The organism is Allocatelliglobosispora scoriae (assembly GCF_014204945.1).
Lineage (GTDB): Bacteria > Actinomycetota > Actinomycetes > Mycobacteriales > Micromonosporaceae > Allocatelliglobosispora > Allocatelliglobosispora scoriae.
The window spans coordinates 3,918,218-4,033,560 of the sequence record NZ_JACHMN010000002.1; the positions used below are offsets into that span (position 1 = coordinate 3,918,218).

General features: G+C 69.8%; 105 protein-coding genes, 1 tRNA gene and 2 pseudogenes (2 of these 108 running past the window's edge). 66 read left to right on the top strand and 42 right to left on the bottom strand.

Annotated features, from left to right (window positions below):
- From tmk to F4553_RS23445, 5 genes are all read left to right on the top strand, one after another.
- A protein-coding gene (tmk, locus tag F4553_RS23425) for a dTMP kinase (protein ID WP_312875395.1) crosses the window boundary here: on the top strand, positions 1-21 show its end. The gene continues 2,028 nt to the left of window position 1, outside the view; 21 of the gene's 2,049 nt are visible here — the last part of the coding sequence; the start codon falls outside the window, past its left edge; it ends in the stop codon at positions 19-21.
- Complete coding sequence (locus tag F4553_RS23430; protein ID WP_376776287.1) at positions 18-1,217, top strand: DNA polymerase III subunit delta'; 1,200 nt, start codon at positions 18-20, stop codon at positions 1,215-1,217. Before tmk ends, F4553_RS23430 begins: the two co-directional genes overlap by 4 nt.
- A 78-nt stretch (positions 1,218-1,295) precedes the next feature.
- Positions 1,296-1,625 (top strand): YbaB/EbfC family nucleoid-associated protein, encoded by a 330-nt coding sequence (locus tag F4553_RS23435; protein ID WP_184839306.1) that lies wholly within the window; start codon positions 1,296-1,298, stop codon positions 1,623-1,625.
- A complete protein-coding gene (locus F4553_RS23440; protein WP_184839308.1) occupies positions 1,622-1,939 on the top strand; it encodes a hypothetical protein in 318 nt (105 codons plus the stop codon). Before F4553_RS23435 ends, F4553_RS23440 begins: the two co-directional genes overlap by 4 nt.
- Positions 1,939-2,595: a hypothetical protein gene (locus tag F4553_RS23445; RefSeq protein WP_184839310.1), complete on the top strand. Its 657-nt coding sequence runs from the start codon at positions 1,939-1,941 to the stop codon at positions 2,593-2,595. The genes F4553_RS23440 and F4553_RS23445 overlap by 1 nt, the downstream gene beginning before the upstream one ends.
- A 96-nt stretch (positions 2,596-2,691) precedes the next feature.
- Here F4553_RS23445 and F4553_RS23450 read toward each other — a convergent pair whose 3' ends face one another.
- Complete coding sequence (locus tag F4553_RS23450; RefSeq protein WP_184839312.1) at positions 2,692-4,191, bottom strand: LPXTG cell wall anchor domain-containing protein; 1,500 nt, start codon at positions 4,189-4,191, stop codon at positions 2,692-2,694.
- 147 nt (positions 4,192-4,338) lie between these two features.
- Here F4553_RS23450 and F4553_RS23455 point away from each other — a divergent pair, with 147 nt between their 5' ends.
- From F4553_RS23455 to F4553_RS23475, 5 genes are all read left to right on the top strand, one after another.
- Positions 4,339-5,172 (top strand): PSP1 domain-containing protein, encoded by an 834-nt coding sequence (locus F4553_RS23455; protein WP_184839314.1) that lies wholly within the window; start codon positions 4,339-4,341, stop codon positions 5,170-5,172.
- A 19-nt stretch (positions 5,173-5,191) separates the two neighbouring features.
- Complete coding sequence (locus F4553_RS23460) at positions 5,192-7,000, top strand: metallophosphoesterase (RefSeq protein ID WP_312875322.1); 1,809 nt, start codon at positions 5,192-5,194, stop codon at positions 6,998-7,000.
- Positions 7,001-7,009: 9 nt separating this feature from the next.
- Positions 7,010-7,876, top strand: a complete 867-nt coding sequence (locus tag F4553_RS23465) for a hypothetical protein (RefSeq protein WP_184839315.1) — start codon at positions 7,010-7,012, stop codon at positions 7,874-7,876.
- Positions 7,877-8,454: 578 nt separating this feature from the next.
- Positions 8,455-9,108: a futalosine hydrolase gene (locus F4553_RS23470; protein ID WP_184839317.1), complete on the top strand. Its 654-nt coding sequence runs from the start codon at positions 8,455-8,457 to the stop codon at positions 9,106-9,108.
- A complete protein-coding gene (locus tag F4553_RS23475) occupies positions 9,105-9,884 on the top strand; it encodes a 1,4-dihydroxy-6-naphtoate synthase (protein WP_184839319.1) in 780 nt (259 codons plus the stop codon). Before F4553_RS23470 ends, F4553_RS23475 begins: the two co-directional genes overlap by 4 nt.
- Before the next feature lie 7 nt (positions 9,885-9,891).
- Here F4553_RS23475 and F4553_RS23480 read toward each other — a convergent pair whose 3' ends face one another.
- Positions 9,892-10,290 (bottom strand): cold-shock protein, encoded by a 399-nt coding sequence (locus tag F4553_RS23480; protein ID WP_184839321.1) that lies wholly within the window; start codon positions 10,288-10,290, stop codon positions 9,892-9,894.
- A 159-nt stretch (positions 10,291-10,449) separates the two neighbouring features.
- Between F4553_RS23480 and F4553_RS23485 the strand changes: the two genes are divergently transcribed.
- Entirely contained in the window at positions 10,450-12,792 is a 2,343-nt protein-coding gene (locus F4553_RS23485; RefSeq protein WP_184839323.1) for a helicase-associated domain-containing protein, read from the top strand.
- A gap of 15 nt (positions 12,793-12,807) precedes the next feature.
- Here F4553_RS23485 and F4553_RS23490 read toward each other — a convergent pair whose 3' ends face one another.
- On the bottom strand, positions 12,808-13,629 hold the full coding sequence (locus F4553_RS23490; protein ID WP_184839325.1) for a L,D-transpeptidase family protein: 822 nt from the start codon (positions 13,627-13,629) through the stop codon (positions 12,808-12,810).
- Positions 13,630-13,879: 250 nt separating this feature from the next.
- On the opposite strand from F4553_RS23490, the gene F4553_RS23495 reads away from it, so the two are divergent.
- Both F4553_RS23495 and F4553_RS23500 read left to right on the top strand, forming a co-directional pair.
- Positions 13,880-14,125, top strand: coding sequence for a hypothetical protein (locus F4553_RS23495; protein ID WP_184839327.1), 246 nt, complete (start codon positions 13,880-13,882; stop codon positions 14,123-14,125).
- Positions 14,126-14,406: 281 nt separating this feature from the next.
- Complete coding sequence (locus F4553_RS23500; RefSeq protein WP_184839329.1) at positions 14,407-16,047, top strand: DNA repair helicase XPB; 1,641 nt, start codon at positions 14,407-14,409, stop codon at positions 16,045-16,047.
- A 73-nt stretch (positions 16,048-16,120) separates the two neighbouring features.
- Here F4553_RS23500 and ligD read toward each other — a convergent pair whose 3' ends face one another.
- Complete coding sequence (gene ligD / locus F4553_RS23505; protein WP_184839331.1) at positions 16,121-16,936, bottom strand: non-homologous end-joining DNA ligase; 816 nt, start codon at positions 16,934-16,936, stop codon at positions 16,121-16,123.
- Between the two features lie 28 nt (positions 16,937-16,964).
- Here ligD and ku point away from each other — a divergent pair.
- A pseudogene (gene ku / locus F4553_RS23510) lies at positions 16,965-17,871 on the top strand (non-homologous end joining protein Ku).
- Positions 17,872-17,899: 28 nt separating this feature from the next.
- Positions 17,900-18,391 (top strand): NUDIX domain-containing protein, encoded by a 492-nt coding sequence (locus tag F4553_RS23515; RefSeq protein ID WP_184839333.1) that lies wholly within the window; start codon positions 17,900-17,902, stop codon positions 18,389-18,391.
- Positions 18,392-18,400: 9 nt separating this feature from the next.
- Here the strand turns inward: F4553_RS23515 and F4553_RS23520 are convergent, their stop codons facing one another.
- Entirely contained in the window at positions 18,401-20,023 is a 1,623-nt protein-coding gene (locus tag F4553_RS23520; protein WP_184839335.1) for an MDR family MFS transporter, read from the bottom strand.
- A 91-nt stretch (positions 20,024-20,114) separates the two neighbouring features.
- Between F4553_RS23520 and F4553_RS23525 the strand changes: the two genes are divergently transcribed.
- The gene (locus F4553_RS23525) at positions 20,115-21,404 is read left to right on the top strand and encodes an MFS transporter (RefSeq protein WP_312875323.1); all 1,290 of its coding nucleotides are present in this window, start codon (positions 20,115-20,117) and stop codon (positions 21,402-21,404) included.
- A gap of 46 nt (positions 21,405-21,450) precedes the next feature.
- Here the strand turns inward: F4553_RS23525 and F4553_RS23530 are convergent.
- A tRNA-Thr gene (locus tag F4553_RS23530) sits at positions 21,451-21,526 on the bottom strand.
- 218 nt (positions 21,527-21,744) lie between these two features.
- Here F4553_RS23530 and F4553_RS23535 point away from each other — a divergent pair.
- A complete protein-coding gene (locus F4553_RS23535; RefSeq protein ID WP_184839337.1) occupies positions 21,745-22,002 on the top strand; it encodes a DUF2530 domain-containing protein in 258 nt (85 codons plus the stop codon).
- Here F4553_RS23535 and F4553_RS23540 read toward each other — a convergent pair.
- The gene (locus F4553_RS23540; RefSeq protein ID WP_184839339.1) at positions 21,972-22,742 is read right to left on the bottom strand and encodes a DUF3027 domain-containing protein; all 771 of its coding nucleotides are present in this window, start codon (positions 22,740-22,742) and stop codon (positions 21,972-21,974) included. The two genes, F4553_RS23535 and F4553_RS23540, sit on opposite strands and share 31 nt — an antisense overlap.
- 66 nt (positions 22,743-22,808) lie before the next feature.
- Here F4553_RS23540 and F4553_RS23545 point away from each other — a divergent pair, with 66 nt between their 5' ends.
- The 6 genes from F4553_RS23545 (at position 22,809) to thpR (ending at position 28,170) form a co-directional block, all read left to right on the top strand.
- Complete coding sequence (locus F4553_RS23545) at positions 22,809-24,239, top strand: NCS2 family permease (protein WP_184839341.1); 1,431 nt, start codon at positions 22,809-22,811, stop codon at positions 24,237-24,239.
- 65 nt (positions 24,240-24,304) lie between these two features.
- Complete coding sequence (locus F4553_RS23550) at positions 24,305-24,754, top strand: MarR family transcriptional regulator (protein ID WP_376776245.1); 450 nt, start codon at positions 24,305-24,307, stop codon at positions 24,752-24,754.
- A 56-nt stretch (positions 24,755-24,810) separates the two neighbouring features.
- Positions 24,811-26,103: an MFS transporter gene (locus F4553_RS23555; protein ID WP_184839343.1), complete on the top strand. Its 1,293-nt coding sequence runs from the start codon at positions 24,811-24,813 to the stop codon at positions 26,101-26,103.
- A 29-nt stretch (positions 26,104-26,132) separates the two neighbouring features.
- On the top strand, positions 26,133-26,894 hold the full coding sequence (locus F4553_RS23560) for a maleylpyruvate isomerase family mycothiol-dependent enzyme (RefSeq protein WP_184839344.1): 762 nt from the start codon (positions 26,133-26,135) through the stop codon (positions 26,892-26,894).
- Positions 26,895-26,962: 68 nt separating this feature from the next.
- On the top strand, positions 26,963-27,589 hold the full coding sequence (locus tag F4553_RS23565) for a hypothetical protein (RefSeq protein ID WP_184839346.1): 627 nt from the start codon (positions 26,963-26,965) through the stop codon (positions 27,587-27,589).
- Positions 27,586-28,170 (top strand): RNA 2',3'-cyclic phosphodiesterase, encoded by a 585-nt coding sequence (thpR, locus tag F4553_RS23570; protein WP_184839348.1) that lies wholly within the window; start codon positions 27,586-27,588, stop codon positions 28,168-28,170. Before F4553_RS23565 ends, thpR begins: the two co-directional genes overlap by 4 nt.
- A gap of 109 nt (positions 28,171-28,279) precedes the next feature.
- On the opposite strand, the gene sepH is transcribed toward thpR, so the two are convergent.
- Both sepH and F4553_RS23580 read right to left on the bottom strand, forming a co-directional pair.
- Positions 28,280-29,278, bottom strand: coding sequence for a septation protein SepH (gene sepH, locus F4553_RS23575; protein ID WP_184839350.1), 999 nt, complete (start codon positions 29,276-29,278; stop codon positions 28,280-28,282).
- 153 nt (positions 29,279-29,431) lie between these two features.
- Positions 29,432-29,776, bottom strand: a complete 345-nt coding sequence (locus tag F4553_RS23580) for a hypothetical protein (protein ID WP_184839352.1) — start codon at positions 29,774-29,776, stop codon at positions 29,432-29,434.
- A gap of 32 nt (positions 29,777-29,808) precedes the next feature.
- On the opposite strand from F4553_RS23580, the gene F4553_RS23585 reads away from it, so the two are divergent.
- The 7 genes from F4553_RS23585 to F4553_RS23615 all read left to right on the top strand — a co-directional run bounded on the left by F4553_RS23585 (position 29,809) and on the right by F4553_RS23615 (position 36,518).
- A complete protein-coding gene (locus F4553_RS23585; RefSeq protein WP_184839354.1) occupies positions 29,809-30,603 on the top strand; it encodes an inositol monophosphatase family protein in 795 nt (264 codons plus the stop codon).
- Between the two features lie 244 nt (positions 30,604-30,847).
- Complete coding sequence (locus F4553_RS23590) at positions 30,848-31,753, top strand: coiled-coil domain-containing protein (protein ID WP_246466494.1); 906 nt, start codon at positions 30,848-30,850, stop codon at positions 31,751-31,753.
- A gap of 96 nt (positions 31,754-31,849) precedes the next feature.
- A complete protein-coding gene (locus F4553_RS23595; protein ID WP_184839356.1) occupies positions 31,850-33,031 on the top strand; it encodes a substrate-binding domain-containing protein in 1,182 nt (393 codons plus the stop codon).
- 133 nt (positions 33,032-33,164) lie between these two features.
- Positions 33,165-33,908, top strand: coding sequence for an ABC transporter ATP-binding protein (locus F4553_RS23600; protein ID WP_184839357.1), 744 nt, complete (start codon positions 33,165-33,167; stop codon positions 33,906-33,908).
- A gap of 50 nt (positions 33,909-33,958) precedes the next feature.
- A complete protein-coding gene (locus F4553_RS23605) occupies positions 33,959-34,654 on the top strand; it encodes an ABC transporter ATP-binding protein (RefSeq protein WP_184839359.1) in 696 nt (231 codons plus the stop codon).
- Positions 34,651-35,511: a branched-chain amino acid ABC transporter permease gene (locus F4553_RS23610; protein ID WP_184839361.1), complete on the top strand. Its 861-nt coding sequence runs from the start codon at positions 34,651-34,653 to the stop codon at positions 35,509-35,511. The genes F4553_RS23605 and F4553_RS23610 overlap by 4 nt, the downstream gene beginning before the upstream one ends.
- Complete coding sequence (locus tag F4553_RS23615; RefSeq protein WP_184839363.1) at positions 35,511-36,518, top strand: branched-chain amino acid ABC transporter permease; 1,008 nt, start codon at positions 35,511-35,513, stop codon at positions 36,516-36,518. Before F4553_RS23610 ends, F4553_RS23615 begins: the two co-directional genes overlap by 1 nt.
- On the opposite strand, the gene F4553_RS23620 is transcribed toward F4553_RS23615, so the two are convergent.
- From F4553_RS23620 to F4553_RS23640, 5 genes are all read right to left on the bottom strand, one after another.
- Entirely contained in the window at positions 36,458-37,429 is a 972-nt protein-coding gene (locus F4553_RS23620; RefSeq protein ID WP_184839365.1) for a C40 family peptidase, read from the bottom strand. The genes F4553_RS23615 and F4553_RS23620 overlap by 61 nt on opposite strands.
- Positions 37,430-37,487: 58 nt before the next feature.
- A complete protein-coding gene (locus F4553_RS23625; RefSeq protein WP_184839367.1) occupies positions 37,488-39,662 on the bottom strand; it encodes a heavy metal translocating P-type ATPase in 2,175 nt (724 codons plus the stop codon).
- A gap of 92 nt (positions 39,663-39,754) precedes the next feature.
- A complete protein-coding gene (locus F4553_RS23630; protein ID WP_246466496.1) occupies positions 39,755-40,726 on the bottom strand; it encodes a DUF8832 domain-containing protein in 972 nt (323 codons plus the stop codon).
- Positions 40,719-40,949: a heavy-metal-associated domain-containing protein gene (locus tag F4553_RS23635; protein WP_246466497.1), complete on the bottom strand. Its 231-nt coding sequence runs from the start codon at positions 40,947-40,949 to the stop codon at positions 40,719-40,721. The genes F4553_RS23630 and F4553_RS23635 overlap by 8 nt, the downstream gene beginning before the upstream one ends.
- A gap of 23 nt (positions 40,950-40,972) precedes the next feature.
- Complete coding sequence (locus F4553_RS23640) at positions 40,973-41,287, bottom strand: metal-sensitive transcriptional regulator (RefSeq protein WP_184839369.1); 315 nt, start codon at positions 41,285-41,287, stop codon at positions 40,973-40,975.
- 92 nt (positions 41,288-41,379) lie between these two features.
- Between F4553_RS23640 and F4553_RS23645 the strand changes: the two genes are divergently transcribed.
- Both F4553_RS23645 and F4553_RS23650 read left to right on the top strand, forming a co-directional pair.
- Positions 41,380-42,336: a pirin family protein gene (locus F4553_RS23645; protein ID WP_184839371.1), complete on the top strand. Its 957-nt coding sequence runs from the start codon at positions 41,380-41,382 to the stop codon at positions 42,334-42,336.
- A gap of 216 nt (positions 42,337-42,552) precedes the next feature.
- Complete coding sequence (locus F4553_RS23650) at positions 42,553-44,670, top strand: hypothetical protein (RefSeq protein ID WP_184839372.1); 2,118 nt, start codon at positions 42,553-42,555, stop codon at positions 44,668-44,670.
- A 59-nt stretch (positions 44,671-44,729) separates the two neighbouring features.
- Here the strand turns inward: F4553_RS23650 and F4553_RS23655 are convergent, their stop codons facing one another.
- Positions 44,730-45,740 carry a hypothetical protein gene (locus tag F4553_RS23655; RefSeq protein ID WP_184839374.1) on the bottom strand — a complete coding sequence of 337 codons (1,011 nt, stop codon included), beginning with the start codon at positions 45,738-45,740 and terminating at the stop codon, positions 44,730-44,732.
- 79 nt (positions 45,741-45,819) lie between these two features.
- The gene (locus tag F4553_RS23660; protein WP_184839376.1) at positions 45,820-47,466 is read right to left on the bottom strand and encodes a DEAD/DEAH box helicase; all 1,647 of its coding nucleotides are present in this window, start codon (positions 47,464-47,466) and stop codon (positions 45,820-45,822) included.
- Positions 47,467-47,697: 231 nt separating this feature from the next.
- On the opposite strand from F4553_RS23660, the gene F4553_RS23665 reads away from it, so the two are divergent.
- Positions 47,698-48,345, top strand: coding sequence for a ferritin-like fold-containing protein (locus F4553_RS23665; RefSeq protein ID WP_312875324.1), 648 nt, complete (start codon positions 47,698-47,700; stop codon positions 48,343-48,345).
- Here F4553_RS23665 and F4553_RS23670 read toward each other — a convergent pair.
- Together F4553_RS23670 and F4553_RS23675 are read right to left on the bottom strand one after the other, a co-directional pair.
- Entirely contained in the window at positions 48,342-48,569 is a 228-nt protein-coding gene (locus F4553_RS23670) for a DUF3107 domain-containing protein (RefSeq protein ID WP_184839378.1), read from the bottom strand. The two genes, F4553_RS23665 and F4553_RS23670, sit on opposite strands and share 4 nt — an antisense overlap.
- Positions 48,570-48,625: 56 nt before the next feature.
- Positions 48,626-49,297, bottom strand: a complete 672-nt coding sequence (locus F4553_RS23675) for a TetR/AcrR family transcriptional regulator (protein WP_184839380.1) — start codon at positions 49,295-49,297, stop codon at positions 48,626-48,628.
- A 204-nt stretch (positions 49,298-49,501) separates the two neighbouring features.
- Between F4553_RS23675 and F4553_RS41920 the strand changes: the two genes are divergently transcribed.
- The 4 genes from F4553_RS41920 (at position 49,502) to moeZ (ending at position 55,108) form a co-directional block, all read left to right on the top strand.
- Positions 49,502-51,682, top strand: a complete 2,181-nt coding sequence (locus F4553_RS41920) for a hypothetical protein (protein WP_184839382.1) — start codon at positions 49,502-49,504, stop codon at positions 51,680-51,682.
- Positions 51,679-52,617 (top strand): alpha/beta fold hydrolase, encoded by a 939-nt coding sequence (locus tag F4553_RS23685; protein ID WP_312875325.1) that lies wholly within the window; start codon positions 51,679-51,681, stop codon positions 52,615-52,617. Before F4553_RS41920 ends, F4553_RS23685 begins: the two co-directional genes overlap by 4 nt.
- Positions 52,618-52,676: 59 nt before the next feature.
- The gene (locus F4553_RS23690) at positions 52,677-53,834 is read left to right on the top strand and encodes a DUF3152 domain-containing protein (protein WP_246466499.1); all 1,158 of its coding nucleotides are present in this window, start codon (positions 52,677-52,679) and stop codon (positions 53,832-53,834) included.
- A 92-nt stretch (positions 53,835-53,926) separates the two neighbouring features.
- Positions 53,927-55,108: an adenylyltransferase/sulfurtransferase MoeZ gene (moeZ, locus tag F4553_RS23695; protein WP_184839384.1), complete on the top strand. Its 1,182-nt coding sequence runs from the start codon at positions 53,927-53,929 to the stop codon at positions 55,106-55,108.
- A gap of 99 nt (positions 55,109-55,207) precedes the next feature.
- Here the strand turns inward: moeZ and F4553_RS23700 are convergent, their stop codons facing one another.
- Positions 55,208-57,121 (bottom strand): fibronectin type III domain-containing protein, encoded by a 1,914-nt coding sequence (locus F4553_RS23700; protein ID WP_184839386.1) that lies wholly within the window; start codon positions 57,119-57,121, stop codon positions 55,208-55,210.
- A gap of 166 nt (positions 57,122-57,287) precedes the next feature.
- Between F4553_RS23700 and F4553_RS23705 the strand changes: the two genes are divergently transcribed.
- Positions 57,288-58,115 (top strand): prenyltransferase/squalene oxidase repeat-containing protein, encoded by an 828-nt coding sequence (locus tag F4553_RS23705; protein ID WP_184839388.1) that lies wholly within the window; start codon positions 57,288-57,290, stop codon positions 58,113-58,115.
- Here the strand turns inward: F4553_RS23705 and F4553_RS23710 are convergent.
- Positions 58,108-58,422: an MGMT family protein gene (locus F4553_RS23710; protein WP_184839390.1), complete on the bottom strand. Its 315-nt coding sequence runs from the start codon at positions 58,420-58,422 to the stop codon at positions 58,108-58,110. The genes F4553_RS23705 and F4553_RS23710 overlap by 8 nt on opposite strands.
- Positions 58,423-58,433: 11 nt before the next feature.
- Between F4553_RS23710 and proB the strand changes: the two genes are divergently transcribed.
- From proB to F4553_RS23725, 3 genes are all read left to right on the top strand, one after another.
- Entirely contained in the window at positions 58,434-59,588 is a 1,155-nt protein-coding gene (proB, locus tag F4553_RS23715; protein ID WP_221469992.1) for a glutamate 5-kinase, read from the top strand.
- 149 nt (positions 59,589-59,737) lie between these two features.
- Positions 59,738-60,982 (top strand): glutamate-5-semialdehyde dehydrogenase, encoded by a 1,245-nt coding sequence (locus tag F4553_RS23720; protein ID WP_184839395.1) that lies wholly within the window; start codon positions 59,738-59,740, stop codon positions 60,980-60,982.
- 72 nt (positions 60,983-61,054) lie between these two features.
- Positions 61,055-62,998: a carboxypeptidase-like regulatory domain-containing protein gene (locus F4553_RS23725; RefSeq protein WP_184839397.1), complete on the top strand. Its 1,944-nt coding sequence runs from the start codon at positions 61,055-61,057 to the stop codon at positions 62,996-62,998.
- A gap of 92 nt (positions 62,999-63,090) precedes the next feature.
- Here the strand turns inward: F4553_RS23725 and F4553_RS23730 are convergent, their stop codons facing one another.
- Positions 63,091-64,506, bottom strand: a complete 1,416-nt coding sequence (locus F4553_RS23730) for a gamma-glutamyltransferase (RefSeq protein WP_246466502.1) — start codon at positions 64,504-64,506, stop codon at positions 63,091-63,093.
- 116 nt (positions 64,507-64,622) lie between these two features.
- Here F4553_RS23730 and F4553_RS23735 point away from each other — a divergent pair, with 116 nt between their 5' ends.
- Together F4553_RS23735 and F4553_RS23740 are read left to right on the top strand one after the other, a co-directional pair.
- Positions 64,623-65,984: an MFS transporter gene (locus tag F4553_RS23735; RefSeq protein WP_184839399.1), complete on the top strand. Its 1,362-nt coding sequence runs from the start codon at positions 64,623-64,625 to the stop codon at positions 65,982-65,984.
- A gap of 13 nt (positions 65,985-65,997) precedes the next feature.
- Positions 65,998-66,810: an alkaline phosphatase family protein gene (locus tag F4553_RS23740; RefSeq protein WP_184839401.1), complete on the top strand. Its 813-nt coding sequence runs from the start codon at positions 65,998-66,000 to the stop codon at positions 66,808-66,810.
- A gap of 164 nt (positions 66,811-66,974) precedes the next feature.
- Here F4553_RS23740 and nuoH read toward each other — a convergent pair whose 3' ends face one another.
- From nuoH to F4553_RS23755, 3 genes are all read right to left on the bottom strand, one after another.
- Positions 66,975-67,937: an NADH-quinone oxidoreductase subunit NuoH gene (nuoH, locus tag F4553_RS23745; RefSeq protein ID WP_184839403.1), complete on the bottom strand. Its 963-nt coding sequence runs from the start codon at positions 67,935-67,937 to the stop codon at positions 66,975-66,977.
- Positions 67,938-67,962: 25 nt separating this feature from the next.
- Positions 67,963-68,544 carry a Uma2 family endonuclease gene (locus F4553_RS23750; protein ID WP_184839405.1) on the bottom strand — a complete coding sequence of 194 codons (582 nt, stop codon included), beginning with the start codon at positions 68,542-68,544 and terminating at the stop codon, positions 67,963-67,965.
- A 115-nt stretch (positions 68,545-68,659) separates the two neighbouring features.
- On the bottom strand, positions 68,660-69,223 hold the full coding sequence (locus F4553_RS23755; RefSeq protein WP_184839406.1) for an NADH-quinone oxidoreductase subunit C: 564 nt from the start codon (positions 69,221-69,223) through the stop codon (positions 68,660-68,662).
- A gap of 130 nt (positions 69,224-69,353) precedes the next feature.
- Here F4553_RS23755 and F4553_RS23760 point away from each other — a divergent pair, with 130 nt between their 5' ends.
- Both F4553_RS23760 and F4553_RS23765 read left to right on the top strand, forming a co-directional pair.
- Entirely contained in the window at positions 69,354-70,151 is a 798-nt protein-coding gene (locus F4553_RS23760; RefSeq protein ID WP_184839408.1) for a hypothetical protein, read from the top strand.
- 37 nt (positions 70,152-70,188) lie between these two features.
- A complete protein-coding gene (locus F4553_RS23765) occupies positions 70,189-70,719 on the top strand; it encodes a hypothetical protein (protein ID WP_184839410.1) in 531 nt (176 codons plus the stop codon).
- 207 nt (positions 70,720-70,926) lie between these two features.
- Here the strand turns inward: F4553_RS23765 and F4553_RS23770 are convergent.
- Positions 70,927-71,472: pseudogene (locus F4553_RS23770) on the bottom strand (NADH-quinone oxidoreductase subunit B); the annotation flags it as partial.
- Between the two features lie 88 nt (positions 71,473-71,560).
- On the opposite strand from F4553_RS23770, the gene F4553_RS23775 reads away from it, so the two are divergent.
- From F4553_RS23775 to F4553_RS23800, 6 genes are read left to right on the top strand one after another with little or no spacing between them, the layout of a single operon-like run.
- Positions 71,561-72,079 (top strand): NuoI/complex I 23 kDa subunit family protein, encoded by a 519-nt coding sequence (locus F4553_RS23775; RefSeq protein WP_184839412.1) that lies wholly within the window; start codon positions 71,561-71,563, stop codon positions 72,077-72,079.
- On the top strand, positions 72,076-72,582 hold the full coding sequence (locus tag F4553_RS23780) for an NADH-quinone oxidoreductase subunit J family protein (protein ID WP_184839414.1): 507 nt from the start codon (positions 72,076-72,078) through the stop codon (positions 72,580-72,582). Before F4553_RS23775 ends, F4553_RS23780 begins: the two co-directional genes overlap by 4 nt.
- On the top strand, positions 72,582-72,950 hold the full coding sequence (gene nuoK, locus F4553_RS23785) for an NADH-quinone oxidoreductase subunit NuoK (protein ID WP_184839416.1): 369 nt from the start codon (positions 72,582-72,584) through the stop codon (positions 72,948-72,950). Before F4553_RS23780 ends, nuoK begins: the two co-directional genes overlap by 1 nt.
- Positions 72,940-74,733 (top strand): NADH-quinone oxidoreductase subunit 5 family protein, encoded by a 1,794-nt coding sequence (locus tag F4553_RS23790; RefSeq protein WP_184839418.1) that lies wholly within the window; start codon positions 72,940-72,942, stop codon positions 74,731-74,733. The genes nuoK and F4553_RS23790 overlap by 11 nt, the downstream gene beginning before the upstream one ends.
- Positions 74,730-76,190 (top strand): complex I subunit 4 family protein, encoded by a 1,461-nt coding sequence (locus F4553_RS23795; protein ID WP_184839420.1) that lies wholly within the window; start codon positions 74,730-74,732, stop codon positions 76,188-76,190. Before F4553_RS23790 ends, F4553_RS23795 begins: the two co-directional genes overlap by 4 nt.
- Positions 76,187-77,725, top strand: coding sequence for an NADH-quinone oxidoreductase subunit N (locus F4553_RS23800; protein WP_184839422.1), 1,539 nt, complete (start codon positions 76,187-76,189; stop codon positions 77,723-77,725). Before F4553_RS23795 ends, F4553_RS23800 begins: the two co-directional genes overlap by 4 nt.
- Before the next feature lie 137 nt (positions 77,726-77,862).
- Here the strand turns inward: F4553_RS23800 and F4553_RS23805 are convergent, their stop codons facing one another.
- The 9 genes from F4553_RS23805 to F4553_RS23845 form a co-directional block, all read right to left on the bottom strand.
- Positions 77,863-79,368, bottom strand: a complete 1,506-nt coding sequence (locus F4553_RS23805) for a glycosyltransferase family protein (protein ID WP_184839424.1) — start codon at positions 79,366-79,368, stop codon at positions 77,863-77,865.
- A gap of 155 nt (positions 79,369-79,523) precedes the next feature.
- The gene (locus F4553_RS23810) at positions 79,524-80,183 is read right to left on the bottom strand and encodes a hypothetical protein (protein ID WP_184839426.1); all 660 of its coding nucleotides are present in this window, start codon (positions 80,181-80,183) and stop codon (positions 79,524-79,526) included.
- Between the two features lie 26 nt (positions 80,184-80,209).
- Positions 80,210-80,677, bottom strand: coding sequence for a hypothetical protein (locus F4553_RS23815; RefSeq protein ID WP_184839428.1), 468 nt, complete (start codon positions 80,675-80,677; stop codon positions 80,210-80,212).
- A gap of 62 nt (positions 80,678-80,739) precedes the next feature.
- Positions 80,740-81,747, bottom strand: a complete 1,008-nt coding sequence (locus tag F4553_RS23820; RefSeq protein ID WP_184841143.1) for a LacI family DNA-binding transcriptional regulator — start codon at positions 81,745-81,747, stop codon at positions 80,740-80,742.
- A gap of 8 nt (positions 81,748-81,755) precedes the next feature.
- Positions 81,756-83,123, bottom strand: a complete 1,368-nt coding sequence (locus F4553_RS23825) for a GH1 family beta-glucosidase (RefSeq protein WP_184839430.1) — start codon at positions 83,121-83,123, stop codon at positions 81,756-81,758.
- A complete protein-coding gene (locus F4553_RS23830; RefSeq protein WP_184839432.1) occupies positions 83,120-83,938 on the bottom strand; it encodes a carbohydrate ABC transporter permease in 819 nt (272 codons plus the stop codon). The genes F4553_RS23825 and F4553_RS23830 overlap by 4 nt, the downstream gene beginning before the upstream one ends.
- Positions 83,935-84,846: a carbohydrate ABC transporter permease gene (locus F4553_RS23835; protein ID WP_184839434.1), complete on the bottom strand. Its 912-nt coding sequence runs from the start codon at positions 84,844-84,846 to the stop codon at positions 83,935-83,937. The genes F4553_RS23830 and F4553_RS23835 overlap by 4 nt, the downstream gene beginning before the upstream one ends.
- Positions 84,847-84,946: 100 nt before the next feature.
- Entirely contained in the window at positions 84,947-86,224 is a 1,278-nt protein-coding gene (locus F4553_RS23840) for an extracellular solute-binding protein (protein ID WP_184839436.1), read from the bottom strand.
- A 204-nt stretch (positions 86,225-86,428) separates the two neighbouring features.
- Positions 86,429-87,208 (bottom strand): maleylpyruvate isomerase family mycothiol-dependent enzyme, encoded by a 780-nt coding sequence (locus tag F4553_RS23845; RefSeq protein ID WP_184839438.1) that lies wholly within the window; start codon positions 87,206-87,208, stop codon positions 86,429-86,431.
- 196 nt (positions 87,209-87,404) lie between these two features.
- On the opposite strand from F4553_RS23845, the gene F4553_RS23850 reads away from it, so the two are divergent.
- Entirely contained in the window at positions 87,405-89,255 is a 1,851-nt protein-coding gene (locus F4553_RS23850) for a DUF6923 family protein (protein ID WP_184839440.1), read from the top strand.
- A complete protein-coding gene (locus F4553_RS23855) occupies positions 89,252-90,904 on the top strand; it encodes a GEVED domain-containing protein (protein ID WP_184839442.1) in 1,653 nt (550 codons plus the stop codon). The genes F4553_RS23850 and F4553_RS23855 overlap by 4 nt, the downstream gene beginning before the upstream one ends.
- Here F4553_RS23855 and F4553_RS23860 read toward each other — a convergent pair.
- A complete protein-coding gene (locus tag F4553_RS23860) occupies positions 90,792-91,601 on the bottom strand; it encodes a class I SAM-dependent methyltransferase (protein ID WP_184839444.1) in 810 nt (269 codons plus the stop codon). The two genes, F4553_RS23855 and F4553_RS23860, sit on opposite strands and share 113 nt — an antisense overlap.
- Entirely contained in the window at positions 91,598-92,356 is a 759-nt protein-coding gene (locus tag F4553_RS23865) for an SDR family oxidoreductase (RefSeq protein ID WP_184839446.1), read from the bottom strand. Before F4553_RS23865 ends, F4553_RS23860 begins: the two co-directional genes overlap by 4 nt.
- 97 nt (positions 92,357-92,453) lie before the next feature.
- Between F4553_RS23865 and mshA the strand changes: the two genes are divergently transcribed.
- A complete protein-coding gene (mshA, locus tag F4553_RS23870; RefSeq protein ID WP_184839448.1) occupies positions 92,454-93,791 on the top strand; it encodes a D-inositol-3-phosphate glycosyltransferase in 1,338 nt (445 codons plus the stop codon).
- The gene (locus F4553_RS23875; protein WP_184839450.1) at positions 93,788-94,270 is read left to right on the top strand and encodes a type III secretion system chaperone family protein; all 483 of its coding nucleotides are present in this window, start codon (positions 93,788-93,790) and stop codon (positions 94,268-94,270) included. The genes mshA and F4553_RS23875 overlap by 4 nt, the downstream gene beginning before the upstream one ends.
- 1 nt (position 94,271) lies before the next feature.
- Here the strand turns inward: F4553_RS23875 and F4553_RS23880 are convergent, their stop codons facing one another.
- Complete coding sequence (locus tag F4553_RS23880; RefSeq protein ID WP_184839452.1) at positions 94,272-95,750, bottom strand: protein kinase family protein; 1,479 nt, start codon at positions 95,748-95,750, stop codon at positions 94,272-94,274.
- A gap of 121 nt (positions 95,751-95,871) precedes the next feature.
- On the opposite strand from F4553_RS23880, the gene F4553_RS23885 reads away from it, so the two are divergent.
- Positions 95,872-96,759 (top strand): type IV toxin-antitoxin system AbiEi family antitoxin, encoded by an 888-nt coding sequence (locus tag F4553_RS23885; RefSeq protein WP_184839454.1) that lies wholly within the window; start codon positions 95,872-95,874, stop codon positions 96,757-96,759.
- Positions 96,760-96,829: 70 nt separating this feature from the next.
- Here the strand turns inward: F4553_RS23885 and F4553_RS23890 are convergent, their stop codons facing one another.
- From F4553_RS23890 to F4553_RS23900, 3 genes are all read right to left on the bottom strand, one after another.
- Positions 96,830-98,416, bottom strand: coding sequence for a serine/threonine-protein kinase (locus F4553_RS23890; protein WP_184839456.1), 1,587 nt, complete (start codon positions 98,414-98,416; stop codon positions 96,830-96,832).
- The gene (locus F4553_RS23895) at positions 98,413-100,128 is read right to left on the bottom strand and encodes an FHA domain-containing protein (protein WP_184839458.1); all 1,716 of its coding nucleotides are present in this window, start codon (positions 100,126-100,128) and stop codon (positions 98,413-98,415) included. Before F4553_RS23895 ends, F4553_RS23890 begins: the two co-directional genes overlap by 4 nt.
- 226 nt (positions 100,129-100,354) lie before the next feature.
- Positions 100,355-101,746, bottom strand: a complete 1,392-nt coding sequence (locus tag F4553_RS23900; protein ID WP_184839460.1) for a hypothetical protein — start codon at positions 101,744-101,746, stop codon at positions 100,355-100,357.
- A gap of 202 nt (positions 101,747-101,948) precedes the next feature.
- Between F4553_RS23900 and F4553_RS23905 the strand changes: the two genes are divergently transcribed.
- Positions 101,949-104,732 (top strand): helix-turn-helix transcriptional regulator, encoded by a 2,784-nt coding sequence (locus tag F4553_RS23905; RefSeq protein ID WP_184839462.1) that lies wholly within the window; start codon positions 101,949-101,951, stop codon positions 104,730-104,732.
- A gap of 383 nt (positions 104,733-105,115) precedes the next feature.
- On the opposite strand, the gene gpmI is transcribed toward F4553_RS23905, so the two are convergent.
- Complete coding sequence (gpmI, locus tag F4553_RS23910) at positions 105,116-106,786, bottom strand: 2,3-bisphosphoglycerate-independent phosphoglycerate mutase (protein WP_184839464.1); 1,671 nt, start codon at positions 106,784-106,786, stop codon at positions 105,116-105,118.
- A 182-nt stretch (positions 106,787-106,968) separates the two neighbouring features.
- Between gpmI and F4553_RS23915 the strand changes: the two genes are divergently transcribed.
- The 3 genes from F4553_RS23915 (at position 106,969) to F4553_RS23925 (ending at position 110,750) form a co-directional block, all read left to right on the top strand.
- Positions 106,969-108,222, top strand: coding sequence for an MDR family MFS transporter (locus F4553_RS23915; RefSeq protein WP_184839466.1), 1,254 nt, complete (start codon positions 106,969-106,971; stop codon positions 108,220-108,222).
- The gene (locus tag F4553_RS23920; protein ID WP_184839468.1) at positions 108,203-109,429 is read left to right on the top strand and encodes an MDR family MFS transporter; all 1,227 of its coding nucleotides are present in this window, start codon (positions 108,203-108,205) and stop codon (positions 109,427-109,429) included. Before F4553_RS23915 ends, F4553_RS23920 begins: the two co-directional genes overlap by 20 nt.
- Before the next feature lie 61 nt (positions 109,430-109,490).
- Positions 109,491-110,750 (top strand): MFS transporter, encoded by a 1,260-nt coding sequence (locus tag F4553_RS23925; protein WP_312875326.1) that lies wholly within the window; start codon positions 109,491-109,493, stop codon positions 110,748-110,750.
- A 72-nt stretch (positions 110,751-110,822) separates the two neighbouring features.
- On the opposite strand, the gene phoU is transcribed toward F4553_RS23925, so the two are convergent.
- Complete coding sequence (gene phoU, locus F4553_RS23930; protein WP_184839470.1) at positions 110,823-111,461, bottom strand: phosphate signaling complex protein PhoU; 639 nt, start codon at positions 111,459-111,461, stop codon at positions 110,823-110,825.
- Between the two features lie 234 nt (positions 111,462-111,695).
- On the opposite strand from phoU, the gene F4553_RS23935 reads away from it, so the two are divergent.
- The 6 genes from F4553_RS23935 to F4553_RS23960 form a co-directional block, all read left to right on the top strand.
- Positions 111,696-112,826, top strand: a complete 1,131-nt coding sequence (locus F4553_RS23935; RefSeq protein WP_376776288.1) for a sensor histidine kinase — start codon at positions 111,696-111,698, stop codon at positions 112,824-112,826.
- A 22-nt stretch (positions 112,827-112,848) separates the two neighbouring features.
- Positions 112,849-113,532: a response regulator transcription factor gene (locus tag F4553_RS23940; protein WP_184839474.1), complete on the top strand. Its 684-nt coding sequence runs from the start codon at positions 112,849-112,851 to the stop codon at positions 113,530-113,532.
- 153 nt (positions 113,533-113,685) lie between these two features.
- The gene (locus F4553_RS23945; protein WP_184839476.1) at positions 113,686-113,886 is read left to right on the top strand and encodes an Arc family DNA-binding protein; all 201 of its coding nucleotides are present in this window, start codon (positions 113,686-113,688) and stop codon (positions 113,884-113,886) included.
- Positions 113,883-114,260, top strand: a complete 378-nt coding sequence (locus F4553_RS23950) for a type II toxin-antitoxin system death-on-curing family toxin (protein WP_184839478.1) — start codon at positions 113,883-113,885, stop codon at positions 114,258-114,260. Before F4553_RS23945 ends, F4553_RS23950 begins: the two co-directional genes overlap by 4 nt.
- Positions 114,257-114,748, top strand: coding sequence for an endonuclease V (locus tag F4553_RS23955; RefSeq protein WP_184839480.1), 492 nt, complete (start codon positions 114,257-114,259; stop codon positions 114,746-114,748). The genes F4553_RS23950 and F4553_RS23955 overlap by 4 nt, the downstream gene beginning before the upstream one ends.
- A gap of 416 nt (positions 114,749-115,164) precedes the next feature.
- Positions 115,165-115,343, top strand: partial view of a glycosyltransferase family 2 protein gene (locus tag F4553_RS23960; RefSeq protein ID WP_221469994.1) — the 5' end (the start) only. It continues 1,384 nt past the right edge of the window; the window shows 179 of its 1,563 coding nt (coding positions 1-179); its start codon is at positions 115,165-115,167; its stop codon lies off the right edge, out of view.

Below are 115,343 nucleotides of genomic sequence, written 5' to 3' on the forward strand. Positions count from 1 at the left end.
AGCGAGCTGGAGCGGCGCTGATGTCCGTCTTCGACCAGGTCATCGGGCAGCCTGCGGCTGTCGCCACGCTGCGCAACGCGGCACACGCCGCCAACCTGCTCGTCTCCGGCTCCCCGCTGGGCGACCGCCGCAGCGCCATGACCCACGCCTGGCTCTTCACCGGGCCACCCGGGTCGGGCCGCTCGGTCGCCGCCAGGGCACTCGCCGCCGCGCTGCAGTGCGTCGAGGACGGGGTCGGCTGCGGTGAGTGCTCGGGCTGCCACACGACGATGGCCGGGACCCACCCCGACGTGCGAGCCGTCGTCCCCGACGGGCTCAGCATCCCGGTCTCGCTCATGCGCGAGCTGGTGCTGCGCTCGGCGGGCTCCCCGGCCAACGGCCGCTGGCAGGTGCTGCTCGTCGAGGACGCCGACCGGCTTACCGAGGCGGCCGGAAACGCCCTGCTCAAAGCCGTCGAGGAGCCGCCCGAGCGGACCGTCTTCCTGCTCTGCGCACCCTCGACCCACCCCGATGACGTCTCGATCACGATCCGCTCGCGCTGCCGGGTCGTCCAGCTCCGGCAACCCGCCGCCGCCGACGTCGCCGAGCTGCTCGTCACCCGCGACGGCATCAGGCGTGACGACGCAGTCTGGGCCGCAGCCGCAGCTCAGGGCCATGTCGGCCGGGCCCGTCGGCTCGCGCGTGACCCGCAGGCCCGCGCGCGGCGGGAGGCGGTCCTGTCCTTCCCCCGCAAGCTCACCGGCGTCGGGGCCTGCTTCGACGCAGCAGCCGCGCTGATCGCGGCGACCGAGGAGGAGACAGCCGACTCCGTGGCGGCGGTCGATGCGGGAGAGCGCTCCGCGCTGGAGACCGCGCTCGGTGCCGGTGGCACGGGCAAGGGCTCGGCGGGCGCGTCCCGGGGCATGGCCGGGCAGCTCAAGGAACTCGAACGTCGACAGAAGTCGCGGGCGACGAGGGCTCAGCGGGACGCCCTGGACCGGGCCCTGATCGACCTGGCCGGGTTCTACCGGGATGTGCTCAACATCCAGTTCGGCGGTTCGGTGGCGCCGATCCATGTGGACACAGCGGAGATGGCGAGCCAGGCGGCCGCCCGGTGGAGCCGGGAGAGTGCTCTGCGCAGGCTGGAGGCGGTGCTCGCCTGCCGTACGGCGATCGAGATCAACGTCAAGCCGCGGATCGCGGTGGAGGCGATGATGCTCGCGCTGTGGAAGGGTTGAGCCCGATAGGGCGCGTATGAGCCAGGGTTATCCACAGGCCCTGTTGACGGTGGCTGCGCCCCGGTAGCGTCTGCGACCGTGAGGGAAATCGACGAAGCCTGGATCGAGGAGGCGGTGACCGCCTACCGCCGGATCGAGGAGCGCCAGGCGGATTACCGCCGTGCCCTCGCCGAGATAGAGGTCAGTGTGCGCTCACCCGATGGGTTGGTCGAGGTGACGGTCGGCGGCGAGGGCGGAGCGGTGCTCGGCGTCGAGATCATCGGGAGCCTGCGCGACCGCACCGCCGGTGACGTCAACCGGGCGATCCAGTCGACGCTCGTCGCGGCTCGCGACGCGGCCGACTGGGCCCGGCGCAAGCTCCACCAGGAGATCTTCGGAGAATATCCGGCGCTGGGAGGTCAGCGATGACAGAGCTCAACCGCCTCGGCGCGGAGCTCGCCACCGCGTCCGGACAGCTCTCCGACGCGCGGCACACGGCGAGCCTGCTCGGTGACGATCCGATCGGCAGCCTCGCCGGAGCTCCGGGGCGGCTCGGCGAGATCGGCCGGCGGCTCTCCGGCCAGCTCCGGCAGGCGTGGTCGGACCGCATCGACGAGCTGGGCGAGGCCCACGCCGACATGGACCGGCTCGCGGAGGCCGTCGACCGGGCCGTGGCGCGCTATGCGCAGGCGGAGGACCACACCCGTCACGGCGTCGGCCGCCTGCATGCCGAGGAGATGTGATGGACGCCCTCGATCGGGTCAACCTCGCCGCCGCGGACCTGCTGCGCCGGGTGGACGAAGCCCTGAGCGGCGGAGCACCGGCCGGCCACCGGGTCTGGCCGCTGCTGCGCTGGATCCGCGTCCTGCCGGGTCCGGCCGTCGAGGCGATCGTCGGGCTGCGCCCACCGGATGCCGAGGACGCCCGGGAGGTGGAGACGCTCGCCGTTCGGGTCGCCGAGGCGGCCGAGCCGCTCGCCACCCAGGTCGCCTGGGAGGGGTCGGCCGGTGCGGCGTTCGAGACGCAGCGGCGGGCATACCGGGAGCATCTGGTCGACTCCGTGGACTCCGTCACGGTCCGGCTGGAGGATTTCGCCTCCTATCTGGAGGAGCTCGGCGCCTGGATCGCGGAGAGTCGGGTCGCGCTGGCGCTGCGGCTGGCGACCGTGCTGCGCTCGCAGGAGTCCGTGACGCTGCTGACCAGCCTCGACGCTGCCGAGAGGGGGCTCGCGGCGGCCGAGATCGGTGCCGAGGTGCTCGCCGAGATCGAGGAGATCCTCCGCGCGGGCGAGGAGGTCGAGGCCGATTGGCAGCCCCGCCTCGCCCGGCTGCGGCGAGGAGCCTGGCGGCCGGACCTCTCCGGTCCGGCAGCTCCGACCACGCTGCGATTGGATCTCTGATCGGGGTGTGATCCGGCCCGATCGTGGGTAAAGCGAAAAGTCGTGGCCCGGCCAGGGGTGCGCCTGGCCGGGCCACGAACCTGAGGGGGAAACGCGCTAGCTGACAGCGTTTCGCCTACGCGATAGCAGGAGCAGGAGCCGGCCGAGGAAGGCCAGCACCACCCCGGCCCCGATGAGGAACGGCAGCCCTGACGAGCCGGTCAGCGGCAGGCTGCAACCCGGTCCGCCGCAGCCCGCTGGCGACGTTCTCGGCGAGGGGACCGGCGCCGACGGGCTGGCGCTCGAGTCCGGCGGGCAGACGCAGTTGGAGTGGGAGGGGCTCGGGCCGGGGCTCGTCGTCGCGGTCCGCGGTGCGACCGCCGACACCTCCAGCAGGCCGATGCCGAGGTCGAGTACGGTCGACTCGCCACCCCGCCGGTCGCCGAGCACGACGAGTTGCAGCCGCAGCGAGGCCGCCTGAGCGCTGACACCCGTGTCGGTGACCCGCTTGTCGAGCCCGCCGATCGACAGGCGCAGCACCGCGAGCGAGCCCGCACCGGGCTGGCGTGTGCCGTTGCCGGCCGAGCTCACTCCGCCGAGCAGGCCCGGCAGCAGCGGCACGTTCTCGATCTCGGGCAGCCCGGGCAGGGACACCGACGAGCTGCCGCCGCCCGTGATCCCGGCGAGCGAACCGATCGGCAGGGCCGCGAGCAGGGAGTTCAGCGGGTCGCCACCGACGAGGGGCAGCCCTTCCTGGCGGGCGCGGTCGGCGGCACCGAGGCGCGCCAGCATCGACGGCGGCAGGGCCACCTCGATCTGCTTCTCGGGAGAGTCCAGCCGGTGCGTCCGCACCCCGTCGCCGGAGATCTCCAGGATCGGAGCCTTGTAGTCCACCGTGGAGGTACGCGCGTTGCCGGTCGCGATCACCGCCAGCGTCGGCGGCTTGAGCACCTTCACGCCGAGCGAGTTGGAGAGCAGCTGCAGGTCGGCGAGTTCGATCTCGGCCGCGGCTGCGGCGGCGAACTTGCCGTTCACCAGTTGCAGGCCGGTCACCGCCTGGCTGGTGAGGTTCTGCGGTGCGCGTACCAGACTGGTGTTGCGGGACCCGGGCAGAACCGTGAGGTCGGCGACGGTCGCGCGGCTGACGCCGGCCGGCCCGGCATAGCTGCAGCCCATGCCCTCGGCCCAGGTGGCGTGCGCGGAGAGCGAGCCGAGGCCGACCCGGGCGACACCGAGCTGGATGGCGCCGGCGGAGGCGACGGACGCGGCCTTGTGCGTCGGCGGAGCCTGCTGCGCGACGGACTTGTCCAGCGGGCCGGTCGGGAGGCTCAGGCCGAGGAGGTCGGCGTCGGCGTAGCGGGAGGCTGCGGCCGACTGCGTGCGGGCCTTGGCGTTCATCCCGGCGCTGGTCGAGGCGACCCGGACGTCGGCGACCGGGCCGACGGGCAGGCCCAGCGGTCGCAGGTCGAGCAGCCCCACGCGGACCAGGTCGGCGCTGGCCCGGGCGGAGAACGCGCCGGGTGAGCAGGCCGCGGCGCTGGCGGGAGTGGCAGGTGCGGCCAGGATCGGCACGGTGAGCAGCACTGCTGCGGCGGGTAGCCGGCGTTGCCAAGACATGCGGAGTCCTCTTCGTCGGGGGCTGTCGATGAGGCCCAACGAAGGCAATGGATTGGGGTGACGCAGTCCACCCAAACGTACAACGACAAATCGTCCGAATAGGTACGGGATCCGCCGCTGCGGTCACAACTCCATTACAGTGTGCGGATGGGAATGCTCTGTGCGGTCACTTTCAACCGATCCGGGCGCCTCTTCTACCTCGATCCTGGAGAATTCCGGCCCACGGTCGGCCAGATGGTGCTGATCGGCACCGACGAGGGACCAGAGGTCGCCCAGTGCGTGTGGGCCGCGACGTGGAGCGAGGAAGACACCGACAACTTCCCCAAACTCATCGGTTACGCCGACGACCAGGACCTCTATCGCGATGCCGAGCTGCGCAAGCGCAAGGCCGAGGCGCAGGTCGCCGCCCGCAAGCTGATCCGCGAGCACGAGCTGCCGATGAAGGTCGTCGGCGTCGACCACCTCGACGGCGACAGTCCACAGACGACGATCTACTTCACCGCGCCGCACCGGGTCGACTTCCGATCGCTCGTGCGCGACCTCGGCGCGACGCTGAAGTGCCGGGTCGAGCTGCGCCAGCTCTCCGCCCGCGACTCCGCCCGGCTGCAGGGCGGCATCGGTTCCTGCGGGCGCGACCTGTGCTGCGCCACCTTCCTCGTCGACTTCGAACCGGTCACCATCCGGATGGCGAAGGACCAGGACCTGCCGCTCAACCCGCTGCGCATCTCCGGCGCCTGCGGCCGACTGATGTGCTGCCTGAAATATGAGCACCCGCTCTACCAGAAGTTCGCCGAGACCGCCCCGGCGCTGGGCGAGAGAGTCGAGACCGACGAGGGCCCCGGCCGCGTCGTCGGCCACTCCGTGCCGAGGGACGCCGTGGTGGTCCGGATGGACTCCGACGGCAAGCGCAGCGTCTGTCCAAAGGCGTCCGTCTGTGGGTCTCGGAAAGTGTTCGAACAGCGGTACAACGACGAGACGTAAGCGGCTAGGCTCCGCTGCTGTGAGCGATGCCGATGCGACCGAGCCGATTCCGACCGTCGGGATTCCCGCCGTGGTGCTTCCCACCGAGGCTGTCCCGACGGTGATCATTGTTCCGGCGCAGCTGATCCCGGAAGAGATCAGCGACGAGCCGACCATCGTGCTGCCGAGTCACCGGCCGTCCTCGATGGACCCCAAGGACCTCGGCTTCACGCCGCAGTCCCCGGTGCCGTGGCTCGGCCCGGTGCTGCTCGCCGCGACCGGCGCCCGCGTCGCCCTCGCCAGCCAGTTCGGGGCCTACCTGGACAAGCGTGAGCTGCAGGGCGCCTTCGCCACCCGGATCTTCGAGGAGCACGCGCTCGACGAGGAGCTGTGGGTCGACTACGTCGCCGACCTCGGCGACGGCTTCAACGCCACCTACTCCATCGCGTGGCTGCTCGCGCAGAAGAAGCTCACGGTCGACGGGCACGAGCTGCCGCGCGCCGAGGTGCTGCTGATGGGCGGCGACCAGGTCTACCCGACGGCGAGCAGCGAGGCCTACGAGAACCGCATGGTCGGTCCCTACCTCGCCGCGATGCCGACGCCCGCTCCCGGCGAGACCCCGCCGACGCTCTTCGCGCTCCCCGGAAACCACGACTGGTACGACGGACTCACCGCCTTCCTGCGCCTGTTCGCCCGTCGTGAGGGCGGCCACCTCGGTGCCTGGCAGACGAAGCAGACTCGCAGCTACTTCGCGATGAAGCTGCCCAACAAGTGGTGGATCCTCGCGGTCGACGTGCAGGCCGAGGCCTATCTCGACGATCCGCAGATGGACTATTTCCGCAGCGTGGCTGCGTTGATGGGGCCCGATGACAAGGTCATCATCACCTATCCGCAGCCGTCCTGGGCGCAGACCCGGGAGCACCCGCGCGGCTATGACACGCTCGCCTACTTCCGGCGCAAACTGATCGACCCGACGGGTGCGAAGGTCGCGGTCATGATCTCCGGCGACACCCACCACTACGCGCGGTACGCCGAGAAGGGCAGCGACGCGGAGCACCTCATCACCGCCGGCGGCGGCGGCGCCTACCTCGCGGCGACCCACGGGCTGCCGACCACGGTGACCGTTCCTCCCCGGCAGCCCTTCGCCCGTGACACCCGCCAGCGCGATTACACGCTGCGCAAGACCTACCCGAGCCGGGCTCGCTCGCACGCGCTCGGCGGCGGGATCTTCGCCCGGCTGCCGCTGCGCAATCCGGGCTTCACCACCCTGCTCGGCATAGCGCAGACGCTCTTCCTGCTCTCCCTGAACGGCCGGGCCAACCGCCTGCTCAGCATGCCGGCCTTCCTCATGATCGCGGTCATGATGATCGGCTCGCTCTTCTTCGCGATCGGCCTGTCCCACGGCATGATGCGGCGGGTCCCCGTCATCCTCGGCTTCTTCCACGGCCTCGGCCACATCGCGCTCGGCTACGCGGGGTGGTATCTCTGGCGGGAACTGCCCTTCGACGGCTACGACTGGCCGCTGCCCGGGGTGCTCGCCTTCGTGATCTACGGTCCGATCTGGGGCGTCGTGGCGTCCGAACTCGTCGCGTTGTATCTCTTCATCGCCGGCAACTTCCGGGTCAACCTCAACGAGCTCTTCGCCGGTCAGGGCATCGAGGACTACAAGGGGTTCCTGCGGCTGCACTTCGGTCGCGACGGCTCGCTCACGATCTACCCGATCGGCCTGGACCGGGTCGGGCGCAAGTGGATGCCGCAGCCCAACCGTGCCGCGCACACCCCGTGGCTCGACCCGAAGAAGCCGCTGACACCCAGATTGATCGAGGAACCGATCAAGATTCCGGCCTAGGATCAATCCGTGCTTCAGGAGATCGGCCGGATCATCACCGCCATCGCCGCGCTGCTCGTGGCGATGGCGGGCCGTGTCTGGCGGGGTATGCAGTGGCTCGTCCGGCACGCGTTGGCGGCCCGCGTGGTCACCGCCAACGGCGTGCCCCGGCTCGGGCGGCTGCTCGACCTCGCCGCCCTCTCGGTCGCGGCGGACCTGCTCTTCCTCGCCGAGCTGTGGCGGCGCGGCTCGCCGGTCGGCTCGGGCTGGGCTTCCCTCTTCGGCGCCCTCGCCGCCGTCGCGATCTGCGGCGCGCTCTACTTCACGCAGCGCAGCCTGATCCGGCTCACCTGGGCCGCGCTCACGATCCTGCGGGTGATCGCTCTCGCCGTGCTGGCTCTCGCGCCGCCGGTCTTCCTCGTCGGCGGCGGCTCGGGCTCGTCGAAGTTCTTCGGTGCCCTCGCCGTGGCGGTCCTGGTCGCGATGCTGCTCGTCGACCGCTTCTCATGGGTGCTGACCATGCGCTCGCTGCTGGCGCCGACGACGCGCGGGCGGTTCGTGGCGGGCACGCTGAGCTACGTCGCCTACACGATGCCGTGGGCGATCGGGCTCGCGCTGATCGCGCTGATGATCGGCGGGCTGTGGCCGCTGACGATCGCCGAGGTCCTGCTGGTCGCCGTGGCGATCATCGTGCTGACGCTGCCGGGCCCGACCGTCGACGATGAGCCCCGGCCGCCCGTCGTGAAGCAGCCGACGCGCAAGTCGCTGCCGACGCAGCCGGTCGCGCCGCAGCAGCCGATCGCGCCGACGGAGATCCTGCCGCCGGTGGGCGCGCACCCGGGCGACGCGGAGGCCGAGGGCTACTCGGTCTATCGCCCGTCGACTTTGGACGACTGAGCAGCGGCCCTTTGCCGGTCTGCTATGGCGCTTGATCGTGCTCTTTCCCAGAAATAGCGGCTTCGGGAGGGGCCGGAGAGGGCAATTTCCCGGAACGAGCGCGATCGAGGCCGTGCGGAACCTGATCGCGGCACCCGGGACGCAGCGTGGCATGCCGCAGGGCGCACTCAGTGCAGGACTGGCCGCATCGGCGGCGCGGCGCGGCGGGTACCGCATACGCTGCGTGACTTGCCTGACGTTTGTGTGATGGGATCTGGGGTTGGCTTAAGGTGTCGCGAGGCTTTGCTCTGCTTACACGGACGCACCACGGCGACTGATGCGTAGGTGTAAGCAGAGCGATGGTGGTGGTGCGCAGATGTAAGCAGAGCGATGGTGCGGTGCGCAGGTGTAAGCAGAGCGATGGTGTGGTGCGCGGGTGTAAGCAGAGCGATGGTGGTGCGCGGGTGTAAGCAGAGCAAAGCGTCGCGCACGACCACTGGCAAGCCCGCCCCGGGCAGTCGCGCACGACGACCGGCAAGCCCGCAACGGGCAGGGCACACGACCACTGGCGAGCCCGCCACGGGCAGGAGAGGGAGCACATGACGACGCTGGTGGTGACGGCTGTCGAGGCCGAGGCCGACGCATTCCGGGCCGGGTTGTCCGGGATCGATCCGGAGCTGCTGACCGTGGCGGCAGTCGGTGTCGGTCCGGCGGCGGCAGCGGCCGGGACCGCGAGACTGCTGGCGCTCGCCGAGGGGCGCGGGTCGGCGTACACCCGGGTGGTTTCGGTGGGGATCGGGGGTGGGTTCGCCGACCGGACCGAGCTCGGCGGCCTCGTCGTCGCGGCCCGCAGCATCATCGCGGACCTGGGCGCCGATGCACCGGACGGGTTCATCCCCATCGACGAGCTGGGCTTCGGTTCGGCGATCACGACGGCCGACGCGGCGCTGCTGGCCGAGCTGGTCGCAGCGCTGCCGGGCGCCGAGATCGGTGACATCCTCACCGTCTCCACGGTCACCGGGACCGCGGCGGGGACCGCGGAGGTACGCCGCCGCTGGCCCGACGCCGTCGCTGAGGCGATGGAGGGTGGCGGTGTCGCGGCTGCCGCCGCGGGCGCGGGCATCGCGTTCGGCGAGCTGCGGGCGATCTCCAACGCGATCGGACCCCGCGATCGGGGTTCCTGGCGCATCGGGGCGGCACTGTCGGCCCTCACGAGCGCCGCTGCCGGCTGGGGGCATACGGTGGGGCGGTGAGCCTCTCGATCGCCTTCTCACCCTGCCCGAACGACACGTTCGTCTTCCACGCGCTCGTGCACGGGCTGGTGCCGGGAGCGCCGAGCTTCGACGTCACCTTCGCCGACGTGGACGTGACCAACACCAGTGCGCTCGACGGGCGGTTCGACCTGGTCAAGGTCTCCTACGCGGCGCTGCCGTGGCTGCTGGACACCTATGAGCTGCTGCCCTGCGGCGGCGCGCTCGGGCGGGGCTGCGGTCCGCTGCTGCTCACCAACGGCCAGGGGTTCCACGACGGGGTGGTCGCCGTGCCGGGGGAGCGGACGACGGCTTACCTGCTGATGCGGCTCTGGGCCCAGCAATCCGGTCAGGTGCCTCGGGAGGTCGTCGTGGTGCCGTTCCACGAGATCATGCCGGGGGTCGCGGCGGGTCGATTCGATGCCGGGCTCGTCATCCACGAGGCCCGCTTCACCTACCAGCGTTACGGCCTGACCCAGCTCGTCGACCTGGGCGAGTGGTGGGAGACCGACACCGGGCTGCCGATCCCGCTCGGTGCGATCCTCGCCAAGCGCGGAGCCGTCGACCCGGTCGAGGCAGCCGAGTGGATCCGGCAATCCGTGCGGACGGCCTGGGCCGATCCGTCGCTGAGCCGGGACTACGTCCTGTCGCACGCGCAGGAGATGGAGCCGGAGGTCGTCGACGCGCACATCGCGCTCTATGTCAACGAGTTCACCGAGAACCTCGGCCCCGACGGAGAGCGAGCGGTGGCAGCCCTGTTGAAGGCCACCACCGCTTGAGAAGGGACTAACTCTCCAGTTCGCGGGCGACCACGTGGAGCGCCTCGCCGATCTTCTGGCCCATCTTGCGGTCGGGGTGCCGGCCGCGCTTCAGGTCCGGGAGGATCTTCGACTCCAAGACCTTGATCATGTCTTCGATGAGCGTGTTGAGCTCGTCCGGCGAGCGGCGCTGCGCGTCCGCCCGTGCCTGCGTCAGCGACGGCGGCGCGTCGAGGACCTGCACAGACATCGCCTGCGCGCCCTTGCGTCCTTCGACGACACCGAACTCGATCTTCTGGCCCTGTTTGACCTCGGTGACGCCGGCGGGTAGCGCGGTCTTGGGCAGAAACACGTCGCCGCCCTCGTCGCTCGTGACGAAGCCGTAGCCCTTCTGGGCGTCATACCACTTGACCCGACCGGTAGGCACCGCTGATCCCTGCCTTCTTGGAACTGTGCGTCAACTCGACTCCAGCCGCGTCGCGCGGCCCGTCGATAAGGCTAACGATCGTGGCCCAATCAACCAACGGGGATATGCCACTGACGGTCGTGCCCCACCGCACCCGGCGCGGGCGCTAGCGTAGAGGGGATGGGCACCTCATTCGCCGAACGGCTCCGCGCGCTGACAGATGAGGCGCTGGGCGGACTCCTGCGGGCCCGACCCGACCTGGTCACCCCGATCCCCGCCGACATGGGGGTGCTCGCCGCGCGGGCGCAGACCCGCCTCTCGGTGGCACGCGTCCTCGACGGGCTCGACCTCTTCACGCTCGAGATCCTCGACGCGGCCCGGCTGACCCGGTCCGACGACGGCTACACCTCCGCCGACGCGATCATCGCGCTCGCCGCGGTGCCGACCGGCGGGCCGGAGCCGACCCGCGTCCGCAGCGCCGTGCAGGAGCTGATCACGCTCTTCCTGCTCTATGGACCCGATGACGAGCTCCGGGTCGCCGGTGCCGTCGACGAGGTCCGCGGGCACTACATCGCCGGGCTGGGCCGCCCGGCGGACGCCCTCGACGAGCAGACGGCTGCGCTCATGGCCGACCCCGCTCGCGTCCGCCGCGCTCTGCTCGCGGCACCGCCGGAGGCTCGGGCGGTGCTGGACCGGCTCGCCGAGGGCCCGCCCGTCGGCACCTTCACCGAACCGTCCGAGACCCTGCTGGGCCTCATCGGACAGCACCTCCTCGTGCGCGTCGACCACCAGACCGTGGAGCTCCCGCGCGAGCTGGGGCTGCTGCTGCGCCGCGACGCCGGGCCGCTCGGACCGCTCCATCCGGCGGCCCCGGAGCTGCCGCCGCCGTCGCGTGCGCAGGCGGCCATCGACCGCGCCGCCGCAGGCCAGGTCATGTCTGTGGTACGCCAAGCAGAAGCCCTGATCGAGGCGCTCGCCGCCGATCCGCCGCCCGTGCTGCGTGCCGGTGGCATGGGCGTGCTGCCGTTGCGCCGCCTCGCCAAGTCGGCCGACCTGCCCGAGCCGCTGGCGGCGCTGCTGATCGAGATCGTCTACGCGGCGGGCCTCGTCGCGGAGCTGGAGACCTCGATCGAGACGATCTATCTGCCGAGCGCCGCATATGACGGATGGCGCACCGAGACCGTCGCGCAACGGTGGGCGGTGCTCGCCACGGCGTGGCTGGCGATGCCGAGGCAGGCGGCCCTGATCGGTCAGCGCGACGAGCGGGACCGGGCGATCACGGCACTCGCTCCGGAGGCGGAGCGAGCCGGCGCACCCGTGCTGCGCAAGGCGACGCTGCGGGCACTGCCGCCCGGCGTCACGCCCACCCCGGAGCAGCTCGTCGAGGTGCTCGCCTGGCATACGCCGCTGCGGGTCCGAGGTCGTGAGCAGCTCTATCTCGGGGTGCTGTCGGAGGCTGCGGAGCTGGGCTTCACGGGTTACGGCGGCCTCGCCTCTTACGCATTGCCGCTGGTCGTGCCCGACGAGCCGGACGATCCGCTGGGTCGAGGGCCGAGCGGTGACCGCCCGCGCGATCAGAACCCGGCCGCCGTGGCGCTCGCCGCACTGCTGCCGCCGCCGGTGACCGAGTTCCTGATCCAGGGGGACCTGACGGTCGTCGTGCCGGGGCCGCCGGAGGCCGGTCTCGCGGCGGAGCTCGATCTCGTCGCCGACCACGAATCCGGTGGCGGTGCCGTGGTCTACCGGGTGACCCAGGCCAGCCTGCGGCGGGCGCTCGACGCCGGTTACGCCGGTGCCGACCTGCACTCGCTCTTCGCCCGCCGGTCCCGGACGCCGGTGCCGCAGGGGCTCACCTACCTGATCGACGATGCTGCGCGTACCCACGGCGGTTTGCGGACCGGCTCGGCCGGGGCCTATCTGCGCAGCGATGACGAGGCGCTGATCGCGACCGTGCTCGCGGACCGGCGGCTGAGCGCGCTGGGGCTGCGGCGGCTGGCGCCGACGGTGCTGATCACGGTGAGCCAGGCGGGGCGGCTGCTGACGGCGCTGCGCGAGGCGGGCTATGCACCGTCCCCGGAGGACTCGACCGGTGCGGTCGTGCTGACCAGGCCCAAGCTGCGCCGGTCGGTGGCGCGGCCGCCGGTGAGTCCGGCGATCGACCTGACCGCCGGGCTGACCCGGCCGCGACTGCTGGGGATCGTGGAGCAGATCCGGCGCGGCGACGCCGCGAGTCGGGCGGCCCGCCGAGCGCCCCTGGCGGTCCGTGCGGCGACAGGGGGTCCCGTCGATGGGCTGACCGCCGTTCAGGCGCACACGGAGGCGCTGGCGGTGCTGCAGCAGGCGGTGCGGGACAAGGCGAAGGTCTGGGTCGGCTACGTCGACGCGCACGGCTCGACGGCGTCGCGGTTGGTGCGCCCGGTCTCGATCGGCGCGGGCTACCTACGCGCCGAGGACGACCGCACCCAGACCCTGCACACATTCGCGCTGAGTCGAGTCACCGCGGCCGTCCTCGATACGCAATAACAGGCGTTCTACCGATCAGGTGCCGATGCGCCGACCGTAGAGGCGCACCTTGGAGCCGTAGCCGAGCAGCGAGTATGCCTTGACCGCGTCGTTGTGGAGCAGGTTGACGCAGCCGTGCGAGCCGATGCCCGTGTTGTGGATGTAGGTGGTGGTCTCGTGCAGGCCCATGCCGTCGTTGAAGTGCTGCCAGTAGGGCAGCCAGACCTTGTAGGGACGCGACCAGTGCTTCGTGCTGCGGTCGTTGATCCCGTAGGTGCCCGCCGTGGTGGCGAACCCCTTCATGCCGGTCCGGGTGACGGTCGGTCCGAGGACCACCTTGCCGCCCGACATGATGTAGAAGGTCTGGTGAGTCAGGTCGACGCAGGCCATGGTGGCGTTACCGGCCTTGCAGGTGGCCGGGTCGGTGGCGGCGATGCGCTTCGCGACGGCGGCCGTGGTCTCGCCTGCCTTGCCGTTGGCGGGGGAGATCCCCATCCGCTTCTGGAAGGCCTTGATGGTGGCGCAGTCCCCGGCGCTCAGCTTTCCGTCGGCGACGATCGCGCCGTAGGTGCCGATCTTGGCGAGGGCCGTCTCGACGTCCCTCAGCTTCGAGCCGAGCGGGCACGGCGAGGATGCCGCACCGCCGCCTCCGGTGCCGGCCGCCGCCTTGGTGGGCGTCGGCTTGGCGGACGGGGACGGCTGGATCGCCGCCGTACTCGTCGCGGGGGCGCTGCTGGTCTGTGCCACCGGTTCTTGGGGTGCGGCCACGTTGTCCGTGGGTCCGCAGCCGGTCAGTAGGAACAGGGCACCAAGCGCCAGCGCGCCGGCCCTGCGGATCGTTCGATGCTCAGCTCGCATCTGGCCCTCCCCGACCAACGGTGTCGATTCTTCCCGGTACACGTGGAAGATCGGCGTCCGGTTGCACCGAGACATTAACCGCTGGTAGCACATTCTCGATAGCCCCGCCCGGCTCTTCCGGGATGGACAGACGCGCCGCTCAGGCGGGGTCCGCGCGCTCGTCCGGGCAGTGTCGGCGAAAACTCCTCATACGGGCGTTTCGCGTGCCAGTCTGGTGGTCGGGACTGCGCTCGAACGCGGGAGGGCGGCAATGACAACGGAGCCGGAACTGGGCCAGCCGGAGGAGACGGCGAAGTCGCCGGGCATCTCACGCGCGGCCCGGGCCGTCACGGTGGCGGTTGCCCTGGGGCTCGTCGCCTGGTTCTTCTTCGCCTGGCTGGTGCTCGACCGGCACCTGCTCGACGCCGCCGGAGAATCGGTCGGCACGGCGCTGCTGCTGCTCATCGTGGTCTCGGTGGTCGGAGCGGTCTGGCGCAACAACGCTCGCGATCGATAGCCTCAATCGATGGCGGCGCCGGCGGAGAACCGCCGGCGCCATCCCCGTTTTGCATTGCAGGCATCGTTCGCCCCCGTTGGACGCCCCCGAACGTGCATGCAACCGAGGGACGCATAGGCGGTATGCAGAGGTTGCGGTCGGACCCCCGAATGGTCCGTTCGGTGAGCCCGGTGTGACCGTTTGGACAGGTTCCGGCGAGGTTGTCTCCTTCGGCGAAACGCGGTCTCCCTCGGGACGTGTCACCATGGAGGGTCATCGTCAGCCAACCCGGAGGTCATGAAGTGTCGGGCGGACCCCTGATCGTTCAGTCGGACAAGACCCTGCTGCTGGAGGTGGACCACGCCGACGCCACCGCCTGCCGGATGGCGATCGCGCCCTTCGCCGAGCTGGAGCGCTCGCCGGAGCACATGCACACCTACCGGCTGACGCCGCTGGGGCTGTGGAACGCGCGCGCGGCGGGCCACGACGCCGAGGCGGTCGTCGATGCCCTGCTGCGCTTCTCGCGCTACCCGGTGCCGCACGCGCTGCTCGTCGATGTCGCCGAGACGATGGACCGCTACGGCAGGCTCCAGCTCGTCGCCGATCCGGTGCACGGTCTCGTGCTGCGCGGGCTGGACCGGATGGTGCTGATCGAGGTCGCCAAGTCGAAGAAGCTCGCCGGGATGCTCGGCGCGCAGATCGACGCCGACACGATCCAGGTGCACCCGTCCGAGCGGGGCCGGCTCAAGCAGGCGCTGCTGAAGCTCGGCTGGCCCGCCGAGGACCTCGCGGGCTATGTCGACGGCGAGGCGCACCAGATCGACCTCGCGGAGGACGGCTGGACGCTGCGCGGTTATCAGCGCGAAGCGGTCCAGCACTTCGCGGCCGGCGGCTCCGGTGTCGTCGTGCTCCCCTGCGGTGCGGGCAAGACGCTGGTGGGCGCTGCCGCGATGGCCGATGTCAAGGCCACGACGCTGATCCTCGTGACCAACACGGTCGCCGGTCGGCAGTGGAAGCGCGAGCTGATCGCGCGGACCAACCTGACCGAGGAGGAGATCGGGGAGTATTCGGGCGAACGCAAGGAGATCCGCCCGGTCACGATCGCGACCTACCAGGTGCTCACGATGCGTCGTGGTGGCACCTTCCCGCACCTCAACGTCTTCGAGGCCCGGGACTGGGGCCTGATCATCTATGACGAGGTGCACCTGCTCCCGGCACCGATCTTCCGCTTCACCGCCGACCTCCAGGCCCGGCGGCGGCTCGGCCTCACCGCCACGCTCGTCCGCGAGGACGGCAAGGAGGGCGACGTCTTCAGCCTGATCGGGCCGAAGCGCTACGACGCGCCGTGGAAGGACATCGAGGCGCAGGGCTGGATCGCGCCGGCCGAGTGCGTCGAGGTACGCGTCACGCTCACCGACGAGGAGCGGATGGCCTACGCCCTGACGGAGGCCGAGGAGCGCTACCGCCTCGCCGCGACCGCCCGGACCAAGCTCCCCGTGGTGAAGGCGATCGTGGACAAGCACCCCGACGAGCAGGTGCTCGTGATCGGCGCCTACCTGGACCAGCTGCACGAGCTGGGGGAGTTCCTCGACGCCCCGATCATCCAGGGCGCGACGACCAACAAGGAGCGCGAGCGGCTCTTCGACGCGTTCCGGTCCGGTGAGATCCGCACCCTGATCCTGTCGAAGGTCGGCAACTTCTCCATCGACCTCCCCGAGGCGGCCGTCGCGATCCAGGTCAGCGGCACCTTCGGCAGCCGCCAGGAGGAGGCCCAGCGCCTGGGCAGGGTCCTGCGCCCCAAGGGCGACCACCGCCAGGCCCACTTCTACACGGTGGTGTCGAGGGACACGATAGACACCGAGTACGCGGCTCACCGCCAGCGCTTCCTGGCCGAACAGGGCTACGCCTACACCATCGTCGACGCCGACTCCCTCACGCCGTAACCCCGAAAATTCGCGTTGATCAAGGGAAGACTCGCCGCATATCGGACCCCCGACATGGCGAGTCTTCCCTTGATCAACGCGAATAAAGGTCGCCGGTCGTGGTGACGCGGTGCAGGGTTTCGGCGGGGGTGAAGGTTTCCGGGGTGAATCCCCCCTTGGCCACCTCTGGCCAGGACAGGGGGGTGGAGACCGTGGGGATAGGGCCCGCCCGCAGGGAGTATGCGGTGACGGTGGTCTTGGACGGGTTGTTCTGGCTCCAGTCGATGAAGACCTTCCCGGTGCGGCCGGCGACGACCATGCGGTCGGTGATCTGCCCCGGTGCCGCCTTGGCGAACTCTGCCGCTATCGCCTTGACATAGGACTGCGCCTCGTCGGCGTTGCCGGTCCAGGCGGCGCTGACCTGCATGCCCTTGCGGCCCGAGGTCTTGGCGAAGGCTTCCCGGCCGTCGAGCGCCAGGCGGTCCTTGATCGCCAGGGCGACCGTGCGGCACTCGTCCAGGCCTGCCGGGGGACCGGGGTCCAGGTCGAAGACGACCATGTCGGGACGGTCGGGGCTGCCGACCCGCCACTGCGGGGTGTGCAGCTCCAGGGCGGCGAGGTTGGCGAGCCAGACCAGCGTCGCGAGCTCCTCGCAGACGATGAGGCCGTCGGGGGTACGCGGGATCCACGACGGGGTGCCGGCCGGGGCGTTCTTCTCGAAGAAGCCGGCGGTGTGCGTACCCGATGGGAATCTGATCCTGGTCAGCGGCCTGTCGGCGAGGTGCGGCAGCAGGACCGGCGCGATGCGCGTGTAGTAGTCGATGACCTCACCCTTGGTGAAACCATCCTCGTAGAGCGGTTTGTCAAGATTTGAGAGATCAAGCTGCCTCCCGTCGATCTCGACCCGCATGCCCACAGAATATGCGAATCTGGTTCGTATGAGGGCGATCTGGAAGGGCGCGGTGTCATTCGGGCTGGTCGCGATCGCGGTCAAGCTCTACTCCGCGACCGAGGAGAAGGACATCCGCTTCCATCAGGTGCACCCGGAGGACGGCGGGCGCATCTCCTACCAGCGCGTCTGCAAGATCTGCGGCAAGCAGCTCACCTTCGACCAGATCGCCAAGGGGCTCGATGTCGGCGGTGGCGAGCTGGTGATCCTGACCGACGAGGACCTCGCCGATCTGCCGCTCGCCAGCTCGCACTCGATCGAGGTGCTGGAGTTCGTGCCCGCCGAGCAGATCGACCCGATCCTCTACAGCAAGAGCTACTACCTCGAACCCGACGGCGCCGCGGGCGTCAAGCCCTATCTCCTGCTGCGCGACTCGCTCGCCCAGGCCGGGAAGATCGGGGTGGTCAAGGTCGCGCTGCGACAGCGCGAGCAGCTCGCAGCCATGCGGGTACGCGACAACGTGCTCGTCCTCAACACGATGCTCTGGCCCGACGAGGTGCGTGATCCCGCCTTCGGCTTCCTGGAGAAGGATGTCGACCTGCGCAAGCAGGAGCTGCAGATGGCCGCGTCGCTGATCGAGTCGATGGCGGGCGAGTTCCACCCGGACGAGTTCACCGATTCCTATCGCGAGGCGTTGCAGCAGGTCATCGACGCCAAGGTGGCGGGCAAGGAGGTCGTTGCCGCTGCCGAGCCGGAGACCGAGCCGGGCGAGGTGATCGACCTGATGGCGGCGCTGAAGGCCTCCGTCGAGCGGGGCCCGCGCGGCGCGCAAGGACGAGCCGGCCGCGGAGCCCGCCGCACCCGCCAAGCCCGCCGCCAAGAAGGCCGCCGTGAAGAAGGCGGCACCGGCCAAGTCGACTGCGGCGAAGAAGGCCGCGGCCAAGAAGGCTGCGTGATGTCGCATCGAAGCGGTAGTTTGGCGGCGTGACAGCCGAGGAAGAGTGGTGGGCGTCCTACCACGGCAAGCTACGTGCCGCATTTCCCGATGAGACGCTCCTGTTCGTCGGAGCTCGCGGTCTCGTCCGCGATGATCAGGGCCGGTTCTTGCTGATCAAACGCGTGGACAACGGCAGCTGGTCGTTCCCCGCCGGTGGCATGGAGCTGGGCGAGTCGCTCGACGAGTGCGTGGTCCGGGAGGTGTGGGAGGAGACCGGCATCAAGGCCGGGCTGGCGACGCCGTTCGCGTTCTACAGCGGCTCGCAGTTCACCTACACCAACGTGTTCGGACACACCTACCAGCACATCTCGATGTCCTACCTGCTGACCGACGTCAGCGGCGAGCTCAAGCCCGATCCGGAGGAGGCGGCCGACGCCGGCTTCTTCCACCCGTCGGAGATGCCGCTGAGCGACTTCCACCAGCTGGTCCTGCAGGATCTCGCCAACTTCGAGCGGACCGGGATCCTCCAGGTCCACTGACGCACGGCGTCACATCATGGTCTGGGTGTGTGCCGCGGCTTCGGCTGCCTGCGAGTCCGCGTCGCTGTCGACGTCGTCGTCGGGCTCGTTGACCGAGACCGGCGGCGGGCCGCTGCGCAGCTTCAGGTCGGGGATGCCCAGCGCGATCAGGACGCCGACCGCCGCGACCAGCGACGAGATGAGGAAGACCGGGTGCAGCGATCCGGTCAGCGCGGTCTCGACGGCGTTGCGCAGCGGGCCGGGGAGCAGCTTGATCTGCGCCGGTGACGCGATGGTGATCACCTGGTCCTTGAACCTGGCGGCGATGTCGGCGGGCAGTTGCTGCAGCGCGGCGGGCATCGCGTCGGCGAGCTTCGTGGCGAGGTTGTTGTTGAGCACCGTGCCGAGGATCGCGACGCCGAAGGAACCACCGAGCGACCGGAAGAAGGTCGAGGTGGAGGTGCCCGCGCCGAGGTCCTTGGGGTCGATGGCGTTCTGCAGACCGAGGATGAGGGTCTGCATCGACATGCCGAGGCCGATGCCGACGACGACCATGTAGATGAACGAGACCCACAGCGGCGACGTGACCTTCAGGTGGCTGAAGAGGAAGAGGCCGACCGCCATCGTCGCGATGCCGACGACCGGGAACCACTTGTAGCGGCCGATCTTCGCCGTCGCCGCGCCCACGATGATCGAGGTGAAGATGATGCCGGCCATCATCGGCAGCATCAGCAGTCCGGACGCGGTGGGTGTCGCGCCCTTGACGATCTGCAGGTAGAGCGGGATGTAGATGATCGAGCCGAACATCGCGAAGCCGACGACGAAGCTCGCCGCGTTGCTGAGCGAGAAGGTCCGGTTCTTGAACAGGCGCAGCGGCAGGATCGGCTCGACTGCCTTCGTCTCGATGTAGATGAACAGCGCGCTCAGGATGGCACCGGCCACGAAGAGCGTGATGATCGTGGGGGAGCCCCAGGCGTACTCGGATCCGCCCCAGGAGAGCGCGAGCAGCAGGCAGCTCACACCGGCGACCATCGCTGCGGCACCCAGCCAGTCGATCTTGTGCTGGCGGTGCGGGACGTTGACGTGGCGCAGCACCTGGTTGCAGAGGATGAGCGCGATGATGCCGAGCGGCAGGTTGATGTAGAAGATCCAGCGCCAGTTGTGCTCGGCGAAGTATCCACCGACGAGCGGCCCGGCCACCGACGAGACGCCGAAGACGGCGCCGAAGAATCCCTGGTAGCGGCCGCGCTCGCGGGGCGGCACCACGTCGGAGACGATGGTGAAGGCGAGCGTCATCAGACCGCCGGCGCCGAGACCCTGCACGCCGCGGAAGATGATGAGCTGCGTCATGTTCTGCGAGAGGCCTGCCAGCAGTGAGCCGAGCAGGAACATGCCGATCGCGAAGAGCAGGACCGGGCGCCGCCCGTAGAGGTCGGAGATCTTGCCGTAGAGCGGGGTCGACGCGGTCGAGGCGAGCAGGTAGGCCGTGACCACCCATGAGTAGTGGCTCAGGCCGCCGAGCTCGCCGACGATCGTGGGCAGGGCGGTGCCGACGATCGTCTGGTCGAGAGCCGCGAGCAGCATCGCGAGCATGAGGCCGGCGAGCAGCCAGTAGAGCTGACGTTTCGAGAGCTGCACACCTGGACGCGTCATATGACCATCCTGATGTTGGTTTCTCCTACTCGGAGGGAAAACCGGTGAAACTCATTGGACAGGCTGGGCCGTGACGTGCACCATCGCGCCTGTGAGCAGACGATTCGCCATGGACCTGAGCCCCCTGAAGCGCTACCGGGACTTCCGATTGCTCTTCATCGCGCTCTCGGTCTCGAGCTTCGGGTCGTTCATTACATATATCACCATTCCGTTTCAGGTCGCGAAGATCACCGACAACCCGCTCATGGTCGGGCTCATCGGGGTCTGCGAACTCGTTCCGCTGCTCTTCATGGCCTTCGTCGGCGGTGCCCTCGCCGACTATGTCGACCGGCGCATCCTCGTCGTCGGCGGCGAGATCGCACAGATGGCGATGACCGGCTTCCTGCTCCTCAACGCCATCCTCGGCAAGCCGCAGCTCTGGCTCCTCTTCGTCGTCGCGGCGCTCTCGGCGGCGATCGACGGGCTGCAGCGGCCCGCACTCGAAGGGCTCACCCCGCGCCTCGTCCCGATGGAGGACATTCCCGCGGCGAGCGCGCTCAACTCGTTCCGGATGCAGATCGCCTCGCTCGGCGCCCCGGCGGCGGCCGGGCTGCTCATCGCGGTCTTCGGCGCCGGACCCGGTCTCGGCTGGGTCTACGGCATCGACCTCGCGACCTTCGCCGTCGGCCTCGCCTGCCTGGCCCTGATGAAGGCGGTCCCACCCCCGGAGGCAGCCGACAGGCCGTCGTTGCGCAGTGTCATGACCGGTCTCCGGTACGCCAAGAACCGCCCCGAGCTGATGGGGACCTATCTCGTCGACATCAACGCGATGTTCTTCGGCATGCCGCAGGCCCTCTACCCCTTCTTCGCCCAGAAGCTCGGCGGACCTGCCGTGCTGGGCCTGCTCTACGCCGCACCGAGCGCCGGGTCGATGCTCGCCACGCTCACCTCGGGCTGGACCAAGCGGATCCACCGGCACGGCCTCGCGGTGATCATCGCGGCGGGCCTGTGGGGCGTCGGGATCATCGTCTTCGGGCTCTCCCACTCGCTCTGGCTCGCCATCGTGGGACTGCTGCTCGCCGGGGCCGCCGACATGATCTCCGGTATCTTCCGCTCGACGATCTGGAACCAGACCATCCCCGACCACCTGCGCGGACGGCTCGCCGGGATCGAGATGATCTCCTACACGACGGGACCGCTGCTCGGCGGCGTACGCAGTGGCGGCATGGCGAGGTTCGTCGGCATCGGCGGGTCCGTCGTCTGGGGCGGCGTGCTCTGCATCATCGGCACCGTGGCGTTGGCGGCGGCACTGCCCAAGTTCCTCGCGTACGACGGCCGCGACGGCATCCTGCGCAAACAGGAGGAGGAAGCCGCCAGGGCCGAACTCGTCGCCACCCAGTAGGCCCGGCATGACGAAAGGCCCCAGCGTGAGCTGGGGCCTTTCGTTGTGGAGCCGCCTAACGGAATCGAACCGTTGACCTTCTCATTACGAGTGAGACGCTCTACCGACTGAGCTAAGGCGGCAACGGTAAGCGAGTCTACGCGACGCCTGACCGATCTTCCTAACGGGTTCCCCGCCACGCCGCCCGACCCCTCGAAGATCGCACCTTCTTGGGGGAAAACGGTGTGATCAAGCAGCTTGATCACACCGTTTTCCCCCAAGAAGGTGCGATCAAGGCGCCAGCCAACGGGTGATCAACAAGTGGCGGCGGCACTAGCCAACCGGCAGGTAGTCTGTGGGCGTGTCTGGGGAGCAAATGCCTGAGGTGAAGCCGCTCGATCCGCCCATGGTGCCGTTCGTGCTGGGCGGCATGGCGATCTGGGTGCTGGCCGGGCTCGTCTGCTGGCTCGCCGACGCCCCCACGAGCTGGATCTGGATCTGCGTGGCGGGCTTCGTCGTCGCTCTGCCGGGCCTCGGCCTGATGGTCGTGCACGACCGCAACCGCCGCATCCGGCGGTCGCGGGACGCTCAGACCGACTCGACCGCGTTGTCGTCGTAGATCGTCGGGAGCTCCTCGACGGGCGGCACGACGTCCATGAAGATCTCGGAGTGCGCGCCGCAGCCGTGGTCGAGCGAGACGACCCGGCCGTCGTCGGGGGCGTAGACGTTGCCGCAGACGCCGAAGGCCTGGCGCATGGAACCGGCCATCATCAGCATGAACCCGCACGAGACGCAGCGCGCGGTGCGCGGCGCGGCCTCGGCGATGGGCGCGTTGGGGCCGTGATCGCCCTCATACCACCGGGCGGCGGTGTCCTCGCGGCCCTCCTTGCTCATCACCCGGGGGCGGCCGAGGCCGAGCTCCCAGGTCTCGTCGTCGACACCGGGGTCGTCGGAGAGCAGGTAGCCCTGCGTCAGCCGCTCGTCGTCGGGCGCGGTGGGGAGCAGGTCGCCGATGCCGAGGTCGCCGGGGCGCAGGCGCTCCTCCCACGGCAGCCAACCCGGCGCGAGCAGCGCGTCGGAGCCGGGGAGCAGGACCGTCTCGCAGACGGTGACCTGCTTGGAGCGGGGCGCACGGGTCACCGTGACGGCCCACAGCCAGCCCCGATAGCCGGCGAGACCGCAGGTGAAGTGGTGGGTGACGAGGCGCTCGCCTTCGGCGATCACCTCGAGGTGGTCGCCGACCTGATCGTCGTCCGCAGCGGTGATCGCAGCGCGCGCGACATCCACCGCATCTGCACATGCCTGGTCGAGACGAGCGGAACGGGCGGCAGTCCTGGTCACATGGACATTCTTCCCCATGGGTAGCCACGCCGCACAGCGGGGATCTGCTTTCGTTGCATAAGGATCTGTGTCAACATGCGGCGCATGGCGATGACACTCGACGGTTACTTCGAGATCAGTGCTCGCGGCTCAACGTTGTCCCGCGAAGTTCGTGGTGGCTTGGCCACCTTCTTCACGATGGCTTACATCGTGGTGCTCAATCCGCTCATCCTCGGCGGCGGCAAGGACAAGTTCGGCGCGACGCTCGATCCGGTCGCGGTTGCTGCCGCGACCGCGCTGGTCGCGGGCCTGATGACCATCCTGATGGGTACGCTGGCCCGCTTCCCCCTGGCGCTCGCCGCGGGCCTCGGGGTCAATGCGATGGTCGCCTACGAGATCGCGCCGAAGATGACGTGGGCCGATGCGATGGGCCTCGTCGTCATCGAGGGCCTCATCATCGGCGTGCTCGTCCTGACCGGGCTGCGGGAGAAGATCTTCCACAGCGTCCCGGCACAGTTGAAGATCGCGATCGGGGTCGGCATCGGCCTCTTCCTGACCGTGATCGGTTTCGTGGACGCCGGGTTCGTCCGCAGCACCATGCAGTCGAGCGGTCCGCCGATCGGGCTGGGCGTCGGCGGCCGGATCATCACCTGGCCGGGCCTCGTCTTCGTGCTGGGCCTGCTCTTCACGATCGTGCTGGTGGTCCGGAAGGTCAAGGCGGCGATCCTCATCGGCATCGCGGTCTCCACGGTGCTGGCGATCATCGTCGAGGCCTTCGCCAAGGTGGGGTCGTCGCTGGGCGGATCGAAGCCTGCGGGGTGGAGCCTCAACGTGCCGTCGTGGCCCGACAAGGTCTTCGACCTGCCCGATCTCTCCCTGCTCGGCAAGTTCAGCCTGCTGGGCTCGTGGCAGGAGGCCGGCTTCATCGTCGCGGTGATGTTCGTCTTCACGCTGCTGCTGACGGACTTCTTCGACACGATGGGCACCATGGTCGCGGTCGGGCAGCAGGCGGGTCCCGAGGGCGGTCTCATCGGCCCGGACGGGATGCCGCCGCGGACGCGGGAGATCCTGCTCGTCGACTCGGTGGCGGCGGCGGCCGGCGGGGCGGCGAGTGTGTCGAGCAACACCTCTTACATCGAGAGCGCGTCGGGGGTCGCCGAGGGTGCCCGGACCGGTGTCGCCAACCTGGTGACGGGCGCGCTGTTCCTGCTGGCGATGTTCGTGGCGCCGCTGGTGCTCGTCGTGCCCTTCGAGGCGGCCTCGGTGGCGCTGGTCGTCGTCGGGTTCCTGATGATGAGCAGCATCAAGCTCATCGACTGGGCGGACTACGAGATCGCGATCCCGGCCTTCCTGGCGATCGTGATCATGCCGTTCACGTACTCCATCTCCAACGGCATCGGCGCGGGCGTCATCGCGTACACCCTGATTAAGCTGGTGCGTGGCAAGGCGCGCGAGGTGCCGACGCTGCTCTGGGTTGTCTCAGCTCTGTTCGTCGTCTATTTCGCCCGCGGCGCGATCGAAGCAGTGATCAACTAAGCGTAAGGGGCCTGTGGCCCGTATTGCCCTTTCATTAGCCAGGCTTATTAGCTAACCTAAGTATCGTGACGGAGTTGCCGGTGATGGCTGAGGAAACGACCGCGACAGAGCTCGCAGTCTCGCTTCGGGATGCCATCCTCCGGCTCAACCGGCGGGTCCGACAGGCCCGCCCGGTCGGCGATCTCACGGTTACCCAGCTCAGCGCACTCGCCAGCCTGGAGCTCGCCGGGGCAATGACGCCTCGCGAGCTCGCTGACGTCGAGCGCGTCCAGCCACCCACGATGACCAAGATCGTGGCGAAGCTGGAGGAGCGCGGCCTGGTCCAGCGCACCCCGCACCCGACCGACGGGCGGCAGGTCATCCTGTCCGCGACCGATGTCGGGCGCGAGATCCACGATCAGTTCGAACGGTTACGCGATGAATGGCTGGCCGCTCGCCTCGCCGAGCTGACCCCGGAGGAACGCGGCGTTCTCACGAGCGCCGCGTCGATCCTGGGACGGATCGCGCGAGGCTGAGCACCTCCGTCCGCTGAGAAGACGAGACGCAGCGGAGGCAAGAAGCGGTGAAGGCCATGTTCAGGTCACTACAGGTGCGCAACTACCGCCTCTTCGCCACCAACCAGCTCATCAAGCTCATCGGTACGTGGATGATGGTGATCGCGCAGGACTGGCTGGTCCTGCACCTCACCAATGACAGCGCCACGGCTCTCGGCATCGTGATGGCCCTGCAGTTCGTGCCCGCCGCCCTGCTCACCCTGCCGGGTGGCCGCCTCGCCGACCGCTACGACAAGCGCAAGATCCTGCTCTTCGCCAACGGCCTCTGGTCGGGGCTGGCGATCATCTTCGCGATCCTCGTCGCCTCCGGTGGCGCCGTGCTCTGGCACGTCTACCTCTTCGCCCTGCTCATGGGCATCGCCCAGGCGATCGAGACCCCGGTCCGCCAGGCCTTCGTCAGCGAACTGGTCGGCACCCCGCTGCTGCCCAACGCGCTGTCGCTCTCGGCCGCGGCCTTCAACACCGCCCGGATCGTCGGCCCCGCCATCGCCGGTGTCGGCATCGCGCTGCTCGGCATGGGTCCGATCTTCGTGATCAGCGCCGTCGTCTCGGCCTGCACCCTGATCGGCCTGGTGCGGCTGCGCCCGGACGAGCTCTACCGGGCCGATCTGCGTACCGGTGACGACCGCGTCGACGCCCGCATCCTCGACGGCATCACCTATGTCTGGCGCCGTCCGGACCTGCGGCTGCCACTGATCCTGATGGGCGTCATCGGCTTCGCCGGCTTCAACTTCCAGCTCACCCTCGCCGCGCTCGCCAGGACCGTCTTCAACACCGGTGCCGCCGCCTTCGGCCTCTTCACCACGGCCCTGGCGATCGGGGCACTCGGCGGAGCGCTCGCCGGCACCCTGCGTAAGGGCCGCCCGTCGGTCTACCTGCTGCTCGGCGCGGCGATCGCCTTCAGCGCCTTCGAGATCATCGTCGGCATCGCCACCTCCTACTGGGTGGTGGTCGGGCTGCTCGTGATCACCGGCTTCTTCATGGTGCTCTTCGCCCAGGCCTCCAACCAGCGCGTACAGCTCGGCACCGACGCGGCCTTCCGCGGCCGGGTCATGTCGCTCTACGTCCTGGTCTTCCTCGGCACCGCGCCGATCTCCGCGCCGGTCATCGGCTGGGTCGCCGAGCACGTCGGTGCGTCGGCCAGCATCTGGCTGGGCGGTGCGGTCTCGCTCGCCGCCGCGCTGGTCGCGCTCGCCTGGCAGTTGCGCCACGCCGGCGACAAGCTCCATCTCCAGGTACGCCCGACGCCCCGCCTCTACGTCACCCCGGCGCCCGTCCCCGAGCGGGTCCTCGTCGCGGCTGCCTCGTAATGTCGGACCCGGCTGGTTGGGTGACGGGTATGGAGACGCAATCACTGCTGGCGTGCCTCGACGCCGACTTCCGCCGCCTGCGCGAACTCGCCGACGGCGACCTCACCGCCAAGGTGCCGACCTGTCCGGAGTGGACGCAGGGCGACCTCGTCGACCACGTGGCCCACGTCTATCTGCACAAGGCCGAGTCGATGCGGCTGGGTGCCCGGCCGCGGTCGTGGCCGCCGGAGCCGTCAGGTGAGCCGGAGGCGGTCTTCCTCGCCCGGACCTACGCCGAGATGCTCGCCCAGTTCGAGCAGCGCTCACCGGCCGACCACGCGGTCACCTGGTTCACTCCCGACCAGACCGTCGGCTTCTGGATCCGCCGGATGGCGCAGGAGACCGTGATCCACCGCATCGACGCCGAGCTGGCGGCGGGCGTCGAGTCCCAGCCCGTGCCGGCCGACCTCGCCGTGGACGGCATCGACGAGGTGCTGCACAGCTTCCTGGCGTTCAGCTCGACGGAGTGGGCGGAAGATTACGCCGACTCCCAGGCCGATCTGGACGGCAGCGTCGTGGGCCTCGACACGGGGACCGCCGCGTGGCTCGTCACGCTCGGTCCCGGCGCGATCGTGGTGACCGAGGCGGCGAGCGGTGACGGGCTCGCACCGGCGGCGGCCGTCGTGCGCGCGGACCCCGAGGCGATGCTCCGGTGGCTCTGGCGGCGGGCCGACGACTGGGTTGTCGACATCGATGGCGATCGTGACGTGGTGGGCCGCTTGCGCCGGTTGCTCCGCGTTGCGACGCAGTAAGGACAGTCTATGAGAGACAGTCGCAAATTCGTAGCGATCACTTCACTTCCTGATTAAGCTCTGTTGACGTGGAGGTGATCCGGGCCCTGGAGCTGGCACTCGCGCTGATCGCGCTGGTCACGCTCCCCTGCGCCATCGCTGCGGTGATCTGCGCCGACGAAGCCATCGAGGCGTTCCGCGCCTCCGTGCGGCGACGTCGCGAGCGGTGGAGCGAGCAGCGGGTGCTGGGTCGGCTGGAGCGTTCGTTCGGGCAGCCCCGGCAGAGCTTCCCGCCGGTGAGCCAGCTCCTCGCGATGGTCTCGGCGAGCAGTTCGTCGGCCGACGACACCTCGCCCGGCGGCTGGCATGCGATCCCGGCCGCCCTGCGTTCCAGCGCGTCCGGCCTGCTGCGGGTGCTCCCGGGTGCGCGCAGCGCGCCCGTCGCGGAGCCCGAGCCGGAGCCCGAGGTCGTGGCGCTCCCCTTCGAGCAGGTGGCGGAGGAGATCCGCCGACTGCGCGCCGAGCGGCTCGCCATCGGCGCCCGCGACGACGAGCGGCGGAGCCCCGTCGACCATGCCTATGACCTTCGGCTCCGCGAGGCCTGCCGTGCCCTCGGCATCACCGAGCACCTCGCCGAGCTGGACGACATTGACCACGAGATCGAAATTGTCCGAATCGAGGGTGAATTGATCGACGCCGGAATGCGCATCCGATGAGGCTCTTCGTCGCGGTCTATCCGCCCCAGGAGCTCGCCGCCGATCTGTCGTCGCTCGTCGAGACGCTGGCCCTCGGCCGGCGTGCCGCCGAGGGCGCCCATGTGAAGCTCAGCCCGGTCGAGCACTGGCATGTGACCGTCGCCTTCCTCGGCGAGGTCGACGACGACCGGCTGCCCGATGTCACCGAGGCTCTGGAGAAGGCCCTCGCCTCCTGGCGGGTCGAGCGGGCGGCGCTGCCGACGCTCCGGCTCTCCGGCGGCGGACGGTTCAACCAGGGCGCGTCCACGGTCCTGTGGGCCGGGCTGCACGGTGACGTCGCCTCGCTGACCTCGCTCGCGTCGGCGGTGAGCACCCAGCTCAAGCGGGCCGGGCTGCCGACCGACCCGAAGCCGTTCCGCCCGCACCTCACCCTCGGTCGACCCGGTGATCAGCTCACCTCCGCCGAGGTCGAGTCCGACCTGGCGAAGCTCGGCGCGCACGCCGGTCCATCCTGGACGGTCGACGAGCTCGTCCTGGTCCGCAGCCACCTGGACCCCGAGCCGCGCTACGAGCAGCTCACCGTCCTCCCCCTCGCCGCCTGACCCACGTTTCAGGACCAACTCTTGAAGAGTTGCGTCTTTTAGGTGACACCAAAACGCCGCAACTCTTGAAGAGTTGCGGCGATCTTGGTTGGCGAGCTGGAGCGGGTGCTCAGCTGCTCTCGCGGGCGGCGGGTGCGCCGCCGAAGAGAACGTCGTCCCAGCTCGGCAGGCGCTTGCGCGGCTTGTCGCCGGTCTCGGTCGTCGTGGTGCGGCGCGGGCGCAGCACCGCGAGCGACGGCACGGCCGGGATCTCCTTGGGCGCGTCGGGCTCGTCGTCGAAGGCCGAACCCTGACCACCGATCATCGCCGCCGCACCACCGCTGAGCGCGCGGCGCGGTGCATCGGTGGTGGCGTCGAGCCCGCGGCCCGGGCCGTTGCCCAGCGGCCGGTCGAGCGCGGCGACCAGCGCGTCGCGGCCCGAACGGATCGGGTCGCGGCTGGGTCGGCGGCTCGCGTCGGCAGGTGCGGGCAGCCCGTGCCCGCCACGGGCCGGCTCGCCCCGCGCGGGGGCGGGCTCGGGTGCCTGGGCGCGATCGGCGCAGAGATACTGCGCCATGTCGTCGTGGGGCGTCACCGACTGGCGGGCCTTGTCGAGCTCCCAGATCGCCTGGGCGGTCGCCTTGCCGCTCGGCCACGTCGCGACGATGCGCCACGTGCCGTCCTCACGGCGGAACGCGTCCCAGGAGATCTTCTCGGTGTCGATGCCGTGCTGGGCGAGGCGCGCGTCGACGACCTCGGCGAGCGAGGCGCCACGGTCGGAGGTGCGCAGCCGGGTCCGGCGCGCGTGCTGAGCGAGCATCGCCCGCTCCTGCAGCACCGGTCCGGCATAGCGCAGCACGCGATCGACCGGCACACCCGCGATGCGGGCGACGTCGTCGGCGCTCTCGCCACCGCGGATCCGCGACTGGATGTCACGCGGTGAGAGCACGACGCTGGGATCGATCTGGCCGGCGGCGACCGTCAGCGTCGCCGTATTGGTCATCCGGTCGGAGCCGAGCGCGCCGGAGATCCGTTCGTCGATGGGCAGGGCGAGGAGACGACCGACCTCGTCAGCAAGCACGAGAGCCTGGCCGTCTTCGGAGAGGGCGACGAACCGCACAGGCCGCATCGCTTTCCTCCCGTCCGCTTCGTGTCGGAGCGACGCCGACTTCGATCATGCGTCAGCACTCACCCGATACCGTACGCTCTGATGCCACATCGGCACACCCGCCACGCCGCCGACTTCTCACGTTCTTCACCCGGTCGTGGCCGGGGCCCGTGATCAGTTACGGGTGGCCTTTACGATCACCTGGGTATCGGTGATCTCGTCAACGGAGACGGTCAGCCCGGCGATGCTGGTGCTCGCTCCCTTGTCGAGGGTGATCTCCTGGTCGCCGACCTTCAGTGTGATCGAGTTCTCCGTGGCGCTCTGCAGTGAGATCGTGAGGCCGAGGATGTTGATCGTCGTCGGGTCGGCCTTGCGCTCGAAGGTGACCGTGCACGAGGTCGTGCCGTCGCAGGTGGCGGTCGCACCCTCACCGGAGCAGCCCGCGAGGACGACGGAACCGGCGAGGCCGAGCGCGAGCATGAGCGCGGAGAATGTCCGGGCGAGACGGTGACCGATCATGGTCGTGATCATATGGCGTTAGGGGACAAACTGTGCTTGATCGGGTTGAATCCATCGTACGCGAGGTAGCGGCGACCGTTGTGGTGCCGAAGTTCCGGGCACTCGAGGCGGGGGAGATCGAGGAGAAGGCACCGGGGGAGCTGGTGACCGTCGCGGATCGGGAATCCGAGCGGGTGCTCGCCCTGCGCCTCACCGACCTGCTTCCCGGTTCGCTCGTCGTCGGCGAGGAGTCGGTCTCCGCGGATCCGGCGGTACTGGACCTGCTGCAGGGGCCGGAGCCGATCTGGGTGATCGACCCCATCGACGGCACCGCCAACTTCGCGGCCGGTCGGGAACCCTTCGCACTGATGGTCGCCCTCGTCCAGGCGGGACAGCCGCGGCTCGCCGTCATCTTCGAGCCGATCGCCGGGCTCATGTCGATGGCGGAGTCGGGTTCCGGTGCCTTCATCAACGGGGAGCGGGTCACGATGGCGACTGTGCCCGTACCCACCTCGGAACTTCGCGGCTCGGTGTTGAGCCGCTTCCTGCCGCCCGAGCTTCGTGCCCGCGTGCAGGAGGGTGCGGCGAGCCTGGGGGAGCTGCTGCCCGGCCACCACTGCGCGGCGCGGGAGTATCCCGATGTGGTGCGTGACGTGCAGCAATTCGCCATGTTCTGGCGGGTGCTGCCGTGGGATCACGTGCCGGGGACCCTCGTCGTCCGCGAAGCCGGCGGCGTCGTCCGGCGCTTTAGTGGCGATGATTACAACATGACCGAGAGTGGTCAAGGATTGCTGATCGCCCGGGACGAGGAGGTCTACGACCAGGTGCGACAGGCGCTTCTCGCCTGAGGTTTTCACTCTCCGTAGCGATATCGATGGAGTTCTGGGACTGCCGATCGACGCTTTCGCTCGGGTACGCTGTGCGGCGGCCTAGGGAAGGACCCCATCCGTGACGCCGTCGGCACCCCTCCGACGATGGCTGACGCTCGCCATCGCAGTGCTTGCTGCGCTCTCCTTGGCCGTGGTGACCCCGACCGCGGCCGGCGCCGAACCTGACACGACGGCGCCGGCCGAGGATCACCCGTTAACGCTGATGCAGAACCTGGAGGCTGCTTCCACCGGCTTCCTGGAGGCCGAGGCGGCGCTCGACGCGTCCCGGCGCAAGCAACTCGACCTCGCGGTGAAGCTGCGCATGGTGGAGGCGGAGCTGGGACCGCTGCGCAAGGAGGTCGGCGACATCGCCGGCATCGCCTATCAGACCGGTCGGCTCGGCACCGTGGGTGCGCTGCTCGCGAGCAACTCACCCGACGCCTTCCTCGGCCGCGCCATGATGTTGGAGACGATGACCCAGCGCCAGAACATCGCGCTGAGCCGGCTCGTCCGCGCGCAGGCCGAGATGGCCGAGGCGAAGAGCCAGATCGATATCGAGGTCAAGAAGCAGGCGTCCCAGGCGGCCGAGATGGAGAAGCGGCGCAAGGCGACCGAGCTCGCCCTCTCCACCGCCGGTGGCCGCAAGGCGACCGGCTGGGTGGACCCCAACTCCCCGGTGGCGAAGGCCGCGAAGCGCAACTCCGACGGGAGCTGGCCCCGGGAGAGCGCCACCGTCAACGACCCGACGACCTCCGGCCGTATCACTCCGCGCACCATGAACGCGCTGACCGAGACCCTGGCGGCGAAGGACCCGATCACGGGTAAGAAGCTCTTCAACCGGTTCGTCTCGTGCTATCGCCCCGGCGGTCCCTACGAGCACCCCAAGGGCCGCGCCTGCGACTGGTCCACGGTCTTCAACGGCTTCGAGAACGCCAACGCGACCGGTGACGAGCGGATCTACGGGGACAGGCTGGCGTCGTTCTACATCAAGAACGCGAGCAGGCTCGGCGTGCTCTACGTGATCTGGTATAGACGGATCTGGACCCCTGCGGTGGGCTGGCACAACTACAGCGGCAAGGGCGGCCCGGCCGGCGAGCACACCAACCACGTCCACCTCTCGATGCTGTAACACACCTGACATCAAAGTTATGGTGTCCGGCCACATAGTGACCTGGCTCACGGGCTCCTAGCGTCATCGCGCAACAGCTATGACACAGGAGATGCGATGAGCGCAGGGATGACGAGGCGGTCGCTGACCGGCGCCGCCCTCATGATGGTCGCGGTGGCGGCGGTGGGTTGTTCAAGCCCGACGGGTGAACAGTCGGGTGACGAGAAGGCTCCGGTCAAGGTCGGTCTGGTCTACTCCCAGTCTGGGCCGCTCGCGAGCTACGGCAAGCAGTACATGGAGGGGTTCACCGCAGGTCTCGCCTACGCGACCGGCGGCACCGGCAAGGTCAACGGGCGGACCGTCGAGGTCACCCAGGCCGACGACGCGGGTGACCCGGCGAAGGCGGTCTCGGCGGCAAAGGACCTGATCGGCAAGGGCGTCAAGATCCTCGCCGGGTCGACGGCGTCGGGTGTCGGCCTGCAGGTGGCCCCGCTCGCGGCGCAGAACAAGGTCCTCTTCATCTCGGGCGCCGCGGCGACGGACGGCCTCACCGGGGTCAACCGCTACACGTTCCGCTCCGGTCGCCAGTCCTACCAGGACGTGCTGACCGCGAAGTCGTTCATCGGCGACCCCACCGGTAAGAAGGTGCTGGTCTTCGCCCAGGACGGCGCGTTCGGCAAGGCCAACGAGGCGGCGGTCAAGGCGGTCATCGGCGGTGCGGGCGCCACGGTCACGAGCGTTCTCGTCCCGGCGACGGCGACGGAGTTCACGCCCTTCGCCAGCCAGGTGATGACGGCGAAGCCGGACCTGGTCTTCGTGGCCTGGGCCGGTACGACGGCGACCACGATGTGGCAGGCACTGGACCAGCAGGGTGTGCTCGGCTCGACCACGGTCGTCACCGGGCTCGACCAGAAGGCCTCCTACCAGGTCTTCGGTGCGGCCGGCGGCAAGATCTCCTTCCTCTGCCACTACTTCGACGGCGCGGCGACCAACGCGGTCGCGACGGCGGCGAAGGCCGCGATCCCCGGCGGGTCGCTGGACCTCTTCCACCCGGACGGCTTCACCGCCGCGCAGCTCATCGTCCGTGCCATCACCGAGGGCGGTGACGACGTGGAGAAGATGATCACAGCGCTGGAGGGCTACTCCTTCGACGGCGTGAAGGGCAAACTGACGGTCCGCGCCGCCGACCACGCCCTGCTGCAGCCGATGTTCCAGGTGAAGCTGACCGAAGGCGTCCCGTCCCTGGTGAAGGCGCTGACCGCGGATGAGGCGGCCCCACCCGCGGTGGCGATGAAGTAGTAAGGACCGGCAATTCCCGTTGATCAAGGGAAGACTCGCCATCTCGGGTGTCCGATATGCGGCGAGTCTTCCCTTGATCAACGCGAATAAAGGGGCGAGCGGGGCGGGCGGGGCGGAGAGGAGGGCTGGGCGCGTGTTGGAAGTGGTTGAGCTGTCTTGGCGGGTGGGGGACATAGCCATCGTCGACGGCGTTTCGCTGCGGCTTGATCGCGGGGAGTTCCTCGGGGTGATCGGGCCGAACGGGGCTGGGAAGACCTCGCTGTTCAACCTGATCACCGGATCCCGGCGCGCCTCAGCCGGGCGGGTGCTGCTGGACGGGACCGACATCAGCGGGCTCGCCACGCATCGGCGGGCGCAGCTCGGGCTGGGACGCACGTTTCAGGCGTCGTCGGTCTTCGGGGCGCTGAGCGTACGCGAGAACGTGCGCCTCGGCGTACAGGCGAAGCTCGGCGGGTCCTTCCGGCTGTGGCGCCGGGCCGGTTCGTTCCGCGAGGTGACGGAGCGCGCCGATCAGCACCTCGCCACCGTCGGGTTGAGCGGCCGGGGTGACGCGCTGGCGGGGACGCTGGCGCACGGCGAGAAGCGGAAGCTGGAGATCGCGCTGCTGCTCGCCGGTGAGCCGACCGTGATGCTGCTCGACGAGCCGATGGCCGGGGTGGCGTCGGAGGACGTACCGGACCTGGTCGAAGTGATCCGAGGGCTGACCCGCCACACCGGTGCCGCCGTCCTCATGGTGGAGCACCACATGGATGTCATCCTCGGCCTCGCCGACCGCCTCGCCGTGATGCACCACGGTTCACTGCTCGCCTGCGACACGCCGGAAGCCGTCATGGCGAACCCGACCGTGCAAGAGGCCTACCTGGGGGAGGCGCTGTGACGAACGGAGGCGCCGTGACGAACGGAGGCGCTGTGACGAACGGAGGCGCTGTGACGATCCTCGACGTCAGCGGGCTCGACGTCAGCCTCAGCGGGCTGCGGATCCTGCAGGGGGTCTCGTTCGCTGTCGCGCCGACGGGTGTGACGGTGCTGCTGGGCCGCAACGGCGTCGGCAAGACCACCACGCTGCGCGCGATCGTCGGGCTGGTCCCCGGCACGGGCGCGGTCACCCTCGCCGGTGAGCGGATCCTCGGGCGGCGTACGCACGAGATCATCCGCAAGGGCATCGGCTACGTTCCCGAGGACCGGTGCGTCTTCGGCGGGCTGACCGTGGCGGAGAACCTGCGCCTCGCCGAACGCGGCCCGGCCGACTACGACCTCGTCTTCGACCTCTTCCCGGAGCTGAAGAAGCGCTCCGCGCAGCGGGCCGGCACCCTCAGCGGCGGGCAGCAGCAGATGCTCGCGCTGGGCCGGGTGCTGCTCGTGACGAACCGCCTGCTCCTCATCGACGAGCCGACCAAGGGCCTCGCGCCGAAGGTCGTCACCGAGGTGGCCGACGCGCTGGGCCGGGTGGCCGAGCGGGTGCCGGTGCTGCTCGTCGAGCAGAACCTCGCCGTGGTGCGCCGGCTCGCCGCCGATGCCGTGGTGCTCGCCGCCGGGAAGGTCGCCTGGCAGGGCGGCGCCCGCGAGCTGCTCGCCGATGCCGAGCTGACCAAGTCCCTCCTCGGCGTGGGGAGCCACGGATGAGCACCATAGTTCTGCTGACCATCACCGGGCTCGGGCTCGCCGGTCTCTATTTCCTCATCGCGTCCGGGCTCTCGCTCGTCTTCGGCCTCGCCGACGTGCTCAACTTCGCGCACGGCTGGTTCCTGTCGGTGGGTGCCTACGCGACCTACTGGGCGGTGCCGCACTTCGGGTTCGCCGGTGGGGCGCTCTTCGGTGTCGCAGCCGCTGCGGCGGTCGCCGCACTCGTCGAGCTGGTCATGATTCGGCCGCTCTATACGCGTACCATCGCGCAGGTTCTGGTGACCGTGGGCCTGTCGCTGGCGGGAGTGGCGCTGCTGCAGTCGATCTGGGGACCGGACCCGCTGGCGTTCCCGCGACCGGCCTGGAGCCAGTCGGTCTGGCACGTGCTCGGCGCGAAGGTGCCGGTGACCTCGCTGATGCTGATCGCCGGTGCCGTGGTCGTGCTCGCCGGGCTGCTCGCCTTCCTGCGCTGGACCCGTTACGGCCTGATCATCCGGGCCGGCGTGGAGAACCGGGAGATGGTGACGGCGCTCGGCATCGATGTCCGCAAGGCGTTCACCCTGGTCTTCGCGATCGGCGGTGCGGCGGCGGGGCTCGCGGGTGCGCTCTCGGGCGTCTACCTCGGCTCGGTCTCGCCCGGCGGCGGTACGTCGTTGCTGATCTTCGCCTTCATCGTGGTGGTGATCGGCGGGATGGGTTCGATCACGGGTTCGGCCGTGGCGGCGGTCGTCGTCGGCGTGCTCCAGCAGTTCATGAACTACTACGGCCCGGCCGGCAGCGGCGAGATCTGCGTGATCGCGCTGCTCGCCCTGGTGCTGCTGGTCCGCCCCTCGGGCCTGACGGGAAGGAACGCCTGATGGCGAAGGAACGCGTGATCGCGACGCTGCTCAAGCGATACTGGCCGGTCGGCGTGGTGATCGTGCTGGCGCTGCTGCCCTTCAACGGGCTGACCATCCCCGGTGTCTTCGACGGCCCGCTCAACTCCACCGGCGTGCTGCAGATCCTCGCCACCTGCCTCGTCTTCGGCGGCCTCGCCAGCAGCTATGACCTGCTCTTCGGCCGGACAGGGCTGCTCTCCTTCGGCCACGCCCTCTATGTCGCGGGCGGTGCCTACGGCACGGCGATCCTGACCGAGGCGGGGCTGCCGCTGTGGCAGGCGGCGATCGCGGCGGTCCTGCTCGCCACCACCGTCGCGGCGGCGCTCGGCGCGGTGGCGCTGCGGGTGCACGGGATCGCCTTCTCCATGGTGACTCTCGCCTTTGCGCAGGTGGGAGCCGTGCTGGTGGCGCGAGACCCCGGTGGGGTGACCGGCGGCGAGGAGGGGTTGCCGCTCGTCGGCCTGCCCGACTTCTTCCTCGGCGTACAGAACACCTACAAGCTCTACTGGGTGGCCCTGGCCTACCTGGTCTTCGTGACGGCCGTGGTCGGCCGGGTCGTCGCCTCGCCGACCGGGCGCGTCCTCGCCGGAATCCGCGACGACGAGCGCCGGGTGGGAGTCCTGGGGCTCGATCCCTACCGCTTCAAGCTCGGCGCCTTCGTCCTGTCGGGCTTCCTGGCGGCGGTCGGCGGCGCGGTCTACGTGCTGCTCGTCGGGGGTGCGTCACCGCACATCGCCTCGTCGGAGCTGACGCTCGGCCTGCTCGTGATGGTGGTGCTCGGCGGTCCGGCGACCCGGGTCGGTCCGGTCATCGGCGGCGTGCTCTACACCTACCTCGATCACCGGTTGACCGATGTCTCGACGGGATTGCCCGGACCGCTGCGCCAACCCCTCTTCGTGCTCGGGGTCGTCTTCATCCTCGCGGTCTACTTCTTCCCCGGCGGGCTGGCGGGGGTCGGCACCCGGCCGAAACCGGCGACGGGCTGATAGTCGACGAGGTCCACGCGGACGTTCTCGCCCTCGCTCGGCGCGTGGATCATGCGGTTGCCACCGATGTAGATCGCCACATGGTGCAGGTCGCGGTAGTAGAAGACGAGATCACCCGCGCGGAGCTGGCTGCGTTTGATCTTCTTGACCTTCTCGAACTGGCGGCCCGAATGATGCGGGAGGGTCACCCCCACCAGCTTGAACGCCGCCGTGACCAGTCCCGAGCAGTCGAAGCTGTTGGGACCCTCGGCGGCGAATCGGTAGCTCTTGCCGAGCTGCGCCAGCGCGAAGTCCAGCACCTTCGCCTGCGCGCCGGTGACCTCGGGCTTGATCCAGCCGATCCGCAGGTCGCCCTTGCGGGTGACGGTGGCCGATCCGGTCGCGACGGAGAGGTTGCGCCAGCGTTGCAGCTGCGCGATGTCGCCCTCGATGCGGGCCCGATCGGCCGCGAGCTGTTTCTGCTGCTCCCGGCCGGTCTCGATGAGGGTGCCGAGGGTTTGCTGCGCCGACTCGTACTGGTGGCGGAGGTAGACGAGCGAGGCGATCTCGGAGTGCTGGTCCCGGGCGAGCGAGTCGAGGACCAGCAGGTTGTTGATCACCGTGTGCGCCGAGTCGGCCCGCAGCAGCGCGTTGACCGGAGCGGTCCCGCTCGCCATGTATGCGGCCGAGGCGATCACGCCGATCCGCTCCTGGTGTGCACCGATCTTGGCCTGGAGCGGCGCGAACTGCCGCTTGAGCACCCCGATCTGCGCCACCGTGGTGCGCAGGTCGTCGCGCAGCAGGTTATATCGCTCGACCACGACCTCCAGCTGGTGCGATGAGGTCGTGATGCGCTGGCGGAGCTCCGCCGGGGTCTTCGGATCACCCGGCTCGGCGCTCGCCGGGGCTTGCACCGCGACGAGCCCGATCACGAGAAGTGCGAGAACCTTATATCCCGATTGGGCTGCTTTCTGGGCTATCGACACGCAGTTACAACGACCTTGCACCCCGACCGGCCACGGGTAGCCCGGCGAACCGGAACAACCGCAGGCTGTTGAGGACGACGAAGATGCTGGACAACGCCATGGCCAGGCCCGCGAGCACCGGTGTGACCAGCCCCATCGCCGCCAGCGGCAGCATCGCCACGTTGTAGGCGAAGGCCCAGAACAGGTTCTGCTTGATCGTCCGCAGGGTGGCCCGGGAGAGCCGGATCGCGTCGGCCGCCGAGGTCAGATCGCCGCGGACCAGGGTCAGGTCGGCCGCCTCGATCGCCACGTCGGTGCCGGTCCCCATCGCCAGGCCCAGGTCTGCGGTGGCGAGGGCGGGTGCGTCGTTGACCCCGTCACCGACCATCGCCACGACGTGCCCGTCGGCCTGGAGCCGGCTCACCACCGAGGCCTTGTCGGCGGGCATGACCTCCGCGATCACGTCGGTCGCATCGATGCCGACCTCGGCCGCGACGGCGCGGGCGGTCGCCTCCGCGTCGCCGGTCAGCAGGATCGGGCGCAGGCCCAGTTCCCGCAGCGCGGCGATCGCCGCCGCCGAGCTCGGCTTCACCGAGTCGGCGACCGCCAACCGCCCGGCGAAGGCACCGTCGATCGCGACGGCCATACCCCCCAAACCATCATCGGGTACGCCCACCCCGCGCTCCCGCAGCAGCGAAGCCCGGCCGACGAGGACCCGCGCCCCGCCGACGAGCCCTTCGGCACCCAGCCCCGGCAGGGCGCGGAACTCCGTGACCGGAAGCAGCCGGGGTGCGGCGGCGACGACGGCCCGCGCGATCGGATGCTCGCTGTGCTGCTCGACGCTCGCCGCCATGACCAGCAGGTGCTCGTCGGGAGTGCCGATCAGGGTCATCCGCCCGCTCGTCACGGTGCCGGTCTTGTCGAGGAGCACCGTGTCGACCCGGCGGGTGGATTCGAGCACCTGCGGCCCCTTGATCAGCACGCCGAGCTGCGCCCCCCGACCCGTACCGACGAGGAGCGCGACCGGTGTCGCGAGCCCGAGCGCGCACGGGCAGGCGACGATGAGCACCGCGACGGCGGCGGTGAAGGCGGCGGTGAGGTTGCCCGTGCCGCCCCACCAGAAGCCGAAGGTGGCGACGGCGAGCGTGATCACGGTCGGTACGAAGACCGCGCTGACCCGGTCGGCGAGCCGCTGCACCGGTGCCTTGCCGGACTGCGCCTCGGTGACGAGCTTCGCCATCCGCGCCAGCTGCGTCTGCGCGCCGACCCTCGTGGCCCGCACGAGCAGCCGGCCGCCGGAGTTGATGGTCGCTCCGGCCACCTGATCGCCGACGGTCACCTCGATCGGCACGCTCTCGCCGGTGAGGAGCGCGGCGTCGATGGCGCTGCTGCCCTCGACGACCTCGCCGTCGGTGGCGACCTTCTCGCCGGGAAGCACCTGGAAGACAGTGCCGACCTGCAACGACTCGATCGGCACCCGTCGGCCGTCGGCGAGCACCGCCTCCTTCGCACCGAGCTCCAGCAACGCCCGCAGAGCCGATCCGGCCCGGCGCTTGGCCCGGTGCTCGAACCAGCGCCCCGCGAGCAGGAAGGTGGTCAGCGTCGTGGCGACCTCGAGGTAGAGATGGGTTTCGGTGACCGACCCGGCGAGCCAGGTCATCGACATCCGCATCCCGGCCGTCCCGGCGTCGCCGAGGAAGAGGGCGTAGAGGCTCCAGCCGAAGGCGGCGATGACGCCGAGGCTGATCAGCGTGTCCATCGTCGCCACGCCGTGCCGGGCGTTGACCAGGGCGGCCCGGTGGAAGGGCCACGCGCCCCAGACGACCACCGGGGCGGCGAGCGTCAACGCCAGCCACTGCCAGTTGGTGAACTGCCAGGCCGGAACCATGCTCAGCACCAGGACCGGCAGGCTCAGTGCTGCGCTGATCAGCAGCCGGACGGCGAGCGGATCACGGCTCTCGGCCGGCTCGTCGGCCTTCTCGGCGGCCGGCGGCTCGGCTGTGTAGCCCGTCGCCTCGACCGTCGCGACGAGGTCGTCGACGCTCACCTCGGCGGGGTGCTCGACGTAGGCGGTCTCGGTGGCGAAGTTGACCGTCGCCGAGACCCCCGGCATCCGGTTGAGCTTCTTCTCGACCCGACCGGCGCAGGTCGCGCAGGTCATGCCGCCGATCTTCAATTCGATCAATTGCGCTGTCTGCATCTTGTGCTCCCACACGAGTGTGTGGGCGGCGGGGCCCCCGGCCTGGTCACCACGCTGATGAAATCGTGCGGTGACGCGGCCGGGGGTCTGGCTCAGCCCTTGGCTGTCAGGGTGAACGAGGCGGTGTGCACGGCCCCGTCGACCTGGAAATCGAAGAACATGCGGTAGACGCCGGTGCTCGGCGAAACCGCCCAGAACTTGACCGCCCCGCCGGAGAGGTCCGGCTCGGGGTGGGTGTGGATATACGCCACGTCGAGCTGCCGGAGCACCACGAGGTGGCCGTAGCTGCCGAGGTACCGGTCGAGGTTGGTGACCGGGTTGCCGTTCTTGAAGACCCGGAACAGCAGCGGCGACGTCGCACCGAGGGACGGGGTGCCCTCGTAGGTGACGGTGTAGCCGTCGACATCCGAGGTACGGGCGTCGGCGGGGGGTGCGACCGGCTTGTAGTCGCCCGCAACGGTCAGGTCGGTGCCGAGGGTCGCCGCCGTCTGCACGCCACCGGCGCCGATCGCGGTGAAGTCGGCGACGGCACGCCACATCCCCGGCTTCGCCAGGTCGACCTGGACCGTCCAGGTGCCGTCGGCGGCCTTGGTCGGGTGCAGGTGCTGGTATCCGGTGAGGTCCCGGCGGACCACGACGAGGTGGAGCAGCTTGTCGTGGACCGTGGCGAACTCGGTCGCCACCTTCCGGTCCGGTCCGGTGATCGTGAAGGTGAGGGTCTGCTTGCCCACGGCGTACACGGAAGATCGCGGGACCAGCGTGTAGCCGGCGGCCGAGATCGCGAGGCCGCCCACCTCGCTGCCGGGTCCGGAGGTGTTGGGGTGGGTGTGCGGGCTCGCCTCGTTGAAGGTCGGCAGCGGGGTCATGTTCATCCCGGCCATGCCGTTGCTGGCGGCGGGGGTGGTCGGCGCGATCACCTTGCCGAGCGCGAACCCGGCGATGAGCGCGACGATCAGGCCGCCGACGAAGAGCCCGATCCGGATGCCCGGGGTGTCCGGCCGACCCGACGGTTTCGCCGGAGTGGCCGGACGACCGGTGACCGCGGCGAGCCGCTGATCAGCCATCGACGCCGACCAGCTCGTAACCCGCCTCTTCGATGGCGGTGCGCACCTCGTCGATGGGGAGCGGTGCGTTGCTGACGACGGCGGCCGTGCCGGCCGGGACGTCGATCTCGACCTGGTGCACCCCCATCAGCCCGGTGAGCTCGCCGGTCACCGCCTGTGCGCAGTGCCCACAGGTCATTCCCTTGATCTGGTATGTCGTCTGCACGGACATCGCATTCTCCATGTGCTGAAAAGGTACGTTTGTGACTAGCGGACCAGGCGCGCGATGGCGTCGGACGCCTCTTTAACCTTCGCCGTCGGGTCGCCGTCACGTGCGGCCTGGACCACGCAGTGGCCGAGGTGGCCCTCGAGCAGGCCGACGGCGACCGCCTGGAGCGCCTTCGTCGCCGCCGAGATCTGGGTCAGCACATCGATGCAGTAGGTGTCCTGCTCGACCATCCGCTGGATGCCGCGGACCTGGCCCTCGACCCGCCGGAGGCGGCTGAGCAGCGCTTCCTTGTCCTCGGCCGACGAGTAGCTGTTGTCGTGACCGGCGTGGGAGTCCACACTCTGGGTGACCATGCCTGAAAGGTACCCCCCGGGGGTATCCATCGGCAAACCGCGTGATCCACGGAACACTGGCAGATTGTTGTTCATTCAACTAAACTGGCGGCATGCCAGCGATCAGTGTGGAGAATGTGCTCGCTCTGCCGCGCGTGCCCGAGCCGGACGCCGCGGTGGCCAACGAGCGACGGGTGGTCTCCGTGACCACGGCGCCCTCGGGCTTCGAGGGCGAGGGGTTCCCGGTGCGCCGCGCCTTCGCCGGCGTCGACACGCGCCACCTCGACCCCTTCATTCATATGGACCAGATGGGCGAGATCGAATATGCGCCGGGTGAGCCCAAGGGCACCCCGTGGCACCCGCACCGCGGCTTCGAGACCGTCACCTACATGCTCGACGGCGTCCTGCGCCACCAGGACTCCAACGGCGGCGGCGGGCTGATCACCAGCGGCGACACGCAGTGGATGACGGCGGGCCGCGGCCTGCTGCACATCGAGGCGCCGCCGGAGGAGGTCGTGATGGCCGGTGGGCTCTTCCACGGCTTCCAGCTCTGGGTCAACCTGCCCGCGTCGCAGAAGATGATCGACCCCCGCTACCAGGACATCCGGGGCGGCGAGGTGAAGCTGCTCAGCTCCGCCGACGGCGGTGCGTTGCTGCGGCTGATCGCGGGTTCGGTCGCGGGCCACGACGGCCCGGGTTCGACCCACACGCCGATCACGCTGATCCACGCCACGGTCGCTCCCGGCGCGCAGCTCCGGCTGCCGTGGCGGGCCGACTTCAACGCGCTCGTCTACACCCTCGCGGGTGCGGGCTCGGTCGGCACGGCGAAGCAGCCGGTCAAGCTCGGGCAGCTCGCGGTCTTCGGCCCCGGCGACGTGATCACCCTCGCCGCCGACCAGCAGCAGGAGAGCCGGCACCAGCAGCTCGACGTGCTCATCCTCGGCGGCAAGCCGATCCGTGAGCCGGTCGCGCAGTACGGCCCGTTCGTCATGAACACCCGCGACGAGCTGGTGACGGCGTTCGAGGACTTCCAGGCCGGACGGCTCGGCGTGGTCCCCGCCCTGCACTAGCCGAATCCTGCATCACCCAAGATCGCCGCAACTCTTGAAGAGTTGCGGCGATCTTGGGTTGCGAGGCGTCCTGCGCGCAGGTGGTGGCCTGTGAGTCGTGTCACGGCACTGGTAACTGACCTAAAAGTAGGTTGTACCTGGTCAAAGACATGATCTATCTTCCCTGGGGCGAGCTGACTCGCTCATCCTCTCACCACCACTCACGGGGTCCTACATATGCGAATTCTTCGCGCTCTCCTGGTCGGTGCGACGGCGTCCGCCGTCACGTTGATCGTGCCGCCCCTCGCGGCCGACGCGGCACCGACCGCGCCCTATACCGTTTTCACCAACTCCGCTGCCGGCGTCTCCTCGCCGCTGCGCGGCACCGACGTCTACGAGCCCGGCTCGGCGACCTTCACCTGGCAGCCCGGTGCCAACGACGCGCTCGGCATGACCGTGGTCCGGTCCGGCTACACCGTCGATCTGGACATCGCTCCGCCCACCGGTCAGTCGTGGACGGCCGGCACGAACTACGTGACGAACTACAGCGGCAACTCGACCACAGCATCGCTGCAGCTCACCGCAGGCGGCAGCGCGTGCTCGACGGCGACGACCTCGGGCTCCCTCAGCGTCAAGGAGGTCGAGCGCGCCGAGGGCCTGATCACCGCCTTCGCCGCCACCTACTCGTCGAACTGCCCCAACTTCGCACCGATCAACGGTGAGATCCGCTGGAACTCGAGCGTCGGCTTCGTCGCCACCAAGGCCGACACCGAGAAGCTCGACTTCGGCAGCGACTACGTCGGCGGCACCGGCCTGCGCAAGACCGTCACCCTCACCGCCAAGGGCAGCGAGCCGTCGGTCGTCCTCGCCACGGCGATCGAGGGTGCCAACCCGAACGCCTTCGCCATCGTCGCCGACACGTGTGACGGCCAGACCCTCGCCGCCGGTGCCACCTGCCTCGTCACCGTCGAGGCCCGCGCCACGGCCGCCGCCGCGCAGCAGGCAATCCTCAACGTCGGCATCAACGGCGTGGTCGACCAGGCCGCGTTCCCGCTGACGGTCACCGGCAAGATCGGTGCCAAGGGCACGTACTACAAGATGTCCCCGGCTCGGATCATGGACACCCGGAGCGGCCTCGGTACGACCAAGGCGGCCATCGGCGCCGGTGGCGTCCGGCACCTGCAGGTCACGGGGCGGGGTGGCGTACCCGGCACCGGTGTCGGCGCCGTCGTCCTCAACGTGACCGTCGTGTCGCCGAGCGCGGCCGGCTACCTCACCGTCTTCCCGACCGGTGTGGCCCGCCCGACCGCTTCCTCGGTCAACTTCGCCAAGGGCTGGACCGGCGCCAACTCGGTCACGGTCGCCGTCGGCACGGGCGGCCAGGTCGACATCTACAACGCCGTGGGCTCCGCGGGTGTCATCGTCGACGTCGCCGGCTACTACGCCGGAACCGAGTCGCACATCAACAGCTACGGCCTGGGCGGGCAGTACCAGCCGATCAAGCCGCGGCGCATCCTCGACACCCGCAAGTGGGGCGAGAAGCTGCCGACCGAGTATTTCACCAGCGTCGCGATGAACTTCGGTGACTCCGACAACTACCACATCAAGGCGTTCGTCGTGAACATCACGGCGTTCTCCCCGGACGGCAACGGCTTCCTGACGGCGTGGGACGGCAACGAAGAGATCCCGGCCACCTCGACGCTCAACTTCACCAAGGGCAAGACGGTGCCGAACATGGCGATCGTGCCGGTCGGACCCTGCTGGCTCTGCGAGGGCGAGTGGATGAACCGCCCGTCGATCAGCGTCTACACCTCGAAGACCACGCACATCCTCATCGATGTCGTCGGTGTCATGGACGACTCCAGCTTCACCGACGGCCTGCGGTTCACGCCGTCGACGCCGACCCGGATCGCCGACTCGCGTACCGGCCTGGGCCTGCCCAACGGCCTCTCGGCCGGTGAGACCGATGTGGTCACGGCGCCGAACTCGGTCATCACCAAGCCGAACACCGAGGCGCTGGCGCTCAACGTCACCGCGGTCAACCCGACCGCGAGCACCTGGCTGACGGTGTGGCCCAACGGCATCGCCGGCATCTCGCAGCCGACCGTCAGCAGCCTCAACCCCGCCAAGGGCCAGACGGTCCCCAACGCGGTGATCACGCAGGTCGGCCCGACCAGCGCCTTCAACGTCTTCAACCAGGCGGGTACCACGCAGGTGCTGATCGACGTCGTCGGTTCCTACTGGCTCTACCCCGGCACCGCCTCCGGCACGCTCGCGGCCGGACAGGGCGTCGGCAAGGAGCCCGTCTACCGGCTTAACCCGACCTCGGCATCCGGGTCCATCCACCGGGGCTGACAGCGGAAACGCACCAACGCAGTGGCGTCCTCGGCCTGGCCGGGGGCGCCACTGCGCGTTCAGCCCAGGGTCGCGGCGAGCGCCTTCGCCGTGTCGGCGACCATCGTCGCTGGAGTGAGCGCGGTCCCGGCGAGCTCGCTGAAGAGGATCGTCAGGCCGGGCAGCGCGAATCCGTCGTCCTGCTCGATCGCGGGCGCGTGCCGCGCGAGGCTGGTCCGGGTCCGCTGCCAGGCCTCCAAAACCTCATCCCGGGACGGTACGCCGAAGCCGTGCCCCACCGGCGCGCTGTGCCGCAGCTTGACGATCGCCGAGGTGTTGAGCGTGAAGGCGAGCCGGCACCCGTCCGCGACGAGCTGCGTCTGCGCTGCGGAGAGCCGCCGCAGCACCGTGCAGGGCTGCGGGCAGCCGATCGCGCAGACCCGCAGCGCCCCCGCGACCGTGGAGTGCTGCCGGTCCAGATAGGTCTGCCAGCCCGAGGGCGGCTCGTGCCCCACCTTCAGGACCCGGTGCGCCGCCGACTTCTCGGCCTTCGTGTGCGGGCAGGCCCGATCGTCGAAATCCCCCCAGAGGCTGCCCTCGCCGCCGACCGCGTCGGGCAGCCGCAGCGGATCGCCCGCGTGGCCCAGCACCCGCTCCCAGACGAGGAGGGGGGCGTACTCACTCGCGATGTGGATCGCCGAGACGACCGCCGTGTTCTCGTGCCGCCGCCAGCGCGCGTCGATCACCTCCAGCAGCAGCTGATAGGCGGGGCGCAGCGAACCGAGCGCACCCCGGTGCGGCTCCTTCGGCGCCTGCGGCATCCGGCACGCGACGGCTCGGGCTCGCAATTCGAGGGGTACGGCGTCGCGCAGCCCGGCCGGGAGGGCCTTGCCGTCGGCGGTGTCGGCGGCGCCGAAGTCCTCGGCGTCCAGGTCGAGCAGGCGCTGGCCGAAGACGCAGAGCTGCTGGATGGCGGCGACCGTCTCGGCGTCGAGCACGCGTGCGTCCGCGCCGTCGTCGATCAGGGCCGACACCTCGCCGAACGCGTACCGCTCGGCGAGCGCCGTCAACACCTCGTGCACAGTCTCCACGTAGGCAAGGGTCTCACGGCCAACCACGACAAAAATGCCGCAACTCTACAGAGTTGCGGCATTCGTCGTACCGGTGCTGTTACTCGTCGCCGCCGGCGGCTTCGACGGTGTCGGTTCCCGCAGTGCCCTCCGCGCCGGGGGTCCTGCCCCGTCCGCCACGACGGCGGCGGCGGCGCGGACGGCCGGTGGCCTCGTCCGGACCGGCACCATCCACAGCGGACTCGGTGATGACGGCGGTGTCGGCGCCGTCATCGGCGGAGGAGAAGAGCACCACGGTCGGGTCGCCCTTGACGATCGAACCCGCGCGGCTGCGGCGCCGCTGACGCGGCTGCTTCGGCTCGGTGGTGGTGTCGCCCTCTGCTGCCGGAGTTGCGGCGTCGCCACCCGAGCGGCCCGATCGACCCCTGCTGCGGCCACCGCGCTCGCCGTCGGCGGGACGCCGGCCGCGCTCGCTCTCGCCACGCTTGGGGCGCCCGCCCAGGTCCTCCTCGACCTCGGCGGAGAGGCCGACCCGGGAGCGCTGCGCGGACGGCAGGCTCGCGGCGGCCTCGGTCGGGATGTCGAGGTCGGTGTAGAGCCACGGGGAGGTGTGGTAGGTCTCGACCGGATCGGGGTTGCCGATCTCCAGCGTCTTGTCGATGATCCGCCAGCGAGGCATGTCCTCCCAGTCCACGAACGTCACCGCGACGCCGGTGGCGCCGGCCCGGCCGGTGCGGCCGATGCGGTGGACGTAGGTGTCGGGGTCCTCGGGGCAGTCGAAGTTGATGACGTGCGTGACACCGGTGATGTCGATGCCGCGCGCCGCGACGTCGGTCGCGACCAGCACATCGATCTTGCCGGCCCGGAACGCCCGCAACGCCCGCTCGCGCGCGCCCTGGTTGAGGTCGCCGTGGACGGCCGCCGCAGCGAAGCCGCGGAAGTCGAGGTCCTCGGTGACCCGGTCGCAGTTGCGCTTGGTGCGGCTGAAGATCATGGTGAGCCCGCGGTCGGTGACCTGCAGGATGCGCGCCAGCATCTCCAGCTTGTTGAGCGAGTGCGTGCGGTAGACGAACTGCTTGGTCTGCGGGCTGACGCCCGTCTCCTCCGTGTGTCCGGCGTGGACGGTGATGGGGGAGTGCAGGAAGCGGCGCGACAGCGTCACGATCGCGTCGGGCATCGTGGCGGAGAAGAGCATCGTCTGGCGCTGCTCGGGGAGCATCGCCAGGATCTTCTCGACGTCGTCGAGGAAGCCGAGGTCGAGCATGCGGTCGGCCTCGTCGAGCACGATCGCCTTGATGCGGTCGAGCTTGAGGTGCTTCTGCTTGATCAGGTCGAGCAGCCGGCCGGGCGTGGCGACGAGGATCTCGACGCCCTTGGTGAGCGCGTCGATCTGCGGCTCGTAGCCGACGCCGCCGTAGATCGGGAGCACGCGGACGCCGCGCAGCTTGCCCGCTGCCTGGAGGTCCTTGGCGACCTGGAGGCCGAGCTCGCGGGTGGGCACGACGACGAGGGCCGCGGGCAGGCCGTCGCCGCCCTCCGCAGGGGTGACCGCGCGGTCGACGAGCGGGAGGCCGAAGCCGAAGGTCTTGCCGGTGCCGGTGGGCGCCTGACCGATGAGGTCTGCTCCGCGCGCTGCGATGGGCAGCGCATATTCCTGGATGGCGAATGCGTGGGTGATGCCGATCTCAGCAAGCGCGGCGACTGTCTCGGGGCGGACGCCAAGCTCGGCAAAGGTTGAGCTAGTCATTGATTTGTGGGGTGCCCTCTCTAGGTGCGCCCCAGCATCGGTATCGCCGGAGGGCGCGGTTTTCGACTCACGGGGGCCGCACGCGAATGAAATCGCGGGCCTCGCGCGGGTCGCAGGCCGAGTTGGCCTGCGACAACCTGACTATCGTACGACGAACCAGGCCATTTGCGCACTGGGTAATCGTCCGATCACACAGTGAGGAGAAACTCAGTCGTAGGGTAACCTGCCCAGGTGTCTGATTCCAGCGCAGAAGGCGTCATCGATTTGCTGGGCATGCTCGCGTACGGCGAGCTGGTGGCCTTCGATCAGATGGCGGCCGATGCCCGGCTTGCCCCGGATCTGACCCGACGCGGCATCCTCTGCGAGATGGCGGCGGTCGAGATAGCCAACTACCGCCGGGTCGCCGATCGCCTGATCGAGCTGGGCGTCGACGTCGAGGCCGCGATGGTGCCCTTCGAGCCGGCACTGACCGCCTATCACGACGAGACCGAGCCGGTCAGCTGGCACGAAGCGCTCATCAAGGCCTATATCGGCAACGGCATCTCCGACGACTTCTTCCGCGAGATAGCCGCCTGGCTGGAGCCGGCCGACCGCGACCTCGTCCTGCGCGTGATCCATGACAGCGCTTATGACGACTACGCCGCCGAGGAGATCCGGGCGGCGATCGCCGCCGACCCCAAGATCGTCAATGCGCTCTCGATGTGGGCGCGGCGGCTGGTCGGCGAGGCACTGTCACAGGCCGTGCGTGTCGCGACCGAACGGCCCGCCCTCGCCGCACTGCTGGGCGGGTCGGCCGAGGGCGGCGGTGACGCTCCGATCTGGCGGAACCTGACCACCGCCCATTCGGCCCGGATGACCGCGGTAGGACTCAACAACTAGCGGGCCGTGAACCCCACGGACCTCGGGGCGGACTCGGCGATCTCGATGTAGGCGAGCTTGGCGACGGGCACGATGACCCGGCGACCCTTCTCATCGGTGAGCGTCAGAACGCCCGTCTCGGAGCCGAGCGCTGTGGTCACCGCCTCCTCGACCTCGGCCGGGCTCTGGGTGGACTCCAGCACCAGCTCGCGCGCGGCGAACTGCACACCGATCTTGACCTCCACAGCGGTCCTTTCTCGCATAAACCTAGCGGAATGGCGAAGAGTTGCCGCTCTGAAGACTAGCCGGTGACGGGGTCGTCGTCCCCTTCCATGCCGCCGGGCTCGCCATGGAGTGGGAATGCGGCGATGCCGCGCCACGAGAGCATGGCGATCAGCTCCTCGGCCTCGCCCTGCGGAATCTGCCGTCCGTCGGCGAGCCAGTAGCGGGCGGCGGCCTGCGCGGCCCCGCTCAGCCCGGCGGCGAGCACCTCGGCCCGGGCGCGGCTCACGCCGGTGTCCGACATGATCGTCTCGCGGATGGCGTCGACGCTCGCCTGCTCGACCCGGTCGACGCGCTCCCGCACCGCCGGGTCGTTGCGCAGATCCGACTCGAAGACGAGCCGGAAGGCCTCGGACTCGTGGGAGACGAAGTCGAAGTAGGCGCTCATCGCGCCCCGCACCCGCTCCTTGTTGTCGCTGGTGGCGGCCATCGCGCCGCGAATGCGCTCGATCAGCGCCTCGCAGTGGGTGTCCAGAAGCGCCAGATAGAGCTCGAGCTTGCCGGGGAAATGCTGGTAGAGGACGGGCTTGGAAACGCCGGCCCGCTCGGCGATGTCGTCCATCGCCGCCGCGTGGTAACCCTGAGCCACGAAGACGTCCTGCGCCGCTGCCAGGAGTTGCTTGCGGCGCGCGGACCGCGGCAGCCGGGCAGGTCGGCCTGAGGTCTGAGGGCCGCTCGTCGCCGGTGCCATCCACTGTCCTCTCGTCACGCTGTTTGTTTTCGGTTGCTTACAGAATCGTGCTTCTTGAAGAATTACCCCGCCGTTGCAACTTATCGTGCTTCCCTCAACACGGTAGCCTCACTCATGGGCGACGAGGGTGATGAGCCCCTTCGGTGGGAAGGCCACACAGGCCTGTCCGCCATGGGTCCACCACCCTCGCAGGAGGAGTGCACGGTGGACTTAAACGGACAATCCGGCAACGCCGCCCCTCCGGACGAGGGGGCAAGACAGGGCGACGAGGCTGGTCGAGTCAACCCTACGAGCAACGGCCACGACGCAGGGGGCCATCGCATCAACGGCTGGGCCGGCACGGACGAGTGGTCCGGTGCGGGGGCCGCTCTGGAACCAGCGGCTGATTCGGTTGTCCCGACCTGGCGGCGTGGCCTCGACTCGCAGTCTGACGCCCAGCTGCCCGAGCCGCCCTCGCGTTATGCCGACATCCTCGCCGCGGCCGGTGTGCGGGCTCCCGTCTCCGGTCCACCGCAGGTCAACGGCGTGCACCCGACCAAGGCTGACCTCGCCGCCGAGCAGGACGCGGCCGAAGAGGCCGAATTGACCCGCCGAGCGGCTGATTTCGCCCGACTCTCCGCGCTGGAGGAGCCGACGCCGCCGCAGGGGACGCCCAGCCCGTTCCAGCGGCTGCTCGCCGTGCCGCCCGTCTCGGCGCCGCCCATCGCCCGGCTCACGCCGCCCTCCTTCACCCCGATCCGCCCGGTCACCCCGCCCACGCAGGCCGGTCGTCCCGTCAGCGCGCCGCCGGTGGCCCCGCTCTCCGCGCCACCGGCTCCGCCGGGACTGCGCCCCGCGCTGCCGCCGGATTTCTCCGCCCCGCACGCCGGGCCTCCTTCCGATCAGGAGCCGCCGTCGCGCCCGCTCTCCGCACCACCGTCCTGGGCGCCGGTGACACCGATCCCGGTCAGCGGCCCGCCGCTGCACCGGTTCGGCCGACCGCCGGAGCCCCCGGCCCGGCCGGTGGAGGCCGTCGCGGAGCGCGTCGACCCCGGCGACGACCACCTTCCGCACTCGGAGCCCGCGCTCGCGCAGTGGGTCGCCGAGCAGCGCGCTCGCCTCGCCGAGCCGCTCCCCGCCGAGACGGCACCGGCGGAGCCCGCGCGGACGGTCGCCGAGCCCGTCATCCCGAGCCAGCAGGTTCAGCAGCCCGCAGCCGAGGCGCCGATCGAGCCGCCGGCCGACGAGTTGATCGATCAGGTCCCCGATGAACAGGGCGTTTTGCCCCAGCGTGTGCCCGCGAAGCCGGATGTGCCGCCCGTGCCAGACGAACCAGTGATCCCACCACCCGCAGCGGTCCTGCCCACCGCCCGCGATCCCGAGCTCTCGCGCATCGCCTCCGGGCTGCGGCGCGACGAGCCGCCACCGCTCGACCGGCCGGACGGATTCGACGTCGCCGCCGTGCTGGCGGCGGTCAAGAAGGTGCCCGGTGTTCGCGACGCCCACCTGCGTGCGGCCCCCTCGGGTGCGCACACCCTCCGGTTGGACCTCTCCGACGGTGCCGACCCCGGCTATGTGAGCCGTCTCGTCGCCCGGATGCTGGCCGAGAAGATGGGGCTCTCCGCCGAGCCGCCGACCCCGCCGGAGCGACCCGCCACGGCGGAGCACCCGGCTCCGGCCGAGCCGCCGAGCCAGCCGGACCGGCCGGCCGAGTCCGACCCGGTCGCCGAGGTCACGCCGCCGCCGGCGCCCAAGCCGATGCTGACACCGCCGACCCAACGTGGTGCGACGACGCTGCCGCCGGGACTGATCCCGCACCCGTCCAGCAGCGACGACCCGTGGTCGCCTCCGCCCCGGGAGCCGCGCCGTCGACACCCGGTGACGGTCCGGGGACGGGTGCCGTCGGAGCTCCGCCCGCCGTCGACGGGCGAGTCGTCGGAGGAGTTCAACTCCGCACCGACCTCGCCGCCGCTCGCTCCGGCACAGGAGCAGGCACCGCGGGTGATCCTCGACAACGTCCGGGTCAGCACTTTCGGCCTCGATGCGACCGTCGAGGTGCGGCTCGTCACCGGCGCCCGTGAGGCGATCGGTGTGGCCCGTGGCCCATCGGTCGACGCCTATGTCCTGCGCCTGTGCGCCGTGGCGGCGGCGACGGCCGTCGACAACCTCATGACGATGGCGGACGGCGGCGAGCCCGGCACCGAGCGCGGACGCTGCTTCGTCGAGCACGCCACGCTGGTGCCGATGGGGAGCTGCGAGGTGGCCGTGGTGGTCGTGCTGCTGGTCTGCGGTGGCTGGGTGGAGCAGCTCGCCGGGTCCGCCCTCGTCTCGGGTGATCCCCGGCAGGCCGTGGTCCGAGCGACCCTCGCGGCGGTGAACCGTCGCCTGACCGCGCTCCTGCCGTGATCCGGGCGACGCTCGCGACGGAGGAGCTGCTGCCGCCCGAGGGTGAGCTGGCGCCGCCGTGGCCCGGTCGCATGATCAGGCTGGAGGGTGCCGACACCTACGTCCGGGACACCCCGTCCGGGCTGCCCGATGCCGAAGCCGCCTTCTACGTGCACGGGCTGGGCGGATCGTCGCAGAACTGGACCGATCTCGCCGGACTGCTCTCGTCCCGCCTCGACGGCCACGCGATCGACCTGCCCGGGTTCGGCCGCAGCGCTCCAGCGACCCGCTACGGGCAGACCGCGATGGCGACCCGGATCATCGCCTGGATCGAGGAGTCCGGCCGGGCCCCGGTGCATCTGCTCGGCAACTCGCTGGGCGGGGTGGTCTGCGTTCGGGTCGCAGCGGCTCGACCCGACCTGGTCCGCACCCTGACACTGATCTCTCCGGCGATGCCCTTCCTCGACCCGCGGCGGTCGGTGCATGGCCGTCTGGTGCCGCTGCTGGCGATCCCACGGGTGGACCGGCTCGCCGCCCGCCGGATGGCCGGGATCGATCCGGCTGATCTCGTCGCCCAGGTGTTGCAGGCCAACTGGGCCGATCCCAGCCGGGTCCCGGATCAGCGGATGGCGGAGGCGATCGCCGAGGCCCGCCTGCGGCGGGAGATCGGCCACTTCTCCGCCGCCTATGTCGGCACTCTGCGCAGCCTGGTCGGCAGTTTCGTCCGAGCGCAGTTCCCCGGTGCCGGATCGCTCTGGTCGATCGCTCGTCGGATCACCACTCCGACCCTGGTCATCGCGGGTATGAGCGACCAGCTCGTCGATGTCCGGGTGGCGCCGAGGGTGGCCCGGGCGATCCCGGACTCGCGGCTGCTGATGCTGCCGAATGTGGGCCATGTCGCGCAGATGGAGGTGCCCCGCCTGGTCGCGCGTGCGGTCTTCGGCCTGCTCGACTGAGAGCGCTCGCCAGAGCGGCGAGGTGTCAAATCCGGATTTGTCTGGCATTCTGGCTCCCAATGAGTTCCCGGCTCTTCGATGATCAGGACGCCTTCGAGCCCGCTTCGCGCGGCGCGCGGGCGGATGAGGGCTACCTGTTCGCCGGTGAGCCCTGGGAGCAGACCGCATCGGAGCCGGAGGGTCCGCACGGCGCCCACCGCAACGCCGACACCGACGAGCAACCACGCCGCCGGCGGCGTCCCGTCCCGGCGCAGGGGGCCCATGCGGCCCGCTACGCGCCCTCCTGGGACGAGCGCGAGGGCTACGGGGACTCGGGCGAGCTACCGGAGCTCGACGAGCCGGAGAGGCGGTCACGGCCCCGCCCGACGCAGGCGCGGACCGGGCAGACCCGATCGGGCCGGCGAGCCGCCGCGCAGCGAGCTCGGATGCGCCGCCGACGCAGCCTGGTCCTCCTCCTGGCGCTGATCGCCATGGCCGCCGTCGGCTTCGACCTGGCCCGAGGTTCACGCGGCGTGATCCTCACGGGCGACCCCGCCGGGCAGCCGTCGTTGCAGGCCTCCATGCCCGAGCCGATCGTGGCGAGCAGTCCGCCGTCGCAGCCCGAGGCCGCCGCGATCCAGCCGACGGTCCGCCCCGCACCGGTCGCCGTACCGGCCAAGGGGGCTGGGACCTTTGTCTACGCGGGGGGCACGAGCAAGGTCTTCGGGACCGCGGGGACGCTGCGGAGATATCAGGTCGTGGTGGAGAAGGGCACGGATCAGGACGCGGCTGCCTTCGCGACGACGGTCGACGCGACCCTCTCCGATGCGCGGAGCTGGATCGCCGGTGGCAAGGTCCGCTTCCAGCGGGTTCCGCAGGGACAGGCCCACGACTTCGTCATCTACCTGGCGACCGAGGTGACCTCGGAGAAGATGTGCGCCGTCGGCGGGCTGCAGACCGAGCGCTACACCTCCTGCCGCCTACCCGGGCAGGTCATCCTCAACCTGACCCGCTGGCTCACCGCCGTGCCCGATTACGGCGCGCCGACCGCGCTCTACCAGCAGTACGTCGTGAACCACGAGGTCGGCCACCAGCTCGAACTCGGTCATGAGGCGTGCGGCGGCAAGGGCCAGCTCGCCCCGGTGATGCAGCAGCAGACGCTCGGTCTGAAGGGCTGCAAGGCCAATGCATGGCCGTTTGTCAATGGCTCCCGCTTCTCGGGTGCGGCTGTCGCCTAGATATTCCCTTCTCCCACGTGTCGGACGTCATGGCCGAAAACCGGACGGGCGAGCGAGAATGGCGAAGTCATCTTCACAGGTAGGAGCAGGACGTGTCGTTGCCGCCGCTGGTCGAGCCAGCCGAGTCACTCTCGGTCGACGAGATCCGCCGCTACTCGCGCCACCTGATCATCCCGGACGTCGGGGTCGAGGGGCAGAAGCGGCTCAAGAACGCCAAGGTGCTGTGTGTGGGCGCCGGGGGGCTCGGTTCGCCGGCCCTGATGTATCTCGCCGCAGCCGGTGTCGGCACGCTCGGCATCGTCGAGTTCGACACGGTTGACGAGTCGAACCTCCAGCGGCAGATCATCCACGGTCAGTCCGACATCGGCCGCTCCAAGGCCGAGTCCGCAGCCAACTCGATCAGGGAGATCAATCCTTACGTCGACGTGGTCATCCACAACACCGCGATCGACCGGGAAAACGTCTTCGACATCTTCTCGCAGTACGACCTCATCGTCGACGGCACCGACAACTTCGCCACGCGCTACCTGGTGAACGACGCGGCCGTGCTGCTCGGAAAGCCCTACGTGTGGGGCTCCATCTACCGCTTCGACGGTCAGGCCAGCGTCTTCTGGTCGGAGCACGGCCCCTGCTACCGGTGCCTCTACCCCGAGCCGCCGCCGCCCGGGATGGTCCCCTCCTGCGCCGAGGGCGGTGTGCTCGGCGTGCTCTGCGCCAGCATCGGCTCGATCCAGGTGACCGAGGCGATCAAGCTGCTCACCGGCATCGGCGAGCCGCTCGTGGGCTCGCTCATCGTCTATGACGCGCTGGAGATGACCTACCGCAAGATCCGTGTTCGCAAGGACCCGGCCTGCGTGCTCTGCGGCGAGAACGCCACCCAGACGGCGCTGCTGGAGGATTACGACGACTTCTGCGGTGCCGTCTCCGACGAGGCCGCCGAAGCCGCCGCGGACTCGACGATCACGGCCGGCGAGCTCAAGGAGTGGCAGGACGCGGGCAAGGACATCTTCCTCGTCGACGTCCGCGAGCCCGCCGAGTTCGAGATCGTCCGCATCCCGGGCTCGACGCTGATCCCCAAGGGCGACATCATCAACGGCTCAGCCCTGGCGGGCCTGCCGCAGGACAAGCAGATCGTCCTGCACTGCAAGTCGGGCGTTCGTTCCGCAGAGGCCCTGGCGGCCCTCAAGGCGGCCGGCTTCAAGAACTCCGTCCACGTCCAGGGCGGCGTCATCGCCTGGATCCGCCAGGTGGACCCGTCGCTGCCGGCCTACTGACACCCAAAATTCGCGTTGATCAAGGGAAGACTCGCCGCATATCGGACACCCGAGATGGTGAGTCTTCCCTTGATCAACGGCAATTAGGGGGCTTACGGCTTACCCGACGAAGGTTTTGAACTTGTTGGTGAACGCCCAGGTGGACTGGCTGATCGACGAGCACGTCGGCGACACCGGGCCGCCGGGGCAGCCGCCGTTGTCGCGGCCGACGGACCAGAATCCCAGCGAGTTGATGTGGTTGGCGTTGGCCCAGGCGACCAGCTGATCGGCGTCGGCGAGGTCGAAGATCGGGCCGGTGTCGTTCTTGCCGATCATCGGGGTGACGCCGAGCATCGCCTTGCGCTGCGCGTCGGTCTTCTCCGGCCAGATCCCGGCCATCTGCTCCAGCGTCTTGGTGGCCGCGCCGATGACGGCGTCGCCCCAGTCCGGCGCCGACTGTGAGAAGTCCATCGTCATCGGGTTGACCGTGGTGACGTTGACGCCGTTGGCCTTGGCGTTCTTGAGCAGGTCGACGCCGAGTGAGTCGATCATGCCGTAGCTGTCGCTCACGATCATCAGGGTGAACGAGACCGTGGTGCCGGGCCGCTCGGCCTGCACCTTCGCGAGCGCCTTGTTCATCTGGTCGATGTTGATCGACGCCTCGATGTCGATGTCGAGATTGCGTACGCCGGTGGTGTCGATCACCTGCTCATAGGCTGCCGCGAGCGAGTTGACGCTGGTGCAGCTCGCTTCGAGGTAGGGCGAGACGGCTCCGCCGAACGCGATCTTCATGTCGCCGCCGGCCGCCTTCACGGCGTTGATGTCGTTGATGATGCGCGAGTCGTTCAGCGGGATCGTGGCACCCCACGCCGGTACGCAACCCGCCGCCGAACCCAGCGCGAACGCGATCGTGAAGTACTTCTGCCCCGTGGCGGCCATGATCGAAGCCATGCTGGGCGAGGTGAAGGTGATGTCGATGTAGGGCCACGCGTGCTTGCCCCCGGACGGGCAGCCCGTCGTCGTGCCGGTCGTCCCGGCGCTCTTCGCCGACTCACCGGTCGAGTTGTACGCGGCGACGGTGTAGGCGTGCCCGGTGCAGGCGGTGAGCCAGGTGATCGTGGCGGAGGTCCCGGTCACGGTGGCCCGGACGATCGACCCCTCGTAGACGCGGTACCCCGTGACCGTCCCCGAGGAGGCGCTCCAGGACAGGGTGATCGAGGTGTTGGTGACCGTGCCGACGGTCAGGTTGCCGGGCACGCCGGGCGCCCCGGTGCACCCGCTCGTCGTGGCCGTCACCCCGCCGCTCTTGCCGGATTCGCCGGTGGAGTTGTATGCCGCGACGGTGTAGGTGTGCCCGGTGCAGGCGCTGAGTCCGCTGATCGTGGTCGATGTCCCGGTCACGGTGGCCCGGACGGTCGTGCCCTCGTAGACGCGGTAGCCCGTGACGGTGCCGGACGAGGCACCCCAGGACAGGGCGATCGAGGTGTTGGTGATCGTGCCGGCGCTCGGATTGCCGGGGATGCCGGGGACTCCGGTGCCGCCGGGGCCGTCGACACTCACGTCGTCGGCGTTGTAGGCGGGCTGCCCGTACCAACCGTTGAGGTAGACCTGGAGCGACGTCTGGCCGGCGGCGGTGGTGTGGGTGAGCGTGAGCTGGACCCAGGCCGACGCCGCGCCCGGGTTCCAGGTGGAGTTGCCGCCGGTGATGCCGAGGTAGACGTAGCCGCCGCCCCCGCGTACCCAGGCGGTGATCGTGTAGGTCGTGCTCGGCACGACCGCGACCGTCTGGATGCACTTGGCGTTGTCGCCCGCGGTGACGGCGCCCTGCAGTGCCCTGGTGCCGCTGTGGACGGGGGTGGAGACGACGGAGCCGAGGGCTGCGCTGCAGGTCCAGGGGGAGAGCGTGCCGGTTTCGAAGCCGGGGTTGGCGAGCAGGTTCGCCGCCTGGGCGGGTGGGGCGATCAGCAGCACCGCGGCAAGCGCGGTGACGAGCGTGCTTCCCAGCGCCAGGAGGGCGCGTGTTCTGCCTTGCATGGTTCCTCCACTGCGAAGGTGAACATCGATCGACGGGGCATCGACAATGATATTTATTATTAGGAGTATTAACTGTTAAAGTCCATAGCGTGGCCACGAATGTTGGATCCTTGATCAAACACATGGCCAGTTATGGGAAGTGGGCCCGCGCCGGTAGCCTTACCCCGTGATCGACACCGACGCCGCGATTGGGTTCGTAGTGGCTAAGGGTGACCCCATAGACCGGGCTCGCCTGGCCCATCTTCGTACCGGAGCGACTGCCTCAGAAGAAATCCTGACCAGCGTCGAGGCAGGTCAGTCCCGGGACGGCGGATGGCCGGCCGTCATCGGCGGTGACGTGGCATCGATCGACGCCACCTGCTTCCGGCTGGCCGAGCTCGACGACCTGGGGGGCCTGGCCCGCCCGGCCGCGCGTCGCGCGCTCGACTGGCTCGCGTCCCGCCAGGGCTCCGACGGCACCTGGGACGAGCACCCCTCGCTCGCCGACGTCGCCCCGCCGTGGGCGCAGCCCGGCGATCCCGAGGCGCGCCTCTTCGTCACCGCCAACGCCGCGTTCTGGCTGCTCGTCGCCGGTCGCGAAGCCCGTGCCTCCGGCCCGCTCGACGACCGTCCGGGCGGCGCCTATGCCGGGATGGCCCACGCCGCGGCGGAGGCGCTGCGCTCGCAGGTCGGTTACGACGGCTCGCTGCCGACCTTCCTCGTCGCCCAGTGGCTCGCCGGAGCGGTGCTCTACCGCCAGGAGATGTATTACGAATCGGCGCGCATCCAGATGCGGCTCACCGATCGCATGCCGGAGTTCACCGCGGCCGACACCGCGTGGCTCGCGGCCTCGATGCGGCGGGTCGGCGTCCCGGCGGAGGACTCCCTGATGGTCGCAGCCCTGCGCCGGCTGGCACAGACCCAGCGCAGTGACGGCGGCTTCGAGAGCGACGACGGCCCGAAATTCGACGTCCACACCACGCTCACCGCGATCCGGGCAGTGCTCGCTAGGTAGTGCCCGGCCACCAGGACGCTTCGGTCATGATCACGCGGCCGCTGCGGGCCAGCGGTGTGCCCTCGGCACGCAGCAGCTCCGTCGCGCGACCCTCGTGACCCGGGGGCAGCCGGCCGCCGCCGGCGACGACGCGGTGCCACGGGACCGCCGCGCCGTGGCGGGCCATGATCGTGCCGACCTGGCGCGGCGAGCAGCGTCCGGAAGCCTCGGCGAGGAATTCGGCGATCGCGCCGTAGGACATGACCCGGCCGGGCGGGATGCGCTCGACCACCTCTAACACGGCCTCGACATACTCATCGGGTGTCACGGAACCACACTATGGGAACCGTGCGTCAGGAACAGATTCGCGCAGGTCACAATGGGCAGGTGCGACAGCAGGTAACCGCAGCCCGGCGGATCGTGGTCAAGGTCGGTTCGTCGTCGCTCACCACCGCCGAGGGCGGCCTGGACGCGGCACGGGTGGCCGCGCTCGTCTCCGCGCTCGCGGGCACCGGGGGGCGGGAGATAGTCCTCGTCTCGTCGGGCGCCATCGCGGCCGGACTCGCCCCGCTGGGGCTGGCGAAGCGACCGCGCGACCTCGCCACCCAGCAGGCCGCCGCGAGTGTCGGCCAGGGCCGCCTGATGCACGCATACACCGAGGAGTTCGGGCGCCATGCCCGTACGGTCGGGCAGGTGCTGCTGACCGTCGACGACGTCACCCGGCGCGCCCACTACCGCAACGCCTACCGCACCCTGCGCCGCCTGCTCGACCTCGACGTCGTGCCGATCGTCAACGAAAACGACACCGTCGCGACGCAGGAGATCCGGTTCGGCGACAACGACCGGCTCGCCGCGCTCGTCGCCGCGCTCGTCGAGGCGGACCTGCTGGTGCTTCTCTCCGATGTGGACGCTCTTTACACCGGCAACCCGGCCGACCCGGGCTCGCGCAAGATAGAGCTGGTCAGCGGCCCGGCCGACCTCGACGGGATCGCGATCAGCACCCCCGGCAAGGCGGGGCTCGGCACCGGCGGCATGGTCACCAAGGTCGAGGCGGCCAGGATCGCCACCGGCGCCGGGATCAACGTCGTGCTCACCGCCGCGCCGCTCGCCGCCGCCGCCCTCGCGGGCGAGCCGGTCGGCACCCTCTTCACCGCCTCGGCGACCCGCCCGTCGGCCCGGCTGCACTGGCTCGCCCACGCCACGGCGGCCCGCGGCCGGCTGCACCTCGACGCGGGCGCGGTCCAGGCGGTCGTCGAGCGCCAGGCGAGCCTCCTGCCGGCCGGGATCACGTCGGTCGACGGTGCTTTCACCGCAGGCGACCCGGTCGACCTGGTCGGCCCCACCGGCGTGGCGATCGCGAGGGGCCTGGTCGCCTACGACGCGAGGGAACTGCCACCCCTCCTGGGCCGGTCGACGTCGGAGCTCGCGGCAACGCTGGGCCCGTCCTACGACAGGGAGATCGTCCACAGAGACGACCTGGTCCTCCTCCACTAACCGCCCGCCCCGCCCCCACCCCCACCCCGCCCCCACCCCCACCCCGAAATTCGCGTTGATCAAGGGAAGACTCGCCGCGAATCGGACACCCCGGATGGCGAGTCTTCCCTTGATCAACGCGAATTTTGACGACTGAAAGGCTGCAGCGGATGAGTGTTGTGGAGGAGCAGGCTCGGGCTGCTCGGGTTGCGGGGCGGGTGCTGGCCACCGTCTCGCGTGCCGTGAAGGACGACGCGCTGGTCGCGATGGCGGACGCGCTGCTGCACCGGAGTGCGGAGATCCTCACCGCCAACGCGGTCGATGTCGCGGCGGCACGGGCATCCGGCACTGCGGAGTCCACCGTCGACCGGCTCACCCTCACCGAGGCGCGCGTCGCCGCGATCGCCGACGCGCTGCGGCAGATGGCCGCGCTGCCGGATCCGGTCGGCGAGGTCGTGCGCGGCTCGACCCTCCCCAACGGACTCCAGTTGCGGCAGGTCAGGGTGCCGTTCGGCGTCGTCGGCATCATCTATGAGGCGCGCCCCAACGTCACCGCCGACGCGGCCGGGATCGCGCTCAAGTCCGGCAACGCCGTACTCCTGCGGGGATCTTCTTCTGCCGCGCAGAGCAACGCGGCGATCGTGGCCGCGCTGCGCGAAGCCGTCGCCAAGGTCGGCCTGCCCGCCGACGCGATCCAGCTCGTCGACCCGAGCACCCGCGAGACCGTCCGCGACCTGATGCGGGCGCGCGGCCTCGTCGACGTGCTGATCCCGCGCGGTGGTGCGGCCCTCATCAACGCGGTCGTCACCGAGTCGATCGTCCCGGTGATCGAGACCGGCATCGGCAACTGCCACATCTACGTCGATGCGAGCGCCGATCTCGACATGGCGCTCGACATCCTGATCAACGCCAAGACCTCCCGCCCGTCGGTCTGCAACGCCGCCGAGTCGCTGCTCGTGCACGCCGCCGTCGCCGACGAGTTCCTGCCGCGCGCGCTCGGCGCGCTCGCGGCGGCGGGCGTCACGGTCCACGGCGACCCGGCCGTCGCCGCGCACTCCAGCGCGGTCATCCCGGCCACCGACGACGATTACGGCACGGAATACCTGGCCCTGGAGCTGAGCGCGGCCGTCGTCGCGTCGCTCGACGACGCGATCACCCATATCAATCGGTTTGGTACGGGGCACAGCGAAGCCATCATCACCGGCTCCCTGTCGGCGTCGACCAGATTCGTCGCGCAGGTCGACGCGGCGGCGGTCCTCGTCAACGCGTCGACCCGGTTCGTCGACGGCGGCGAGTTCGGCTTCGGTGCCGAGATCGGCATCTCGACGCAGAAGCTGCACGCCCGCGGCCCGATGGGGCTGCCAGAGCTGACGAGCACGAAGTACGTCATCACCGGGGATGGCCAGATCCGCTGATCCGCCGATGCGGGCAACCGGTGATCGTGAATAGTCTTCCCGCGTCGGCTCGTCTGCCCCGGGGAGATCATCGTGCGTGGTGGCACTGCGTTGGCCAGCGTGGTGGGTGTGCTCGCGGCCCTGCTCGTCGCCGCACCCGCGTCGGCTGCGACCACCATCACCGGCGACGTGACGGCGCGGGACGGGGGCGCACCGATCGTCGGTGCCGTCGTCGAGGCGATCACCGGGGAGTCCGATGTGGTCAAGTCGGCGACCACCGACGCGACCGGCCACTACCAGCTGATCCAGATCCCCACGTCGGGCACCTTCCGCCTGCGTTTTCGGGCGGCGGGCTTCGCCGAACTCTGGTCCGCCAACGCACCCGACTGGCGTAACGCCGCCCGCTACTCGGGGACGGTGCAGCAGTTCGTGAACGCCGCTCTCTACCAGGGGGCGGGCACGATCCGGGGCACGATCACCGACTTCACCGGACAGCCGCTCGCCGGCGCGACGATCCTCGTGCAGCGGAAAGACACCTCCTGGCGCGCCTACACCAGGACCGATGCGACCGGCGGCTACACGCAGGGCAACGTCCCGCCGGGCGAGTATTCGGTCAAGATCTACGCAGCCCGCCACGCCGTGCAGTACGTCCCGGCGCAGGCGCTGCCCTCGTTCTTCACCGTCGCCGATGCCGCCGAGGTCGTCGCCGACGACACGATGCTGCCCAACGGCGGGCTGGACCTCGCCATTCAGCACCCGACGACGGGCGCCCCGGTCGCCGATGCCTGCATCACCGTCACCGGGACGATCCCCGTCTTCGTGGTCTCGGGGGAGTTCCCGCCGCCCAGCACGGTCACCGGCACGGTCTGCGCGCGGGCCGACGGGCACTACCGCTTCGACGACCTGCCGCCGGTCGAGTACACGGTGACGATGACCGGGAGCCGGACCTACTGGCCCTTCACCGCGGCGAAGGTGACCCCGGCTCGCGGGGCGCCGACGGCGGCGACGATCACGGCTGCTCCGGCGGCGTCCGTACGGTTGCGGATCAGCGCGGCACAGTCCGGCGTCCCGGTGCCCACGACCTGCGTCCAGTTCGTGCCGCTCCCGTTCCGGACCGGTGAGAGCGGCATCTTCTGCAACCTCGACCCGGCCGGTGCGCCGCAGGCGGAGCTGATCATCGGTCCGCTTCAGAACGTGGACGCCAACCTCTTCGTCGCCCCCGCTCCGGGCAGCGGGCTCGGTGCGCAGTGGCTCAGCCCGATCGGCGGCACCGGTGACCAGCGGCTGGCTGCGGCGCTCAAGGTGGGCAGCACCGGCGTGACCGCGGATGTCCCGGCGATCGTGCTCGACCCGGCCGGGGAGATCAAGGGTCGGATGACCGGCTTCGACGGCGCCGACCCGATCGGCTGTGCCTTCCCGGTCGGCATGGGGTTGTCGGAGAACGGCAAGACGGGGCTGCCGGGCCATACCTACGGCTGCGACACGCTGGGCACCTACACGATCGCCGGGCTCGGCCCCTACCGCTGGCCGATCCAGTTCGTGCCGGGCAACCCGGTCTGGGGGCAGACCTACTCGCCGATCTGGTCGGGCCGGGCCAACAACCGCTTCGCCGCCAGCCACATCAAGGTCACCGCCGGTGCGTCCGTGACTGTCGACGCGGTCTTCCCCGCGCAGAAGTCGGTCTGGGTGGTCGGCACCGACGACTACACCACGTCGATGGCGCTCTACGACGCGTACACCGGGGATCCGGTCCTGGCCGGAGGCTTCAACGGCAGCATCAGCTATCGGCGGGACGCCTTCGTCGGCGCGACCAACCTGATCCTCTATCGCGACGGCAAGGGCACCTGCTGGATGCAGCGGCCGGTGACGGTGGGCAGGCGGTCGACGCTGGAGCCCTACTTCGCCACCGGCATCACGCAGTACCTCCGCTACGCCGACTGCCGGTCGACCCCGCCCCCGCTGCGCAAGATGATCCTCCAGCGCCGCGGGTCGACCGCCCCGTTCTCGATCCCCCAGATCATCGCCCGCCGCAGCTAGCCTCCGTCACGTTTTGCAGCAAAGCGTGGCCATTTCGCTGCGCGAGGCCACGCTTTGCTGCAAAACGTGACGGGGACAGGGCGTGACGAGCGCTAGGGGAGGGTTTGGGACACGCCGTGGCGGCGGGGGTCGGCCGCCGCGCCGGAGGTGCCGACCGCGCTCACCGCGCCGAAGTAGTGGTTGCTCGTCGACCACCGGTTGACGGCGAAACCCCGCTCGACCAGCACATCGGCGGACTCGTCCGGGTAGCCGAGCTCCAGGTGCACCACGTCGTCGGCCACGTGCAGGCGCGGCGCGTCGATGGCGTCGGTGAGGTCGAGGTCCTCGTCGACGACGCCGAGCACCGTCGAGACGAGCGCCGACCGGATGCGCGACGCACCGGCGGAGCCCACGGCGAGCTCGATCCGCTCGTCGGCCCCGATCACGACGAGCGGGCACATCATCGAGCCGACCCGGTCACCCGGGCGGAGCTGCGGCGTCATCAGCTCGCCCTCGCCGAGCATCGAGTTGAGGTGCAGGCCCATCCCGGGCACCCAGACACCGGAGCCCAGTCCGAGCGTGTGCGTCACGACGCAGGCGTTGCCCTCGGCGTCCACCACCGACACGTTCGTCGTCTCGCCGAGGCCTTCGCGCGGGGGTTTCGGCTGGTGGGCGTACCGCTGAAGGATCTCGGCGAGCTCGACGGCCCGGACGGCACCGCGGCCGAGACCGGCGGCGAGGCCGCGGAAGGTTCTGAGGGTGTTGTTGAGGTCGTCGCGGCCCGCGATCGTGCGGCCCGCGAGGCGCGCGACGCCGACGGGGGTGGTGATCACGCGGTAGGCGGCGAGGTCGGAGTGGTCGAGTACGCCGCCGTCGGCCCGGACCGAAGCCACCATCTCGTCGGCGATCCGGCCGGAGTAGAACGGCTCGTCGGCCGCCATCCGGGCGAACGTCTCGGCGAGCCCGGCGTGGAAGATGCACTCGCCGGTGCGGAGCAGGCGGCCGGTCGGCGCGTACGCCGAGGCGCCCTCCGAACGCAGCATCGCGGTCGCGATCGACTCGAGCGGACCGAGCAGCCCTTCGGTGAGCGGCACCCCCTCCCGCGCCAACGCGTAGGCCGGCTCGACCAGCGTCGACCAGGGCAGACGGCCGAAGCGTCGGCTCAGCTCCCGGCAGCCGGCGGGGATGCCGGGGACCGCGACGGAGGCACCGCCGACCGCGTAGGAAATTGGCACATCCCCGAATCGGACATCGACGGGAACCATCGGGCCGGGCGTGCCGCCCTCGATGCCCGGGACCGCGCAGAAGAAGTCCAGAACCGTCACCTCGCCGGTCCGCGCGCTGAAGACCGTGGCGAAGCCGCCGCCGCCGAGTCCGCAGGCCACGGTCTCGGCGGCGCACGCGGCGAGGGTGGCGGCGACCGCCGCATCGACGGCGTTGCCGCCCGCCGATAGGATCTGCGCGCCTGCCTCGACGGTGGCCGAGTGGCCGCCCGCGATCCCGGCCGGAACCGGCCGCCGATTCATCATGGCGCATAAGGTATCAGGTGGTTCATCCCGCTTTGGGAATCACGATGGTCGCTGGATGTCACCTGTTCACTACCACCGTTCACGTGAGTACTTCTCGCTCACGTAGCATCCGGCCCATGACAACCGGTGTGGAGGCGCCCAGCACAGCGGGCCAGCCCCTCTCGACCACCGTGCGAGTCGGCTACTCCCTCGGCTCGCTGGTCACCGGTGCCTTCGGCACGGTGCCCGGGCTGTTGCTGCTGCCCTACCTCACCGACAACCTCGGTGTGGCTGCGGGCGCGGCCGGTCTGCTGGTGCTGCTGCCCAAGGCGTGGGACGTCGTGGTCAACCCGCTCGCGGGTCGGATCTCCGATCGCACGCACACGCGCTGGGGTGCCCGCCGGCCCTACCTGATCTTCGGCGGGGTCTCGCTCGCCGTGCTCTTCGCGCTCATGTTCGCCGCACCCTTCGGTGCCGAACCAGGCATCTCCGCCGCCTACGTCGCCGTGGTCTTTCTCTTCACCGCGACGGCGTTCGCGTTCTTCCAGGTGCCCTACGTCTCCATGCCCGCGGAGATGACCGACGACTACGCCGAGCGTACGCGGATGATGACCTGGCGGGTCGCGCTGCTGGCGACGGCGATCCTCGTCTCCGGCGCGGGCGCCCCCTGGATCGTGGACGCGACCGGCGGCGGCATCGCCGGGCACCGCTGGATGGGCGTCTTCGTGGCGTCCCTGATGATCCTCGGCTGCGTCACCGTCTTCGTGGTCACGGCGAAGGCGCCGCTCGGCTCGGTCACCGCGAGCGAGCCGACCCTGCGCGGCCAGCTCCGGATCGTCGCCGCCAACCGGCCCTTCCGGGTGCTCGTCGCCTGCTTCGTCGCCCAGGCCGCCGGGGTCTCCTGCATGCTCGCCGGGGTCAACTACTTCGCCGACCACGTGCTGCACGATCACAGCGCGCGGACGCTGCTCTTCCTCTTCGCGGTCTCGCCCGCGCTGGTCGTGATGCCGCTCTGGCGGCGGATCGGCGACAAGGTCGGCAAGCTGCGCGGCTATGTCATCGCGTCGGTCACCCTCACCGCCGCCACGCTGATCCTGGTCGTCTCGCCCTTCGTGCCGACGTGGCTGGTCTACGCGTTCATCGCGATCATGGGCATCGGGTACGCCGGCCAGCAGCTCTTCGGCCTCGCGATGCTGCCCGACTGCATCGCCCTCGACACGGCCCGGACGGGCAAGCGGCAGGCGGGCGTCTTCACCGGCGTCTGGACGGCGGGGGAGACGCTGGGCCTCGCCCTCGGGCCGGGCATCTTCGGCGCGGTGCTGCAGATGTTCGACTACTCGTCGTCGACGACGGGGACCCCGGCACCGCAATCGGCTCTCGCGGAGCAGGGGGTGCTGCTCGGCTTCACCCTGGTGCCCGCGGTCATCGTGGGCCTGGCGCTGGTGTTCCTCCGCAACTACAGCAAGGACCTGCCGTCTCCGGCGGAGCAGCCGCAGTAACGGGTGGTGATGCATGCAGCATGTCGTCGTGTTCGGCGTGGACGGTGTCCGGTGGGACACGCTCCACGAGGTCGCCACCCCCACCTTCGATGCGATCGCCGCAGCCGGATTCCTCAGCCGCTTCGAGGTGAGCGCCGAGGCGCCCACGCTCTCCGGTCCGACCTGGTCGACGATCGCCACCGGTGTGTGGCCCAGCGCCCACGGCGTGCGGGACAACCACTTCGTCGGCCACCGGCTCGCCGACCACCCCGACTTCCTGACGCTGGTCAGCCGGGCGGGCCACCGCACCTACGCCGCCGCCGCGTGGCCGCCGCTCGTCACCATCGTCGACAACGGCCCGGTCTTCCGCGCGCCGACCCGGCTCAGCTATGCCGACGGCGACGCATACGGTTGGGGCGCCGCGGACCAGTTGCTTGCCGACGATGCCGCTGCCGCGCTGGGTGCCGGAGACTTCGCCGCGGCCTTCGTCTACCTCGGCAACCCCGACGAGACCGCCCATGACGAGGGCACCGGCGAGCCCTACCGAGCCGCGATCGAGGCGGCCGATCGCCAGGTGGGCGAGGTGCTCGCCGCGATCCGGGCCCGTCCGACCTACGCCGCCGAGCAGTGGACGGTCATCGTCGTCACCGATCACGGGCACCGGGACGGCGGCGGCCACGGCGAGCGCAGCGAGTGGGAGCGGACCGCGTGGATCGCGGCGAGCGGTCCCGGCGTACCGTCCGGGCAGATCAGCGCCTGCCACGCGGACGTCGCGCCGAGCGTGCTCGCCGCGCTCGGCGTTCACCACGACCACCTTCCGGGTACGCCGTTCGCCGCGCTCGGGTAGCGCCTGGCGCGGGGTTGGGCGAGGCATGATCGTGCAGGTTCCCGGAAGGTGGCCCTATCTCGGCTGGTTGAGGGCGTTGTCTCCGACAAACAACGCGATCAACCGGAGCTGGAGTGGGCGTTGAGGAGCAACTCTTCAAGATTTGCGGCGATCTTGGCGCGGGATCAGTTCAGCGCCAGGCGGACGCCGACCGTGAGGACGAGCTGCGCCAGGGCCAGCGGGACCAGGATCTGCCAGCAGAGCCGCTGAAGCTGGTCCTCGCGCAGCCGGGGATAGGCGACCCGCAGCCAGATCACGAGGAACGCCACGGCATAGGTCTTGAGCAGCATCCAGAGCCAGCCGAGCGCATCGGCGTTCGGGCCGTGCCAGCCGCCGAGGAAGAGCACGGCGGTCAGCGCCGAGATCACCACGATCCCGGCGAACTCGGCGAGCAGGTAGAACGCGAACCGCAGCCCCGTGTACTCGGTCATGAAGCCGAAGACGAGCTCGGAGTCGGCGATCGGCATGTCGAAGGGCGGCCGACGGATCTCGGCGATCGCCGCGATGAAGAAGATCACCATCGCCGGTGCCTGCCAGATCAGCCACCACGGCTGCCACTTCTCGACGATCACCTGCAGTGAGAGCGAGCCGGCCGCCATCGCCACGCTCGCCGCCGAGAGGACCAACGGCAGCTCGTACGCCATCAGCTGCGCCGCACCCCGCAACCCGCCGAGCAGGGAGTACTTGTTGGCCGAAGCCCAGGCCGACATGAGCACCGCGATGACACCGATGCCGAGCACCGCGAGCGCGAAGACGAGTCCGACGTCGAGCGACTGTGCGACGAGGTCACCGGGGCCGAGCGGGATGACGAGCAGCACCAGCATGTAGGGGAGCAGCGCCACCATCGGTGCGAGCCGGAACACCGGACCGTCGGCGGCACGCGGGGTCACGTCTTCCTTCTGCACGAACTTGATGCCGTCGGCGACGAGCTGCGCCCAGCCGTGGAAGCCACCGGCGTACATGGGGCCCATGCGAGCCTGCATGTGTGCCATGACCTTGTGCTCCGTCTGCCCGACGAGGAGCGGCAGAGTCAGGAACGCGACCACCACCCCGCCGACTCGCAGCAGCAACTCCACCCACGTCGCCATGCCTGGCAGCATACGGAGTGGCTGGTTAGGGCAGCAGCGTGGCGGGGTCGATCTCGACGGTACGCAGTGGATCGGTGAGGGTGAGGCGCTCACCGTCACCCGCCCGCGACACCTCGACGTAATAGCCGTCGACCAATTGCAAGAGCTGCAGGTGGAGGCCCTTCATCGTCCGTTCGGCAATGATGTAGAGCGGGATTCCAGCCTTGGCGTAGAGCTGGAGTTTCGTGACCCGGTCGTGCGCCGCATTGCTCGGAGAGACGATCTCGGCGACGAGTACGACCTGCTCGGGTTCGAAGTAGAGCTTGTCGTAATCGTCCAGAACGATAACGACATCGGGGATGACGATGGCGCCTGGCCTCAGCCGAACATTGACAGCTTCGAGAATGAACTGGCCTGGGTGAACGGCATCCCGGAGAGCATTGGCCAGGCCTAACGATGCCATCTGATGGAAGCCGGTTGCTGAAGGGGGCACGATCAAGGTCCCATCGAGGAGTTCGAAGCGTTCGGGGGTTTCACCCAGCGCCCAGAAGTCCTCCTCGGTTACCCAGCCGACCCGGCCAGCGGGTGCTGCGGTCATCTCGACCACCTCCGAATCGTCTTCGCTCACGCGCTCAGTCTCGCATGAGGCTGGACCTTCGTTGGAGTTATTGCAAGCGAGTGAATCCAGGTAGTTTCTGTAACTAGCAACGAAGCCATATGGTTGCCGCGTTGGGCATTGGTCGTCAGCTCTGCGGGCCCCACTCGCCCGGGGCGGGGACGCCGGGCGGGCGGACCGCCTGACGCTTGCTGCCCGACTCGGACTCGCCGGGCTCCTTCGCGCCGGGCCAGGGCTTCGCGACCCGAGTGGCCAGCACGAACTCCTTGCGCAGCGGGTGCCCCTCGAACTCCGGCGGCAGCAGCAGCGGCGGCAGCCCACCGGGGAACCCGATGCCGAACATCTCGTGGGTCTCCCGCTCGTGCCAGGCGGCGCCCGGGTAGACATCCACGATCGAGGCGAGCGTCGCGGCGTCCCGGGGGATGCGGGTCCGCAGCAGCACCCCGAACCTGGCCCGGATCGACCAGAGGTGCGTGATGATCGAGAAGCCCTCGTCGAGCTCGTCGACGGCGGAGAGCCAGTCGAAGAAGTCACAGCCGAGCTCGGCGTCGTCCCGGACGGCACGCACGGCGGCCACCCACTTCTCCGGCGCCACGTCGACGACCGGGCGAGCGAAGGCGCCACCGCCGCTGACGGAGGCAGTGCCCCCCACCAGCTCCGCGATGCGTGATCCGATCTCCTCCTGCGCCATGGGGAGATCTTAGACGCCAGGCGACCCGCCTATGAGTCGCCGGTGACAGCGAGCTACAAAACGATGCGGCCCGGCGAGTGCCGATGCGAAGGCTACCGATCTCTCGATTGCTCACCTATGCTTTGTAGTTATGAGGACACCCCGCAAGGCCGACCTCATCACGGTCGCGGTCTCCGTCCTGTTCGCCGCTGTCGGACTGGCCGTGTCTCCGAGTCCGGCGCATGCCGCCCCGAGCTGCGCACCCTCCAATCCCACCGGCAGCTATTTCGACGGCTTCTGGCACAACAACGCTGCCTATCCGCAGTACAACTGGGAAGGCGCGTCGGCCTATATCAAGGTTTGGTATCCGGGGACTTGTTCCGGTGGATTCAGGCCTTGGACGAATGCGTGGGTCATGATCGCGCCCAGTAGCACTCAGTCCGGAGGGGTCGGACATGCGCAGGCGGGCTACGTGCGCGACGTTCTCCCGAATGGGACCGAGCAGTTCGTGACGTTCGGTGAATTCGCGAACGACGCCAACGGCGACGGCGTCATCAACACGTCCAGTCCCAGTGAGTGGACACGAATCTATTGGCAGAATGCCGTCTCGGGTACGGCGCCCGCTTACAGAGTGCTGTGGAACGCATCCACCGGTAGGCTCAATGCCAGCTACAACGGCACCGTATTCGCGACGAGCCAGTTCAACCCGTACAACTCTGCATGGCGGCAGCCGTTCTCACCACAGTTCATGGGTGAGACGAAATATCAGACTGGCAACATGCCCGGTGTCACCGGAGCTCGAGTGAACTTCACGGCACTGGGCGCGCAGCGCGCCTCCGACCACGCATTGGTGAGCATGTCGTGCAGCATGTCCGCATCGAATCAGAATACGACTCTGTGGGGACTGCAGGCCTCCAGCTGTACCGCGTTCGACATCTGGCAGAAGTGAGACCGACGTGAGAAGACCGCTCCTGAGGATCGCGCCGTTGACGCTGCTCGCGGCCGGGTTGCTGCTCGCTCCGGCTGCGGGCGTGACCGCTGGCGGCAACATCACCACCTATCGAGCCCCGACACGTTTCACACCCGGCTGGAGCCAGGCCGACATTCCACACGAGATCAGCTACCTCGACGGAGAGGTTCACTCTGCTCCGGCGAGCACATCCATACGCCCGGCGATCGACGCGCTGGCCGCCGCGCGGCGAGTGGACGCACAGTTCAGCGGACACAGCTACGAGCAGGGGGCGGAAGTCGCGCTACGAATCGTCTGGTTCGAGAAGGAGTTCCTGGCCCAGCTACCGGCCGCGTCGTCCCAGATTCAGCCGGGTGAACGGCGGCTGCTGTATGTCGTTCTGCAACACGATCACATCCCCGGCGGAGGCGGACGGTTCGTCGCGAACCAGGCATCCCTGCCGCCCCGGCCTCCCCAGCCGTCCTGCGGCGTGCTCAGCTTCGTCGATGCGAGCACCGGTGAACTGGTCTTCTATGGAAGTCCGGTCGTCTGCGGTCGCCCAGGCTAGCTCCAGGACCGGGCTGACCTGTCAATCCGGCTGCTCTTCCTCGGCCTGAGGGTGGCGGTAGATCGGCTTCGCCATCGGCAGCGGCGCGTCGAAGGGCGAGTCGGCCCCGGCGTGCTCGGCGGCGGCCTCCCGCACCGGCAGCAGCCCATCGGCGTTGAGCTCGGGAGCGACGGGCACCTGGTGGTGCGTACCCCAGTCGATGTCCTGGGGCGCTGCGGCCCGGGGGCGCGCTGCGGCCGGGGGCGCGACGAGCGGCGCGGTGAGCGCGAGCGGGTCGGGCCGGGACACTCCGCCGAGGCCGGACTGCTCGGCCGCGATCTTCTCCTGGAGCTTCAGGATCGCGTGGAGCAGCGCCTCGGGGCGCGGCGGGCACCCGGGAACGTAGACGTCGACCGGGATGATCTGGTCGACGCCCTTCGTCACCGAGTAGCTGTCCCAGTAGGGACCGCCGCAGTTGGAGCAGGCACCGAACGAGATCACGTATTTGGGCTCGGGCATCTGGTCGTAGAGCCGCTTGATCGCGGGCGCCATCTTGTCGGTGACCGTGCCGCTGACCACCATCAGGTCGGCCTGGCGCGGACCGTGGGCGAACGGGATGACCCCGAGCCGCATGAAGTCGTGCCTGCCCATGCTCGTCGCGATGAACTCGATGGCGCAGCAGGCGAGGCCGAAGTTGAAGACCCACAGCGAGTAGCGCCGACCCCAGTTCAGCACGAACCTGATCGGCTCTCCGAGCACCGCCGGCAAGGCCATCATGCGGTCACCCTAACAACCCGCTCCGACACGACCGGCGTCTCGGCCGCGCGGGGCGGTCGCGCAACCGTCGGGGGGACACGGCAGGATGTGCGACATGAGCATCCCAGGGTCCGGGCTGGCGAAGGGCCTCGCGGTCACGCTGAAGACGCTGACCCGCCGTTCGACCACGCGGCAGTATCCGGATGTGGAGCCGGACCTGCCGCCGCGTTCCCGGGGCGTCATCGCCCTGCTGGAGGAGAACTGCACGGTCTGCATGCTCTGTGCTCGCGAGTGCCCCGACTGGTGCATCGTCATCGACTCGCACAAGGAGGAGGTCGTCGTCCCGGGTGCCGCCCGCCCTCGCCAGCGTAATGTGCTCGACCAGTTCGACATCGACTTCTCTCTCTGTATGTACTGCGGGATCTGCATCGAGGTCTGCCCCTTCGACGCTCTGCACTGGACCCCCGAGTTCGAGTACGCGGAGTACGACATCAGGGACCTGCTCCACGACAAGGACCGCCTCGGCGCCTGGATGCCGACGGTTCCGCCGCCACCCGCGCACGACCCCAGGGGCGAGCCGGCCAAGGAGGAATCCAGCGCAGCGAAGAAGGCGGCGGCTCCGTGACCACGTTGGACCTGCTCATCGCGGGGGTCGGCCTGGTTGCCCTCGGCGCCGGCTGGCGGGTGGTCACCACTGATCAGCTGGTACGCGCCGGGCTGTGGCTCGTCGTCTGCCTGGCCGCCGTCGCCGCCGAGTTCCTGCTGCTCACCGCCGAGCTCGTCGCCTGGCTGCAGGTGCTCGTCTATGTCGGAGCGGTCGTCGTCCTGCTCCTCTTCGCGGTGATGCTGACCCGGGCGCCGATCGGACCCAGCCCCGACCTGGACCGGCCGGTCGGCCCGTCCGCGATGGTCGGCGCTGGTGTCGGCCTCGGCCTCGCCACGCTGCTCGTCACCGGTTTCCGCTGGGTGGAGATCACGCCGCCGTCCCCCGGTACGGCGAAGCTCCTCGGCGACCAGATCTTCCGCTCCTGGGTGCTGCCCTTCGAGGTCGTCTCGATCCTGCTGCTCGCCGCGCTCGTCGGCGCCATCGTGATCAGCCGACCGCAGCGGAAGGCGGAGGTGCACTGATGCATCCCGTCATCCCATATGTCATCGCCGCGCTGCTCTTCGGCCTGGGTGTGACGGGCGTCCTGCGGCGGCGCAACGCGATCCTCATCCTGATGTCGGTCGAGCTGATGCTCAACGCGGTCAACCTGATCCTCGTCACCGCCGACGCGACGCTGCGCAGCGCGGTCGGCGAGCGGGCACCGACCGGGCAGGTCTTCACGCTCTTCGTGATCGTGCTCGCGGCTGCGGAGATCGGCGTCGGGCTCGCCATCGTGCTGCGCCTGTTCCGGCTGCGCGGCGAGATCAACGCCGACGAGATCAAGCTCGCGACCCGCGAGGACGACGACGTGCGTCGAGACGCACCGGTGGAGGACGTGCATGTCGCCTGAGGTGATGGGGTGGCTGCTGGTCGGCGTACCGGCCGGGTTGGGTTTGATCGGTCTTCTGCTGCCGCGCGGCCATCGGCCCGCAGCCGCCGCGCTCGGCGTGATCGGGGCCGCGACCGCGCTGGGGCTGGTCATCGCGCTGCTCGTGCTGGGCGGGACGGTCTCCGCGTCGCGGCCGTGGATCAGCTTCGGCGACCTCGACGTGACCCTCGGGATCGAGGTCGACCGGCGGGCGCTGCTGGTCGCGCTGGCCGTGACCTGCGTCGCGCTCGCGGTGCAGGTCTACTCCATCGGCTACCTGCACGACGACGAGCGCTACGCACCCTATGCCGCGCAGATCAGCCTCTTCACCGCCGCGATGCTGCTCGTCGTGGTGAGCGGTGACCTGATCGGGCTGCTGATCGGGTGGGAGGTGATGGGCGCGTGCTCCTACCTGCTCATCGCCCATGATCGCGGTCTGCCGGAGGCGCCCCGCGCCGCGGTGAAGGCATTCCTGGTGACCCGGGTCGGCGACATCGGATTCCTGCTCGGGATCGTGCTGCTCGCCGTGCACGCGGGCAGCTTCCGGATCGCCGACGTGCTCGACGCGCTGCCGGGAATGACCTCGGGCGTCGTGACGGCGAGCGCGTTGCTGCTGCTCGCGGGCGTCGCGGGCAAGAGCGCGCAGTTCCCCCTGCACACCTGGCTGCCCGACGCGATGGCCGGTCCGACCCCGATCTCCGCCCTCATCCACGCCGCCACCATGGTCGCGGCCGGTGTCTACGTGGTGGCTCGGCTGCTCCCCGTCTTCCAGTCCTCCCCGGCCGCGCTCACCGTGCTCGGCGTGCTGGGCGCGATCACGCTGCTGCTCGGCGCGCTCGCCGCCACCGCGCAGGCCGACATCAAGCGGGTGCTCGCCTGGTCGACGGTGTCGCAGCTCGGCTACATGACCGGTGCGCTCGCCGTCGGTGGTGACGACGCGGCGATCTTCCACCTGCTCACCCACGCGGCCTTCAAGGCGCTGCTCTTCCTCGGCGCCGGATGCCTCATCCACGCCGTCGGCTCCAACCTGCTCTCGCAGATGGGCGGCTTGCGCAAGCCGCTGCCGGTGATCTTCTGGTGCATGACGATCGGCCTCGCCGCGCTCGCGGGCGTGCCGCCGCTCGCCGGATTCTGGAGCAAGGAGGCGATCCTCGTCGCCGCCGAGCACGGCACCGGCGGGGCTGCGCTCATCGTCTACGTCGCGGGACTCGTCGGCACGTTCCTCACCGCCTGGTACGCGATGCGTACCTGGCTGCTCGCCTTCTTCGGCGAACGCAACGGACCCTGTCACGGTGTGGACCGGTGGATGCTCGGGCCGGTGATCGCCCTCGCCGTCCCGGCCGCCGGGCTGGGTCTCGGCGCCTGGCTGGTGCGCGACGGACTGGTCGAGCTCGACGGATTCGTGGCGATCCCGCTCGTGCTGATCGCCGCGGGTGCCTTCGCCGCCTGGCGCGGCTGGCGGACCAGCGGCGATCCGGCCACGATCCTCGGTTCGGCCGGTCCCTTCCTCGCCTCCGGGTTCCGTCTCGACGACCTCCAGCAGGCACTCGTCGTCCGTCCCGTCGTCAGCCTCGCCAACCTGGTCCGCCGCGCCGACGAGTCCGGCGTGGACGGTCTCGTCGACGGGCTCGGCACGGGCACCCTGACCGCTGGCGGGCAGCTCGCCCGCTGGCACCGGTCGGGCGTACCGAGAGCGCTCGCCGGGCTGCTCTCCCTCGCCGCGATCGCGGCCGTGGCCTTCGCGCTGAATGGGATGCTGCGATGACCGTCGTGCTGATCTCGCTGCTCGCCGTCCCCCTGCTCGGCGCGGTCGCCGCGCTGCTCCTCCACGACCGGGCGGGCCGGATCGTCGCCACCGTCGCCGCTGCGATCACCCTGGTCCTCGCCGTGGTGCTGCTCCGCGACATCCGGCCGGGCGAGATCTGGCACCAGGTCGATGCCGCCTGGGTGCCGTCGCTGGGGTTGCGGTTCCACCTGGGCGTCGACGGCATCTCCTACCCGCTGATCGTGCTGACCGCGCTGCTGACCGTGGTGTGCTGCGGATACACGATCTGGCGTACACCGGCACCGGACCCCGGGCGCCCGCAGCGGGGCAACCGGCTCGCGGCACTGCTGCTCGTCATCGAGGTGGGGCTCCTCGGCACGTTCCTCGCCCTCGACCTGATCCTCTTCTTCCTCTTCTTCGAGGTCGTCCTCCTCCCCATGTACGCCGTCATCGCCGGCTGGGGCGGTCCCCGCCGGGCCTACGCCGCCCGCAAGTTCGCGCTGTACACCCTGCTCGGCTCGGTGCTGCTGCTCATCGGGGTCCTCGGAGTCGCGAGCGCGGCCGGGACCGCCGACATCGTGTCCATCACTGCGAGCGGCGGTGCGGGGATCGCGCGGACCACGCAGATCTGGCTCTTCACGCTGCTCGCCATCGCCTTCGCCGTGAAGAGCCCGCTCTGGCCGCTGCACACGTGGCTGCCGGACGCGCATACCGAGGCGCCGACGGTGGGGAGCGTCATCCTCGCCGGGGTGCTGCTGAAGATGGGCACCTACGGCCTCATCCGGATCGGGCTCGGCACGGTGCCCGCCGGAGCGAGCGCCGTCGCGCCCGTGCTCGGAGTCTTCGCCGTCGTGGCGATCATCGTCGGCTCGCTCGTCTGCCTGCGCCAGGTGGAGCTGAAGCGGCTCATCGCCTACTCCAGCGTCGGGCACATGGGGTTCGTGCTGCTCGGTGTCGCCGCCGGAGCCGCCGGCAGCGAGATCGGGATCCAGGCCGCGCTGCTCGGCAACATCGCCCACGGCATCATCACCGGGCTGCTCTTCTTCCTCGCCGGAGCCGTCAAGGACCGGGCGCACACCGGTTCTCTCGGCGAGCTCGGCGGACTCCGGGAGACCGCGCCCGCGCTCGCCGGGGTACTCGGGTTCGCCGCCCTCGCCAGTCTCGGGCTGCCCGGGCTCGCCGGGTTCTGGGGCGAGGCGTTCGCCGTCGTGGCGGCTGTGGATCTCGGTGGACCCCTGTGGATAACCCTGGGGATAACTGCGGCGGTGGGGGGTGCGCTGACGGCGGCGTACCTGCTGAGGCTCTTGCGGAAGGTCACCCACGGCCCCGCCTCGCCCGCGCTGCTCGACGTCGAACGGGTCTCCGTGGTGGAGGGCGTCGCCTGGGCGCCGCTGGTCGGGCTCGCGCTGCTGCTGGGCCTCGTCCCCTCCCTCGCCCTGATCGGGGTGCTCCCGTGAAGATCGACCACGTCGGCCTGCTGCCGATTTACCTCGCCGCCGCCACCGCGATCCTCGTGCTCGTCGCGGACCTGCTCGGACCGCAGGGCGTCGCCGTCGCCACCCGCGATGGTGCCGTCGCGCCGAGCCCGCTGCGCGTCGGGTTCACGGCCGGCACCGCGATCGTCGGCAGCCTCGCCACGCTCCTCGCCTCCGTCGTCGTCCACCTCGACTCCGACGAGCCACGGGTCGCGTTCTGCGCTGGTCAGGTCGGGTTCGGCGAGGGCATCACGCCTGCGCAGTGCTCGTGGACCTTCGATGACGCCGCTGCGCTCGTCGCCGGACTCGTCGCGGCGCTCGTCATCGTGGTGCTGCTGCTCTCGCTGCCGCTGCTGCGATCGGGCGCCGCACCCGTCGGCGAGTTCTGCTTCCTGCTCGCCTGCTCCCTGGCCGGCGGTGTGGCACTCGGCGGCGCCCGCGACCTGATCACCCTGATCATCGCGCTGGAGACGCTGACGCTGCCGATCTACATACTCGTCGGCATGCGACGAGCCGATCGGGCGGCAGCCGAGGGCGCCGTGACGTTCCTGCTCACCAGCGTGGTCGCCACCGCGATCGCGCTGCTCGGTGCCGCGCTGCTCTACGCCTCGACGGGCGCCGTGCACCTCGACGAACTCGTCTCCGCGCTCGCCCTCGACGGGCAGCTCCGACCCGTCGCCGGTGCCGGGCTGCTGCTCCTGCTCGGCGGGCTCGCCTTCAAGGTCGCCGCCGTCCCCGCACACGCCTGGGCACCGACCACCTACGACGGGGCGCCGGTGCCGATCGCGCTCTATCTCTCGACGGCATCCAAGCTCGGCGGCATTGTCGCGATCATCTATGTCGTCGCGGGTGCGGGCGAGGAATGGTGGCACGTCACCGGGCCTGCGCTGGCCGTGCTTGCCGCCGGAACCCTGCTGGTCGGGTCGTTGGTTGCGCTTCGGCAGCAGCGGATGACGCGGCTGGTCGCGTGGTCCTCCGTCGCGCAGACGGGGTTCATCCTGGCGCCGCTGGCCGGGCTCGCCGTGTCGCAGCCCGACGCCGTCGGGTCTACCGTCGCCTACACGCTGGTTTACCTGGTTGTCGAGGTGGCGGCGTTCGCGGGGATCGTGGCGCTGCGGCCTCGGGGCGCGGACGGCGGGACGCTCGACGACTACACCGGGCTCGGGCGGACCGCGCCGTTGCGGGCAGGGGCGTTCGCTTTTGCGCTGATCGGGCTGGCCGGGTTGCCGCCGGCGCTGGCTGGGCTCTTCGCGAAGGTCTTCGTGGTGCGGTCGCTGGTGGGTGCCGGGATCTGGTGGCTCGCGGTGGTGGTGGCGCTGGCCTCCGTGATCGGGCTGGCGGTCTATCTGCGGCCACTGGTGGCGCTCTACCGGCCGGCGCCTGCACCTCGGGGGCGGGGGAGTCTCGTGGTGGGCGGGGTGCTCGCGGTGGCGACCGTCGTGGCAGTGGTGATCGGTTTCGCCCCGGATGTGCTGCTGCGGGTGGGTGAGCAGGTCGCGGGGATCGCGTACCGGTAGCAGAGCGCACCGCCCGCAGGGCCTCCACGGAGATCACGTCTTCGGGGAAGCAGACGTAATCATGTCGCTAGATCACGTCGGGTTCCCCGAACCAGACGTGATCTCCGGGCGCTGGCCACCGCACGCAGCCGGTCCGGCTAGGCGGCTGGGTAGATGTGGTACCCGGGCACCGCACGAGGCGTCGTCCCGGGCGCCCGCCGAGCCAGCTCCTGATCGAGCGCCGAACCGATCGGCGCGATCACCGCCTCCGCCTCCTCCCGCCAGTACCCCGGGTAGCGATTGAGCCCCCGTCCCAGCGAATCGTTGACGACCCCGCACGTCACCCGCTCATCCGTGAGGTAGGTGATCCAATTGCAGGTCCAGTACTCCCCGTGCACATAGGTGAGTCCTTCCTCATCCAGCGCCGCGATGAGCCCCGCCTGGTCGTCGTGCACCGTGGCGTACCCGGGCACCGCCGACGTCACCGCCACCGTCGCCGCGAACATCGTCGCTGCCAGCGCCACGATCGGCACCGCCGCAGGAATCGCCCAGGCACTCCGCGAGGCCACGATCCGCCACAGCGGCCAGAGCGCGGCGGGCAGCGAGATCCCCAGCAGCGCCAGGTAACGAGCACTCTCGATCGGCGTGTCGGCGGCGGCGGGGCTGCGTACATAGGTGATCAGGCTGAGCAGCCCGCCTCCGGCGAGCAGCAACCACATCATCAGCCGCGCGCGTTCGGGCTGAGGCGGAGCCGGACGGCGCCGAAGAGCGCGAATCGCCAGCACCACGGCGATGACCAGCAGGAGAACCACGACCGGCCCCCACCACAGCGACCAGCCCGCGCACCGGCTCGGCGCGCACAGCCCCATCCCCAGCGGCAGCCCGACCCATGCTCCACCGTCGATCCGATCCCACAGTGCGGCGTGGCTGCCCGCGCTGTTGAGACCGAGGAAGACGGCGATCGAGTTGTGCTCAAGCCCGGACCGCGCGTTGTCGATCAGCAGCGGCAGGACTCCGACCAGGAACCCGCCGACGGTGACGAGCGCGGTCTGCCGGGTCAGTCTCCGGCTCGCGAGCAGCATGATCAGCGCACCGGCGAGGAACGGGATCGGCAACCAGTGGTTCCACACGATCAACCCGAAGAGCAGCCCCCATCCCGCGAAGGCCGGCCACTTGACCGAGGCCCGGGTAGAGAGCACGAACGTGATCAGCAGCAGCCCCGCCACCATCGGCGCGGTCTCCGGGTAGCCGCCACCCGCGATGAGCTGGTTCTTCACGACCCGGTCCGCGCCGAGGCCGAGCAGCCCGACGACCACGACCGCCAGCCCGGCCGAGAAGGCCCGCCGGACCAGCGCGAACATCAAAATCAAGAACAAGCCGAACAGCAACACGGTGGGTACGCGAAGCGCCCACACCGACGGCCCGAAGATCCCCACGAGCGGAGCGGAGAGGTAGGCCTCGATCGTCCCCATGTAGTGCTGACCGTAGAAGTAGATCGGCAGATCCCGGCCCTGGCTCACGTGCAGCGCAGCGAGCCCCATGGTGGCCTCGTCGCTGTTGGTCGGCGGTGCGCCCTGCGCGGTCAGCCACACCCGCCAGCCCATCCCCAGCACTCCCAGGAAGATGGCGATGAGGCTGTATCGATCGAGACGAGGGAGGCGCACGAGGGACGAGTCTGGCACATCGGCCTCTCCGTCGAGGGCCCGGTCACGGACCGCCCGGGGTATTGCCCTGCCACGCAACAAACAAGCGGCGCCCGGTGGTGCCGGGCGCCGCTCATCACAAGACCCTTATGGGCGGGTGGGGGTCAGTGAATCAGTCACACACAGGTAGTGGAATTCGCCGGTCGCCCAAGGCACAGCACCAAGCTTTGATCGAATTGCTGCGTGTACGTTCGACCGTCGATCATGTAGGTGATTCTAAGGCCAGATATCTCCACGTTGCCCGAAGTGACCCCGATACCCACGACGACTTCGTGATCGGATTTATCGACATCAAACGGATCAATTATCGTGCCGATGGCATTCGTCGCCCCTTGCGCATCTCGCTGAGGTGGAAAGACGCGCTGAATTCCGATCAGATCCGCGCTTCCCGCAGGAATCGCCCGTGTTAGCGAGCCCAGGATTCGCAGTTTCCCGTTGTCCTGATTGGAAATGACGTCGACTGCGGTTATGGAAACCTTCGAGCTTCCCACGTTGCGTATGATCGGATAACCGTCCGAGATCGTCTCCGACGGCTTCAGCGGCATCTGAATTCGCTCGCCCGCGCTCATACTCTGAAGCGACTTTCCTGGCCCACTTGGACCGGTTGAGCCGGGGTTTACAGTCGCTGTCGGAGTGGCCGCCGGACCGGTTGGCGTTGGCGTGCTGCCAGGATCGTTGGGACTGCAGCCTTCCATGAAAAGTGCCGCAGCCATGAGCAACGTCCCTATCGCAACCTTCGCCGGCACATTCGCCCGAGGCGAGAAGGCAATATTCATTGTCTTATTCCTTGACGCTGGGCGGCTTAGTGGTCGGAGCATCCGCCGGATGCCTGCTGCCATGAGGTAGCAGGGTATGTATCGAGACTCAAGCAGTAGTTATTTGGATCGGTGCCCGGGTAAACGGCGTAGCTGACCCCGTCTGTATAGGGCGTAGTCGTGCAGTTGGCATTTTCAACGTACTTCGTCACCGTCATCTTCTCGCCGTCGTGAGAAAACACGGCCCTCTTGGTGGTGCCCGAAGGAACGTTCTTGGCGTAAGTCCATGACTTGGTGACGCTCGTTGAAGTGGCGAAAGCGACAGACAGCTGGTACTGAGCCTGAGCGAGCAACGCCGTGATGCTGCCGCCGCCCGTAACGGTGAACGTGGTCGAATTCGAAGCGGTCTTGGACTCCGTGTAAGAGATCGTTCCCGGTCCGGCGACCCATGCACTATAGACCGTGGATGCGATCCATCCATGATGGTGGGTGTTGATGTAGTAGGTGTTCTCCACGGGACAGGACTCCGTGCCGTCGCCACCTGCGTAGCCAGGCAGTTCATTGAGACCCACAAACCTTAGGCGGAGGCGCGGGTCACCAGCTCCGTGGGCAGCACCACGGAGTGGGCGATCTCCTCACCACCGGCGAGACGCAGCAGCTGACGTGCCAGCTCCCGCCCCTGACCCACTATCGGCTGCCGGATCGTGGTGAGGGCCGGGTCGGCGTACCGGGCGGCTTCGATGTCGTCGAAACCGACCAGCGCGACGTCGTCCGGGACCCGGCGTCCCGCGGCCTGGAGTGCGTTGAGCGCGCCGAGCGCCATCAGGTCGGAGGCGACGAAGACCGCGTCGAGCTGCGGGTCGTCCTCGAGGAGCTGGCGCATCGCGGCGGCGCCGGACTCGCGGGTGAAGTCGCCGATCGCGACGATGGAGCGCAGCGAGGATCCGCGCAGCTCCTCGCGGTAACCGTTGAGGCGGTCTATTCCGGCGACCATGTCCTGCGGTCCGCCGATGGTGGCGATCCGGGAGCGGCCCGACTGCACCAGGTGGCGGACGGCGAGCCTGGCCCCGCCGACGTTGTCGACCTCGACATAGGGGACCGGGCTGCGCCCGAGCGGGCGACCGCCGCACAGGACCGGGATGCCCATCCGGTGCAGGCTGTTGGGGAGCGGGTCGGCGCCGTGCATCGAGGCGATGATGACGCCGTCGACGTGGCGGCTCATGGCGTAGCGCTCGATGCGGTCGTGCGAGGCCATCGACCCCGCGAGCATGAGCACGAGCTGCTTGTCGGCGGCGTCGAGCTCCTGGCTGACGCCGCGGACGATGCCGGGGAGCACCGCCTCGTCGGAGAAGACGCGGGTCGCCGATTCGGAGAGCACGAGGGCTATCGAATCGGTTCGCTGAGTGACGAGGCTGCGCGCCGCCTGGTTGGGTACGTAGCCCAGCTCGGCGATGGCGCGCTCGACGGCTTCCTTGATCGTGGGCGCGACGGTGGGCGAGCCGTTCACCACCCGAGAGACGGTGGCCCGGGAGACCCCGGCCCGCTCGGCCACCTGTTCCAAAGTCGGTCGCCCGGCCACCGCCACTCCCATCGTTAGAACCCGTTCTCCGCAATGACCTTCGCGTACCACAGGGCGCTCGCCTTCGGCGTGCGTCGCTGGGTGGCGAAGTCCACGTGAACTATGCCGAAGCGCTTGTCATAACCGTAGGCCCACTCAAAGTTGTCCAGCAATGACCATACGAGATAGCCCCGAAGGTCCACACCTCGGGAGATCGCGTCGTGCGCTGCACGTAGGTGGCCGTTCAGGTAGCTGAGGCGAGCCTGATCGTCGACCACGCCGTCGCTCAGCGTGTCGTCGAACGCCGCGCCGTTCTCGGTGATCAGCAGCGGCGTTCCGGAGTAGTCCCGATGGAGGCGTTCCAGCAGCTCAGTGAGGCCCCACGGCTCGATCGGCCACTCCATCCCGGTGACCGCACCGGGCGCGGGCGCGAAGCCGACCCCCTCGCTCCCCGGGAACGCAGGGTTGGCCGGGGCGGCCGGGTCGGCGTAGACGAAGGTGGGGTTGTAGTAGTTGACCCCCAGCAGGTCGATCGGCTCGCCGATCACCTCCCGGTCGCCGGGGCGGATCATCTCCAGGCCGCCGTGCTTCTCCATGACCGCCAAGATGTCGTCGGGGTAGCCGCCGGCGAGCGTCGGCTCCAGGAAGAGCCGGTTCAAGAGCCCATCGACGAGGTACGCCGCCTCGCCGCTCGCCACACGTTCGTCGGTCGCGACCACCGGGGCGAGGTTGAGGGTGAGTGCCACCGTCGCCGCGCCCGCCGACCGCAGGGCCGCTGTCGCGAGCCCGTGTGCGAGGAGCAGGTGGTGCGCGGCGGCGAAGGCGGTGGCGGGGTCCTCACGCCCGGGTGCGTGCACCCCGCTGGCGTAGCCGAGGAACGCGGCGCACCAGGGTTCGTTGAGCGTCGTCCACATACCGATCCGGTCGCCGAGCCGGGTGTGCACGATGCTCGCGTAATCGGCGAAGTGCCAGGCCGTCTCCCGGCTCGCCCAGCCGCCCCGGTCCTCCAGCGGCTGCGGCAGGTCCCAGTGGTAGAGCGTCACCATCGGGTCGATCCCGTTGGCGAGCAGCTCGTCGACGAGCCGGTCGTAGAAGTCGAGCCCGCGCGGGTTGGCCGGGCCGGTCCCGTCGGGCTGGATGCGCGGCCAGGCGACGGAGAACCGGTAGGTGTGCAGCCCCAGCTCCCGCATGAGCGCCACGTCCTGGGCGAACCGGTGGTAGTGGTCGCAGGCGACGTCACCGCTGTGCCCCCGGTGGACCTTGCCGGGCATGCGGCAGAAGGTGTCCCAGATGGACGGCCCGCGCCCGTCGTCGCGAGCCGCCCCCTCGATCTGGTAGGCGGCGGTCGCGGCTCCCCAGACAAATCCCGGCGGGAACCCTACGTCGTGCTGAGGGCGGCTCAACCTTTCACCGCCCCGTGCATGATGCCGCCGATGAGCTGCTTGCCGAGCAGGCCGAAGACGACGAGCAGCGGCACGGTCGCGAGCAGCGTGCCGGTCAGCGCCAGCGAGTAGTCCTGGACGTATCCGCTGCGCAGCGTGGAGAGCGCCACCTGCGCGGTCTGCTGCTCCGGCGACTGCAGCACGAGCAGCGGCCAGATGAAGTCGTTCCACGTGCCGAGGAAGGTGAGCATGCCGAGCACGGCCGCGGCCGGTCGTGCGGCGGGCAGCACCACGTGCCAGAAGAGCCGGTGGTTGCCACAGCCGTCGACCCGGCCCGCCTCCAGCAGCTCGGTGGGGAGGGCTTCGCGGAGGAACTGGGTCATGAAGAAGACGCCGAACGCGTTGACCAGGGCCGGGAAGATGACGGCGACGAGCGAGTCGGTCCACTCAAACTTGATCATCAGTAGGTAGAGCGGGATGATCCCGAGCTGCGGCGGCACGGTCATCGTGGCGACGACGAGCACCAGCGCGGCGGTCCGTCCCCGGAACCGCAGCTTCGCGAAGGCGAACCCGGCGAGGGTGGAGAAGAGCACGACGCTGACGCTCACCGCTGCCGAGACGAGCAGCGAGTTGATGAGCGCCTGGCCGAAGGGGACCGTGTCGAAGACCCGCTGGATGTTGTCGAGGATGTTGGCGCCTGGGAGCACCGGCGGCGGCACCTTGCCCAGCGCCGAGTTGTCCTGGCTGGCGACGACGAAGCTGAAGTAGATCGGGAAGATCGACAGCAGCAGTACGCCGAGCAGGATCAGGTGCCCGACCTTGCCGAGGGATTTCACGACGCGCTCCTGACCCGGCGTACCAGCACGAAATTGATGAGCGCGAAAACGATGATGATGAGGAACATGACCCAGGCGACCGCCGAGGCGTAGCCGAACTCGAAGCCCTTGGAGAAGCCGTTCTCCACCAGATAGAGCGTCAGGGTCTGGAACTGCCGGGCGTTGCCGCCGCTGAGAGCGCCCGCGTTGGAGCCGGCGAAGACCTGCGGCTCGGCGAAGATCTGCATGCCGTAGATCGTCGAGATGATCACCGTGAAGATCAGGGTCGGCCGGATCATCGGCAGGGTGATCCGCCGCAGCTGCTGCATCGGCGTGGCCCCGTCGAGCGTGGCGGCCTCGTAGAGATCCTTCGGTACGGCCTGCATCGCGGCGAGGAAGATCAGGGTGTTGTAGCCCGTCCACCGCCAGATGATCATCACGGCGATGGCGATGTGCGAGCTGGCCGTACCGGCCTGCCAGTCGATGCGGCCGAGGCCGAGCGTCTCCAGGATCCAGTTGATCAGGCCGAAGTCGCGGCCGAAGAGCTGGCTGAAGATGACGGCCACCGCGACGACGCTCGTCACGTTGGGCAGCAGCATCCCCAGCCGGAAGAGGGTCTGCAGCCGGATCTTCCGGTTGAGCATGTTGGCGAGCAGGATCGCGAAGATCAGCTGCGGGACCGTGGAGAGCAGCATGATCGAGATGGTGTTCCGCAGCGCGTTCCAGAAGTAGGGGTCCGCGAGCAGCTCACCGTAGTTCTTCAGCCCGACGAACGGGTGCTCGTCGCTGAGCAGGCTCCAGTCGTGCAGCGAAACCCACGCGGTGTAGCCCAGCGGGTAGAGCCCGAAAATTCCAAAAAGCACGAAGAACGGCAAGATATAGAGGTACGGGGACGTGGCTTGATCGAAGCGGTAGAACCGCGCGCGCATGGGCGTTCCTCCTTCCAGGAACACGTCACGGTTTGCAGCAAAGCGTGGCCTCGCGGAGCGAAATGGCCACGCTTTGCTGCAAACCGTGACTCGGACCGGGTTACTGGAGCTTGGCCACGTCCGACAGGACCTGTGTCCAGGCCGCGTCGGGTTGCTGTTGCCCCTGCTCGATCCGACCGAGACCCTGCCCGATCGCGGTCATCACGTCACCGGTCTTGGGACCCATGTGCTGCGGCTGCACCGCCTTGGCGGCGTCCGAGAAAATCTTGCCGATCGGGGCGTTGTTGAAGTACGCCTTCGAGAACCCCGTGATCGACGGGTCGTCGTAGAGCTTGGGCAGCGACGGGAAGTTGCCCGTCTTCTTGAAGACCGCGGCCTGCGACTCCGAGCTGGTCAGGAACTTGATCAGCTCGTACGCCTCCTTCGGGTGCTTGCCCTGCTTCGGCAGCACCAGGTGCGAGCCGCCCATGTTGCCGCTGCCGCCGGGGACCGTGGCGACATCCCACTTGCCCGCGGCGTCCTTCGCGTTGCCCTCGATGTATGCGGTCATCCACGCGGGGCAGACGATCGTGGCGAAGGTGCCCTTACCGAAGGCGGCCGTCCACTCGGGCGTCCAGGCGGCGAGCTTCGCGGACTCGCCGGCCTTGATCGCGTCGACCGTCAGGTCCCACGCCTTCTTGACGTCGGGGTTCTCCCCCACGATGATCTTGTCGCTGTTGTCGTAGACGCCGGTCTGGCCCTGCTCCACCATGGCGCGGAACATGTTGCCGGAGGCCTCGAAGAAGTAGGCGCCCTTACCGGCCTTGGACTGGTAGGTCTTGCCGACGTTGACGTACTCCTGCCAGGTGGGCCACAGCGCCGAGACCTTGTCGCGCTCGGTGGGCAGGCCCGCCTTGGCGAACAGGTCGGTGCGGTAGCACATCGCCATGCCGCCGACATCGGTGCCGAGACCGATCAGCGACTTCTTGTCGGTGGAGAGGCCCTGCTGCCACTTCCACGGCAGCCACTGGCTCTCCATGCTCCCGGCACCCTGGTCGAGCAGGTTGTGGAACTTGCCGGGCTGAGAGGTGAACTGGCTGATGTAGGCGAGCTCGACAGCCTCGATGTCGGCGGCGCCGGAGTTGGTCGCGAGGTGTGCGGCGAGGTTCTGGTGGTGGGCCCCGAAGTCGGCGATCCGCTCCTTGATCTCGACGTTGGGGTGCGTCTTCTTGAACTCCTCGTAGAGCGGCTGGAAGCCGAAGTCGCCGAAGAGCCCGACATTCAGAGTGATCTTTTCATCGCTGGATCCGGTGTCCGAGTCCTTCGAACACGCGACGACGCCGAGCAGGCTCAGGGCGAGCACTGCGGCGAGCCCGGCACGCCGGGAAAGGGTGCGCATTGGGACGACCCTCCTAGGGGTTGGGTGAACATGTGAGAGCGCTCTCACAGCGCTCGCAGGGAAGACTGACGCCTGCGCTACGGGCGTGTCAAGGCCTTGTTATCGCCGTGTTACGAACGCTGATAGAGCGCTCTCACATGGGAGCGCTCCCCGCCCTGGGTGCGCTCGCGCATAGATCAAATCGGTATGTCCGAAGTAGTCGGCTCAGCCGACGCGGAGACTCTCCAACAACGACTCGTCGCCCGAGATCTCGGCGACGTCGAAGCCGACCCGCCCCCAGATCGCGAGGTTGAGATCGCTCGCCAGCCCGGCCACCTCGACCCGCGTGTGCGGCTCGGCGGCGTCGAGGATCGTGTCGGTGTCGATCAGCGCGACACCCGAGCCGCGCAGCCGCAGGAACCACTCCTGGTCCACATCGGTGGCGAGGAGGCGGATGACGCCGAAGCGGTCGGTGGGGCCCTTGCGCCCGCGGCCGGCCGGGAGCCAGGAGTCGAGCACCTCGCTCACCCCGTCGGCGGCGAGCCTCGCCTCGATCGGCTCGGCCCGGGCCAGCGCCATCTGCGCGTCCCAGCGGTGCACCGAGAACTCGTGCGCCGCGCGCCGGTGCCAGAACCCGGCGACCTTCGCCTGCGGCGCCCAGTTCCACGCGGGCAGGGCGGGGTCGAGCCCATCGAGTGTGGTGATCAGCCGCGAGACCTGCTCGCCGAGCCAGGGGAGCGTCTCGTCGAGCGGCGGGAAGTCCGTCAGATCGCGCACGAAGTAGTCGGGAGCCGATGTCGTGCCCCGCGCCGCGTGGTCGCTGATCCACCGGCAGACCGAGCCGGCGTGGTGCGCGAGGTCGAGCATCGTCCACCCCGGACACGACGGCACCGGGGTCCCGGCGTTGCCGGACTCGATCGCCTCGGTCGCCGTGCTGATCAGATCGGCTGTCTCGACGCGCAGCGCAGCGAGCCAGAACTCCTTGGTGCCCTGATGCCTGGCCATGGAACGCCCACCTTCGTCGCCGAACTCTGGCTACCACCCTAGGTCGACGAAGCGCCAGGCGTCAGCCCTGTCTTCCGCGACCGTCGGAGCCATCCTCATTCCCCGCTGCTGACCAGGCCAATCGCATTAGCACAATTAGCCAGGCCACGGCGTGTCTTGCCGAGGTTCTACCGCTTCTCACCACAATATGCCGGTTATGTCAGGAATTGTGTCGCACCGAGTCGCCGCGCTGGCCCTCGCCCTCATACCCAGTACCTTCGCGATGACGGGTCTGGCGGCCACCGCACCCGCGACAGCGGCACCCGCCCCGCCCATCGCGCCCTTCGCCGAGTGTCCCAACGCGGGTTTCCAGCTCACCTGGGCGGGGTCGGGCGGCTCTACGCTCAACCGCTACGACATCTCCACGGCGGCACTGATCCCGATCAAGCAGCTCCCATGGATCGCCAACGCGATCGGGTACCACGAGTCGCAGCGGGTCTTCTGGGCACTGCGCTCGGTCAACCCCGGACCGGACAAGCTCGTCCGGATCGACAGCGCGGGCAACACCGACGACTACGGCGTACCGGTGGGGTTGAGCGACCCGACGAGCTTCGACGGGCTCGCCGGTGCGGTCATCGGCGACCGACTCGTCGTGCACACCCGCCAGCCCGCCAACCACCTCGTCGAGATCGACGTCAACCCGGCGAGCGCCACCTTCGGCACGGTGACGAGGGAGATCGCGCTGTCGCGGACGACGGGGTCGCTCGCCTATCTCAACCTCGGCGACTGGGACGTCAACGACGTGGACGGGAAGCTCTACGGCATCGAGCTGATGAGCACCAAGCGCGAGCTCGTGAAGATCGACCCCGCCACCGGGGCGGTCACCGACGTCGCGACGGTCACCGCCGATCTGCCCAACAGCGACAACTACGGGGCGTTCTTCGCCGAGGACGGCGACAGCACCTTTTACACCAGCGCCAACAACGTCGGCGTGACGAGCGGGCAGAGCCAGACCTTCGAGCTGCGGGCCGACGCGAACCCCGTGCACGTGGCCGCCTTCGGCAAGGGGCCCGCGCTGCGGGTCAACGACGGGGCCGACTGCCTCATCGCCACGGACTTCAGCGACGCGCCCGCCTCCTACCTCACCGGAGACCGGGCGGGTGGGCCGGGACACGTGCTGAGCAGCTACCTCCAGCGCGGCAGCAAGCTGGCGATCGGCAGCGGGCTCGACAGCGACCTCGACGGCTTCCCGAGCGCCGACGCCGACAGCGACGACAAGAACCTGCCGGTGACCGATGAGGACGGCGTGGCGGCGGGGGCGACGATCGACCGGAACGCACCGAAGATCAGCATCAGCGTCGTCAACACCACCGGCGCCGCCGCCGTCGTGGCCGGGTGGATCGACTTCAACGGCAATGGCACCTTCGACGCCGCCGAGCGGGCCACCGCGACCGTCGCGTCGGGCGGCACCTCGGCGACCCTCACCTGGCCCGCCCAGCGCAGTGCGGCCCGGAAGACCACCGGTGCCCGGCGGCTCGCCCACGCGGGTTACGGAACGCCGACCGCCGGCCCGTCACCGACCCCGGATCGCCCCCCGACCGGCGGCGGCACGTCGACCGGCGGGGGAGTCACCGGCGGGCACAGCTCCGCGAATCTGCAGCTCAAGGCGGCGGTGACGCCGACCTTCCTGCGGCTGCGCATCATGCCCGCCACGGTGGCGAACCCGGTGCCGGGCGGGTATGTCGACGGCGGCGAGGTCGAGGACCACCGGATCATGCTCACCACGCTGCTCGCGGTCCCGCCCGCGGCCCCGCCGGTCGACGGCAACCCGGTTCCGGTCGCTCAGCCGGTCGCCAACCCGGCGGTTCCCGGTGCCACGACGGTCGACGCGGATGGCGACGGCGAGACCGCCGATGACGTGCTGGCGGCGACGGGCGACCCCGTTTCGGCGTACCTCCGACTGGGTTTGGGGTTGGTCGGTTTCGGGGGTTCGATCTTCGGGCTGGCGTGGCTGCTCGGCCGTCGGCGCCGTGACGAGGCAATTGGTGAGATTGCAGGAAAGGAATGAGTATCAAATCGGACAATTCGTTCGTTGCCTACAACGTGCGCCTTGCTAGGAACGTTGCTGCCCATGCCGTCGTCACCGCCGCCATCGCCGCGGCGGGGATGGGTCTCGCCGCCCCCGCCTTCGCGGCGCCGGTGATCCCGCCGCCGACCGCCCCCTTCGCGGGTTGTCCCAACCTGGGCTACCAGCTCCAGACAAAACCGGGGCAGCAGTCCGAGCTGGGGTACTTCGACCTCAACACGTCGACCTTCGTGAAGATCAAGTCGATCGGCTCCGACACCAACGCGTTCGGCTACTCCGAGGACCAGCTCGTCTTCTGGGGCATGCGCACCGCCGACCCGGTGCTCGACACGCTCGTGCGGATCGACTCCGCGGGCAACACCACCGAGGGCGGACCGCTGCTCGACGGTGCCGCACCGGCGCCCACGGCGCTCACCACCAACACGGGTGCGGTCTTCGACAACAAGCTCTACCTGCACACCAAGGTGCCGGCGAACGAGCTGATCGTCGTCGACATCGACCCGGCGTCGGCGACCTTCGCCCAGGTGCAGAGCCGCAAGGTGCTCGACCTCACCACGTCGGGCCTGCCCTATCTGGAGATCGGCGACTGGGACTTCGACCCGTCCACCGGCAAGCTGATCTCGCTCGCGATGGACGGCAAGGGAGCCGCGGGCAAGCGGCTGCTGGTCTCGGTCGACCCGGCCACCGGCCACGTCGAGATCATGCAGGACCTCTCGTCGAAGCTGCCCGACGGCAACAACTACGGCGCCGTCTACGTCGAGGAGGGCGACAGCCAGACGGTCTACGTCTCCAACAACGACGTCGACCGCCTGCTCGCCAAGGGCCTGCCCGGTGCGCGCAGCCAGACCTTCGGCATCCGCTACGGCCTGTCGCCGATGGTCGTCACGGCGTACACGCCCGGCGCTCCGCTGCTGATCAACGATGGCGCGGACTGCCTGCTCGCGACGGATTTCGGTGACGCTCCCGACAGTTACAAGACCCTCAACCTCAACGAGGGTCCCGGTCACATCCTGACCACGGTGGATTCGCCGACCAAGAAGCTGCTCATCGGTTCGAAGATCGACGCCGACCTCGACGGCCTGCCCGGTCCCAAGGCCGACGGCGACGACAAGAACCTGCCGATCAACGACGAGGACGGCGTACCGGCGGGCACCCTGATCGACGTCTACCAGCCGTCGCTCACCGTGCCGGTCACGAACACGACCGGGCAGCCGGCCGTCCTCGCGGGCTGGCTCGACCTCGACATGAACGGCAGCTTCGACGCCGACGAGCGCGCCACGGCCACCGTCGCGTCCGGAGCCACCAGCGCCGACCTCACGTGGACCGGCTCCGGCAAGAAGGGCGACACCTTCCTGCGGCTGCGCCTCTACCCCGGAACGCTCGGCCGGGCCGTGGTCGACCCGCAGCCGACCGGCGCCGAGTTCATCAACGGCGGCGAGATCGAGGACCACAAGGTCAAGCTCGACGGCATGCTGCCCAACTCCGGCAACCACTCCGTGCCGCTCGTCGCCTGGGGGCTCATGCTCCTCGCCGGTGGTGCGGGTCTGGTGGCCACGGGACGGTCAACTCGCCGAGGCGCCATCGTCTGGGGCCGTCAAGCGTCCGCCACCCACGCTGCCGCAGGTAGCTGACGGCTGCGATCCACCGCTGCCGGGGTCCGAACACCGCGACCCCGGCAGCGTGCTGCCAGGCCTCGTCCAGCGCCGCGAGCAGCTCGTGAATCGGCTCGCCCGGCACGTTGCGGTGGATCAGCGCCTTCGGCAGCCGCTCCGCGATCGTCATCGGGGTGTCGAGGGTGCTCAGCTTCGCCGCCAGGGTCAACGCGACGGGAGCCGGGTCGCCTGCCCGGAGCGTCGCCCAGCAGCCCAGCCTGCCCAGCTCGTCGCAGGTGCCCTCGACCAGCCAGCCGCCCGGCTGCAGCCCCGCTGTGAGCCTGGTCCAGGCGGGGGCGACCGCTGACTCGTCGTACTGGCGGAGCACGTTGAGGGCCCGCACGACGGTCGGCCGCAGCCCGGCCAGCTCGAACCCGCCCCGGCGGAACTCCAGCCAGGGTGGATCGGCGGCGGGTTGAGCCGTGCGTACGCGATCCGGGTCGATCTCCAGCCCCACGACGCGTACGTCCGGCCGCACCCGCGCCAGCCGCTCCCGCAGCTCGATGGCGGTGACCGGCGTCGCACCGTAGCCGAGGTCGACGACGAGCGGCTCCGCGGCGGCGGCGAGCGCGGCACCGCACCACCAGCCGATCCAGTTGTCGATCCGGCGCAGCCGGTTGGGGTTGGTGGTGCCGCGGGTGACGACGCCGTCGGGCCGGGCGCCCTGCCGGGTCACCCCCGGTGGACCTTGTGCTGCGCGGCCTGGGCCACCGGCCGCACCACGAGCCGGTCCACGTTGACGTGCTGCGGGCGGGTCGCCACCCAGGCCACGCAGTCCGCGACATCCTCGGCGAGCAGCGGCTCCGCGACACCGGCGTAGATGCCGGCCGCCCGGTCCGCGTCGCCGCCGAAGCGGTTGACCGCGAACTCGTCGGTCTTCACCATGCCCGGCTCGATCTCGATCACCCGGATCGGCCGGCCGCAGAGCTCCAGGCGCAGGGTGCCGGTGAGGGCGTGCTGCGCGTGCTTCGCCGCCGCGTATCCGCCGCCGCCCTCGTAGACGACGTGTCCGGCTGTCGAGACGATGTTGACGATCGTGCCCGCGCCGCTCTCCTCCAGGGAACCGACGAGCGCCTTCGTCACGCGGAGGGTGCCGAGGACGTTCACGTCGTACATCCACTGCCAGTCCTCGATCGAACCCGCCTCGACCGCGTCCGCGCCGTGCGCGCCGCCCGCGTTGTTGACGAGCAGGGACAGGGGCCTGGTGAGGGCTCCCGCCAGCGCCGCCACCGAGGCGTCGTCCGTCACGTCGCAGGCGACTGCGGTCGCCTCACCACCGGCCTGGCGGATCTCGGTGACGAGCGAGTCCAGCCGGTCCAGGCGGCGAGCCGCGGCGATGACGTGGAACCCCTCGGCGGCGAGGCGGCGGGCGGTGGCCGCCCCGATTCCGCTGCTCGCTCCGGTGACGACGGCGACGGGTGACTTCGACATACTCACGATCATTCCTTACCGCCCCGCACCGTCGGCCTCAGCCATGGCGGGTGATATCGCTCACCGAGATGGGATGGAACGGGGGTGTGTCGGAATTATGAACGGTGTGCCCAGCGTTGTCAGCCACGTGACCGCCCCCCGACTTGTCGATCTGCCGCGCCGGATAGCTACGCTATCCGTGCATACGTCCCCTTTGCATCAGCCGGGCACGGGTGACGCCGGCGGCATGAACGTCTATATCGTCGAGGTGTCGAAGCGGCTCGCGGAGGCCGGCGTCGAGGTCGACATCTTCACCCGGGCGACCTCGAGTGCCGTGCCGTCCTGCGTCGAGCTCGCCCCGGGCGTCACCGTCCGGCACGTGAGCGCGGGCCCGTTCGAAGGGCTCGCCAAGGAGGACCTGCCCGCCCAGCTCTGCGCCTTCACCCACGGCGTGATGCGGGCCGAGGCGTCCCGGCCGCCGGGCTTCTATGACCTGCTGCACTCGCACTACTGGCTCTCCGGCCAGGTCGGCTGGCTCGCCAAGCAGCGCTGGGGCGTGCCGCTGGTGCACACCGCGCACACCCTCGCCAAGGTCAAGAACCTCCAGCTCGCCTCCGGCGACCGCCGCGAGCCGATGGCGAGGGTCATCGGCGAGGAGCAGGTCGTCGCCGAGGCGGACCGCCTCATCGCCAACACGCCGACCGAGGCCCGCGAGCTGATCGACCTCTACGACGCCCCGCTCGACCGGGTCAGCGTCGTCGAGCCGGGCGTCGATCTCGACCGCTTCCGCCCGACGATGTCCAGGCTCGACGCGCGCCGCCGCCTGGGCCTGCCCGAGCGCGGGCACATCGTCACCTTCGTCGGGCGCATCCAGCCGCTCAAGGCCCCGGACGTGCTGATCAGCGCGCTCGCCGAACTGGTCGACCGCGACCCCGAGGTCGCCGCGCAGACCACCGTCGTCATCGTCGGCGGACCCAGCGGCAGCGGCCTCGATCGGCCGACCTCGCTGATCGAGCTCGCCGAGTCGCTCGGCGTCGCCGCGTCCGTCCGCTTCCTGCCGCCGCAGGCCGGTGACGATCTCGTCGCGGTCTTCCGCGCCTCCGACCTGGTCGCTGTGCCCTCTCACAACGAGTCCTTCGGCCTCGTCGCGCTCGAAGCCCAGGCCGCCGGTACGCCGGTGGTCGCCGCAGCCGTCGGCGGCCTCGTCACCGCCGTGCGCGACGGCATCAGCGGTGTCCTCGTCGAGGGCCACGCGCCGCAGGAGTGGGCGAGGATGCTGCACCGCCTGCTGCGCAGCCCGGCCACTCTGGAGGAGCTCGCCGAGGGTGCCGTCGAGCACGCGAAGCAGTTTTCGTGGGCTCGCACGGCGAACGGGCTCCTCGACGTCTACCGTGAGGCAATGACCGAACATCGCGTCCACCGCACCCGTCAGCTCGCGCTCACGGCCACCTGGTGAGCCTGCGCGAGGAGGTCTCGCGGCTGATCGAGGAGCACTGCGCGGAGCTCGACCTCGATCGCACCGGCGAGACGTCGTTCGTCGTCGTGCTGCCCGGTGCGCACAAGCTCAAGACCACGGTCAACCTGGTCGTGGGCGAGCACGCGCTGCGCGTCGAGGCGTTCGTGATGCGCCATCCCGACGAGCGCCACGAGGATGTCTGGGCGTGGTTGCTGCGGCGCAACGCCCGCCTCTACGGCGTCGCCTTCTCCATCGACACGGCCGGCGACATCTACCTGACGGGTCGCGTACCCCTGCATGCGGTGACCCCCGACGAGCTGGACCGGCTGCTCGGGTCGGTGCTCACCTATGCCGACGAGTCCTTCGACGCGCTGCTGGAGCTCGGTTTCGCCGAGGCGATCCGGCGCGAGTGGGCGTGGCGGATCAGCCGCGGCGAGCCGACCGACAACCTCCGGGCCTTCACCCACCTCATCGAGTGAGTCACTTGCAGGTGTAAGAGACCTTTCCGGTCGCCTCGTGCACCGTGGGGGAGATGATCCGCAGGGTCGCGGTCGCGGTGGGCTGCGCGGTGCCCTTGCCGGAGAAAGTCCACTGCAGGTGGACCTTGACCTCCGCCTGGCCCTCCTCGACGCTCTGCTCCAGCGGGTCGAGGACCTGCGGTGCGGCCTTGCCGTCGAACTTGACCCACTGATATTTGAAGCTGCCACCGGCGCTGTTGGTCTTGACGACCCCGACGACGTCGACGAGCCCGCTGCAGGGCGCTGCGGTGGCGTCCGCGACCCCGACCGAGTTGATCACGATCGGGTTGGGTGCGAACCGGTCCCAGAGGACGATGCCGACGACCACGATGACGGCGAGCGTGAGCATCGCGCTGAAGACGGCGCTGAGCGTCTTGAGGATGCCGCGTCTGCGCTTGACCGGCGGCGCCGGCGGGGTCCACTGCGGCACCGACGGCGGCTGGGACGGCACGCCCTTGCCGAAGCGCAGCTCCGGTGCGGGCTGCGGCGGCGGCTGGCGCTGGCCGAGCCGGGTCGCCTCGGCGTTCGGGGCACCGGGTGCGGGCGGCGCGGAGTACTGCGGCGCTGCGGCGAACTGCGGCGGCTGCGGTGCGGTCGCCGGGATGGCGGGCATCGGCGCGGTGGCCGGCGTCGTCGCAGCCTGCGGTGGTGCGGCCTGCGGTGGTGCGGAGACCGGGGTGTGCGCACCCCACGGGTCGGCGGCCGGCGGGTGCGCGGGCGCGGCGGGTGCAGCGGGCGCGGACTGGTCCGGGGCGGGCAGCAGCGTGGTCGACTCCGAGAGCGGCGCCTCGGCGACCTTGGGCGCAGCGGCAGCGGCCGCGGTCACCGCCGGAGCGGCGGCCGTCAGCAGGGCCGTGAGCGTGGCGCGATCACCGAAGCCGGGCACATCGGTCGCGGTCGCCGCGAGCACGCGCAGCGCCGTCTCCAGCCCCGCGGCGGAGGCGGCCGCCACCGTGTCTAGCGTGGCGTTGCCGGGAACGAGCTGCTTGATGAGCGCGGCCCAGGCGGTGATGTCTTCCTTCGGGTCGACCGTCCGGTCGGCGAGCGCCGCGGCGAGGCCGACCTCGTTGAGCTGGGCGGCACCCGCCGCGCTGATGATCACCGTCGAGGAGTCGAGCGCGCCGTGCACGATGTTGGCGGCGTGCAGCTGGCGCAGCGTCTGACCCGTGTCGGCGGCGATCGTCGCGGCGGCGGCCGGCGTCAACCGGCCCGCCAGCGTGGCGAGCGACGGGGACGCGGGCGAGGCGGTGACGAGCCACGCCTTGCCCTGGTGCGAGACGAGGTCGGCGATGCGCAGGACGCCGGGCAGGTTGAGCGTACGGACGCGGTTGACGAGTGCCACCACGCGCGCCATCGTGGGCTGGTCGGTGGCGGGCAGCGCGAGTGCGCCGACCTTCCGACCGTCGGTTGTGGACGACGTGCCCCACGCACCTACGCTCATCGTGCGCTCCTCCCCCTGTCGCCTAGATCGGCGTCACCATACCGGCCACGCTGTGGCGGTGGTAGGGGCCGAACGTGTCGGCGATCGGTCAGCGGCCGCCGGTCGATGCGAGCATATATAGATGCCCACCCCGCCGTTGACCCCCCGCGAGCTGGCGGTCGCACCCTTCCGTGGCAGCGACGCGATCGCCCGGGGCTTGCTCACGCGCGGGATGCTGCGGAGTTCTGCCTGGCGGCGGCTCTACCGTGATGTCTATGTCCACGAGGAGATCGCGATTGATCATCGAGTGAGCTGCGAGGCGGCCGCGCTCCTCCTGCCGCCCGGTGCGGCGGTGGCGGGTCTCAGCGCCGCGCATGTGTGGGGCGTCACCCCGCTGCCCGTCGGCGATGTCACGGTGATCGTCCCGCGCGGTCAGAACATGAGGGTCCAACCCGGCATCGAGGTACGCCGTGGCGCCCTCCCGCCCTCCGACATCGTGTCCCCGCTGGGCTTTCCCGTCACGTCGGCCCTGCGGACAGCGTTCGACCTGGCCAGGGAACTGCCGCCCACGGAGGCGGTGATCGTGCTCGACACCTTCCTCAAGAAGCAGCGGATCAACCAGGCCCGCCTCGCCGACTACCTGGATGCTCGACCATCCTGGCCCGGGGTGAAGGCCGCCCGAACCGCGTTGTTCCGAGCTGATCCGCTGTCGGAGTCGCCGATGGAGACCCGCACCCGGCTGCTGATCGCCGACTCGGACCTGCCGATGCCGTTCTCCCAGTACAAGGTCTACAGCGGCAAGCGCTTCATCGCGAGGGTCGACTTCGCCTACCCGGACTGCCTGCTGGCGCTGGAGTACGAGGGCGACCACCACCGGCACCGCGACGTCTTCCGCTCGGACATCGAGCGGCTGAACCGCATGCGCCTGCTCGGCTGGACGGTCCTCCGCTTCACCGCCGACGACATTCTCCGCTATCCGGACAACCTGATCACCCAGATCCGAGCCGCACTGCGCCGACGACGCATCTAGGGCCACGTCATGGCTGTCTCACCGACTTCGAGACAGCCATGACGTGACCCTAGATGACGTGGGCGGTGGGTCAGCCGATGACGATGCAGCTGTACGGGTACGGGCTGACCTTTGCCGTGAAGACCCTGACGTTGTCGACCGTGATCCAGGCGGAGACGAGGACGTGTGCCTGGTTGGCGCAGGCCTTGCCGAAGTCCTGGACCTGGTGGGCGCTGTCGATCCACTGCACGCTGCCGCCCTCCTCGGTGAGGTTGAACGGCACGTTCCAGCTGCCGCTGGGGGTCCGGCCGACCGGCTTCACACCGTCCGCCGAGGGGTAGTAGCGCACGTGCAGGATCCCGCTGCCCTTGCCCTGGTAGCGGCCGTTGGCGATCCAGACGAGCCCGGCACACCGCCCGGCGCCGCAGGTGTAGCTCGTGTAGTCGACGTTGACGTTCAGCAGCGTGAAGGTCGGCTTCGGCGACGGTGAGAGCGACGGTGAGGGCTTCGGGGACTTGCTGGGCTTCGGCGACTTCGACGCGGAGGGCGACGGCGACGGGGACTCCGACGGCGAGGGCGACGGGGAGAGCGACTCCTCCGGAGTGGGCGACAGCGACTCCGGGATGACCGGCGACGGCGAGGTGACGACGGCGATCGGCACGGTCGGTCCGCTGAACGCCGTGTAGCCGACCGCCGCGGTGATCGCCAGGATGAGCGTCGTGCCGCCCGCGATCAGGGCCTTCTTCAGCGTCGACATGCCGGTGCCGACGCCGCTGGAGGCGACCGCGGTGCCGCCCATCTGGGAGAGCACGAGCGGGAAGAGCAGCGCGAGCAGCAGGGCGCGGCGCGCGAGCTTCTTGCGGCCGTCCTCCTCCCACTCGGGTCCGTAGGCCCCGCCGGCGATCGTCTCGAGCTCCTGCAGGAACGTGGTCGCGTCCTTCGGGCGGTGCGCCGGGTTCTTCGCCATGCCCCGGCGGATCAGGCCGCGCAGCGCCTCGGGGGCGGCGTCGACCGGGATCGGCGCCTCCTCGTGCTGGCGGCGCAGGGCGGCGAGGTCGCCGGGGGCCGAGAAGGGGGGCTTGCCGACGAGGCACTCGTAGAAGGTCGCGGTCGCGGCGTAGATGTCGGTCTGCGGGGTCGCCGTGCCACCGGCCCACTGCTCCGGGGCCATGTAGCTGGGCGTACCGGCCAGAACGCCCTGGCGGCCGGCGCGGACCGCGATGCCGAAGTCGGCGAGTTTGCTCTGCCCCTGCCCGTCGACGAGGACATTTTCCGGCTTGTAGTCGCGGTGCACGACGCCGTAGGCGTGCGTGGCGGCGAGGCCGAGTAACGATCCTTTGAGGACGAGCAGTGCCGCCTCCGCCTCGGTGGGGCCCTGCTCGCGCAGCATCGCCCGCATGGAGACGCCGTCGACGAGCTCCATCACGATCGCGGCACCGCCGCCGCCCTCGACGTATTCGTAGAGCCGGGCGACGTAGGGGTTCTCGACCTCGGCGAGGATGCGCGCCTCGGCCCGGAACTCGCGGATGAAGTTGTGGTCACCGCGCAGGTTGTCGGCGAGGTATTTGATCGCCACCGGTACGCCGGTCTGGTCATGCGTTGCGAGTACGACCCGGCCGGACGCTCCGCGGCCCAGTTCCCGGATCTCGGTGTACCCCGGGACGATCCAGTTACTCATGCCGTCGCGCCTTCCTTGCTCTGCCGACCACTGCGTCGGAGGATGGTCCGTGTGACCCACTGCGAGATTGCGCGGTAGACGCGGAACCAGATGGGGAACATGATGATGCCGACCCCGAGGATAACGACGGGGATCGTGGTGCCGGGCGGCAGATGCTCCTTGGCGAGGTCACCGAGCCGGTTCTGCCAGGTGATCAGGGCGAAGGTCAGGAATGCGCCCATTCCGAGCACGGCGGCCATGCCGTAAGCGGCGAGTCCCCACTGCTTGAACCCGGGGCGGCGACCGGCCTTGAGGTCGGCCCAGACACCCTTGGTGAAGTAGGCCGAGGCCTCCTCGCGCAGGCGCGGCTGGTGCAGCGCGTCGGCGAGCGCCTGGTAGCCGTCGAGCGGCATCAGCGGGTTGAAGTTGTAGAGCGTGTTGATGTAGAGCCCGAAGGCGAGCTGGAAGGCGATGCCGGAGACCACCGGATTCGGCACGTACGCGGCGATCAGTGACGCGCTGCCGGCGACCGCGGCTGTCGAGAGTGGACCGGACAGCGCCACGACGATCCGCGACCACCGGGTGCCGAACCACATGTCGCTGGTGTCGACGAAGGCGAACGGCATGCCCATCATCAGCATGAACCCGCCCCGGGTCACCTTGCGGCCATAGGACTTCACCGCGAGCGCGTGCGCCGACTCGTGCACCGCGAGGGCGAAGAGGTAGCCGCCGAGCGCCGCCGCCACGCCCCAGATCCCGGCGCCGCCGGTGTTGAAGAGCCGCTGGTGGCCGAGGGCGTGGAAGAAGCCCCAGAGCCCGGCGAGGATGAGCACCCACAGCAGGAAGACGCCGGTCCCGGTGAAGAACCACCAGCCGAACGAGCGGTACATCCTGGTGAAGAGGCCGTCGAGGCCCTTGACCGAGAGCTCCATCCGGAGCAGCCACTTCAGCAGGGTGCGGCCGATCTTCTTGAGCAGCGGCGGCTTCTCCGGGTCGCGCTGGCCGTGCAGGCCCCGGACGAGTTCGAGCTGCGCGAAGGTGTGCAGCGTCTTCTCGATCCGCGGCAGCGCCAACTCGCCGTACTTCTCGGCGTAGAGGAAGAGCAGGTCGCGGATGGTGTTGACGCCGTCGAGGGCGTTCCACAGGAAGACGTCGCGGTCGTCGAGCTGGAGGTACTGGTCGGTGCGGGTGTTGCGCAGCACCCACTGCTCGACGTCGCGGGTCGTGGCCACCTGCTTGAGGGCCCATCCGGAACGGCGCTGCGGCCTCGCCGAGAGGGGTCCGCCGGCGGTCGCCGCCTCCTCGACGCGCTGGCTCGCGGCGAGCATCGTGTGCTCCGTACCCTTGATCATGGTCTTGGAACCGACCGCGGCGCTGCGCGGCTGCGCGAACCGGACCCCGATGTCTCCGATGTAGATCTCGGTCTCGTCGGGGAGCGTGGCGATGTCGCCGTGCAGGGTGCGTCCCGCGACCGTCGTGCCGTTGAAGGAGTTCAGGTCCTCGATGGCGAAACCGCCGGGTCCGCGCACGATGCGCGCGTGCCGGCGGCTCACGCTCGGATCGTCCAGGACCAGATCGTTGTCATTGGTACGCCCGATCGTGGTGACCGGCTTGACCAGCGGAAAGACCTGGTCGCCCCGCCGAAGCTCGGGTGCCGCGAAGCTGGCGACCTCAGCGCCCTTGCGCAACGTGCCGCAGGTCAGGCAGTAGGGGTAGTCCCGGCGCAGGTGCACGTGACAGGCGTGGCACAACATCTCCGGTGGCCTTTCGTGGCGGGTCTGGCGGTGCGGATGCTACTGCCTGGATCGGTGGCGGCCGATCGCCGATCAGGCAGTCTTGCCTGGCTGAATAGGGGGCTCCGGGGAGGCGACGGGGGAACACCTCCCCGGAGCGGCTGGGGGAATCAGTTGGATGGCTGGGAGATCAGGCCGGGGCCGATCCAAGAGGCTGCGTTGATGTTCATGCCGTCTCGCCTTCCTTCTTGTCCTTGTTGCTGAGCATGGCGCCGGCGACTCCGCCGGCGACGCCACCGGTGACCACACCGGCCGCGAGGCCGGCTGCGCCGATGATGATCTCCTGGGTGCCGATGCCGTCCGAGGCGTCCACGGGTGCGGGCGTCGGTAGGGGTGCCGGTGCCGGAGCACCGTCGGTCGGTGCGCCGTCCACGGTCAGGTCCGCGACCGGCGGGAGGGCCTCGACGATGTCGATCGGCGCCGGGTCGTCCGCGCCGCCACCTGTGCCGCCACCGCCACCGCCGCCACCGCCGCCGGATGCGGGCGGGGTCGGGGTCGGGTCGACGACCGGGGGAGCGGGGTCGACGACCGGCGGTGCCGGGTCGCTGCCGGGCAGCGGCGGGTCGCCGAGCGGGCCACCGGGGTCGAGCACGTCGCCGGGGCCGATGATGTCGCCCGGGTCGAATCCGCCCGGCGGGTCGAAGACGGGCGGGTCGAAGTCCGGGTCGAAGATGCCGTCGGGCAGGTGCAGCTTCGGGCCGTCGGGCGTCGGGTCCAGGTAGTTGGGGGTCCCGTCGCCGTCGTTGTCGCCGAAGTAGTCGCCGAGATCGGGCAGGCCGGGCAGTCCGGGGAAGCCGGGCACGTCCGGGAAGTCGGGCAGGTCCGGCGGGGCCGGGTCGCCGTCGGGCGTCGGGTCAAGGTAGTTGGGGATGCCGTCGCCGTCGTTGTCGCCGAGGAGGTTGCCCGGGAAGTCCGGGAAACCCGGGAAGTCGACCACGGGCGGCGGCGTCGGGTCGACGTCGGGGGTCGGGTCGATGACGTGCAGGCCGGGGATCTCGATCAGGCCGAGGTCGGGCAGCCCACCGGGGGGCGGCGGCGGGACCGGGTCGGTGTCCGGGAGCTCGTCGATGACGTGCAGGTCCGGGATCTCGTGCAGTACGCCGTCCGGCAGCGGCGGCAGTCCGCCGGGGGTCTCGTCGGGAAGATCCGGGAGCTCCGGGAAGTCGGGCAGCTCGTGGATCTCCTTCGGGATCGGGAGCAGGTCACCCGGCAGATCGTCACCGGGCGGCGGGGGCGGCGGCGGCAACGGCGGCGGGGAGTCGTCGCCGTGCGGGGTGAGGTCCGGCAGCGGGTGCACGATGTGGTGCACCTCCGGCGTCTCCAGCTGAACGAGGTCCGGGGTGGGGTGACCGCCGAGGTCCTGGATCAGCAGGCCGCTGAGGCCGGGGGTGATGCCGCTCTTGGAGAGGCGTGCGCCGAGTGCCTGCGGTCCGCTCGCAGCCGACGCGTCAGCGAGACCGCGCAGCTTGTCGGCCTCGTCCGGGGTCAGACCGAACTGCGCCGCCACCTCGTCCGGGTGGGAACGCGCGTACCTGGCGAACTCCGCATCCACTGCCATTCGCGCGATAACATCGCGGAACTGGGACATAGCTGGGGTCCTTTCTCTGAGTGCGTCTTGCGATGCACTCAAGGTAGGGCGGTTGCGGACTCCCGCCCATCGGGTCCAGTACTGAACTTTGTGCGGACTGACGGTCTCCGTACCGGTCTCCGTAGCACGTCTGGGATGCATGACGTGCGCGGACGACGTACCCTGCGGCCGGATGGGCTGGGGGGTGGAGATGGCGTTCGTGGGACGGACGGCAGAGCTGGCTGCGCTGGTCGCGCATGCCGAGGCGACGATCGCCGCTGGGCGGCTACGGGTCGTGCTGATCCTCGCCGCACCCGGCGCGGGCGCCAGCGGGCTCGTCGACGAGTTCCTCCGCCGTGCTGACACCCGGGTGGTTCGCGCGACGGCTCCTCGGCGTCCCGGCGGCCCGCCACTGCGTACCTGGCATCGATTCTTGGACGAACTGGGCGAGCCCGGCGAGCCCGCCGCCGAGGAGACGATCTGGGCCATGGAGCGGCGGCTCGTCGCGGCACTCGCCGGTGCCGTCGCGACGTCCGGGCCGCTCGTCGGCTTCCTCGACGACCTCCACCGCGCCGATGACGCCACCATGGGGCTGCTCGCCGAGCTCGCCGACCGCGCCCCGGCCGTCCCGGTGCTGCTCATCGCCGTCGTCCGACCCGATGACGACGCCGACCTGCCGACCGGGCCCGCCGTGCACCGGCTCTGGCTGCGCGGGCTCGACACCGACGAGGTCGCCGAACTCCTCACCGAGCTGGTCGGACACCCGATCCCGGCCCAGCTCGCGCACCAGCTCTGGCGCCGGACCGACGGCGCGCCGGCCGTGCTCTCCGCCATCGCCGGCCAGGTGCGCCCCGGTGACGACGGTCGGCGCCGGGTCACGCTGCGCTGGCCGGACGCGCTCGCCGCCGAGACCGCGGCGCGTCTCGCCGGGCTCTCGGTCGCCGCGCACCGGGCGCTCGGCATCGCCGCCGTCGTCGGCCGCGAATTCGACCTGTCGATCGTCGAGCCGGTGATCGGCGACGGCGCGCTGGTCGCCCTCGACGAGGCGGTGGAGGCGGGCCTGCTGCGGGTTCTCCCGGAGCAGGTCTTCGCCTTCACCACCGCTCTGACCAGGGAGATCTGTTACGACTCGCTCGGTCTCGCCACGGCCGCCGCGATCCATGAGGCGGTCGCCGACTCGCTGATCGGCCTCGGCGCCCGGGTCGGCGAACGCGCACCCACGGTCGGCGAGCTCACCCACCACCTGGTCCAGGCCACCGTCCTCGGCGGCGCCGAGCGGCTCGACCGCGCGATCGCCGCGGCGGTCGCGTCCGCGCAGGCGGCGGCGAGCGCCGAGGACTTCGAAGAAGCCATCGCCGGGTACGCCGTCGCGTGCGACCTCGCCGCCCGCGCCCAGTGGCAGCCGGGCCTGCTCGGGCGGCTCTACGTCGCGCTGGGCTCGGCACATCTCGCCCTCGCCGCCCGCTCCACCGGTGATGTCGTCGACACCTACCGAACGGCGGGCCGGGAGGCGCTGGCCGCGGCGGCGAGGCAGGCGCGGCACTCCGGCGACTCGATGCTGCTCGCGGCGGCGGCGCTGGGCTACGGTTCCCGCCCCGGCCGGGACGCGACCGCGGCACCACCCGATCCGGATCGCCGGTCGGCCCTGATGGAGGCGCTCGCCGCGCTCAACGGAGATGGCGGCGCCGACCTCTCCACCGTGGCCCGGCTGCGGGCCAGGCTCGCCATCGAACTCGCTCCCAGCGGCGAGGCGGTCCGGCTCGCCGCCGATGCCCTCTCGGCCGCCCGCGAGTGTGCCGATCCGCGAGCCATGGCGGAGGCGCTGCTCGCCTCGGGCGGGGTCGGGCTCGCCGAGCACCGGCAGGCGATTCGCGAGGCGGGCGTGCTCGGCGAGCGCGGACTGCTGGCCCGGGCACACCAGAGCGCGGCTGCGCTGCTTCTCGGTGTCGGGGAGGTCGCCGCCGCCGACCGCCAGCTCGCGGTCGTCGCCGGGCTCTCCGGTGTCGCCTGGTCGGCCGGGCTCGCCGCGGCACACCGCAGCCTGCTCGCGGGCCGGGTCGGCGAGGCCGCCGACCAGGCCGCCGGGGCCCGGGAGGCCGGTGCCTGGGCCGGGTCGGGCGCCGCTGACCTCGCCTACGCCGCTCAGCTCGCCGCGATCGCCCTGGTCGTGGGGGTGCCGGGGGAGGTGTCGGCGGCTCTGAGCCGGATCGCCGCACCGCAGCCGTGGTGGGTCTCGGCCGCAGCCGCCTGGACCGCGGCGGCCGAGGGGCAGTCCGAGCTCGCGTCCGCGCTGATGGACGAGGTGCTCGGCGCGCCCGAGGGGATCGATTCGTGGACCGCGCTGCTGCTCAGCGAGGCGGTGCTCCTCGTCGGCGAGCCCGGACCGGTGCCGGTGCTGCTCGCGGCGCTCGGCTCAGCAGAGTCGGGTGGCGCAGGAAGGGCGGGGGGCTCGGTCGATGCCAAGGCGTGGGTGGTGGTCGGCCCGGCTGTCGCCAGCGCCGGTCCGGTCGCGCTCGCGCAGGCGCGACTGCTGACCGCCTCGGGTGACCTGCCGGAGGCGGCTCGGCAGCTGGAGATCGCCGGTCGAGGGGTCGGCTCGACGCCGTGGCTGCCCTGGCTGCGGCTGGCCCGGGCCCGCTGGCTGCTCGCTCGCAACGCCTCGGGTGACGGCGAGGCCGCGGCGAAGGAGCTGAAGGCGGCTCGGGTCGGTGCGGCCGATCGAGGGCTGGTGGGGCTCGTCGCCCGGATCGACACGGTGGTGCCGTCGGAGACCGGGTCGCTGACGCGGCGGGAGCGGGACGTTCTGGAGCTCGCGGTCGCCGGAGCCTCGGCGAAGGAGATCGCGGAGCGACTGGTGATCGGCGAGAGAACGGTCGAAACCCACCTTGCGAACATCTATCGGAAATTCGGCGTCCGGAATCGAGTCGAGCTGATCACGCGGATTTCGGAAGGTTTGCCCAGCTCAGGGGGCACCTGACGATCCGTGTTGTCAGCGTTACTAAATGTGACGGTCGAGACACTGAAATCGGTGGACGCTCGAAGTTGTTGCCGCGTAACGTATTCAGCAAGCACCTCGCTTGTGCAGACCGGGGGTTCGCCGGGTCGATCTGTTTCGACTCTGGCGCCGAGCGAGGTGCCGGGGGATGGGTGGCACTACGCCGTTGGGGGACGGCCGCCACCTGAAGACCGGCGAGCTAGCTGGTGACGCTAACGGGGGTGAGCGTCACCAGCTAGCCCCGGCACTGTTCGGGCGTGGCCCAGCTTCCGACATGCGGCGTTGTCGCTCGGCGTGTGTGCACAAGAACGCACACGGCGCCGGGCTCCGCCTTGCCTGTCGAAACCTGGACCTCGCCAGACGGGCTACTCCGTGATGAGGCTTGGTTCGAATTCCTTCGGAGCCTCGTAACCCAGCAACTCGATCAGCGTCGCCGCCACGTTTGCCAGGCCGCCCTTGGGCAGGTCGTCGCGCAGGTGGAAGACCCTGTTGTCATAGTCGGCGATGATCAGCGGGATCGGGTTGGTGCTGTGCGCGGTCTTCCAGCGGGGGCTGCCGTCGGCGACCAGCGTCGGCTGGCCCTGCTTGTCCCGCTCGACCATGTCTTCGGCGTTGCCGTGGTCGGCCGTGATGACGAGCGTGCCCCGGGTGCGCTCGACCTCCTGCTGGATCCGCCCGATCGCCAGGTCGATCGACTCCATCGCGATCACCGCCGACTCGAATGAGCCGGTGTGCCCGACCATGTCGCCGCCCGGGAAATTGGCCCGGATGAAGCGGTAGTCGCCGGACCTGATCGCCGCGATGATCGCGTCGGCGGTCTCGGCCGACTTCATCCACGGGCGCTCGTTGAAGGGCACCTGGTCCGACGGGATCTCCACGTAGGTCTCGGTGGCGGCGTCGAACTTCTCCGACCGGTTGCCGTTCCAGAAGTAGGTGACATGCCCGAACTTCTGGGTCTCGGCACCGGCCCACTGGGTCACTCCCGCACCGGCGAGGTATTCGCTGATCGTGTCCGGGACCGGCTCCGGCTCGACGAGGCGGTGTGCCGGAGTGTTGGTGTCGCCGTCGTAGAGGGTCATCCCGGCGAAGTAGATCTCGGGGACGCGGCCGCGGTTGAAGGAGTCGAACTCCGGCCCGGCGGTGAGCGCCTGGGAGAGCTCGATGGCCCGGTCGCCGCGGAAGTTGAAGAAGATGACGGCGTCGCCGTCGCGCACGGCGCCGATCGGCAGGTCGTCGGGGCCGACGATCGTGAAGGGCGGGATGAGCTGGTCGCTGATGCCCGGGGTCTCCTCGCGCAGCGTGCTGATCGCGGTCAGCGCCGAGGTGAAGGGCCGGGCGGTGCCGAGGACGTGTGCTTGCCAACCGCGCTCGACGATGCGCCAGTCGGCCTCATAGCGGTCCATGGTCGTGACCATGCGGCCACCGCCGGAGGCGACCCGGTAGTCCGCGCCGCCGACGATCGCGGCCGCGGCCTCGGCGAGCTGCTTCTCGATCGTGATGACGTACTGCTCGCCGGTGCGGTCGGGCACGTCGCGGCCGTCGAGCAGGCCGTGGACGTAGACGCGCCGGATGCCGGCCTGCGCCGCCTTCGAGATCAGCACCTGCAGGTGGACCATGCTGGAGTGCACGTTGCCGTCGGAGAGCAGCCCGATCAGGTGCAGGGCGGAGTCGCGCTGGTGGACCTGCGCGACGATCTCCGACCAGGCGCCGTCCCAGATCGCGCCGGACTCGATGGCCTTGTCGATCCGCTTCGCGCCCTGGTCGAAGATGCGACCGGCGCCGAGCGTGTTGTGCCCGACCTCCGAGTTGCCCATGTCGCTCTCGGACGGTAGGCCGACGTAGGGCCCGTGCGCCAGGATGCTGCGGAAGACCGAGTTCGCGCGCAGCGCGTCGAGGGTGGGCGTACGTGCGACGGCGACGGCGTCGAACTCGTCGCGCTTGCCCTCGCCGACTCCGTCCAGCACCAGCAGGACGACGGGTCCGGCGGGTGCGGGGATTGCGGAGTTGGGCGCGAGCGAAGAGTTACCAGTGGGCATGCGGAGGTCCTTCCCCGGTGCATCCAAGTAGGCCGGGTCAACGTCGACCAGGTGTCAGCCCTCATTCTGCCGAATGTCCCGGCGTGATCAGCACCACGGTCTAAATCGGGTGACCGACGTCGTACCCCAAGGATAGGTTGTAAGGCATTCGGGGCGCATGACTCATTACTAAGGCGGTACGCGTGCGGACGCTGCGCGGGTGGATGGCGGAGACGGCGGGCGGGCTGCCCGCCACCTTCTGGTACATGTGGTCCGGCACATTGATCAACCGCCTCGGCGCGTTCGTAACGCTCTACCTCGAGATCCACATGGTGACCGTCTATGGCTTCTCGATCACCTATGCGGGTCTCGTGCTCGGCCTCTACGGCGCGGGCATGGCGGCCGGATCACTGCTGGGCGGGGTGCTCGCCGATCGGTGGGGCCGCCGGCCGACGCTGCTGCTCGCGCTCGGCGCGGGTGCGCTCACCGCGATCACGCTCGGCCTGACGATGGACAAGCTGCTGATCGCGGTCCTCGTCACGGTCTACGGGCTCTTCGGCGGGCTGGGGCGCCCGGCGTTCAGCGCCAGCCTCGTCGACATCCTCGGTCCGACGGCTCGGCTGCGCGGCATGAACCTCAACTACTGGGCCATCAACCTGGGCTTCTCCGGCGCGGCGATCCTCGCGGGCGTGCTCTCCTCGGCGCCCCGGACCGCCGTCTTCACCCTCAACGCGCTCGCGCTCGGCCTCAGCGCGGTGGTCATCGCGATCAAGCTGCCGGAGACCCGGCCACCGGGTCCGGCTCCGCGCGACGTGGTCGGCCGTCCCGACGGGACGATCGGGATGGTGCTCCGGGATCGCACCTTCATGATCTTCGTGACCCTCAACCTGGGGCTCTGGATCGTCATCGAGTCCTGCAAACTGCTGCCGATCGCCATGATCGACAAGGGTCTCGATCCGGCGGACTACGGCGCGGTGATCGCGGTCAACGGCGTGATGATCGTGGTCGGGCAGCTCTTCATCCCGAAGCTGGTGGCGCGCCGCCGGCGTACCCACGTGTTGGTCGCGGCCGGAGTCCTGGTCGGAGTGGGGATGGGCGCGGTCGCCGTGGCCGGGACCGTCGGCGCGCTCGCGGTGACCGTGATGATCTGGACCCTGGGCGAGATGCTGAACGCGCCGATCAACGGCACCTATGTCGCGGATCTGTCGCGGCCGAGGATGCGCGGGCGCTACCAGGGCATCGCCTCGATGAGCTTCACCCTCGCCAACTTCATCTCGCCGGTCGTCGGCGCCTTCGTCCTCGACCACACCCCGCCCGCCACGCTCTGGCTCGGCCTGCTCGCGCTCGCGCTGCTGGTCGCCGCGATCCAGTGGATCACCGGCCCGTCCCGCGAGCGCCGGGCCGCGGAGCTAACCAAGATCACCGAGGGGGTACGCCGTGAGCCGGTGGCTGCGTGACACCACCGGGGGACTGCCCCGCACCTTCTGGTACCTCTGGTTCGGCACCCTGATCAACCGCGCGGGCGGCTTCGTCATCGTCTTCATGACGATCTACCTGACCACCGTGCGGGACCTCTCGGCGACGCAGGCCGGTCTCGTGATGGGCCTCTGGGCGGGCGGTGGCGCCTTCGGCACGATGCTCGGCGGGATCGCCGCCGACCGGATCGGCCGCAAGGTCACCCTGCTCACGGGCCAGGTCGCCGGTGCCGCGATCCTGCTGGCGATGGCGTTCGTGACGGGCCTGCCCGCGCTCGCAGCGCTCGCCTTCGCCCTCGGCTTCTTCGCCGAGTCGGCTCGGCCGGCATCCTCCGCGATGCTGATCGACATCGTCGGGGAACCGGACCGGCTGCGCGCCTTCACCCTCAACTACTGGGCGGTCAACGTCGGGTTCGCGCTGGCGGCGACCCTCGCCGGGCTCGCCGCGGGCCTCGACCCGCACCTGCTCTTCATCGTCGACGCCGCGACCACCTTCGCCACCGCCCTGTTCATCTTCGTCAAGGTCCCCGAGACCGGCACGGTCCGGCGCCAAGATCGCCGCAACTCTTCAAGAGTCGGTCCCATCGAGCGCGGGCCGGGGCTGCGGGAGGTCTTCCGGGACCGGGTCTTCCTCACCTTCGTCGGGCTCAACCTGTTCGTCGCCTTCGTCTTCATGCAGCACCTCACCACGCTGCCGATCGCGATGACCCGCGACGGGCTCTCCAGCCAGACATACGGCCTGGTGATCGGGCTCAACGGGCTGCTCATCGTCTGCGGCCAGCTCTTCATCCCCAAGCTGCTCGCGGGCCGGAGCCGATCGCACCTGCTCGCCGCCGCCGCGGTCGTGATGGGGGTCGGCTTCGGGCTGACCGCCTTCGCCGCGACCCCGGTCTTCTACGCCATGACGGTGCTGATCTGGACCGTCGGCGAGATGATCAACGCTCCCGCCAACTCGACCCTCGTCGCTGCGCTCTCGCCGAGCCAGATGCGCGGTCGCTATCAGGGCGTCCTCAACCTCTCCTGGGCGGTGGCCGGATTCGCCGCGCCGGTGCTCGGCGGATGGGTGCAGGACCATGTGGGCAATTCCCAGCTCTGGCTCGGCTGTGCTGTCATCGGAGTGGTGGTCGCCGTGGCTCAGGTAGCCTCAGGACCTGCCCGGGAGCGCCGCGCCGAGGCCCTCGCCACCTGACCTCCCTCGCCCGCTGCCGTGCGATGCCCGCTGCTCCATCCATGACCTGCTTGAGGCAACTGTGATTCGACGCTTCTACGCCGAGACCGCCGGCGGCCTGCCCCGGGCGTTCTGGACGCTCTGGACCGCCATGCTCGTCAACCGGGTCGGCGCCTTCGCGATGCTCTTCCTGCCGCTCTACCTGAAGGACTCACGAGGGCTGACGCTGACCGTGATCGGCCTGGTCACGGCCGGTTACGGCATCGGCGGCGCGTGCGGCAGCCTGCTCGGCGGCGTGCTCGCCGACCGGTGGGGGCGGCGCTCGACGCTGCTGCTCGCCAACGGGGTGGCGGCGACGCTGCTGCTGGCGCTCGGCTTCGCCGACGACCTGTGGCTGATCGTGCTGCTCACCGCCGCGACCGGGGTGTTCCACTCGATGCCGGGGCCGGCCCTCGTCGCGGCGACGATCGACATCGTGCCGGAGGAGGCCCGGTCGCGCGCCTTCAACCTGCAATTCTGGGCGTTCAACCTCGGAACGGCGATGGCCGCGACGATCGCCGGTGCCATCGCGTCGACCAGCTTCTTCGCGCTCTTCGCGGTCGACGCGGCGATGACGGCGGTCACCGCGACGATCATCTACTTCAAGATTCCGGAGACCGTGCGGAAGGAACCGTCGACGCCCAGCTCGCGTAAGCGCGGCGGTCTCGGTGCGGCGTTCCGCGATTCGTACTTCATGATCTTCGTCGGGCTGACCTTCGTGCTCGCCTTCATCAGCTCGCAGAGCTCGATGGTCCAGCTCGCGATGAACGCCGACGGGCTCTCGCCACGGGCATTCGGACTGGTCATGGCTCTGCCCGGGATCCTCATCGTGCTCGGCCAGCTCTTCGTACCGAAGCTGATCCAGGGCCGGACGAAGGGCCGGGTGCTCGCGCTCGCCTTCGCCTTCCTCGGCGTGGGATACGCGGTGATCGGCGCCGCCGACATCGTGCCGATGTACCTGCTCGCCGCCGCGATCTGGACCATGGGCAGCATGCTCGCCGCCCCGCCCAACGCCTCGGTCATCGCCGAGCTGGCCCCGCCGCAGCTGCGCGCCCGCTACCAGGCGGTCTTCTACCTGGTCTTTCCGGCGGCCGGTTTCGCCGCCCCGGCGATCGGCGGCTGGAGCCTGGACCACCTGGGCTCGGCCCACTGGCTCATCATCGGCACCCTGGGCATCCTGGCGGCGATAGGCCACCTCCTGGCCGGCCCGCCCCGAGAGCGAAGGGTCGCCGCAGCCCTGGCCGCGACAACACCCCCCGTCCCCGCCGCGCCGCCCACCCCCCAGACCGAAAATTCGCGTTGATCAAGGGAAGACTCGCCATGTCGGTAGTCCGATATGCGGCGAGTCTTCCCTTGATCAACGCGAATTTTGGGGTTAGTTCTCGCCTGTGACGAGGAAGATCACGTGGCGGCCTGCGTTGACGGCGTGGTCGGCGAAGCGCTCGTAGAAGCGGCCCAGCAGGGCTCCGTCGATGGCGGACTCGACGCCGTAGGACCAGTCCGGGCCGAGGATGATCTCGAAGAGGTGGCGCTCCAGCTCGTCCATCGCGTCGTCGTCGTGCTCCAGCTCGGCGGCGCGCTTGGCGTCCCGTTCCGCCAGGACCAGCGTGATCTTGCCGGCGATGCGGTCGGCGGCCTCGGCCATGTCGGCGAAGACCGTGGCGAGCTCGGCCGGGACGGCGGAGGCGGGGTGGCGGCGCAGCGCCGTCTTCGCCACGTGCTCGGCGAGGTCGCCCATCCGCTCGATGTCGGTCGAGATGTGCAGGGCCGTGATGACGGCGCGTAGGTCGCGGGCGACCGGTTGCTGCTGGGCGAGGAGCCGGTGAACGCGCTCCTCGACCTCCTTGAAGAGACCGTTGATGGCCTCGTCGTTGGCGATGACCGCCTCGGCGGACTCCTTGTCGGCGGTGAGCAGCGCGTAGGTGGCCTGGCGCATCTGTGAACGGGACGTCTCCGCCATCGATACCAGCAGGTGACCGACCTCGCGCAGGTCGGACCGGAACTCCTCGCGCATGAAACCCACTCCAGTTTTCGTCTCGGACGGCCCACGGTATGAGTACCGAACGACACCTGGGTGAACGCCGGTGAACGATGAGCCGCAGCTAGGTGAACATTGACCCATAGGCCGTCGCTTTTGTCTGCATGCGGGTGATCAGCCGGTTAACGTGCGGGCTACATTCGCAGCGTGAACACGGGCTTGGGACTCAGTATCGCCGCTGGTACGGCAGTGGTCGGTGCGGTCGTCGGGCTGCTGTGGGGTCATCGATCACGAGCGGCGCCGGAGGTTGACATGGTTGATCCGCTCTCCGGTCTCGGGCGAAGAGCGCTGGACTCGCTGCGGGTGGGGGTGGTGGTGCTCGACAGCACCGACATACCCGTGCAGGTGAACCCGTCCGCTCGGGCGATGGGGCTGCTCCGGGCGGGTGCGGAACCGGGGTCGCTCATCGCGCACCCGATCGTGCGGACGCTGGCTGGACAGGTGCGGCGGACCGGCGTACGCCGCGAAGTAGAACTTGATCTTCCTCGCGGCATGGAGGGAAGCGGCGCCGAGCCGCTCGGCGTGCAGCTCAGAGCGGTCGCCCTCGGTGGCGGCCTGGTCGCGATCGAGGCGTTCGACGTGACCGAGGCGCACCGGGTCGCCCGGGTGCGCCGGGACTTCGTCGCCAACGTGAGCCACGAGCTGAAGACCCCGATCGGCGCGCTGCAGCTCCTCGCCGAAGCGATCATGGATGCGACCTCGGACGCCGACGACGTCGATGTCGAGTCGGCCCGGCGCTTCGCCGAGCGCATGCAGCGCGAATCGGTCCGGCTCGGCACGCTCATCTCCGAGCTGCTGGAGCTGACCCGACTGCAGGGCGCCGAGCCGCTGCCCGACCCCGAGCCGGTCAACGTCGACTGGGTGATCGCGGAGGCGGTCGACCGCTCGCGCACGGCCGCGGCGGCGAAGAAGATCGACATTGAGGTACGCGGTGATCGCTCCCTCACCGTCTACGGCAGCGACAGCCAGCTCGCGACGGCCGTCGGTAATCTGGTCGAGAACGCGATCGCCTACTCCGAGGAGGGGTCGACGGTGGTGGTGACCATCAACGGCGACACCCACCGGGTGAAGATCCGCGTCGCCGACCACGGCATCGGCATCGCCGCCGACGAGGTCGACCGGGTCTTCGAGCGCTTCTACCGATCGGATCGGGCCCGGTCCCGGGCGACCGGCGGCACGGGCCTCGGCCTCGCCATCGTCAAGCACATCGCGACCAACCACGGTGGCCGGGTCGAGGTCACCAGCACCCTGGGTGGCGGTTCGACGTTCACCCTCCGGCTTCCCGCGCGCCCACCGGACGACCAGTTGCCGCTACCGGCATCGGTTTCCATCGGCGCATAGTTCAGCAGAGAGGACACCCCCTGTGGCCAGGGTTTTGGTAGTTGAGGACGAGGAGTCGTTCTCGGACGCGCTCTCCTACATGCTCCGCAAGGAGGGGTTCGAGGTCTCCGTGGCGGCCACGGGTACTGCTGCGTTGACGGAATTCGACCGCACCGGCGCCGACATCGTGCTGCTCGACCTGATGCTGCCCGAGATGTCGGGCACCGAGGTCTGCCGCCAGCTGCGGTCCCGGTCGAGCGTGCCGATCATCATGGTCACCGCTCGCGACAGCGAGATCGACAAGGTGGTCGGCCTGGAGCTGGGCGCCGATGACTACGTGACGAAGCCGTACTCGCCGCGTGAGCTGGTGGCCCGGATCCGGGCGGTGCTGCGCCGACAGGTCACCGAGACGATCGACGTGTCGGGCGCGACGCTCGCCGCCGGGCCGGTGCGGATGGACGTGGAGCGCCACGTCGTGACGGTCGACGGCGACCAGGTGGCCCTGCCGCTCAAGGAGTTCGAGCTGCTGGAGCTGCTGTTGCGCAACGCCGGCCGGGTGCTGACCCGGGGCCAGCTCATCGACCGGGTGTGGGGCGCCGACTACGTGGGCGACACGAAGACGCTGGACGTGCACGTGAAGCGGTTGCGTTCCAAGATCGAGCCGGAGCCGTCGACGCCTCGGCACCTGGTGACCGTTCGGGGCCTCGGCTACAAGTTCGAGCCGTGATCGCTGGTGTGAAGCCGCAACTCTTCAAGAGTTGTTGATTCAGGCCGCCAGGCCTTAACAACAACTCTTGAAGAGTTGCGGCTTTTCGGGAGCGAAGCGACCCAGAAATAGAGTGCCATTGAAATGATGGTGTTTTAATGGTAAAGTTTGATCATGGCCGTTACCTTTGAGCTGCCCGCGAAGCTGCACGAGGCCGTCAAGGCGATCGCGACCGCTGAGCGGCGCAGCCTCACCCAGACCCTGATCATCGCCGTCGAGGACTACGTCCAGCGGCACCAGCGGACCGAGCGGATCGACGAGCTGAGTGCCCGGATCGCGGGCGAGGATGCTGAGCTGCTGCGACGCCTCGGGTGACGGAGTTCCTCACCGCTGAAGAGCTGCTCATCATCACCGGCAACGCGATCGGCGGACCGCCGGTCGTCCGTGACTACGGTCTGCTCGAATCCGCTGCCGCCCGCCCGCGTACGTCGGTTTTCGGCGAGGACGCCTACCCCGATCTGTGGGTGAAGGCCGCCGCGCTCGGGCATTCGCTGATCGGCAATCACCCGCTCGTCGACGGCAACAAGCGCCTCGGCTGGGTCGCGATGCGGGTCTTCCTGGAGCTCAACGGCGAGGAGCCGCTGCGCGCCGATGTCGACGAGGCGGAGGCTTTCGTGCTCGCCATCGCCGACGGCTCGCTCAGAGAGGTCGAGGAGATCGCGGCTCGCCTGCGCGGGCTGCGGCGATGAGGATCGGGGCCGTCGACGTCGGTTACCCCGACGCGGGTGGTGCCGTCGCTGCCCTGGTGCTCGCGGAGGACCCGTCGTTCGGGGTGCTCGCCGGCGAGCGGGTGGTCCGGCTTACCGACGTGGCGCCCTACCGGCCCGGCGCCTTCTTCGAACGCGAACTGCCCTGCCTGCGGGCGGTGCTCGCCGGTGTCGACCTGGACCTGCTGATCGTGGACGGCTATGTCCAGCTCGACCCGGACGGGCGGCCCGGGCTCGGCGTCCACGCGGCGGAGGCGTTCGGGATCCCGGTTGTCGGGGTTGCCAAGACCGCTTTCCGCAGCGCGACGCATGCGGTGCCGGTGCTGCGCGGAGATTCGGCGCGGCCGCTGCTCGTGACCGCGACCGGGTTCCCCGTCGACGATGCGGCGGCGATGGTGCGCGGGATGGCCGGTGAGCACCGCATCCCCGACGCGCTGCGCCGCGTCGACCAGCTCTCCCGAGGCCGCTGAATCCGCCTCCGCGCCCAGGGCTCTGCGCCCAGCGCTTAGGGCTCCACGCCCAGCGCTCCGCGCCTCGGACGGAGCACTCGCGGCGGGGCGTCGCGGGCGGAGGCCCGAGCTCGCCCCTGGTCACGTTTTGCAGCAAAGCGTGGCCTTGCACCGCAGAATAGCCACGCTTTGCTGCAAAACGTGACCAGGGCCGCGAGCGTGCGCGCGAACCTGCGGGGCGTGCCGGACCGGGGACCGCGCGTGTCGATTGGGATGGATATCTGCCTAGTCTATTGTGGACGAACGAAACGGGCGCGTTGGTAAAAGTGCTTGCCAGAGGCCAGAAGCTTCATTGTGATTTCCGTTAAGTTTCTTTACTGTTTAACAAGATCAGGTTAGGTTGAGCATCGAAAGCCCTTGGGGGAGGGAAAATTTTGATGTCAACCATGCCCGTCGCCGTGTCACCGCCCGGCGACGAAGAACTCTTCTGGTATTTCGGCCCGCAACGTCGCTGGGTCCTGCTCTGCGTGTCGGCTTCGTACACGTTCACCGCCGTCACGCTCTTCCTTTTCTCGCTGCGCCACCCGGCGCTCTGGGTCTTCCTCGGCGTCCTGGC

Excerpts from the sequence above, each read along its gene's own strand:
- F4553_RS23835 (WP_184839434.1), bottom strand. The coding sequence starts at position 84,846 with ATGCGCGCGCGGTTCTACCGCTTCGATCAAGCCACGTCCCCGTACCTC.
- F4553_RS23650 (WP_184839372.1), top strand. The coding sequence starts at position 42,553 with ATGCGAATTCTTCGCGCTCTCCTGGTCGGTGCGACGGCGTCCGCCGTC.
- F4553_RS23520 (WP_184839335.1), bottom strand. The coding sequence starts at position 20,023 with ATGACGCGTCCAGGTGTGCAGCTCTCGAAACGTCAGCTCTACTGGCTG.
- F4553_RS23660 (WP_184839376.1), bottom strand. The coding sequence starts at position 47,466 with ATGACTAGCTCAACCTTTGCCGAGCTTGGCGTCCGCCCCGAGACAGTC.
- F4553_RS23560 (WP_184839344.1), top strand. The coding sequence starts at position 26,133 with ATGGAGACGCAATCACTGCTGGCGTGCCTCGACGCCGACTTCCGCCGC.
- F4553_RS23865 (WP_184839446.1), bottom strand. The coding sequence starts at position 92,356 with ATGTCGAAGTCACCCGTCGCCGTCGTCACCGGAGCGAGCAGCGGAATC.
- F4553_RS23455 (WP_184839314.1), top strand. The coding sequence starts at position 4,339 with ATGGGAATGCTCTGTGCGGTCACTTTCAACCGATCCGGGCGCCTCTTC.
- F4553_RS23945 (WP_184839476.1), top strand. The coding sequence starts at position 113,686 with ATGGCCGTTACCTTTGAGCTGCCCGCGAAGCTGCACGAGGCCGTCAAG.
- F4553_RS23890 (WP_184839456.1), bottom strand. The coding sequence starts at position 98,416 with ATGAGTAACTGGATCGTCCCGGGGTACACCGAGATCCGGGAACTGGGC.
- F4553_RS23635 (WP_246466497.1), bottom strand. The coding sequence starts at position 40,949 with ATGGAGAATGCGATGTCCGTGCAGACGACATACCAGATCAAGGGAATG.
- F4553_RS23485 (WP_184839323.1), top strand. The coding sequence starts at position 10,450 with ATGGGCACCTCATTCGCCGAACGGCTCCGCGCGCTGACAGATGAGGCG.
- F4553_RS23440 (WP_184839308.1), top strand. The coding sequence starts at position 1,622 with ATGACAGAGCTCAACCGCCTCGGCGCGGAGCTCGCCACCGCGTCCGGA.
- F4553_RS23555 (WP_184839343.1), top strand. The coding sequence starts at position 24,811 with ATGTTCAGGTCACTACAGGTGCGCAACTACCGCCTCTTCGCCACCAAC.
- F4553_RS23740 (WP_184839401.1), top strand. The coding sequence starts at position 65,998 with ATGCAGCATGTCGTCGTGTTCGGCGTGGACGGTGTCCGGTGGGACACG.
- F4553_RS23545 (WP_184839341.1), top strand. The coding sequence starts at position 22,809 with ATGGCGATGACACTCGACGGTTACTTCGAGATCAGTGCTCGCGGCTCA.
- F4553_RS23630 (WP_246466496.1), bottom strand. The coding sequence starts at position 40,726 with ATGGCTGATCAGCGGCTCGCCGCGGTCACCGGTCGTCCGGCCACTCCG.
- F4553_RS23810 (WP_184839426.1), bottom strand. The coding sequence starts at position 80,183 with ATGAATATTGCCTTCTCGCCTCGGGCGAATGTGCCGGCGAAGGTTGCG.
- F4553_RS23955 (WP_184839480.1), top strand. The coding sequence starts at position 114,257 with ATGAGGATCGGGGCCGTCGACGTCGGTTACCCCGACGCGGGTGGTGCC.
- F4553_RS23590 (WP_246466494.1), top strand. The coding sequence starts at position 30,848 with ATGCAGAACCTGGAGGCTGCTTCCACCGGCTTCCTGGAGGCCGAGGCG.
- F4553_RS23730 (WP_246466502.1), bottom strand. The coding sequence starts at position 64,506 with ATGATGAATCGGCGGCCGGTTCCGGCCGGGATCGCGGGCGGCCACTCG.
- F4553_RS23850 (WP_184839440.1), top strand. The coding sequence starts at position 87,405 with ATGTCAGGAATTGTGTCGCACCGAGTCGCCGCGCTGGCCCTCGCCCTC.
- sepH (WP_184839350.1), bottom strand. The coding sequence starts at position 29,278 with ATGCGGCCTGTGCGGTTCGTCGCCCTCTCCGAAGACGGCCAGGCTCTC.
- F4553_RS23720 (WP_184839395.1), top strand. The coding sequence starts at position 59,738 with ATGAGTGTTGTGGAGGAGCAGGCTCGGGCTGCTCGGGTTGCGGGGCGG.
- F4553_RS23595 (WP_184839356.1), top strand. The coding sequence starts at position 31,850 with ATGAGCGCAGGGATGACGAGGCGGTCGCTGACCGGCGCCGCCCTCATG.
- F4553_RS23845 (WP_184839438.1), bottom strand. The coding sequence starts at position 87,208 with ATGGCCAGGCATCAGGGCACCAAGGAGTTCTGGCTCGCTGCGCTGCGC.
- nuoH (WP_184839403.1), bottom strand. The coding sequence starts at position 67,937 with ATGGCGACGTGGGTGGAGTTGCTGCTGCGAGTCGGCGGGGTGGTGGTC.
- nuoK (WP_184839416.1), top strand. The coding sequence starts at position 72,582 with ATGCATCCCGTCATCCCATATGTCATCGCCGCGCTGCTCTTCGGCCTG.
- gpmI (WP_184839464.1), bottom strand. The coding sequence starts at position 106,786 with ATGCCCACTGGTAACTCTTCGCTCGCGCCCAACTCCGCAATCCCCGCA.
- thpR (WP_184839348.1), top strand. The coding sequence starts at position 27,586 with ATGAGGCTCTTCGTCGCGGTCTATCCGCCCCAGGAGCTCGCCGCCGAT.
- F4553_RS23490 (WP_184839325.1), bottom strand. The coding sequence starts at position 13,629 with ATGCGAGCTGAGCATCGAACGATCCGCAGGGCCGGCGCGCTGGCGCTT.
- F4553_RS23625 (WP_184839367.1), bottom strand. The coding sequence starts at position 39,662 with ATGCAGACAGCGCAATTGATCGAATTGAAGATCGGCGGCATGACCTGC.
- mshA (WP_184839448.1), top strand. The coding sequence starts at position 92,454 with ATGAACGGTGTGCCCAGCGTTGTCAGCCACGTGACCGCCCCCCGACTT.
- F4553_RS23610 (WP_184839361.1), top strand. The coding sequence starts at position 34,651 with ATGAGCACCATAGTTCTGCTGACCATCACCGGGCTCGGGCTCGCCGGT.
- F4553_RS23735 (WP_184839399.1), top strand. The coding sequence starts at position 64,623 with ATGACAACCGGTGTGGAGGCGCCCAGCACAGCGGGCCAGCCCCTCTCG.
- F4553_RS23675 (WP_184839380.1), bottom strand. The coding sequence starts at position 49,297 with ATGGCACCGGCGACGAGCGGCCCTCAGACCTCAGGCCGACCTGCCCGG.
- F4553_RS23470 (WP_184839317.1), top strand. The coding sequence starts at position 8,455 with ATGACGACGCTGGTGGTGACGGCTGTCGAGGCCGAGGCCGACGCATTC.
- F4553_RS23645 (WP_184839371.1), top strand. The coding sequence starts at position 41,380 with ATGCCAGCGATCAGTGTGGAGAATGTGCTCGCTCTGCCGCGCGTGCCC.
- F4553_RS23885 (WP_184839454.1), top strand. The coding sequence starts at position 95,872 with ATGCCCACCCCGCCGTTGACCCCCCGCGAGCTGGCGGTCGCACCCTTC.
- F4553_RS23640 (WP_184839369.1), bottom strand. The coding sequence starts at position 41,287 with ATGGTCACCCAGAGTGTGGACTCCCACGCCGGTCACGACAACAGCTAC.
- F4553_RS23900 (WP_184839460.1), bottom strand. The coding sequence starts at position 101,746 with ATGGCAGTGGATGCGGAGTTCGCCAGGTACGCGCGTTCCCACCCGGAC.
- F4553_RS23690 (WP_246466499.1), top strand. The coding sequence starts at position 52,677 with ATGAGTTCCCGGCTCTTCGATGATCAGGACGCCTTCGAGCCCGCTTCG.
- F4553_RS23580 (WP_184839352.1), bottom strand. The coding sequence starts at position 29,776 with ATGATCGGTCACCGTCTCGCCCGGACATTCTCCGCGCTCATGCTCGCG.
- F4553_RS23445 (WP_184839310.1), top strand. The coding sequence starts at position 1,939 with ATGGACGCCCTCGATCGGGTCAACCTCGCCGCCGCGGACCTGCTGCGC.
- F4553_RS23880 (WP_184839452.1), bottom strand. The coding sequence starts at position 95,750 with ATGAGCGTAGGTGCGTGGGGCACGTCGTCCACAACCGACGGTCGGAAG.
- F4553_RS23540 (WP_184839339.1), bottom strand. The coding sequence starts at position 22,742 with ATGGGGAAGAATGTCCATGTGACCAGGACTGCCGCCCGTTCCGCTCGT.
- F4553_RS23905 (WP_184839462.1), top strand. The coding sequence starts at position 101,949 with ATGGGCTGGGGGGTGGAGATGGCGTTCGTGGGACGGACGGCAGAGCTG.
- F4553_RS23775 (WP_184839412.1), top strand. The coding sequence starts at position 71,561 with ATGTGCGACATGAGCATCCCAGGGTCCGGGCTGGCGAAGGGCCTCGCG.
- phoU (WP_184839470.1), bottom strand. The coding sequence starts at position 111,461 with ATGCGCGAGGAGTTCCGGTCCGACCTGCGCGAGGTCGGTCACCTGCTG.
- F4553_RS23795 (WP_184839420.1), top strand. The coding sequence starts at position 74,730 with ATGACCGTCGTGCTGATCTCGCTGCTCGCCGTCCCCCTGCTCGGCGCG.
- F4553_RS23450 (WP_184839312.1), bottom strand. The coding sequence starts at position 4,191 with ATGTCTTGGCAACGCCGGCTACCCGCCGCAGCAGTGCTGCTCACCGTG.
- F4553_RS23840 (WP_184839436.1), bottom strand. The coding sequence starts at position 86,224 with ATGCGCACCCTTTCCCGGCGTGCCGGGCTCGCCGCAGTGCTCGCCCTG.
- F4553_RS23755 (WP_184839406.1), bottom strand. The coding sequence starts at position 69,223 with ATGGCGCAGGAGGAGATCGGATCACGCATCGCGGAGCTGGTGGGGGGC.
- F4553_RS23760 (WP_184839408.1), top strand. The coding sequence starts at position 69,354 with ATGAGGACACCCCGCAAGGCCGACCTCATCACGGTCGCGGTCTCCGTC.
- F4553_RS23700 (WP_184839386.1), bottom strand. The coding sequence starts at position 57,121 with ATGCAAGGCAGAACACGCGCCCTCCTGGCGCTGGGAAGCACGCTCGTC.
- proB (WP_221469992.1), top strand. The coding sequence starts at position 58,434 with ATGGGAACCGTGCGTCAGGAACAGATTCGCGCAGGTCACAATGGGCAG.
- F4553_RS23790 (WP_184839418.1), top strand. The coding sequence starts at position 72,940 with ATGTCGCCTGAGGTGATGGGGTGGCTGCTGGTCGGCGTACCGGCCGGG.
- F4553_RS23495 (WP_184839327.1), top strand. The coding sequence starts at position 13,880 with ATGACAACGGAGCCGGAACTGGGCCAGCCGGAGGAGACGGCGAAGTCG.
- F4553_RS23615 (WP_184839363.1), top strand. The coding sequence starts at position 35,511 with ATGGCGAAGGAACGCGTGATCGCGACGCTGCTCAAGCGATACTGGCCG.
- ligD (WP_184839331.1), bottom strand. The coding sequence starts at position 16,936 with ATGCGGGTCGAGATCGACGGGAGGCAGCTTGATCTCTCAAATCTTGAC.
- F4553_RS23855 (WP_184839442.1), top strand. The coding sequence starts at position 89,252 with ATGAGTATCAAATCGGACAATTCGTTCGTTGCCTACAACGTGCGCCTT.